The 115,343-nt window shown below is 52.0% G+C and carries 97 protein-coding genes (1 of these 97 running past the window's edge); 64 read left to right on the plus strand and 33 right to left on the minus strand.

Going from position 1 to position 115,343, the window contains the following annotated elements:
- Positions 1-185: 185 nt before the first annotated feature.
- The 4 genes from DUE52_RS03565 to DUE52_RS03580 all read right to left on the minus strand — a co-directional run bounded on the left by DUE52_RS03565 (position 186) and on the right by DUE52_RS03580 (position 7,325).
- Positions 186-1,652, minus strand: coding sequence for an amidohydrolase (locus DUE52_RS03565; RefSeq protein ID WP_114404601.1), 1,467 nt, complete (start codon positions 1,650-1,652; stop codon positions 186-188).
- An 84-nt stretch (positions 1,653-1,736) separates the two neighbouring features.
- Positions 1,737-2,351, minus strand: coding sequence for a hypothetical protein (locus DUE52_RS03570; protein ID WP_114404602.1), 615 nt, complete (start codon positions 2,349-2,351; stop codon positions 1,737-1,739).
- 141 nt (positions 2,352-2,492) lie between these two features.
- Entirely contained in the window at positions 2,493-4,079 is a 1,587-nt protein-coding gene (locus DUE52_RS03575; RefSeq protein ID WP_114404603.1) for a SusD/RagB family nutrient-binding outer membrane lipoprotein, read from the minus strand.
- A gap of 36 nt (positions 4,080-4,115) precedes the next feature.
- Positions 4,116-7,325, minus strand: coding sequence for a SusC/RagA family TonB-linked outer membrane protein (locus DUE52_RS03580; RefSeq protein ID WP_114404604.1), 3,210 nt, complete (start codon positions 7,323-7,325; stop codon positions 4,116-4,118).
- Between the two features lie 432 nt (positions 7,326-7,757).
- Here DUE52_RS03580 and DUE52_RS03585 point away from each other — a divergent pair, with 432 nt between their 5' ends.
- Positions 7,758-8,279, plus strand: coding sequence for an MOSC domain-containing protein (locus DUE52_RS03585; protein WP_165840855.1), 522 nt, complete (start codon positions 7,758-7,760; stop codon positions 8,277-8,279).
- Here DUE52_RS03585 and DUE52_RS03590 read toward each other — a convergent pair.
- A complete protein-coding gene (locus DUE52_RS03590; protein WP_114404605.1) occupies positions 8,246-8,920 on the minus strand; it encodes an HAD family hydrolase in 675 nt (224 codons plus the stop codon). The two genes, DUE52_RS03585 and DUE52_RS03590, sit on opposite strands and share 34 nt — an antisense overlap.
- A gap of 179 nt (positions 8,921-9,099) precedes the next feature.
- Positions 9,100-10,308: an MFS transporter gene (locus DUE52_RS03595; protein WP_229312056.1), complete on the minus strand. Its 1,209-nt coding sequence runs from the start codon at positions 10,306-10,308 to the stop codon at positions 9,100-9,102.
- 132 nt (positions 10,309-10,440) lie between these two features.
- Here DUE52_RS03595 and DUE52_RS03600 point away from each other — a divergent pair, with 132 nt between their 5' ends.
- The 5 genes from DUE52_RS03600 to DUE52_RS03620 all read left to right on the plus strand — a co-directional run bounded on the left by DUE52_RS03600 (position 10,441) and on the right by DUE52_RS03620 (position 15,446).
- On the plus strand, positions 10,441-11,289 hold the full coding sequence (locus DUE52_RS03600; protein ID WP_114404606.1) for an AraC family transcriptional regulator: 849 nt from the start codon (positions 10,441-10,443) through the stop codon (positions 11,287-11,289).
- A 79-nt stretch (positions 11,290-11,368) separates the two neighbouring features.
- On the plus strand, positions 11,369-12,049 hold the full coding sequence (locus DUE52_RS03605) for an NUDIX hydrolase (RefSeq protein WP_114404607.1): 681 nt from the start codon (positions 11,369-11,371) through the stop codon (positions 12,047-12,049).
- 99 nt (positions 12,050-12,148) lie between these two features.
- A complete protein-coding gene (gene prs, locus DUE52_RS03610) occupies positions 12,149-12,994 on the plus strand; it encodes a ribose-phosphate diphosphokinase (RefSeq protein WP_114404608.1) in 846 nt (281 codons plus the stop codon).
- Complete coding sequence (locus DUE52_RS03615) at positions 12,991-14,451, plus strand: nicotinate phosphoribosyltransferase (RefSeq protein WP_114404609.1); 1,461 nt, start codon at positions 12,991-12,993, stop codon at positions 14,449-14,451. The genes prs and DUE52_RS03615 overlap by 4 nt, the downstream gene beginning before the upstream one ends.
- Positions 14,452-14,567: 116 nt before the next feature.
- Positions 14,568-15,446 carry an SDR family oxidoreductase gene (locus tag DUE52_RS03620; RefSeq protein WP_114404610.1) on the plus strand — a complete coding sequence of 293 codons (879 nt, stop codon included), beginning with the start codon at positions 14,568-14,570 and terminating at the stop codon, positions 15,444-15,446.
- Positions 15,447-15,452: 6 nt separating this feature from the next.
- Here the strand turns inward: DUE52_RS03620 and DUE52_RS03625 are convergent, their stop codons facing one another.
- Complete coding sequence (locus DUE52_RS03625) at positions 15,453-17,567, minus strand: outer membrane protein assembly factor BamB family protein (RefSeq protein ID WP_114404611.1); 2,115 nt, start codon at positions 17,565-17,567, stop codon at positions 15,453-15,455.
- 118 nt (positions 17,568-17,685) lie between these two features.
- Here DUE52_RS03625 and DUE52_RS03630 point away from each other — a divergent pair, with 118 nt between their 5' ends.
- The 8 genes from DUE52_RS03630 to DUE52_RS03665 all read left to right on the plus strand — a co-directional run bounded on the left by DUE52_RS03630 (position 17,686) and on the right by DUE52_RS03665 (position 30,875).
- Positions 17,686-19,062: an L-serine ammonia-lyase gene (locus tag DUE52_RS03630; protein WP_114404612.1), complete on the plus strand. Its 1,377-nt coding sequence runs from the start codon at positions 17,686-17,688 to the stop codon at positions 19,060-19,062.
- A gap of 341 nt (positions 19,063-19,403) precedes the next feature.
- A complete protein-coding gene (locus tag DUE52_RS03635) occupies positions 19,404-20,537 on the plus strand; it encodes a sensor histidine kinase (protein ID WP_114404613.1) in 1,134 nt (377 codons plus the stop codon).
- Positions 20,534-21,337 (plus strand): LytR/AlgR family response regulator transcription factor, encoded by an 804-nt coding sequence (locus DUE52_RS03640; RefSeq protein ID WP_114404614.1) that lies wholly within the window; start codon positions 20,534-20,536, stop codon positions 21,335-21,337. The genes DUE52_RS03635 and DUE52_RS03640 overlap by 4 nt, the downstream gene beginning before the upstream one ends.
- 223 nt (positions 21,338-21,560) lie before the next feature.
- Entirely contained in the window at positions 21,561-24,047 is a 2,487-nt protein-coding gene (locus tag DUE52_RS03645) for a TonB-dependent receptor (RefSeq protein WP_114404919.1), read from the plus strand.
- A 333-nt stretch (positions 24,048-24,380) separates the two neighbouring features.
- Complete coding sequence (locus tag DUE52_RS03650; protein WP_114404615.1) at positions 24,381-25,232, plus strand: DUF3347 domain-containing protein; 852 nt, start codon at positions 24,381-24,383, stop codon at positions 25,230-25,232.
- Between the two features lie 108 nt (positions 25,233-25,340).
- On the plus strand, positions 25,341-27,605 hold the full coding sequence (locus DUE52_RS03655) for a multicopper oxidase domain-containing protein (protein WP_114404616.1): 2,265 nt from the start codon (positions 25,341-25,343) through the stop codon (positions 27,603-27,605).
- A 62-nt stretch (positions 27,606-27,667) separates the two neighbouring features.
- Positions 27,668-29,674, plus strand: a complete 2,007-nt coding sequence (locus tag DUE52_RS03660; protein ID WP_229312057.1) for a copper-translocating P-type ATPase — start codon at positions 27,668-27,670, stop codon at positions 29,672-29,674.
- Positions 29,675-29,804: 130 nt separating this feature from the next.
- Positions 29,805-30,875 carry an AI-2E family transporter gene (locus DUE52_RS03665; RefSeq protein ID WP_114404618.1) on the plus strand — a complete coding sequence of 357 codons (1,071 nt, stop codon included), beginning with the start codon at positions 29,805-29,807 and terminating at the stop codon, positions 30,873-30,875.
- 131 nt (positions 30,876-31,006) lie between these two features.
- Here DUE52_RS03665 and DUE52_RS03670 read toward each other — a convergent pair whose 3' ends face one another.
- The 10 genes from DUE52_RS03670 to DUE52_RS03715 all read right to left on the minus strand — a co-directional run bounded on the left by DUE52_RS03670 (position 31,007) and on the right by DUE52_RS03715 (position 44,230).
- On the minus strand, positions 31,007-31,519 hold the full coding sequence (locus DUE52_RS03670) for a dihydrofolate reductase family protein (RefSeq protein WP_114404619.1): 513 nt from the start codon (positions 31,517-31,519) through the stop codon (positions 31,007-31,009).
- A gap of 58 nt (positions 31,520-31,577) precedes the next feature.
- Positions 31,578-32,417 (minus strand): AraC family transcriptional regulator, encoded by an 840-nt coding sequence (locus tag DUE52_RS03675; protein ID WP_133299752.1) that lies wholly within the window; start codon positions 32,415-32,417, stop codon positions 31,578-31,580.
- A gap of 200 nt (positions 32,418-32,617) precedes the next feature.
- On the minus strand, positions 32,618-34,573 hold the full coding sequence (locus DUE52_RS03680; RefSeq protein ID WP_114404621.1) for a glycoside hydrolase family 127 protein: 1,956 nt from the start codon (positions 34,571-34,573) through the stop codon (positions 32,618-32,620).
- A gap of 12 nt (positions 34,574-34,585) precedes the next feature.
- Entirely contained in the window at positions 34,586-37,930 is a 3,345-nt protein-coding gene (locus DUE52_RS03685; RefSeq protein WP_114404622.1) for a UvrD-helicase domain-containing protein, read from the minus strand.
- A 134-nt stretch (positions 37,931-38,064) separates the two neighbouring features.
- Positions 38,065-38,598 carry a hypothetical protein gene (locus tag DUE52_RS03690; protein ID WP_114404623.1) on the minus strand — a complete coding sequence of 178 codons (534 nt, stop codon included), beginning with the start codon at positions 38,596-38,598 and terminating at the stop codon, positions 38,065-38,067.
- Positions 38,599-38,613: 15 nt separating this feature from the next.
- The gene (hisC, locus tag DUE52_RS03695; RefSeq protein WP_114404624.1) at positions 38,614-39,726 is read right to left on the minus strand and encodes a histidinol-phosphate transaminase; all 1,113 of its coding nucleotides are present in this window, start codon (positions 39,724-39,726) and stop codon (positions 38,614-38,616) included.
- 267 nt (positions 39,727-39,993) lie between these two features.
- A complete protein-coding gene (hisD, locus tag DUE52_RS03700) occupies positions 39,994-41,262 on the minus strand; it encodes a histidinol dehydrogenase (RefSeq protein ID WP_114404625.1) in 1,269 nt (422 codons plus the stop codon).
- A 92-nt stretch (positions 41,263-41,354) separates the two neighbouring features.
- On the minus strand, positions 41,355-42,215 hold the full coding sequence (gene hisG, locus DUE52_RS03705) for an ATP phosphoribosyltransferase (RefSeq protein ID WP_114404920.1): 861 nt from the start codon (positions 42,213-42,215) through the stop codon (positions 41,355-41,357).
- 122 nt (positions 42,216-42,337) lie between these two features.
- On the minus strand, positions 42,338-43,381 hold the full coding sequence (locus DUE52_RS03710; protein WP_114404626.1) for a glycosylasparaginase: 1,044 nt from the start codon (positions 43,379-43,381) through the stop codon (positions 42,338-42,340).
- Between the two features lie 84 nt (positions 43,382-43,465).
- On the minus strand, positions 43,466-44,230 hold the full coding sequence (locus DUE52_RS03715) for a hypothetical protein (protein ID WP_114404627.1): 765 nt from the start codon (positions 44,228-44,230) through the stop codon (positions 43,466-43,468).
- A gap of 97 nt (positions 44,231-44,327) precedes the next feature.
- Between DUE52_RS03715 and DUE52_RS03720 the strand changes: the two genes are divergently transcribed.
- Positions 44,328-45,167: a sugar phosphate isomerase/epimerase family protein gene (locus DUE52_RS03720; RefSeq protein ID WP_114404628.1), complete on the plus strand. Its 840-nt coding sequence runs from the start codon at positions 44,328-44,330 to the stop codon at positions 45,165-45,167.
- 32 nt (positions 45,168-45,199) lie between these two features.
- On the opposite strand, the gene DUE52_RS03725 is transcribed toward DUE52_RS03720, so the two are convergent.
- Complete coding sequence (locus DUE52_RS03725; RefSeq protein WP_114404629.1) at positions 45,200-46,069, minus strand: AraC family transcriptional regulator; 870 nt, start codon at positions 46,067-46,069, stop codon at positions 45,200-45,202.
- A 123-nt stretch (positions 46,070-46,192) separates the two neighbouring features.
- Between DUE52_RS03725 and DUE52_RS03730 the strand changes: the two genes are divergently transcribed.
- The 27 genes from DUE52_RS03730 to DUE52_RS03860 all read left to right on the plus strand — a co-directional run bounded on the left by DUE52_RS03730 (position 46,193) and on the right by DUE52_RS03860 (position 73,465).
- Entirely contained in the window at positions 46,193-46,927 is a 735-nt protein-coding gene (locus DUE52_RS03730) for a 3-keto-disaccharide hydrolase (protein WP_114404630.1), read from the plus strand.
- Positions 46,924-48,294, plus strand: coding sequence for a Gfo/Idh/MocA family protein (locus tag DUE52_RS03735; protein WP_114404631.1), 1,371 nt, complete (start codon positions 46,924-46,926; stop codon positions 48,292-48,294). The genes DUE52_RS03730 and DUE52_RS03735 overlap by 4 nt, the downstream gene beginning before the upstream one ends.
- An 18-nt stretch (positions 48,295-48,312) precedes the next feature.
- Positions 48,313-49,218, plus strand: a complete 906-nt coding sequence (locus tag DUE52_RS03740) for a sugar phosphate isomerase/epimerase family protein (protein ID WP_114404632.1) — start codon at positions 48,313-48,315, stop codon at positions 49,216-49,218.
- Between the two features lie 60 nt (positions 49,219-49,278).
- Positions 49,279-50,070: a phytanoyl-CoA dioxygenase family protein gene (locus DUE52_RS03745; protein WP_114404633.1), complete on the plus strand. Its 792-nt coding sequence runs from the start codon at positions 49,279-49,281 to the stop codon at positions 50,068-50,070.
- 11 nt (positions 50,071-50,081) lie between these two features.
- The gene (locus DUE52_RS03750; protein ID WP_114404634.1) at positions 50,082-50,885 is read left to right on the plus strand and encodes a sugar phosphate isomerase/epimerase family protein; all 804 of its coding nucleotides are present in this window, start codon (positions 50,082-50,084) and stop codon (positions 50,883-50,885) included.
- 317 nt (positions 50,886-51,202) lie between these two features.
- Entirely contained in the window at positions 51,203-52,408 is a 1,206-nt protein-coding gene (locus tag DUE52_RS03755) for a hypothetical protein (protein ID WP_114404635.1), read from the plus strand.
- Between the two features lie 532 nt (positions 52,409-52,940).
- Positions 52,941-55,991, plus strand: coding sequence for an amidohydrolase family protein (locus DUE52_RS03760; protein ID WP_114404636.1), 3,051 nt, complete (start codon positions 52,941-52,943; stop codon positions 55,989-55,991).
- Between the two features lie 145 nt (positions 55,992-56,136).
- The gene (locus DUE52_RS03765; RefSeq protein WP_114404921.1) at positions 56,137-57,441 is read left to right on the plus strand and encodes an amidohydrolase family protein; all 1,305 of its coding nucleotides are present in this window, start codon (positions 56,137-56,139) and stop codon (positions 57,439-57,441) included.
- Between the two features lie 335 nt (positions 57,442-57,776).
- A complete protein-coding gene (locus DUE52_RS03770; protein ID WP_114404637.1) occupies positions 57,777-57,995 on the plus strand; it encodes a DUF4287 domain-containing protein in 219 nt (72 codons plus the stop codon).
- Positions 57,992-59,056, plus strand: a complete 1,065-nt coding sequence (locus tag DUE52_RS03775; RefSeq protein ID WP_114404638.1) for a serine hydrolase domain-containing protein — start codon at positions 57,992-57,994, stop codon at positions 59,054-59,056. The genes DUE52_RS03770 and DUE52_RS03775 overlap by 4 nt, the downstream gene beginning before the upstream one ends.
- A 282-nt stretch (positions 59,057-59,338) precedes the next feature.
- Complete coding sequence (locus tag DUE52_RS03780; RefSeq protein ID WP_114404639.1) at positions 59,339-59,530, plus strand: hypothetical protein; 192 nt, start codon at positions 59,339-59,341, stop codon at positions 59,528-59,530.
- A gap of 356 nt (positions 59,531-59,886) precedes the next feature.
- A complete protein-coding gene (locus DUE52_RS03785) occupies positions 59,887-60,657 on the plus strand; it encodes a DUF4262 domain-containing protein (RefSeq protein ID WP_114404640.1) in 771 nt (256 codons plus the stop codon).
- Between the two features lie 151 nt (positions 60,658-60,808).
- Complete coding sequence (locus tag DUE52_RS03790) at positions 60,809-61,573, plus strand: abortive infection family protein (RefSeq protein WP_114404641.1); 765 nt, start codon at positions 60,809-60,811, stop codon at positions 61,571-61,573.
- Positions 61,574-61,806: 233 nt separating this feature from the next.
- On the plus strand, positions 61,807-62,478 hold the full coding sequence (locus tag DUE52_RS03795; protein WP_114404642.1) for a hypothetical protein: 672 nt from the start codon (positions 61,807-61,809) through the stop codon (positions 62,476-62,478).
- A 76-nt stretch (positions 62,479-62,554) separates the two neighbouring features.
- Positions 62,555-63,022 (plus strand): DUF3024 domain-containing protein, encoded by a 468-nt coding sequence (locus tag DUE52_RS03800; RefSeq protein WP_222930253.1) that lies wholly within the window; start codon positions 62,555-62,557, stop codon positions 63,020-63,022.
- Positions 63,023-63,107: 85 nt separating this feature from the next.
- Entirely contained in the window at positions 63,108-63,746 is a 639-nt protein-coding gene (locus tag DUE52_RS03805; protein WP_114404644.1) for a hypothetical protein, read from the plus strand.
- 86 nt (positions 63,747-63,832) lie between these two features.
- Positions 63,833-64,609 carry an SDR family oxidoreductase gene (locus tag DUE52_RS03810; protein ID WP_114404645.1) on the plus strand — a complete coding sequence of 259 codons (777 nt, stop codon included), beginning with the start codon at positions 63,833-63,835 and terminating at the stop codon, positions 64,607-64,609.
- 146 nt (positions 64,610-64,755) lie between these two features.
- Positions 64,756-65,100, plus strand: coding sequence for a hypothetical protein (locus tag DUE52_RS03815; protein ID WP_114404646.1), 345 nt, complete (start codon positions 64,756-64,758; stop codon positions 65,098-65,100).
- Positions 65,101-65,117: 17 nt separating this feature from the next.
- On the plus strand, positions 65,118-66,026 hold the full coding sequence (locus tag DUE52_RS03820) for a helix-turn-helix domain-containing protein (protein ID WP_114404647.1): 909 nt from the start codon (positions 65,118-65,120) through the stop codon (positions 66,024-66,026).
- A 64-nt stretch (positions 66,027-66,090) separates the two neighbouring features.
- Positions 66,091-67,170: a glycoside hydrolase family 43 protein gene (locus DUE52_RS03825; protein ID WP_114404648.1), complete on the plus strand. Its 1,080-nt coding sequence runs from the start codon at positions 66,091-66,093 to the stop codon at positions 67,168-67,170.
- A gap of 287 nt (positions 67,171-67,457) precedes the next feature.
- Entirely contained in the window at positions 67,458-68,195 is a 738-nt protein-coding gene (bla, locus tag DUE52_RS03830; protein ID WP_114404649.1) for a BlaB/IND/MUS family subclass B1 metallo-beta-lactamase, read from the plus strand.
- Between the two features lie 59 nt (positions 68,196-68,254).
- A complete protein-coding gene (gene map / locus DUE52_RS03835; protein ID WP_114404650.1) occupies positions 68,255-69,016 on the plus strand; it encodes a type I methionyl aminopeptidase in 762 nt (253 codons plus the stop codon).
- A gap of 127 nt (positions 69,017-69,143) precedes the next feature.
- Positions 69,144-69,488 (plus strand): nuclear transport factor 2 family protein, encoded by a 345-nt coding sequence (locus DUE52_RS03840; protein WP_114404651.1) that lies wholly within the window; start codon positions 69,144-69,146, stop codon positions 69,486-69,488.
- Positions 69,489-69,616: 128 nt separating this feature from the next.
- Positions 69,617-70,609, plus strand: a complete 993-nt coding sequence (locus DUE52_RS03845; RefSeq protein ID WP_114404652.1) for an SDR family NAD(P)-dependent oxidoreductase — start codon at positions 69,617-69,619, stop codon at positions 70,607-70,609.
- A 316-nt stretch (positions 70,610-70,925) separates the two neighbouring features.
- Positions 70,926-71,744, plus strand: a complete 819-nt coding sequence (locus DUE52_RS03850; RefSeq protein ID WP_114404653.1) for a helix-turn-helix domain-containing protein — start codon at positions 70,926-70,928, stop codon at positions 71,742-71,744.
- Positions 71,745-71,786: 42 nt separating this feature from the next.
- Positions 71,787-72,833, plus strand: a complete 1,047-nt coding sequence (locus DUE52_RS03855; protein ID WP_114404654.1) for an MBL fold metallo-hydrolase — start codon at positions 71,787-71,789, stop codon at positions 72,831-72,833.
- Positions 72,834-72,835: 2 nt separating this feature from the next.
- On the plus strand, positions 72,836-73,465 hold the full coding sequence (locus DUE52_RS03860; protein ID WP_114404655.1) for a hypothetical protein: 630 nt from the start codon (positions 72,836-72,838) through the stop codon (positions 73,463-73,465).
- 72 nt (positions 73,466-73,537) lie between these two features.
- Here DUE52_RS03860 and DUE52_RS03865 read toward each other — a convergent pair whose 3' ends face one another.
- On the minus strand, positions 73,538-74,302 hold the full coding sequence (locus DUE52_RS03865) for an SDR family NAD(P)-dependent oxidoreductase (protein ID WP_114404656.1): 765 nt from the start codon (positions 74,300-74,302) through the stop codon (positions 73,538-73,540).
- Positions 74,303-74,404: 102 nt separating this feature from the next.
- Positions 74,405-75,310, minus strand: a complete 906-nt coding sequence (locus DUE52_RS03870; RefSeq protein WP_114404657.1) for a helix-turn-helix domain-containing protein — start codon at positions 75,308-75,310, stop codon at positions 74,405-74,407.
- A 207-nt stretch (positions 75,311-75,517) separates the two neighbouring features.
- On the opposite strand from DUE52_RS03870, the gene DUE52_RS03875 reads away from it, so the two are divergent.
- The 3 genes from DUE52_RS03875 to DUE52_RS03885 all read left to right on the plus strand — a co-directional run bounded on the left by DUE52_RS03875 (position 75,518) and on the right by DUE52_RS03885 (position 79,269).
- Positions 75,518-77,248: a serine hydrolase gene (locus DUE52_RS03875; RefSeq protein WP_114404658.1), complete on the plus strand. Its 1,731-nt coding sequence runs from the start codon at positions 75,518-75,520 to the stop codon at positions 77,246-77,248.
- 29 nt (positions 77,249-77,277) lie between these two features.
- The gene (gene corA, locus DUE52_RS03880) at positions 77,278-78,228 is read left to right on the plus strand and encodes a magnesium/cobalt transporter CorA (protein WP_114404659.1); all 951 of its coding nucleotides are present in this window, start codon (positions 77,278-77,280) and stop codon (positions 78,226-78,228) included.
- A 195-nt stretch (positions 78,229-78,423) separates the two neighbouring features.
- On the plus strand, positions 78,424-79,269 hold the full coding sequence (locus DUE52_RS03885) for a mechanosensitive ion channel family protein (RefSeq protein WP_114404660.1): 846 nt from the start codon (positions 78,424-78,426) through the stop codon (positions 79,267-79,269).
- 194 nt (positions 79,270-79,463) lie between these two features.
- On the opposite strand, the gene DUE52_RS03890 is transcribed toward DUE52_RS03885, so the two are convergent.
- Positions 79,464-80,318: an endonuclease/exonuclease/phosphatase family protein gene (locus tag DUE52_RS03890; RefSeq protein ID WP_165840856.1), complete on the minus strand. Its 855-nt coding sequence runs from the start codon at positions 80,316-80,318 to the stop codon at positions 79,464-79,466.
- Positions 80,319-80,509: 191 nt separating this feature from the next.
- On the opposite strand from DUE52_RS03890, the gene DUE52_RS03895 reads away from it, so the two are divergent.
- The 4 genes from DUE52_RS03895 to DUE52_RS03910 all read left to right on the plus strand — a co-directional run bounded on the left by DUE52_RS03895 (position 80,510) and on the right by DUE52_RS03910 (position 85,689).
- Entirely contained in the window at positions 80,510-81,037 is a 528-nt protein-coding gene (locus tag DUE52_RS03895; RefSeq protein WP_114404662.1) for a (2Fe-2S)-binding protein, read from the plus strand.
- 4 nt (positions 81,038-81,041) lie between these two features.
- Positions 81,042-82,052: an FAD binding domain-containing protein gene (locus DUE52_RS03900; RefSeq protein ID WP_114404663.1), complete on the plus strand. Its 1,011-nt coding sequence runs from the start codon at positions 81,042-81,044 to the stop codon at positions 82,050-82,052.
- Positions 82,049-84,280 (plus strand): xanthine dehydrogenase family protein molybdopterin-binding subunit, encoded by a 2,232-nt coding sequence (locus DUE52_RS03905; RefSeq protein ID WP_114404664.1) that lies wholly within the window; start codon positions 82,049-82,051, stop codon positions 84,278-84,280. Before DUE52_RS03900 ends, DUE52_RS03905 begins: the two co-directional genes overlap by 4 nt.
- Positions 84,281-84,348: 68 nt before the next feature.
- Positions 84,349-85,689 carry a DUF6600 domain-containing protein gene (locus DUE52_RS03910; RefSeq protein WP_114404665.1) on the plus strand — a complete coding sequence of 447 codons (1,341 nt, stop codon included), beginning with the start codon at positions 84,349-84,351 and terminating at the stop codon, positions 85,687-85,689.
- A gap of 93 nt (positions 85,690-85,782) precedes the next feature.
- Here DUE52_RS03910 and DUE52_RS03915 read toward each other — a convergent pair whose 3' ends face one another.
- The 4 genes from DUE52_RS03915 to DUE52_RS03930 all read right to left on the minus strand — a co-directional run bounded on the left by DUE52_RS03915 (position 85,783) and on the right by DUE52_RS03930 (position 89,952).
- Positions 85,783-86,253, minus strand: a complete 471-nt coding sequence (locus DUE52_RS03915; RefSeq protein WP_114404666.1) for a YdeI/OmpD-associated family protein — start codon at positions 86,251-86,253, stop codon at positions 85,783-85,785.
- A 13-nt stretch (positions 86,254-86,266) separates the two neighbouring features.
- Positions 86,267-87,784 (minus strand): malate:quinone oxidoreductase, encoded by a 1,518-nt coding sequence (locus DUE52_RS03920; protein WP_114404667.1) that lies wholly within the window; start codon positions 87,782-87,784, stop codon positions 86,267-86,269.
- Positions 87,785-87,927: 143 nt separating this feature from the next.
- A complete protein-coding gene (locus DUE52_RS03925) occupies positions 87,928-88,482 on the minus strand; it encodes a GNAT family N-acetyltransferase (protein ID WP_114404668.1) in 555 nt (184 codons plus the stop codon).
- A 105-nt stretch (positions 88,483-88,587) separates the two neighbouring features.
- Positions 88,588-89,952 (minus strand): TrpB-like pyridoxal phosphate-dependent enzyme, encoded by a 1,365-nt coding sequence (locus tag DUE52_RS03930; protein WP_114404669.1) that lies wholly within the window; start codon positions 89,950-89,952, stop codon positions 88,588-88,590.
- Between the two features lie 61 nt (positions 89,953-90,013).
- On the opposite strand from DUE52_RS03930, the gene DUE52_RS03935 reads away from it, so the two are divergent.
- Positions 90,014-90,439: a GNAT family N-acetyltransferase gene (locus DUE52_RS03935; protein ID WP_114404670.1), complete on the plus strand. Its 426-nt coding sequence runs from the start codon at positions 90,014-90,016 to the stop codon at positions 90,437-90,439.
- Positions 90,440-90,491: 52 nt separating this feature from the next.
- Here the strand turns inward: DUE52_RS03935 and DUE52_RS03940 are convergent, their stop codons facing one another.
- The 4 genes from DUE52_RS03940 to DUE52_RS03955 form a co-directional block, all read right to left on the minus strand.
- Positions 90,492-91,418: a polysaccharide deacetylase family protein gene (locus DUE52_RS03940; RefSeq protein ID WP_114404671.1), complete on the minus strand. Its 927-nt coding sequence runs from the start codon at positions 91,416-91,418 to the stop codon at positions 90,492-90,494.
- Positions 91,419-91,550: 132 nt separating this feature from the next.
- Positions 91,551-91,865: a DUF3817 domain-containing protein gene (locus DUE52_RS03945; protein ID WP_114404672.1), complete on the minus strand. Its 315-nt coding sequence runs from the start codon at positions 91,863-91,865 to the stop codon at positions 91,551-91,553.
- Positions 91,866-92,112: 247 nt separating this feature from the next.
- Complete coding sequence (gene sufB, locus DUE52_RS03950; RefSeq protein WP_114404673.1) at positions 92,113-93,558, minus strand: Fe-S cluster assembly protein SufB; 1,446 nt, start codon at positions 93,556-93,558, stop codon at positions 92,113-92,115.
- A 157-nt stretch (positions 93,559-93,715) separates the two neighbouring features.
- A complete protein-coding gene (locus tag DUE52_RS03955; protein ID WP_114404674.1) occupies positions 93,716-94,204 on the minus strand; it encodes an Lrp/AsnC ligand binding domain-containing protein in 489 nt (162 codons plus the stop codon).
- Positions 94,205-94,693: 489 nt separating this feature from the next.
- Here DUE52_RS03955 and DUE52_RS03960 point away from each other — a divergent pair, with 489 nt between their 5' ends.
- The 4 genes from DUE52_RS03960 to DUE52_RS03975 all read left to right on the plus strand — a co-directional run bounded on the left by DUE52_RS03960 (position 94,694) and on the right by DUE52_RS03975 (position 99,632).
- On the plus strand, positions 94,694-95,920 hold the full coding sequence (locus tag DUE52_RS03960) for a DUF819 family protein (RefSeq protein ID WP_114404675.1): 1,227 nt from the start codon (positions 94,694-94,696) through the stop codon (positions 95,918-95,920).
- 182 nt (positions 95,921-96,102) lie between these two features.
- On the plus strand, positions 96,103-97,890 hold the full coding sequence (gene lepA / locus DUE52_RS03965; RefSeq protein WP_114404676.1) for a translation elongation factor 4: 1,788 nt from the start codon (positions 96,103-96,105) through the stop codon (positions 97,888-97,890).
- A gap of 85 nt (positions 97,891-97,975) precedes the next feature.
- A complete protein-coding gene (locus DUE52_RS03970) occupies positions 97,976-98,722 on the plus strand; it encodes an OmpA family protein (RefSeq protein WP_114404677.1) in 747 nt (248 codons plus the stop codon).
- Between the two features lie 139 nt (positions 98,723-98,861).
- Positions 98,862-99,632 carry an oxygenase MpaB family protein gene (locus DUE52_RS03975; protein WP_114404678.1) on the plus strand — a complete coding sequence of 257 codons (771 nt, stop codon included), beginning with the start codon at positions 98,862-98,864 and terminating at the stop codon, positions 99,630-99,632.
- Positions 99,633-99,771: 139 nt separating this feature from the next.
- Here DUE52_RS03975 and DUE52_RS03980 read toward each other — a convergent pair whose 3' ends face one another.
- Positions 99,772-101,514: an FAD-dependent oxidoreductase gene (locus DUE52_RS03980; protein ID WP_114404679.1), complete on the minus strand. Its 1,743-nt coding sequence runs from the start codon at positions 101,512-101,514 to the stop codon at positions 99,772-99,774.
- A gap of 164 nt (positions 101,515-101,678) precedes the next feature.
- Here DUE52_RS03980 and DUE52_RS03985 point away from each other — a divergent pair, with 164 nt between their 5' ends.
- From DUE52_RS03985 to DUE52_RS04000, 4 genes are all read left to right on the plus strand, one after another.
- Positions 101,679-103,352, plus strand: a complete 1,674-nt coding sequence (locus DUE52_RS03985; protein ID WP_114404680.1) for a pyruvate dehydrogenase complex dihydrolipoamide acetyltransferase — start codon at positions 101,679-101,681, stop codon at positions 103,350-103,352.
- 102 nt (positions 103,353-103,454) lie between these two features.
- On the plus strand, positions 103,455-103,994 hold the full coding sequence (hslV, locus tag DUE52_RS03990) for an ATP-dependent protease subunit HslV (RefSeq protein WP_114404681.1): 540 nt from the start codon (positions 103,455-103,457) through the stop codon (positions 103,992-103,994).
- A 49-nt stretch (positions 103,995-104,043) separates the two neighbouring features.
- The gene (locus DUE52_RS03995; protein ID WP_114404682.1) at positions 104,044-105,534 is read left to right on the plus strand and encodes a sensor histidine kinase; all 1,491 of its coding nucleotides are present in this window, start codon (positions 104,044-104,046) and stop codon (positions 105,532-105,534) included.
- Positions 105,527-105,943: a response regulator gene (locus DUE52_RS04000; RefSeq protein WP_310587775.1), complete on the plus strand. Its 417-nt coding sequence runs from the start codon at positions 105,527-105,529 to the stop codon at positions 105,941-105,943. The genes DUE52_RS03995 and DUE52_RS04000 overlap by 8 nt, the downstream gene beginning before the upstream one ends.
- An 11-nt stretch (positions 105,944-105,954) precedes the next feature.
- On the opposite strand, the gene dacB is transcribed toward DUE52_RS04000, so the two are convergent.
- A complete protein-coding gene (gene dacB / locus DUE52_RS04005) occupies positions 105,955-107,487 on the minus strand; it encodes a D-alanyl-D-alanine carboxypeptidase/D-alanyl-D-alanine endopeptidase (protein ID WP_165840857.1) in 1,533 nt (510 codons plus the stop codon).
- Between the two features lie 242 nt (positions 107,488-107,729).
- Between dacB and DUE52_RS04010 the strand changes: the two genes are divergently transcribed.
- The 5 genes from DUE52_RS04010 to DUE52_RS04030 all read left to right on the plus strand — a co-directional run bounded on the left by DUE52_RS04010 (position 107,730) and on the right by DUE52_RS04030 (position 112,654).
- Complete coding sequence (locus tag DUE52_RS04010) at positions 107,730-109,175, plus strand: MBL fold metallo-hydrolase RNA specificity domain-containing protein (protein ID WP_114404685.1); 1,446 nt, start codon at positions 107,730-107,732, stop codon at positions 109,173-109,175.
- Positions 109,176-109,314: 139 nt separating this feature from the next.
- A complete protein-coding gene (locus tag DUE52_RS04015) occupies positions 109,315-110,268 on the plus strand; it encodes an acetyl-CoA carboxylase carboxyltransferase subunit alpha (RefSeq protein WP_114404686.1) in 954 nt (317 codons plus the stop codon).
- A gap of 11 nt (positions 110,269-110,279) precedes the next feature.
- Complete coding sequence (locus DUE52_RS04020; RefSeq protein WP_114404687.1) at positions 110,280-110,945, plus strand: HAD family hydrolase; 666 nt, start codon at positions 110,280-110,282, stop codon at positions 110,943-110,945.
- Positions 110,908-112,053, plus strand: a complete 1,146-nt coding sequence (locus tag DUE52_RS04025; RefSeq protein WP_114404688.1) for a site-2 protease family protein — start codon at positions 110,908-110,910, stop codon at positions 112,051-112,053. The genes DUE52_RS04020 and DUE52_RS04025 overlap by 38 nt, the downstream gene beginning before the upstream one ends.
- 34 nt (positions 112,054-112,087) lie before the next feature.
- A complete protein-coding gene (locus tag DUE52_RS04030) occupies positions 112,088-112,654 on the plus strand; it encodes a 1-acyl-sn-glycerol-3-phosphate acyltransferase (protein ID WP_114404689.1) in 567 nt (188 codons plus the stop codon).
- On the opposite strand, the gene lpxB is transcribed toward DUE52_RS04030, so the two are convergent.
- Both lpxB and DUE52_RS04040 read right to left on the minus strand, forming a co-directional pair.
- The gene (gene lpxB / locus DUE52_RS04035) at positions 112,643-113,755 is read right to left on the minus strand and encodes a lipid-A-disaccharide synthase (RefSeq protein WP_114404690.1); all 1,113 of its coding nucleotides are present in this window, start codon (positions 113,753-113,755) and stop codon (positions 112,643-112,645) included. The genes DUE52_RS04030 and lpxB overlap by 12 nt on opposite strands.
- 3 nt (positions 113,756-113,758) lie before the next feature.
- Complete coding sequence (locus DUE52_RS04040) at positions 113,759-114,175, minus strand: 6-pyruvoyl trahydropterin synthase family protein (protein WP_114404691.1); 417 nt, start codon at positions 114,173-114,175, stop codon at positions 113,759-113,761.
- Positions 114,176-114,485: 310 nt separating this feature from the next.
- Between DUE52_RS04040 and rfaD the strand changes: the two genes are divergently transcribed.
- Positions 114,486-115,343, plus strand: partial view of an ADP-glyceromanno-heptose 6-epimerase gene (rfaD, locus tag DUE52_RS04045; RefSeq protein WP_114404692.1) — the 5' portion only. The gene runs 108 nt beyond the window's last position; the window shows 858 of its 966 coding nt (coding positions 1-858); it begins with the start codon at positions 114,486-114,488; its stop codon lies off the right edge, out of view.

The following is a 115,343-nucleotide window of genomic DNA, read 5'->3' on the forward strand; positions in this document are numbered from 1 at the left end:
CCCTGATTGACTAACAGGTAGTCCGAGTAAAGGTCGAAAATAGGTGAGACGAAGTGCATACCTAATTTTTTGTTAAATTTAATCAGTAAGCTGGCTTTCACGAAAGAGCTTGCGTAACATCAGTTATTAATTTTCTCTGCTTAACTCTGCTCTCCTCCGCTCAACTCCGCGAAATAACTCTCCTATCACTTCCGGTAATCCAGCGCCGGTTTGCGGTCACCTAGCAAGGCTTCGTATTTGAAAGCAGCCCCACCCCGGGCTTTTTCCCAGTCGGTGCGGGCATTTTGAATCAGCGTTGGATCTTTAAAGAGGTCGATGGCCGTGAGCGATAGGGATTTAGCCGCGACCATCATGCCTTTGACGCCAATGCTCGTGCCGCTCGACGCCACCGCCTGCCAGCTATGGGCGGCCGTTCCCGGAACCCAGGTGGCGGCCGATAGCCCAACCGTTGGAACCACCCAGCTTACATCGCCCACATCCGTCGACGCGCTGCTGAGGAGGTCGTTATTCGAGAAGGGCGAAACCGCTGCGGCTTCCCCCGGTTTCCGAATGGAGCCAAACGAGGCCCCAAATGATTCGCCCAGTTTCTCGGCAAATTTGGTTTCTTCCGGTGTGTAGGTGACGCCACCCACCAGGCTGAGGTTTTTGTGCATCTGTTTCGCCAGGGTCTCCACGGGCAGCAGGTTGTAGACGCCACCGATGATTTCATATTCCATTTTGGTTTCCGTACCCATGCCCGCTCCTTCGGCGGCTTTCACCATGCGCTTCCAGACGTCCTGCAAAATCGTCCGGTTTTTGTGCCGTACGTAGTAGTAGACCTCCGCAAAGTCCGGTACGACATTCGGGGCTTCACCGCCTTTGGTGATGACGTAATGCACCCGCGTATCCGACGGAATGTGTTCGCGCATCATGTTGATCATGTAATTCATCGATTCCACGCCGTCGAGGGCCGACCGTCCGCGATCGGGAGACGCGGCTGCGTGGGCCGCAATGCCCCGGAAGCGGAATTTGGCGGTGATGTTGGCGAGCGAGGTCGACGGGTCCGCTCCGTTGCGGTCGGCGGGGTGCCAGTGCAAAACCACGTCTACATCGCTGAACAGGCCTTCCCGCACCATGTACACTTTTCCCGAACCGCCTTCTTCCGCCGGGGTTCCGTAGAGCCGGATGGTGCCGCCTTTGCCGGACTTCTGCAACCAGTTTTTCACCGCGATGGCCGATGCTACCGAACCGGGGCCGAACAGATTGTGTCCGCAGGCGTGTCCGGCTTTTTTGGTGTCGAGCGGTTTTCGGTCAGGCGTGGCATCCTGTGTAATGCCCGGCAGGGCGTCGTATTCTGCCAGAATGCCGATGATCGGTTTGCCGCTTCCGAAGGTGGCCACAAAAGCCGTCGGAATACCGGCAACGCCCGCTTTCACCGAAAAACCTGCTTTGGTCAGTTCTTCCTGCAATAAAGCCGAGCTTTTCTGTTCCTGGTATCCCACCTCGGCCCAGTCCCAAATCTGTTTGGAAAGTGTGCCGTAGTGGGCCGATTTGCTATCCAGCCCCGCCAGAACCTCCTGTTGCTCTTTGGTTAGAGTCGATTGGGCGAGCAGGGCGGTGGGGAGCCAACCCAGTCCGAAGACCAGCAGTCGGAAAAGCGATTTTTTTTGCATAAGAAGTCGGTTAAGATGGTTTTGTAGACGTCATGCCGGCCGTAACCGGCACGACGCTACCGTTTCGCTGATGAAGGTATTGTTTTATTTTAAAGGTTGGTACAACGATTTCTTGTTATCGACCCGAATCACCAGGCGGCAATCGCCAACCTGCCCCCGGGTTTCGTCACAAATACCGTCGTGGAACGCATCGAAGCGACGGCCATCGTTGGTCTGGACGACAAATTTTAGCTGAAACGTATCGTTCAGCACCAGACTCGTTGGCGACACGCCAACGGCCGCAGCGGCCTCGCTGGCTTTGATGGAAACCGTTGCCGGAAAGGTCGAGAAGGTTTTCCACAACTTGTCATTGGCTACCAGACGGCTGGGCAATGGTGCCAGCGAACCGCTCGGATACAGACACCCGACACCGTTGCCACAAGAGGTCATGGAAGCCGCCAGCGTAATTTTGGGGCTGTTCAATCCGATCCAGACTTCAATGGCTTTAACACCGACGCCCTGCCCAAAATCTTCACCACTCAACTGAAACTCAAAATCCGTGGTCGCCAGATTTGTGACGTCAAAATACGCTTTGGCCGCATTGACCTTCGCCACCGCCACCGCTCCGGCGGGAGCCAGCGGAATGGGATCTTTGGTCTGGCAGGCGTCCGAAATGACCAGCGCGGTCATCAATAAAACTACATAAGCAATGGTCTTCATATCGTCAGGACGGTTTTGGAAACCGTGTTTTTAATGATAAATAGTTTCTCGCTTCTTGCCCCTAAATCCCCTAAAGGGGACTTGGACGCAGCTGATGCCAGATGAAAAGTCCCCTTTAGGGGATTTAGGGGCAATCCAATCTTACAAATCCCAGAAAACCGGGGTTACAAAATTGTTCTGGGCCGGGGCCGCCGTGTTGGTGTTCAACTCACGCTGCGAATACGTAAACCGCAGCGGGAACGGATTCAGGGGCGAAATCGGAGCCATCAGCGTCGGAATGCCGGTTCGGCGGTAGTCGTTGTACGATTCGATGCCGTTGCCGAACAGGGAAATGTACTTCTCGGTCATCACCACCGGCAGTTTTCCAGCCGCCGGAGCCGCGTCGAATTTCGCCAGTCGATCATTCACGAAGTTGGTAATGGTGGTGGCCGATAGCTGCGTGCCGGAATTTCCCGGAGCTTGTACAAAGCTGTTGATGCTGTTGAGGTTCAGTGTCATCCCGTTTCTGAAATATTCTTTGGCATCCCCCGTTGTACCGAGGGTCAGCGCGGCTTCGGCCAGAATAAAGTTGACCATCGAAGCCGTAACGATCGGGAAAATACCGGCGCCGGTGCCGTCCGCGGTGGTCACCACCCGGAAATTGGCCGGGGTATTGACGCCCGCATTGGTCAGAAATACGTTGGTGGTCGGCAAATTGCTGATGGGATTGTTGTCGTACAAACCGCCATACGGATAAAGTCCGAACGTAGCCCGAACGGCGTTGTCGGCGGGGGCACCGGTGGGATCACCCGTAAAGCGCCCGCCGTAACCGTTGCTGGTGCGGGTGAAATTGACCCCGGCATTGTTGGTCTGGCGATACACATAGTAACGCAAACGCGGATCATCGGTATTGTACAGACGCTCCATAAAGCCCTGATCCATCCAGAAATCCTTCGTGGCGCGGTAGTCGCTGATGTGAATTGGGTGGCGGTTTTGGGGCGTTTCGGTCGCGCCAAATTTGAACGTAAAATCCTGCGCATTCGTCAGAATCAACTGTCCACCGGCAATCAGCGCGTTGATTTCCTGTTTCACCCGCGCCTGTTCGCTGGGAACGAGTCGAATCTGATTCAGGAGTTTCAGTTTCAGGCTGTTGGCCGCCCGAATCCAGCCCAGGCGATCACCCCGGTAAAACAGATCCGCATTGCCGGGCGACACATACGGCGTTTTGTTCAGATCGGCAATGGCTTCGTCGATGAGCTTGAAAACCGCTGCATAAATATCAGCCCCTTTGTCGAATTTCGGGCTGAGGTTGCCATCACCCTGCGACGCTTCCGAGAACGGTACATCGCCCCAGAGATCGACCAGCACGCTGTAGACGTACGCTTTTTCGAGTTTGGCAATTCCGACGTAACTCCACTGGCTTCTGGCGGTTCCTTCCCGGATGATAATTTCCAGGTCGTTCAGGGCTTCCGAGTAAATGCCGTTCCAGGGCGTCTGGAAGGTCGAACCGCTCATATCGAAGCGGCTGGGGCCGTTTTGTGTCGCGTGTTGCATGATGACCGTCGCCACGCGGTTGGTGGCTCCCCCGCCGATGTGGACGCCAATGGAAACCTGCGTGGCCGGAAGAAGCAGATCCAGTACCGGTTGCGCCGGGGTGTTCGGATCGACGTTAATGTCCAGAAAATCATTGCAACTGCTGAACGTGAGCGCGAGAAAAGCCCCGAGGAACAGTTTAAATATCGTTTTCATAAATAAGTTTCGGTAAATGTTGGAGAGAAAACCGCATCAGAACGTAAACCGCAGGTTGACGCCGTACCGTTTAGTAGTCGGAACCGCCACCAGTTCGAAGCCCTGGGCATTGCCCGCACCCAGTGAATTCACTTCCGGATCGAAATTCATGTACTTGGGGAAGTTAGGCGCTTTGTACCACAGGTTGCGACCGCTTAGCGAAATCGTTGCCGATCCAAAGGGCGTTTTCGCCAGCCAGAGCGCCGGAATCTGGTAGGCCAGCGACACTTCGCGCAGGCGGAAAACCGTCGCGTCGAAAACCCGGAACTCGTCGGCGGTTCCCTGACTACCACTGAAAGCACCCGTACCGAAGTAATATTCGTTCACCGAAATCGGGATGTTGTTGGGTTGTTTCTGGCCGTCGGCCGTCAAAATGGGCATTTTGGTATTCGGATCGCCCAATACGCCCACCGGCACCAGCACCTTGTTGCGGTCTTCGTTGTCGCGCGTGATGCCCCGGCTCAGCATTTCGGCCACCGAAACCGACAGCAGATCTCCGCCCTGCTTCCAGTCAAACAACGCACCGAGCGTGAAGCCTTTGTAGGTAAAGGTGTTGGTAATCCCCATCGTGAACTTTGGGTTCGGATTGCCAACCGGTCCCTGGCGATCCGCCAGAATGGCCTTGCCGGTGGCCGGGTTGATCAACAGATTGCCTTCGTCGTCGCGCAGGTAATAGCTGCCCCGAATCAAACCGTAGGGCTGGCCAACGATGTGCATACTGCCGATCGTGTTGGTCGCATTCGCCTGACTGTAATAGAGTTCGGTAGCGCCACCCAGATCCAGCACCAGGTTTCGGTTGCGGGTGAAAGCCGTGTAAATATTCCATTTGAAACCGTTGGACAACTGGATCGGCGTGATGTCCAGACCAAGTTCAATGCCTTCGTTGCGCACTTTTCCGAGGTTCACCACCCGCGTCAGGTAACCGGAGGAGGGAGCGACATCGACCGTGAAAATCTGGGACGTACTGATTTTTCGGTAATAGGTCAGGTCGATTCCGATGCGGTCTTTCAGAAAACGCAGTTCCGTACCGGCTTCAAATTCGCGGATAAACTCCGGTTTCAGCGTCGCACTGCCCAGCCGGTTGCTGTAGGTCATTGCGTTGACGCCGTTGAACGGGGCCAGAATGTCGACCGGTCCGGGATGCGTGAACGACGGGTTAATGTTGTAAACCGTCTGGGTCTGGTACGGACTGGCTTCGTTGCCGACTACGGCGTAACCCAGGCGGATTTTACCGAATGACAAAATCGCCGGATTGGTTTTGAACAGTTCCGTGAAAACAAACGAGCCGTTGACGCCCGGATAGAAATAGCTGCGGTTGCCTTTCGGGAGGGTCGAGGAAATGTCGTTCCGGGCGACCACGTTCAGGAAGGCGAAGTTGCGGTACGACAACTGGAAATCCCCGAAAAACGCCATAAACCGCTGTTTGATCAGGTTTCCGCCGAACGTCTGCTGAATCCGGGTGTTGTCGAGATCGTTGATGCCCGGCACAATAATCCCGTCGCCAAACACGAGCTGGCGGTCGGTCAGCCGTTGGTTGACGTTGTTGCCGATGATGGCCCGCAAGCTGAAATCCGGCCCGAAATCCCGGGTTGCCGTGATGAGCAGGTTGCCATCGAGTTCCTGGCGGTAAATGTTGTCATCGGTGACGTTTCCGTTCGGATAAATCTCGCCATTTTTCCCGTTCACGCTCCGGCGACGGTCGGTGTAGGCATTGAAACCTGCCGTATACTGGACGTTCAGCCACGAAAACGGATCGAATCCGAGGGTGAATTTTCCGTAATACCGGTCCACTTTGCTCGTAAACGGGCTGTTTTTTACCGACCAGTACGGGTTATCGATGCCGACCCGGTCATACACACTGCCGCCGGTCAGCGGATTGGTGTTCGGGTAGTTGGTCAGGTCGTAGCTATTGGGTGTCCACGGCAGAATTTCGATGGCCGAGGGGCCGTTTCCGATGCTCGACGTAAGCTGCGGGGAGCGCTGGTCGATGTTCACGTACGTCAGCGACCCGTTGAGGTAGAAGCCGTTGTCCAACTGCGCATTCCCGCCGATGTTGAAACTGGTCCGGTTGATTTTATTTTCGGGAACAATCCCTTTGTTGGCCGTTCGCGAAAAACCGGCGGTCAGGCTGGCTTTTTCGTTGCCCCCCGAAACACTGAAAGCGTTTTCGTAGACAAAGCCGTTTTCGTAGAAATTCTCAAAGTTCTGCTGACCAAACGGTTCGTATTTGACCTTTTTGTTCGCCAGCTCCGGGAAAACCGTTGGCAGACGAACGCCGATGGGGTGGAGGATGGAGTCGATCTGGGAATACGGCGCTCCCCAGGTGCCAAACACCCCGTAGCGCGTATCCCACTCCGTTCCCTGGCCATACGTCGTCTGGTATTCCGGTGCTTTGGCGAGTTTCTCGTACGAATACGAGGTGTTGTACGTGATCTCAAGGCCTTTTTTCGACTTCTTGCGGTTGTTTTTAGTCGTCACGATGATGGCACCATTGGCCGCCCGCGAACCGTAGAGTGCTGCCGCTGCCGCCCCTTTCAAAACCGTCATCGACTCGATATTGTTGGGGTCGAGGTCAAAGGCGCGGTTGGTGAAACTCGCCCCGCCCTGCTGACCGCCGTCGGTCAAAAAGGAGGAGTTGTCGAACGGCACGCCATCGACGACGAACAACGGCTGGTTGTTGTTGGAAAGTGACGAGTTCCCGCGAATCGTGATGTTGGTCGAACCACCGGCGGCCCCGCCCGATCCCTGTACGTTGACCCCAGCCACTTTTCCCGACAGCGAACGAAGCGGGTCCGGTTCCGAAATCTGGGCAATTTTGCTGCTGTTGATGGTGCTCACCGAGTAGCCCAGTGCTTTCTTTTCCCGGGTAATCCCAACGGCGGTGACGACGACTTCGGTCAACTGCTTGGTGTCCGTTGGCAGGGAAACGTCGATGGTGGTTTGGGAACCGATGGTCACTTCCTGGGTCTGGAAGCCGATGGAGGAGAAAACGAGTGTTGTGGCACCCGCCGGGACGTTAATCTGGTACTCGCCCTGTGCGCCGGTCACCGTTCCAATTTGCTGGTTTCCTTTGACCGACACCGTCACGCCCGGTAAAACCGTGCGTTCTTCGGCGGTAATCACCTTACCACGAACGGCTTTCTGCTGAGCGTGGCTCAGGAAAGCACACAGTAGTAGGAAAAATGTGAGTTGTACACATTTTGTCATAGAATTTAATAGAGTAAGTGAAAAATAGGTTAGGTACAGTTCTGGACTGATTATGTCAAATTAAGTTCTATTTTGTGAATAATAAGTTTATTTTTAAACATAAATTTTTAAAATATTTAATTTTTAGAATATTATCAGTAAATATTTGAACTAAATTTTTAGAAGACATAAATTTTGATTTATAGGGATAAAGGCTTTGTATATTCGAATTGTACAAAATGTCGTTGGGCCTGAATAGCAATAAGGCTTGTCAAAATAGCGGGACCACTATACGTCATTTTCGTCCCTACGCGGAAAATCAATATCTTCACAATTCAAAGACGTTCGCTTTTTGCCCTTAAATCAATTAGGGGACTTTTAGCATTCCGAGGGCTCCGCGTCCAAGTCCCCTTCAGGGGATTAGGGGCAAAAAATCCATCAAGCGCAGAATTTGTGGAAAATCAGTTGAAGATTTTACTGGAAACGTTTCCCCGTTCGGGGCAGGTAGAATGGATTGGGATTCGGCCGCAGAAACACGGCGCCATCGAAGTGGTTCGTGAAGTCGAAGTTTCAGAGAAAAAAGGGCTGGTGGGCGATCACTACAGCGGGCGCAACGGCAACCGGCATGTAACGCTGATTCAGGCCGAACACCTGCCGGTGGTGGCCGCCCTGACCGGGCGTGAATCGCTCAACCCGGTTTTGCTGCGTAGAAATATCGTCATCGCCGGGCTGAACCTGCTGGCGTTGAAAGACCATCAGATTCAGATCGGCGATGCGGTTATTTTGGAAATTACCGGACAATGTCACCCCTGTTCACGCATGGAAACCAACCTGGGGCCGGGCGGTTACAACGCCATGCGCGGCCACGGCGGACTTACGGCACGGGTCGTCCGGGGTGGTATCATTCACTTGAATGATCCGGTTATGGTCTTAAAAACCGATCAGACCGGGACCGAGCGGCTGACCAATTCCTGAAACCGGTCGGGCGTCAGTTCCGTGAAGTCACGGATTACCACGTCGGCTCCCACCCGGTGCAGTTCTTCGGCCGAGTCCGTGGTGGCCAGTCCGATCACGTACGCACCGGCCGCTTTGGCCGCCCGGATGCCTGTGGTTGAGTCTTCAAAAATGACACTCTCGTGGGGTTCGACGCCCAGCAGTTCCATCGCTTTCCGGTAGATTTCCGGGTCCGGTTTCGGTCGGCTGACCTTGCTTTCGTCGAGTAAAACCGTAAACCAGGAACGCAAATCCAGCGCATCCATCACAAAATCGAGGTTTTCGAGCGGGGCTGACGTACCAACGGCTGTCAATATACCGGCATTCCGCAGCAATTGAAGAAAGTCGGTCAGACCGGCCACCGGCCTGATGTCGGGCTGGTACAACTCCCGAAACAAGGCTTCCTTTTCGGCGGCCAACTGCCGGGATTCGGCATCCGAAAGCGTGCGATCGGTGAAAAGGTGATTCAGAATCTGGCTGTTGTGTTTCCCCGAAACGTACTGAACAAAATCAGCGTCGGACAACGGTTTTCCGTAGCGTTCAAAATACTGGCGCCAGGCCAGGCGGTGGTGAGGATTGGTGTCGACAATGACACCATCCATGTCAAAAATGGCAGCTTTCATGAGTGAATGTAGAGAATGGAGCGGTGAAACCGCGTTTTGAATGTTTTTAGGACTTTCGCATTCTGCCCCTAAATCCCCTAAAGGGGACTTGGACGCAGCTTAATCCGGATGCTAAAAGTCCGGCAGCGGCCGACCGTCCTTTAGGGATTTAGGGGCAGAATGCGAAAGTCCTAGTTTTATCAGACGTTTACTTTTCGTGAAATAAAGGCAGAAAGCAGCAGCACGACCACGACCAGGCCCAAACCGTAGGTCAGTCCGTAGGCTTCGGCTACAAAACCGATGATGGGTGGTCCGGCCAGAAAACCGATGAAACTGAAGGTCGCAAAAGTGGCCAAACCGGTGGCTGCCGGAATGCCCGGAACGCGCATCGAAGCCGTATACAATATGGGCGCAATCAGCGAACAACCCGCGCCCAGCAGGGCAAATCCCGCCAGCACCACCAGCGGAACCGGAACCAGAATGGCCAGCAAGAGTCCCGAAGCCGCCACCAGGCTACCCACGCTCAGGATGCGTTTGGCTCCAAAACGCGGAATGATGGCGTCACCCATAAACCGGCCAATCGTCATCGCCAGCGAAAAACAGCCGAAACCCAGCGCGGCAATCTGGCTGGAGGCTCCCGTGGATTCGTGGAGGTAAACGGCACTCCAGTCGAGGGCGGCCCCTTCGCCCATGGCAACGGCCAGACCAATGAAAATCATGAGCAACAGCAGCATGTTCGGTTTCACGAAAGCCGCCGACGATTCGGTGGGTGGTTGCGCCGGGATTGTCGCCAGAATGGGACGCAGCGCAACCGTCAGCAGGAGCAGCGCGATGGTGACGGCAAGCATGTGAATGGATGGCGAAACGTGAACGGCAATCAGAATGCCGGCCAGCAGCGAACCGACCATGCCGCCCAGACTCCACATGCCGTGGCAGGAGGACATAATCAGAATCTTATGCTCCCGTTCGACATCGGCTGCGCTGGTGTTCATCGCCACATTCAGTAAGGCCGCGCTCAGCCCCACCACGAATAGCCCCATAACCATGATGGCAACGTTAGGGGCGTTGATGGGGAGTAAGGTGCTGAAACACAGCACCAGCGCACTCAGGAAACAGGTTCTGGCTGCCCCCAGCCGGGCAATGATCCAGCCCGTTAAAGGGTTCATGAGCAACAGGCCGACCGGCATGGCAAACAGAACCATGCCCAAACCGGCGTCGGTCAGGTGCAATTTTTCTTTGACGTGCGGGATATGCGCCACCCAGCCGCCCAGCGACAGACTTTCGGTGGTGAAAACGAGTCCGACGGCCCGCGCCTGCGGATTTGTAAAAAACGTTTGAAGACTGCGAAAGAGGGTTGGTGTGGTTGACGGTTTTTCGTCGAGTGTTACGTTCATTATATCCTGATTCATTCTGGTTACAAAAATAAGGCGGTTTTTCCACTTCTATTTTCGTTTAATTACCTTATTTTGGTGCTGCATTGATTTATTTAATGAGAATCATGTTTCCAAAATGTTAACAGTGCATCTATTCGGTCCCAAACAATGAAACCGCAGTTTGAAAAAATAGAACCGGAATTCGGGAGTTCGTTCCGGTTGATGCACCACACCCAGCCGGACAGTTGCTGGGTCTACTGGCATTACCACCCCGAATATGAGATCGTCTACATTCCGCGCGGCAGCGGCAAGCGCCACATCGGTCACCACGTTTCTACCTATGCGGACGGTGAGCTGGTGTTTCTGGGACCGAACCTGCCGCACCTGAATTTCAGCCACGGAATCGTCGGGGAGTTTGAGGAAATTGTGGTGCAGATGCGCGAAGATTTTCTGGGGAAGGATTTTCTGCAAAAACCGGAAATGGAGGCCATTCGGCGCTTGTTCGAACGGGCGCACCAGGGCATGTCATTTTACGGGGAAACCAAACGCCAGGTGGGGCAGCAGGTCGCGTCGCTGGTGACGCTGCCGCCCTTTGAACGGATGCTGGCGCTACTGACCATTTTTCAGCAACTGGCGGTTTCGACCGATTACCAGATTCTGAACGCCGAAAGCATCAGCCTCGATCTGAACGGCCGGGAGCAGGAGCGGATCAACCGCATTTATGGATTTGTGGAAACCAACTATGTTCAACCGATTGACATTCAGGACGTCGCGTCGTTGTCAAACATGACGGTGCCTGCTTTTTGCCGGTATTTCAGGAAAATGACCCAGATGACGTTCACGGATTTCGTCAACGAGTTCCGCATCACCCAGGCCCGCAAGCTCCTGACCGGCGACCGCAGCATTGGCGATGTCTGTTACGAAAGTGGTTTTAACAACCTCTCGCACTTCAACAAGGTGTTCAAACAACGAACGGGGCAGACGCCGGGGCTGTATCGCAAGAGCCTGGCATTGTGAGTCGAACGAGCCTTTCCGGATGACCACTCGCTAAGACGCCGGGCCGGATGCGTGATTTTTGTCGTATACTTGCCCTGGTATGACCATTCACCAAACGATAAAAGTAGCCGTCGATGCCGTGGTTTTCGGGTATCGAAATCAGGCCTTACACCTCCTGTTGATCCAGCGAAAGCTGGAACCGTATCAGGGGGGCTGGGCTTTGCCGGGCGGTTTTGTGTTGGATAACGAGAGCCTGGAAGCCGCCGTTCACCGCGAGTTGAGCGAAGAAACCAATGTGACCATTAATTACTTAGAACAACTATATACTTTCGGCCAGCCCAATCGCGATCCCCGTTTTCGGACGGTTGCCGTTGCCTATTATGCCCTCGTGAAACCGGAAGCATTTGCCATTGCCGCTTCGACGGATGCCGATGATGTCCGCTGGTTCGACGTTCGGGACTTGCCCGATCTGGCGTTCGACCACGCCGAAATCATTCAACACGCGTTGCAGCGTCTGCGCGGTAAATTGAGGTATGAACCCGTAGGATTTGGGTTGCTCAGCGAGAAATTTTTGTTCTCAGACTTCGAAAAACTCTACGCAACGATTCTCGACAAACCCATCGACCGGCGCAATTTCCGGAAAAAGGTGTTGAGCTTCGGGCTGTTGACTGAACTGAATGAAAAACGATCCGACGGAAAAGGTCGTCCGGCAAATCTCTTTCAATTCAATGAAGATCAGTACTTTAAGATGAAGGAGCGCGGTTTTTACTTCGAGCTTTGAACGAACGGTTTACCGTTTGCTCAACAGTTGGCAAATAAAAAGCGCAAAATGTAGTTACTATGTAGTTTGTTTTGTTGATTTGCGTAAAAAATACGCAAAATGATTTATCTACACCTTTCTCCCGGTTTTGAACCCTACGGTCCGTCCGTGCCGTTCAAGGCGTTCATTTTCAATGGGGGAGAACCACACCTGAAATTAACCGGGCCTTTGCCCGAAACCAGCGTACTGATCACGACCCGCCTGAACACGTTTCAGGATGTGGGCCTGCTTCTGGTGGCAACGGATGCCCTGCGCCGGGCCGGTGCCGACCGCATCAGCCTCTTCGTCCCGTATTTCCCCGGAGCCCGCCAGGACCGGGTTATGGTGCCGGGCGAACCGCTGACGGTTAAAGTTTACGCCGATCTGCTGAACGCCCAGCAATACCATCAAATTACGGTTTTCGATCCCCATTCTGACGTAACGCCCGCTTTACTTAATAAGGTTCAAGTGGTTGATAACCATCGGTTTGTCGAGCAATGTCTCGCGCAGGTTGGGGATTGTAAACTGATTGCGCCGGATGGGGGGGCGTTAAAAAAAATCTATAAACTGTCCGAAGCCCTGGGTGGTATCGAGGTGGTGGAATGCAGCAAACGGCGGGATGTCAAAACCGGCGATTTGTCGGGCTTTTTCGTGTCGGGGCCGGATTTGCAAGGCGCGTCCTGCGTCATCGTGGACGACATCTGCGACGGCGGGGGCACGTTTGTTGGCCTGGCCGATGAACTGAAAAAACACGGGGCCGGTGACCTGTATCTGATTGTCAGCCACGGGATTTTCAGCCGGGGCCTTGAGCCGCTGGCGACCTCGTTCAAACGGGTTTTTACGACGGATTCCATTCGCGAAATCACCCACCCTCTTCTGAATCAACTCTCATTTTCCAGCTTTTTACCACACCTTTTAAACCAATGACGACCCTCAATCTTTCCGACGGTTACAAAGTAGACCACCGTCGTCAATATCCCACCGGAACTGAACTGGTCTATTCGAACTGGACCCCCCGCAAAAGCCGCCTTGAGCAGGTCGATAGCGTGGTTTTCTTTGGCTTACAGTACTTTATCAAAAAATACCTGATCGAGGATTACAATCGGAATTTCTTCGCCCGCCCGAAAGAAACCGTAATCGCCGAATACAAACGCCGGATCGAAAGCTACCTGGGGCCGGGTGCGATTACCTACGATCACATTGAAAAGTTACATGATCTGGGCTATTTGCCACTGGAAATCAAAGCCGTTCCGGAAGGAACGCGGGTGCCGATGCGGATGCCGATGTTTACCTTCAAAAACACCCGCCCCGAAGAATTCTGGCTGACGAATTTTCTGGAAACCATCCTGTCGTGCATCTTGTGGTTGCCCTGTACCAGCGCGACAACGGCCTTCGAATACCGGAAAATCCTGAACAGCTATGCCGAAAAAACCGGTGGTGATCCGGCGTTTGTCCCCTGGCAGGGTCACGACTTCAGTTTTCGCGGTATGGGCGGTCTCGAAGCGGCTTTGTTGAGTGGAGCGGCTCATTTACTGAGCTTTACGGGAACGGACACCATTCCCGCCCTTGATTTTCTGGAACAGTATTACGGTGCCAACTCCGATACCGAACTGATCGGTGGCAGCGTTCCAGCGACGGAACATTCGGTGATGTGTATGGGGATGCAGGATGGTGAAATTGAAACTTTCCGGCGGCTCATTCAGGATGTGTATCCGAAAGGCGTGGTCAGCATCGTGTCCGATACCTGGGATTTCTGGCAGGTCATTACCGGGTATTTGCCCCAGCTAAAACCGCTCATTCTGGCCCGCGACGGCAAGGTGGTGATTCGCCCCGACAGTGGCGACCCGATCAAAATCATCTGCGGTGATCCGGATGCCCGCGAAGGAACCCCGGAACACAAAGGGGCCATCGAGTGCCTGTGGGAGGTTTTTGGCGGAACCGTTACGGCCAAAGGCTTCAAGGTACTGGACTCCCACATCGGGTTGATTTACGGCGACAGCATCAACCTCGAACGCTGCCAGGCCATTTGTGAAGGCTTGTACCAGAAAGGGTTTGCCTCCACGAACGTGGTGCTGGGTATTGGAAGTTACACCTATCAGTATGTGACGCGCGACACCTTCGGGTTTGCCGTGAAAGCCACGTATGGTGAAGTGAACGGCGAAGGACGCGCGATTTTTAAAGACCCCAAAACCGATGACGGAACGAAGAAAAGCGCGAAAGGGCTGATTCGTTTGGTGAGCGACGAAAACGGAACGACGGTGATGGAAGACCAGGTGAGTTGGGAAAAAGAAGGAACGGGGTTGCTGGAAACCGTCTTCAAAGACGGCCAGTTGCTGAAAGAACAGACCTTGCGCGAAATCCGGGCCAGGCTGGTAGCCAAATAAGAACCGTATTAAAAAGAGCGGGTATTCGTCCGGGTGACGGATGCCCGCTCTTTCGTTTTCTTACAATTTTGGGCGGGGAAGAAGGTTGAAATTTGTCCTATCAAACCAACACAACCATGACACAGTCAATCTCCCCTTCGATTCTTATTACGGGTGCCACCGGCACGATTGGTTCCGAACTCGCCACCCAACTTTCCGCCAAAGGCATTCCGTTCCGCGCACTGGTGCGGTCCCTGGAAAATGCCGAAAAGCTGGCGCAACTCGACGGTGCCGAACTGGTGGTCGGCGACTTGAACGATCCCGAAAGCCTGGTTCGCGCATTGGACGGTATCGAACGGGCCTTTCTGCTCACCAACTCGTCGGAACAGGCGGAAACGCTGCAAATGAACTTCGTTGCAGTGGCGCAACAAGCTGGGGTTAAGCATATTGTAAAACTTTCCCAGTTTGCCGCCGACCTTCATTCGCCCGTCCGGTTTTTGCGGTATCATGCCGCCGTCGAGCAAAAAATCCGTGAATCCGGACTGTCGTTTACCTTTCTTCGCCCGAATCTGTTCATGCAGGCCCTGCTGGGTTTCCGCGACCCCATCGTGAACCAGGGAAAATTCTTCGCCACGGCGGGGGATGCCCGAATTAGTGCCGTTGACATCCGGGACATTGCCGCCGTGGCCGTCGAAGCCTTAACCATGCCGGGCCACGTAGGCAAAACGTACGATCTGACCGGCCCCGAAGCGTTGACGCATCAGCAGATGGCGGCTCACTTTTCCGACATCCTCGGCCGACCGGTTCTTTACATCGATGTGCCGCCCGCCCACCTGCGGCAGGCACTGCTGTCCGTGGGTTTCCCCGAATGGCAGGCCGATGGGTTGATTGAAGACTACGCCCATTATGCCCGCGGGGAAGCCTCGGCGGTTTCTTCGGCCATTCAGGAGGTGACGGGTAAACCGGCCCGTGATTTCAAAAGTTTTGTGCGTGATTACGCTTTGGTTTTTTCCTGATCGAGCTTAAGGCAACGCAAAGGCGACGTAACTATCGCCTTTCTTCGTCCCCAACTTGGTGCCGCCACAGGCGATGACGATGTATTGTTTGCCGTTTACTTCGTACGTACTGGGCGTCGCGTACCCAGCCGCCGGGAGTTCGGTTTGCCACAAAACCGCCCCGGTTTTTTTGTCGATGACCCGGAACATGCCGTCTTTGCTGGCGGCAATGAACAGCAAACCGCTGGCCGTGACGACGGGACCACCGTAGCTCTCGGCCCCGGTTTGCGGAATGCCTTTGGCAGTCAGTTCTTTCAGCTCGCCGAACGGTTTTTGCCAGAGGTGTTCACCGGTGTTGAGGTCGATGGCCGTCAGCGTTCCCCAGGGCGGGCGGATGGCAGGGTAGCCTTTGCTGTCCAGGAATTTGGTGTAGCCATTGAATTTATAGGGGACATACGGTTCCTTTTTGCCCGGTTTGGCGGAGGTTGCTTCTACCTTTTCATCACCGAACAGGAAGGAGGTCAGTGCCTGTTTTTCGGATTCGGAAAACCGCGTAAAACCGGGCATCATGCCTTTACCGGAGGTGATGAGTTTACTGACAAACTCCCGGTCCCGGCGTTGCCCGATGTTGACCAGCGACGGATAACCACTGGTCGGATTGCCTTTGCGATCCGGCCGGTGGCAAACCGCACAGTTGAGCGTATACAGCTTCTCGCCCGGACTCAGGTGGGCCAGTTCTTCGTCTTTCGGCGTATCGCGCAGGCTTAGCACCCACGCCATCTCATTGGCATTCACGTACATAATGCCATCAGGATCAACGGCGGCACCGCCCCATTCGCCCCCGCCATCCAGACCGGGATAAACGAGCGTCGGGGTTTTGCCAAGCGGTTGGTACGGGCCGACTTTAGAACGTCGGTAGGTTGCCAGCAACGAATCCCGGTTTTCGGCCAGCGGACTTAAATCCGCTTCGGAGATGGTTTGGCGGGAAAAAGGTGCCGGTTTGGTCGGAACGGGCTGCGTCGGCCAGGTGTACTCATCGGGCAAGGATGATTTCGGATAGGGCGTTTCCTTGATTGGGAAAAGCGGTTTTCCAGTTACGCGGTCAAAGACAAAAACGTGTCCGGTTTTGGTGATCTGCGCGACGGCATCGACGGTTTTGCCCTGACTTTTGATGGTGATCAGATTGGGGGGAGCAGGCAGGTCGCGGTCCCAGATGTCGTGGTGAACAAACTGGTAATGCCAGATGCGTTTCCCGGTTTTGGCGTCCAGGGCCAGCAGGCAATTGGCGAACAGATTCTGGCCTTTGCGGTTTCCGCCGTAAAAGTCAAAAGCCGCCGAGCCAGTCGGAACGTACACGATGCCGCGCTGGCGGTCGATGGACATGCCCGACCAGTTGTTGGCTCCGCCGATGTTGGTATTTTTATAGGCGTCCTTCGGCCAGGTTTCATAACCGAATTCGCCGGGGTTCGGAATCGTCCGGAAAACCCAGGCGATTTTTCCGGTTTTGACATTAAAAGCCTGAATGTAGCCCAGGGCCGCATCCGAGCCTTCGGAGAGCCGCAACGGCATGATGATGACGTCGCCAAAGATCGTTCCGGGCGTATTGGAGATGACAAACTTATCGGCAGCGGTAAGACCCAAACCGGCTTTCAAGCTGGCTTTCCCATCCGTACCAAAGCTGGGAATCAGAACGCCCGTTCGGGCATCGACGGCGCAGAGGTTGGAGCCGGAAGCGAAGAGAATGCGCTTGTCGTCGTTGTTACTCCAGTAGGTAACACCCCGGGTGGTGTTGACTCCGCCCCGGTTGGCTTCTTTGTAGCGCCACTTTTCCTGCCCCGTTGCCGCATCGAGCGCAAACACCTGACAGGAAGCCGTTATGCCGTATAACGTTCCGTCGACAATGATGGCGTTACACTGCACCTGCCCGGAATCTTTGGAGTGAAATTCCCACGCAATTTGTAACTTACCGACGTTGGAGGCATTGATCTGGTCGAGTGGCGAGTAATGGTTCCGGTCGGGACCGCCGAGGTATTCGGGCCATTCGCGGGAGGAAGCGGGTGGTTGGGGGGCGTCGGAGAAGAACCGGGCCGCGGTCAACGAAGCCGCCAGCACCACTGCCGCAGGGAATAGAAAACGTTTCATTCGGTTTAGGAAAGCACGAATCGTGCTATTGATTTCTTAATGATGACAAAAAAGCCACCGGTTACCCGTAAAAAGGTTCGGAAATATACAACTTCATCGACATTCCTGACGCTATTTCATGAATAATTCGCCCATTACCACTTCCATCTTTGATTTGTTTAAAGTCGGTCCGGGGCCGTCGAGTTCGCACACGATTGGTCCGATGAAGGCGGCTTATGATTTTCTGGAGCGGTTGCGGCACCTTCCCGAGGCCACGGTAGAATCCGCAGATTCAATTCATGTTCATCTGTATGGTTCACTGAGTGCAACCGGCAAAGGCCACGGCACCGACCGCGCCATTGTGGCCGGTTTGCTGGGCTGGCAACCCGAATCGACCGACCCGGTGGCCTTGATGGCGATGCTGAAAGATCCGGCGGTGACGTATCCGGTGGTGGTGGGAAACCGGACGTTTGACCTGGGCGCGAATTCCATTCATTTTGAGCGCAAAAAGTACGAGTCGCCATTTGCCAATACCGTCGTATTTCAACTGGTGGCGAATGGAAACGGGCTTTATGAGGAGGAATATTACTCCATCGGGGGCGGTTTTATTCTCCGGAAAGGAGAGGAGACCGTCGATCAATCTGCCATCCAGTTGCCGTATAAGTATCAGACGATGAAGGAATTGAAAACCCGTCTGGCGGATCACCAACTGACGCTGGAGCAACTGATGCTGGCGAACGAAACCGCCGTAACGGGCCGTTCGACCAAAGAGATCAACCTGCGGATCGACCAGCTTCTGGACTTCATGCACAAGGCCGTCCGGCGTGGCCTGCGGCATACCGGAACCTTGCCGGGTTCGATCAAACTGCGACGGAAAGCACCGGTTTTGTTTCAGCAGGCGCGGGGTTTGGCACAGTCGTCGGATAGTTTTCTGATCTTTTTGAACTCGTATTGCCTGGCGGCTTCGGAAGAAAACGCGGCTGGCGGCATTGTCGTGACTGCCCCGACGTCCGGTGCATCGGGCGTGATTCCGGGATTGACCTATCTGGCCAAACACCATTTTCATTACAGCAAGGAAACCCTCCGGGCGGGTATGTGGGCCGCAGCCGCTGTCGGTTTTCTGGTGAAACACAACGCCAGTATTTCGGGGGCCGAAATGGGTTGCATGGGCGAAATTGGCACCGCGTCGGCGATGGGAGCGGCTTTTCTGACCCAATGCGCCGGGCATTCCATTGGTGCCATCGAAGCGGCCGCCGAAATCGGCATCGAGCACCACCTCGGCATGACCTGCGACCCGATTGGCGGGTACGTCCAGATTCCGTGCATCGAGCGCAACGCGATGGGCGCGGTCAAAGCCTATAATGCCTTTTTGCTGGCCACCGCCGGAACGCCCGCCAACCAGAAAATCTCGCTGGATGCCGTCATCAAGGTCATGAAAGCCACCGGGCGCGACATGTCGACCAGATACAAGGAAACCTCAGAAGCCGGCCTGGCACTCAGCGCGACAGAATGCTAAAACCCCGAAGCCTGAAAGGCTTTCATCACTAGCCCCGGCGGTATGCCGGGGGGGCGTGGGCATGGGTAGGATCGTAGTTTGGGGAGGGGTTATTATGCGTGATGAGGGATTTCGTCTCTCCCCATTTTTTGGCATATATACCGTTTTCCCCGGCCTATCGCCCCGATCCCCCGGCAACCACCCCGACCCCCCGGCATACCGCCGGGGCTAGTGATGAAAGCCTTTCAGGCTTGGATGTAGATTTGGATTCCGCTCCTCAAACAACCGGTTCGGACATCTAAAAACCGTACTCTGCAATTTTCTTTTTACATTACCAGCCTTATGATGGACCTTCGCGGTGCATGAATCCGAAAACGGCCTACCGGTTAACCTCCCGCCAGATTGCGCAACTCGCTTTGAGCGTGCTGGTGATCTATTACCCCATTCTGTTGTATGTTAACCTGCCGGAACGAAACTGGCAGTTTCTGCTGCAATCCCTGCCGTTTTTGCTGGGGCAGGGTGTGGTGACGTTTGCGATCTACTACGTCTGGATTTACATCACGGAAATCATTCTGGATCGGACGTCCATCCGGTTTGGTGAGGAGTTTCTGGTCGATTTTAAGTTGCCGATGCAGGTGCTGGCGTTGTTGCTGGCCATTACCGCCGGCATGGGGCTGAATCTGGCGGGTGATCAGGCCCGGCATCAACTGGTTCGGTTCATTCCGCGACCGGAAGTGGGCAACCACCGGTCGGCTTCGGAGCGGCCACCGATGGAGGAACCACCCAACCGCCCACACCGCTGGGAGTTTTTCGAGCGATCCAACAATGGTTTGTCCATCGTAATCATGCTGTCGATCTTTTATTTATCGGCCAACCGCCGGGCCAACCGACGACTAAAAGACGTTCAGATTCGGGCGGAGCGGCTGGAAAAGGAAGCGGTTTTGACCCAGTTTGCGGCTTTGAAAAACCAGATCAGCCCGCACTTTCTGTTCAACAGCCTGAGCATTCTTTCGTCGCTGGTCCATGTCGATGCCGATTTGTCGGAGCAGTTTATCGACCAGCTTTCACGGGCTTACCGGTATATTCTGGAGCAAAAAGACAACGATAAAGTCCGGCTGAAAACCGAACTGGATTTCATTCGATCCTATACTTTTTTGCTCAAAATCCGCTTTGAAGACAGTTTCGATGTCCTGATCGACATTCCTGAAAAGACCGTCGATCAGTATTGCATCGCGCCATTGACTCTGCAACTGCTGGTCGAAAATGCGGTGAAACACAACCGGATGACGCCCGAAATGCCGCAGCACGTTTGGATCAAAACCGAGGGCGAATTCCTGGTGGTTTCGAACCGGATTCAGCCGCGCGAGCAACTGGAGCACTCGACGGGAGTGGGTTTACAAAACATCATCAACCGCTACGAGCTCCTGACCGACCAACCCGTGTGGGTGGGCGAGCAGGACGGCGCTTTTGTGGTTAAAATTCCGCTTATCGCATGAACGTCGTTATTCTGGAAGACGAGCGCCTGACGGCCCAGCGGCTGGAAAGCCTGCTGCATCGCTACGACCCCGAAATTCGGGTGCTGGCGACGCTGCCGTCGGTCGAAAAAGCCGTGGCCTGGTTCAGCCAACCCCAGCCGGAAAAACCGGATCTGGTATTTATGGATATCCATTTGCAGGACGGTCTGGCGTTTCGGGTGATCGAGCAGGTGAAGCTGACGACGCCGATTATCTTCACGACGGCTTTCGATGAGTATGTGATTCAGGCCTTTAAGGTCAATAGCATCGACTATTTGCTGAAACCACTGAGTTACGACGAACTGGTTGCCGCCATTACCAAATACAAAAAATTAAAGGAGCACTTTGCTCAACCATCTTCATCGGCACCTCCAACTGCTCCAATGGTGGCACCGGATATGGAAGCGTTGGTCCGGATGCTGGGCGCTTTCAAGGAGACGACCTACAAAGACCGGTTTATGATTACCGTCGGGTCGAAAATCAGGAGCGTGGAGACGAGCGAAATCGCGTATTTTTTCCTCGATGAACGCATGGCATTTCTGGTGACCAAAGACGGCGCAACGCTACCCGTCGATTATAGCCTGGACAAGCTAACGACGCTGCTCAACCCCAAACAGTTCTTTCGGATCAGCCGGCAATTTCTGGTGACCTTGTCCGCCATTCAGACGATTCACACCTATTCGGCCGGAAAATGGCGGCTTGATCTGCAACCCAAATCCCGGTTGGAAGCGTTCGTCAGCGGAGACCGGATTGCGGAGCTGAAAGAATGGCTGGGAAAATAGGCGGTTTTTCGGACCCGCGTCGGTCGGCATTCTGCACCGAAAACCGCCGATTCAGCGCCCGAAAATCCCGGTTTTGCAACATTCTTTTTCGTAAGGAAATTCCGGAGGCAACCTTTGTGACCTGCTAAGACAACGCAGGTCTATCATGAAAACCAAAGGATTTACGTCATTCATTCGCCCGGCCCTCCTCGCCGTATTTCTCTTCACTGGTCTCTCGGCTGCCATGGCCCAGTTTGGCCCTCCCGGGGGTGGCCCTCCGGGGGGTAGCTTCGGCGGTCAGGACGAAAAGAAGAAGAAAGAATTTACGGGTGTAGCCGAGGATGCGCCCAAGGGCAATGGCAAAATATCCGGTATTCTGATCGACTCGACGTCGGGAAAACCGGTCGAGTTCGCCACCATTGCGCTGATCAATCCCGCCACCAACAAGCCCATTGACGGAACGACCTCGGACGAAAAAGGGAAGTTCTCTCTGACCAAACTGGCCCCCGGTCAATACCGCCTTCAGTACTCTTTCATTGGCTACAAAAACACGGATTCCAAAACGATTACCATTGCCAAAGGCACGGATTTGAATGTGGGAAATGTGCAACTTCAGCCCGATGTTCGCCAGTTGAACGAAGTGGTCATTACCGGACAGGCACCCATGATTGAAGAGAAAGTGGACCGGCTGGTGTACAATGCCGACAAAGACGTCACGACCAAAGGCGGTGATGCCACTGATGTGCTGAAACGGGTTCCGATGCTGTCGGTGGATCTGGACGGCAACGTGAGTCTGCGGGGTAGCCAGAACATCCGGGTGCTGATCAACAACAAACCGTCGACCATCGTTGCCAGCAGCGTGGCCGATGCGCTCAAGCAATTACCCGCCGACATGATCAAATCCGTGGAGGTGATCACCAGCCCGTCGGCCAAGTACGATGCGGAGGGAGCCGCCGGGATCATCAACATTGTCACCAAAAAGAATACGCTACACGGTTTGACGCTGAACGTCGACGCCGGAGCCGGAATTCGCGGTTCGAATCTGGGACTGAACGGGTCGTATCGGCAGGGGAAATTAGGCATCAGTCTGGGCGGTTTTGGCCGGGCTTTCTACAACCGGGCGTCGTCGAGCCTCGACCAGACGACGCTGATCGGTGGCGTCCCGATGCGGACCAGCCAGCAGGCTACAGCTTTCGATAAACCGCTTTTCGGACAATATACGCTGGGTCTGGATTACGATCTGGCTAAAAACCAGTCTTTGACGGCAAATATCCGGTATGGTACCCGCAATTTTGTTCAGGAGCAGAACCAGTTGACCAGCACCTATTTCGGGGATTCGCTGCTGGGCAAAACCAACCGCGATGTCGACCGGAAAGATTTGTCAAACTCGGTGGATATCAACCTGGATTACATCCGCACGTTCAAACCGCAGCAGGAGTGGAGCATTTCGACGCAATACAGCCGCACCGGTTTAGTGAATAATTTTTACGCTGACCTGCTGAACAATGGCGGAGAATTGACCGCCCGCCAACGGAACCTGAATAACAACACGAATCAGGAAATTACCCTCCAAACCGACTACCAAACGCCGATTCAGAAGAACCAGTTGCTGGAATTTGGCGCGAAAGCGATTATGCGTCAGGTCGATAGCCGCTATCAATATCAGGTGGGCGGCACCACCGGCGACCTGATTTTTGACCCGACCAACCCATCCGGTTCACTTAATTATTCGCAAAATATCGGAGCGGGTTACGTGTCGTATACCTACGTAACGCCTACAAAATATACCTTCAAAGTCGGGACGCGCTACGAACACACCGGCATCACGGCCACCAGCAATGGAACGACCCCTTTGGCGATTCCGAGTTACAGCAACCTGGTGCCGAGTATCAATGTGTCGAAGAGTTTGAAAGGAGGGGCAACGGTCAAAGCCGCCTACAACCGCCGGATTCAGCGGCCCGGTTTGCAACAGTTGAACCCGAACCCCAACGCGGCCAATCCGCAGAACATCAGCGTCGGAAATCCAACCCTGCGCCCGGAATTGACGGACAACGTGGAACTGAGCATCAGCTCGACCATCAAGAAAACATACCTGAATGCCGCCTTGTTCGGACGTCTGACCAACAACGCCCTGACGCAAATCCGGCTGCCATCGGATACACTGGCGGGGAGCATCATCACGACGTTTCAGAACATCGGCGTGCAGCGGACCTTCGGAGCCAACCTGTTTTTTAACACCAATCTGACATCCAAATGGAGCATCAACGGCGGTTTGGACGGTTATTATGTATACATGCAGGGTATGACGGCCGGAGTCGACGGACGCTCGCAGCAGATTAGTAATCAGGGTTTAAGCATCGGTGGACGGCTGATGTCGCAGTGGACGCTCAACAAAGGCTGGGGGATTCAGGGATTCGGATTTTACCGCAGTCCACAGCCGCAGTTGCAGGGAACGATGGGCGGGATGTACATGTATTCGCTGGGTGTGAAAAAGGATTTCGCCAACAAGCGCGGCAGCATTGGGCTGGCGGCTGAAAACTTCCTGGGGAATGGAGTCAAAATGCGCACGACGCTCGATTCTCCCCTGCTTTCCCAGACCAGCGTGATGAATCTGTACAACCAGAATGTGAAGGTGACCTTCTCGTATCGCATCGGTAAAATGACGTTTGAAGAGAAAAAGAAGAAAAGCAAGTCGGTCAATAACGACGATGTGAAGGGAGAAATGAATTGATTTTCTGAGCGAAACTGACTTTGGACTCACTTGCTGAAAAGGCGGGTGAGTCCATTATTATGTACAGGGTTTCCATAATTCTGTACGAAAAGCGGGAAATGAATCGCCGATCTTTGTAACGTGAAAATTTGACCACGCTGGTTCTTAGGTCATTGATTAGGACTTTCGCTTTTGCCCCTAAATCCCCTAAAGGGGACTTTTAGCACTCAGATTAAGCTGTGTCCAAGTCCCCTTTAGGGGATTTAGGGGTTATCAGACGTAAGTCCTGTTTATGAAAGACCGCATTTTAATTTACTGACAATGACTTGTTTACTGAACTTAACGACTATTACCATGAAATCACTGAAAATAGGGATGGCAATCATGCTATTGCTAGCGTCATTTCTGTCGCAGGCAGCCATCAAAAATGCCGTAACCGAACAGGTAAAAATCCCGGGTGCCTGCTCCATGTGCAAAGATGGCATTGAAGCGGCCGCTTTTCAGAAAAACACCTCAGAAGCAAGCTGGGATGTAAGTACAAAAGTGGCCTCCATTACCTATGATCCGAAGAAGACGTCGGTGGATGCCATCCTGAAAAAAATCGCACTCGCTGGCTACGACAATCAACAGTATTTGGCGCCTGACGATGCCTATGCAAAACTGACGGATTGCTGCCGGACTGCCCGGGCTGGTAAAAAAGAAGCACAGGTTGCCAAAAATGCGCCTGCTCATCACCAGGAGTCGGCACCGGCCTCTCCGGTCGAAACGGCTGGTTCGGATCCTTTGAAACCGGTTTTGGAAGCGTATTTCTCGGTGAAAGACGCCCTGGTCAATTCGGACGGAAAGGCTGCTTCGGCCCAGGCCGCCGTTCTGGTGAAGGCCATTAAAGCGGTGAAAATGGGGCAGTTGAGTACGGAGCAACACACGGTCTGGATGAAGGTGATGAAAGACCTCGATCTGGACGCGGAGCACATCGAAGAAACCAAAGAGGTAAGCCACCAGAGAGACCATTTCACCTCGCTTTCCGAGAATATGTACAAACTCATCAAGGCCGGAAAACCATCGGAAACAGTTTATTACCAGCATTGCCCCATGTTTAATGACGGAAAAGGGGCTAACTGGCTGAGCAAAATCCCGGCAGTGAAAAACCCCTATTACGGCGCACAGATGCTGAGCTGTGGTAAAACGACCGAAACCATCAAATAAAACCGGGCTGTTCCAACTCCATTGCTTTGTCTGTCCATTCGTGGCAGTGCAATCGCTTTGCTCGTGGGTGGAACAGCCTTTTCTTTCCTCCTTTACAGAAAACATACGATGGATTTTGGTAAAAATCCGGCTGGAAGGCTGCTTCTTGTCTTCAGCCTGTTTCTGCTTGCCTTTCGTCCGGCGCAGGCTCAAAAAGTAATACGGTACGACCTGTACGTAAAGGATACAACCGTCAATTTTACCGGGAAACCCAAAAGGGCCATTGCCGTGAACGGGCAAATCCCGATGCCGACGCTCACCTTCACCGAGGGCGACACGGCCGAAATTTACGTCCATAACGACCTGAATGAGGAGACGTCCCTGCACTGGCACGGGCTGTTTTTGCCCAACCGGTACGACGGTGTACCCAATATGACCCAAATGCCGATCAAGCCCCACACGACCCACTTATACCGGTTTCCCATTATTCAGAACGGCACCCACTGGTACCACAGCCACACCGGTTTGCAGGAACAACTTGGCATGTATGGTTCTATGATTCTCAACAAGAAAAAAGAGCCGACCATCCCGACGGTTCCGGTCATGCTGAGTGAGTGGACTGATATGAACCCCAACAATGTTCACCGGCTGCTGCACAATGCCAGTGATTGGTTTGCTATCAAAAAGGGAACGACACAAAGCTATTGGGAAGCGATTAGGCAGGGCTATTTTAAGACCAAAGTAGTCAATGAGTGGAAGCGGATGAACGCCATGGATGTCAGCGATGTCTACTACCACCAGTTTTTGATCAACGGAAAAAACGAAAGTCAGCTTTCGCAGTTCAAAGCCGGTGATCGGGTGCGTTTGCGGATTTCGAACGGAGGAGCCTCCACGTATTTCTGGCTTACCTATGCGGGTGGAAAAATGACGGTGGTAGCCAACGATGGCAACGAGGTGGAACCCGTGGAAGTCGACCGGTTGATTATTGCCGTTTCCGAAACCTACGACGTCATCGTTACCATTCCGGCGGGAAATGCCGACTCCCGCCCAACGGCGTATGAATTTCTGGTAACCTCCGAAGACCGGACTCGCTCGGCCTCGTTGTACCTCGGTGAAGGCGTGAAACAACTCGCATCGCCCCTGCCGAAATTACACTATTTCGAGGGGATGAAGATGATGAACGGCATGATGAAAATGAACGGTAATCTGGATGATATGGGTATGAACATGAGTCTCAACCAGATGGATATGAACGTGGTCATGTATCCTGAAATTACCGGGTCGGCCAACGGAAAAATGGCGCAACAATCACAGCAAACGGATGGAATGAGCAAGGAAAATGCCCATCCTAACCGGTATAACAGCAACGCGTTATCGGCGATTACCACCTTGAACTATGCGATGCTCAAATCGCCGGTTAAAACGTCTCTCCCCGGCAAGGCACCGGTCAGGGAACTGCGGTTTGTGCTAACGGGAAATATGAACCGGTATGTCTGGAGTCTGGATAACCGGGTGGTTTCTGAAACGGACAAAATCCTGATCAGGAAAGGGGAAAATGTTCGGATGGTGATTTATAATAATTCCATGATGCGCCACCCGATGCACCTGCATGGTCACGATTTCAGAGTGATTAATGGACAGGGGGAACAGGCTCCGCTGAAAAACGTCATCGACATCATGCCGATGGAAACCGACACCCTCGAATTTGCCGCCACCGAAAGTGGTGACTGGTTTTTCCATTGTCATATTCTGTACCACATGATGAGCGGAATGGGCCGGGTTTTTTCCTACGAAAATTCTCCTCCCAATCCGGAAATCCCCAACCCGAAGTTAGCCCGGCGCAAACTATTTGCCGACGACCGGGCATTTCATTTCATGGCCGAAAACGATTTTGCGACCAATGGAAACGACGGGCAAGCGATGCTGCAAAATACCCGCTGGAGTGTTGGCACCGAATGGCGACTGGGCTATAACGACCATCATGGCTATGAAACCGAAACCCACATTGGACGCTATCTGGGCAAAATGCAGTGGTTGATGCCCTTCATCGGTTTCGACTGGCGGTATCGAAAAATGGGGATGGACGAAGTCGAGCGCAATCTGTTCGGCCAGCAAAATACCAAAGATCAGCGAGCGGTTTTCAGTGCCGGGATCAACTACACCCTGCCGATGCTGGTGGTGGCCCAAGCCGAGGTTTTCACCGACGGCAATGTCCGCTTTCAACTGGAACGGATGGATATTCCGGTTTCCAAACGCCTGCGAATGAGTCTGATGGCAAACACCGATAAGGAATATATGGCCGGATTTCGGTATATTCTCACGAAAAACAGTGGCGTGTCGGCCCATTATGACAGCGATATGGGATTTGGCGTAGGGGTCACTCTGAATTATTGACCACGGGCAGGTCTTTCATAAACCGAAAGAAGATGGAACATCACCACGAACATCATCACGACATGCAAAAGGAAACGGCTTTGCATGCGCATTCCGCCAAACCCATGGACGACCATGCCGGTCATGATAAACACGCTGGTCACCACACCGGCGATTTCCTGAAGCGTTTCTGGGTATGTCTGGTCGTCACCGTTCCCGTTCTTTTGTTGTCGCCCATGATCCAGCACTGGGCAGGATTCCACTGGCGGTTTTCCGGTGATACGTATATGCTCATGATCCTGAGCAGCTTCCTGTATTTTTATGGCGGATGGCCTTTTCTGACGGGCCTGGTCGGGGAGCTTAAAAACAAAAACCTGGGGATGATGACGCTGGTGGCCGTAGCGATTACGACGGCCTTCGGATACAGTGTGGCGGTGGTTTTTGGCCTGGAGGGCATGGACTTTTTTTGGGAGCTGGCTACCCTGATCGACATCATGTTGCTTGGGCACTGGCTGGAAATGAAGTCCCAGATGGCGGCTTCGCGCGCGCTGGAATCCCTGGTGGCTTTGCTGCCTTCAATCGTCCATGTGGAAAGAGACAATCAGGTAATCGACATCGCCTTGAAAGACCTGCACTCCGGCGATGTGTTGCTGGTAAAACCGGGAGAAAAGATCCCGGCCGACGGGCTGATTCTGGAAGGGACTTCGTATGTGAATGAAAGTATGCTAACCGGCGAAAGTGTTCCGGTGCAGAAACAGAAAGCGGATAAGGTCATCGGCGGGGGAATCAATACGGACGGGGTTCTGAAAATCCAGGTTACGGGAGCCGGTGACGATACGTATTTGCAAAAAGTAATTAAAATGGTCAGGAATGCGCAGGGAGCCAAATCGAATACCCAGAATCTGGCCGACACGGTAGCGAAGTGGCTTACGTTGATTTCCATCAGTGTCGGCATCCTGACATTTGTCGTTTGGTACACGGGTAGTCAAAGCCTCGCCTTTGCGCTGGAACGCATGGTAACGGTGATGGTAACGTCCTGCCCACACGCTTTGGGGGTTGCGATTCCGCTGGTTATCGCGATTTCAACCACCCTTTCGGCCACGCACGGGCTCCTGATCCGAAACCGTACGGCGTTTGAAAATGCCCGGAATCTTACCATGATCATTTTCGATAAAACCGGGACGTTGACCAAAGGGTCTCATGAAGTCCAGGCGATCATCGCGCAGGACAAGCAGTTTTCGGACGACCAGATCCTGCAATTTGCCGCAGCGATCCAGCAAAATTCCGAACACCACATCGCGCACGGGGTGATCCGAAAACTGAAAGAAAAGAAGCTGGACCTGTGGCCTTCAACCGATTTTACCTACCTGCCGGGAGTCGGGGTGATGGGGATTGTAAACGAAAGAAAAGTAATGGCGGTCGGCCCCAATTATTTTAAACAGGAAAGCCAGGCTGTCCCCACCATTCCCGACCAGGTCGATCAGGCGACCGATACCGTCAATTTTATTCTGGTTGACGGAAAGTTGGCGGGTCTGATCACGTTTGCCGATAGTCTCCGGGAAAATGCAGCCGAAGCGGTAGCAGCCTTGAAAAAAATGAACATCAAAACCTTCCTGTTGACGGGCGACAACGAGAAAATTGCCGAAGCAGTCAGTAAAAAGCTACAGATGGATGGGTATCTGGCGAACGTTCTACCCCACGAAAAGCAGGACAAAGTCAGGGCATTTCAGGAGAAAGGAGAGGTGGTTGCCATGACCGGCGACGGGGTGAATGATGCGCCGGCACTGGCACAGGCCGATGTGGGCATTGCCATTGGCTCCGGTACGGATGTAGCCGCCGAAACCGCCGATATTATTCTGGTCAACAGTGATCCGATGGATGTGGTGCAAATGATCACGTTTGGGCGGGCTACGTACCGGAAAATGGTGCAAAACCTGGCATGGGCCGTTGGCTACAATGTAATTGCTATTCCCTTGGCCGCAGGCGTTCTGTATCCAACGTTTATGCTTAGCCCGGCGATGGGAGCCATTCTGATGAGTGCATCAACCATTGTTGTTGCCATTAATGCCAAGCTGTTGCGAGTCCAGTAATTCCCTAAAGGGCTGTCGGTAGGGCTGGACTGAAAGAGAAATTCATTCCAAAGGTGATCTTATTCCAATTTGCCAAAACAAAAACCGAGGGGAGTGGTGTTAATTGGGTAGATATCTTTTTCAACAACCGATGGCCACCATTTATACCCCCAAACAGCAGCGTGTTCTCTTAATTATCAGTCTGGTTGTTATTGCCGGTTTTATCTTGATTGGACTGCGTCAATACACCATTGCCCTGCTTGGTTCCGGAATTATTTACGTCATTTTTCGTCCCTGGTTCACCAATCTGGTTCACAAACGAAAATGGAACCGCTTGCTGGTCACCATTTTACTCATTCTTTTTTCGGTTGTGGTAATTATCATGCCGTTTCTGGCACTGAGCCTATTGCTCATCAACCGGATTCAGTATTACAGCCAGCACACCGACCAAATTCTGCAATTGATCGAAAAACTGGAAAAAGCCACCGGGATTCAACTGACCGATCAGACCAACATCAAGAATCTGGTGAAGCAGAGTGCCGGTTTTGCCAGTCAGCAGTTTCCTTCCATTTTGAGTGGCACGCTGGATGTTATTATTTCGCTGGGGTTGCTCTACGTCGGCTTGTACTTCATTTTCATGGAGGAAGAAAAATTCCTGAAGGGTTTGCGTAAATACCTGCCTTTTGAAGATGACACGCTCGATGAACTGGGGGAGGATCTGAAAAATATGGTGAATGCCAATATTCTGGGGCAGGCACTGGTTTCTCTGGTTCAGTCGATTCTGACCGGGTTGACCCTCTGGATTTTCGGGGTGCCCGACGCGGTTTTCTGGGGTACGGTCGCTTTCTTTTTTGCTTTTATACCAATTCTCGGAACGCCGATTGTCTGGGGACCCGCCGGTATTCTGATGATTTCACAGGGCAATACCGGTGACGGAATCGGTATTTTGGTGGTGGGAGCCGTGGTGATCATCAACGTCGACAACCTGCTTCGGGTCATGCTGGCCAAGCGCATGGGCGATGTTCACCCGTTCGTAACCTTAACCGGTATTGTGCTGGGCGTACCCATTTTTGGCATTCTGGGTCTGGTCATTGGACCGCTTTTGCTGGCCTACTTCATGGTTCTCTTCAACGTATTTGAACGCCAAAACGGCAAGTTGCGCCTGGAAGCCGCCAAAGAAGAAAAGGTGCTGGAGAAAAAAGCGGAGCGGACAGTACAATAAGTTTTACTAGAAATCATAAATGAAAAATGATGAATGTAAAATGTTAAAGGATTGGCCGGACCAGCACTTTAACATTTTACATTCATCATTTTTCATTTATGATTCATTTGTTTTCAGGCGAATTGAAATGCTTAGCCTTTTACATAATGCAACTCCACGAGTCCCCGCTCATAGGTTTTGGTTTCCACCAACTGCCAGGGATGTGATTTTTCCGTTGCCTGGAACATCGGAATGCCTTTTCCCAGAATAATCGGATGGACAAATACCTGAAGTTCGTCGATCAGCCCGGCTTCGAGTAAGAGGGCGTTGATCTGGCCTCCGCCCACCAGAAAAATGTCTTTCCCGGCCTGCTGTTTCAATGCCTGAACAAATGCCACCACATCACTTGCGATAAATTGCACATAAGCTGCTTCGGGTCGATTTGGGTTTCGGGTAAAAACATAGTTTGTCTGGGATTTGTACGGAAAATCACCAAAGGTTTCGATCAATTTGTACGTTTCATACCCCATTAGTGTCGTATCGACGGTTTCCATAAACGCGTCGTATCCAAACTCTCCCTCGGTAAACAACCAATCGATTTCGCCGTTCGGTCCGGCAATGTAACTGTCTAAACTCGTCGCGATGTACAATTTTACCTTTCTCATTGTATTTGTTTTTTGAGGCAAAAGTACGCGACAGCCGCTTCGGAGAATTGTATAAAAATTACCCGTGATCGGCTGATGCCCGGATGTAACAGGGTGATGCGGGGTCGATGGCACCCGCCAGAACATGGTTTCGGTAGTCGCCCGGAGTCAGATTGGTCAGGGATTTAAAGAGGTGATTCAGATGGGCCTGATCGAAAAAACCGTGTTGGTGGGCGAGTTCCGTGAGCGACTGATGCGGTTTTTGGGCTAAATCGCTCGCAAGATCGTTGAGCAGTCGCAGGTGCAAAAACCGCCCGGGTGAGATGCCGATGTGCTTTTTAAACGCCAGCGTGAGCGATTTTGGACTGATTCGCAGGTCCTGGGCCAGCGCTTTAATGATTCCATCGTGCCAGCGGCTTCGCTGCAAAAAGTCGACCGCATAAACTAAATAAGCCGGAATGTCTCTGTCGGTCAGGCGTTTGGTCAAAAACCGTTCGAGCAGGGCCAGTTTCTCACCGGCGGTTAATGCGTCCCGCATCCGTCCATTTAGCTCGTTTATTGACCGGCAGAAAACCGTATTACCCGGAGCAATTTGATTGGTGAGTTCCGACGCTGGAATTCCCGTCAGCGATTGCAAGGCCCAGGGTTTCAAAAAAACGCCGAAGGTTTCGTGCTTGCCCGACGTTATGGTGCGTTGCGGGCGCGTATATAACCCGCTGACCCAGTTTTCCTCGTCTTCAATAATCAGAGCCTCGTTCGGATCGCTGACCGAGAAGTGTTCCGAAAAATTGAACATCAACTCGTACTGCAAAACGGGCAGGCAAATATCCTGTTGATCGATATGATCCGCTGAAATGTGCCAGAGTTTGTGAACGAACAGGCGGAGGGATTCGGGCGGTTCCTGGACAATGACATTCATGCGGATTTCTGACGGTTCTTTTCCGGTCAACGCTAGCAGTTTTCGGTAAGTTTCTTCGGCAAGAAATTGGGTGTAAACTGACTCCGAAAAATAATAAAATAAAAAAGTAACGCTTCCGGCGTTACTTTTTATAATTCGCTACGTCTAAGTTGACCGAATCCTCAACGCTGGAAAATAGCGCGCCAATTTTTCAAATCCTGTTATTTTCCTATTGAACCAAACCAAACTGCCATTTCCGTAGTGCCCCGGTTGTTCCAGGCATAATACGGAATCAGGGTAATTGGTTTTGCTCCCGCCGATTTTAAAACCGTTATGCCACCCAGCAACTCTTTTCGGTATTCAGGCGTAAAAGATTGATTGCCAGTGGTCGTGATTGAGAGTGCCTGCCCGTTGTTGTCCACTCCTTCGGCGCAATACACAATGGGTCCCCGCTCAATGGCCACTTTCCCTTTGGTCGCTTTCACTTTCTCATTCGCCACTACTTCGCGAACCGGCATATCGAACGTTAGCGTCAGCACATCACCGGTTTTCCAGGTTCTGTACAATTTTAGATAGCCTTTTTCAACCGAAACCGGCGTCACTTTTCCATTGATGGTCAGCTTAACCAAAGGTGCGTTTTGCGTCACATACCGATATAGATCCCCCGGCATGGGCTGGTTGGTGGCCCAACCCGGAACGCGGATCAGAAGCGGAAAGGCCACGGCTTTTTTGGGCGAAACCGTCATTTTGATGGCGCCATCCCACGGATAATTCGATTGCTGTTGGATGTTGACCGGCACACCGTTCATCGTCACCTCCGTCTGGCTATCGGCAAAGAGGTTGATAAACAGCTCATTGTTACGCAGCGCGTAGATGTAGCCCGGCAGTGAGGGCAAAAACCGGGCGACATTGCTCGGGCAGCAGTTGATGCCAAACCAGGGCGAGCGCCGGGCCGGTTCGCCGTTGCTAAAGTCTTTTTTGCCGTTCGATGACATCGGATTGACGTAAAAAAACGAATTGCCTTCAATCGAAACGCCCCCCAGAAAACCGTTGTACAACACCCGCTCGAAAACGTCCATGTATTTGGATTCACCGGTCAACAGAAACAACCGGTGGTTCCAGAGCAAATTGGCCGTGGCCGCGCAGGTTTCGGCATAAGCCGCGTCGTTGGGCAACACATACGGTTCGTCAAAAGCTTCGCCGTTTTCACGCGCACCCACGCCCCCCGTGATGTACTGCTTGCGGGTCGTGGCATCTTCCCAAATCTTCATGACCGCATCCAGAATCGGTTGGTCGTGCTGAATGGCTGCCAGATCGGTCATGGCCGCATATAAGTATTGCGCTCGAACGGCGTGACCAGCGGCTTCGCTTTGCTGGACCACCGGTTTCAGGTCCTGAAAATAAGTTGGCCCCAGGTTGTGCGCATCCTGGTACAACGACCGTTTATCGCCCCTGCCGCGCATGTCGACAAAAAACCGGGCCAGATCGAGGTAGCTTTTTTCACCAGTTAAGCGGTACAATTTAACGAGGGCAATTTCTGTCTCTTCGTGTCCCGGCACCACAATCATCTGCCCCGGTTTCGGGCCAATCGTTTTAACGAGGTGGTTGGCATTTTTAATGGCGACATCCAGCAATGTACGTTTGCCAGTCGCCTGAAAATGCGCAATGGCGGCTTCGTAGAGGTGCCCCACATTATAGAGTTCGTGACTGCCATTTTCGAACGAATACCGGCTCGGGCCGGCAATCCAGTCTTTCAGACCGGTGCTGTCTTTGAAAATGGTTCGGATCGTGTAAATGTAGCCGTCGGGTTCCTGAGCGGCCGCGAAGAGCGTAATCAGGCTGTCAAGGTAGCGGTCGAGTTTGGGATCATATTTATTCTGGAGCGTATAGGCGGCTCCTTCCACGACCTTATACACGTCGGATTCATCGAATCGAATGCCGTTGAATGTCCCCTTTTTCAGACCACCGGCCACGGCGAAATTGTCGAGTTTGCCGGTTTCTTCAATTTTGTGGAACGCGTGCGGAATGGTGACGTTACGGGCCGCTTCCAGCCGGTTGTACCAGAAACCGGGCTGAATTTTTACATTCGAAAGCGGAACGGCCGTGATCGGATATTCCTGCGCAAGAGCAACCTGCGTGGCTAAAAGAACCGATAAAAACCAAAACGAATATTTCATAGGTTGAGCTGATTAATTCAATTTAATAACCGTGCCATCCTGAATGGACACCAGCCAGCCTTCCACCGTGGAATGGCCCATTTGATGGTAGAGTTTCATAAAAGACCGCATTTTGGCCTGATCGTTTTCATCGGACTCTTCGGTCAAATAATTGACTAACACCACTTTGCCCGGAAACTGAACGACGCGGTTGGGACCGTTTCGCTGCGGTTTTCCGTTCAAACCGTTGTTGACCAGAATCCGGCGGTTGTTATCAGCCCGGTTTGCCGGTGCGAAAAGCGGACTGATGTCGGGATGGTTCAGCACGGTTTGCAAAGCCGACCACATCGTATCCTGCTCCGACGCCCGCAAAAGCCCCTCGGCCACCATCCGCCGAATGGCGCGTTCCGAGTCCTCCGGTTTCTGAATCATGGACAGGGCCGTACAGACTTTTTGCCACCAAGCCCGGCTTTTTTCAAAGGCCGAGGTGTCGATGGTCCGCTCAATGCGCCGGAGCCGCAGTGGTTGCGTCCCTTCCCGGTTGCCAACGGAAACCGCGAAAGAATCACTTAAGGTTAACGAATGTTTGGTCGGTTGGGTTATAAAATCAGACAGCGGGTAGCTCATTTTTCCCTCTTCCCAACAGGCATTGCCCCGAAGATCAGTGAGATAGGTATATAGCCAGAAGTCGATGCCATTGGCGTTTTTAAACCCGCCGTCTTTGCCCGTTGGCGTAAAATCCTGTTTGGCCGCGATGATGTACAGCCGGTCGGTGGGGCGGGTGAAGGCCACATAGACCAGATTCATGCACTCGACAAATGTCCGGTACAACTCATCCTGGTACTGATCCGCCAGGGGTGTTTCGTCAAGGTCTTTTTTGATGGTGATCGATGCGGTTTGCAGCCGCCGGATTTCCTGGTGACCCAAACCCGGAATCGCCAGTTCGTCCACCTCACCCAATGGCCACAGGTCAGCCCACATCGTCTCGTTGTTGCGCGGTTTATACGACCAGTCGGCATACGGAATGATGACGACTGGGTATTCCAGCCCCTTCGATTTGTGGATCGTCTGAATCGTAACGGCATTCTGGTCGGCCGGGGTGCTGACCGACACTTTCTCCTGGGCGGTTTCCCAGTATTTCAGAAAATCGGTCAGGTGACTGCTGTACCGGCTGCTGTAGGTCAGCACCTCGTCCATGAACCGGAACAGATAGGCGCTGTCCCGTTCATTTTCGTATAGGTCGAAATAGTCGGCCAGTTTTTCGCACAATTCATAAATACTGAGTTGTTGCAAAGCCGTCGGGTCGAGTTTGGCCTTATCGATTTTAGAAACCAGGCCGAAAATATCTTCCTCATCTTCGGCTTTGGCCATCTTGTCCATGTACTCCATCCAGGCGGCATCGGGAAGGTTGGGGTTGATGAGCCGGTGGTATAGAAACAGCATATCGTAGCGCACCATCCGGTTTTCGGGCTGGTGCAGCAGTTGCAGCAGCGAAACCAGAAACCGCACCCGTTCCGAGGATTGCAGCGTTAGCGAATCTTCCGATGTGAGCGGGATGTCGTTGGCTTCCAGGTAGTCGGCAATGCGCCGGGCGTTTTTCTTGAACCGGCACAAAACCGCTACATCGCCGTACTGATAGCCATCGGCCACGGCTTTCTGAATCAGTTGCAGGGTTCGCTCCACCATCTGCGCGTTGAAATCCGGCTCATCCCCGTCCGCGTTTTTAGCCGCAAACCGATCCGGTTTTTCGATAAAATCAAGCTGAACGTGACCCAGCACCCCGGCTTTGGCCGATGCCTGCCGGAATTGCTCATCGAATACTTCCGTCACTTTCTGAAAATCCGTATCAGCGTAGAAATCAGCCATGAATCGAAAAAAACCGTTATTGAATTCCACGATGGATTCCGCACTGCGCCAGTTGGTGGCCAGCCGGTCGGGTTGCAGGTGGTGTTGCAAACCGGATAAGCGTTCGACCGTCATGTCACTGGTTTCGTGCGCCGACAGAAGCGAGTCGAGCTTGCCGCTGTGCAGGGCCACGATCTGGTCCATGTCGCCCCCGCGAAACCGGTAGATGGCCTGTTTCGCATCGCCCACCGCGAGGTTAAACCGTTGGTAGGCTAAGTTGTTGTCGATTAGCGGTAACAGGTTAACAAACTGAAGTTTTGATGTATCCTGAAACTCATCGATCAGGATGTGGTGAAACTTCTCGCCGAGCCGTTCGTAGATGAAGGGAACTGGTTCTTCGGTCACCACTTTCACAATCAGGCGGTTAAATTCCGAGATGTGAATCCGGTTCTGCTCGCGTAACAAATCGTCACATTCCTGCTTGATTTGTTTCAGTAACGCTACTTTCTGCAAGTGTTGTTCGATGGCTCCGAATGTCCGGTAGCGCAGAAGACTGTCCTGCCGAAGTCGTTCGATTTGCAGAATATAGTCCCGAAGTTGCTCTTTAATGGCCTCAATCTGAAGCTGTTCGGGTGTCAGATTCTTCTTGCCCGAATGCCAGACGTCGTCGTCGATGGCTTTCCGCACATACGAGTTGGGATCTTCCGGAAAGGAAAAGAGCGAAGTTCGCTTCTTGAAATACGCTCCAACGCCTTTGTCGCCGTAATAAAAGGCCTTTTCGGGAATACCTGCATCCTGAATCAGTTGGTATCCTTGCTGGGCCAATTGCTCGATCATCGTCTCAATTTCCCGGTTTTTCTCGCGCAGGTTGCGCCGAATGGTCCGGAAATTTTCGGGATTCAGTTCCTTGAGTTTCTGCACGAACTCGTAGTTCCGGTCGCCCAACTGGCCTTTGGAGAAATCGGCGAGCGTTCCGGCGAGGCCATACCAGCTTTTTCCATCGGACGCATTATCGAGGTAAAATTCTTCCAGGGCTTCCGACAAATAGGGGTGATCTTCCTGCCCCACTTTCTCCAGCAGCCGGTCGATGGCTGTTTGCAAAACCGCATCGGTATCCATTTCGACCTCGAAACTATACGGCAATTCCAGATCGTCGGTGAATGCCGTCACGACGCGCTGCACGAAGCTGTCGATGGTCAGAACGGAGAAGGAAGAGTAATCGTGGAGAATGGAATGGAACGTCAGCCGCGCCCGGTTTTGCAGCTCAGCCGGTTCAAGCTGTAACTCGCTGGCTAATTCCGTAAGCTGGGAGTTCAGGTCGCCCGAGGTAATTTTCCGGAGTTGCTCCAGAATCCGGTCCTTCATATCCCGGGCGGCCGCGTTGGTGAAGGTCACCGCCAGAATGTTCTTAAACTGGTGTGATTCAAAGCCTTTTCCGGATTGGGAACGGTCTCCCAGTGCCAGTTTGAGGTATTCTTTGGTCAGTGTATAGGTCTTCCCCGATCCAGCCGATGAACTGAAGATTTTGAACATACAGGAAAGATAAGCAGGTTGACGTTATTTCGCGGAGTTAAGCGAAGAAAAAGAGAGTTAAGCAGAGTTACTTTTCTCTGCTTAACTCTCTTTTTCTTCGCTTAACCGCCGGGCGGCCCCGTCCGCGAAATAACCTATAAATTCAGGCGTATTCCCAGTCCTGTTTGCAAACCCATGAAAAACGGAGCGGGGATCACTTCAACGTAAGCCCCGGTTTCCAGAAAAACAGAGAAGGGTTTGTTGGGCAGGAAATACTCCAGACCCGCAACGCCCGAGCCGCCAATCGAAATCGTGTTATCGTAGGCATTCACGAGGCTGAACTGATCCGGATAATACCGCCGGCTGTTCAGTTGCCCGCCAAAGCCGAAATAATAATGCAGGGTTTCCGATTTGCCAATGCCACCGTGCCAGAGGTAATGCCCCTGAACGGTTAAACCGACGTTCTTGTACAGCCCTTTGCGGTAACTGCGCCGGTTGCCATAAATACCACCGTAGGTTCCGACATTCAGGTCGAAGGCGTGGTTTTCACCGAAATACTTCCGGATGTTGACCCCGGCCGGTTCGCCGATGCGGAAACCGATGGCCCAGTTGTTGGTTTGTGCATTGGCCCGCTGGCTGATTGCCAAGCCAACCAACAATACGATCAGCAGAGAAAAATTTCTTTTCATACGATTCATTGATACTTAAACGGTTGTAGTCAAGCGGTTTGCGTACGTTTTCAGCATGGCCAGCACCTGTTCGTTTTCCGAAGGTGTTCCAACGGTGATGCGCAAACAGCCTTCGCAGAGTTTAACCCGATGCCGGTCGCGAACAATAATTTGCTGGTCGATGAGGTAGTCGAAAACCGCTTTAGGATCGTCAAACTTCACCAAAATAAAGTTGGCGTCTGAAGGATAAACGTGACGAACCAACGGTAAATTGAGCAGTTTCGCAATTAATTCTTCCCGCTGGGCCAGAATTTGGGCCACCATCGCGTCTTTGGTCGGTAGCTGATTGAGAGCTTTCAGTAACAACTGCTGCGTTGGGCCGCTGACGTTATACGGCGGTTTTATTTTATTCAGCACCTCGATCAGGGCTTCGGACGCAAAGCACATGCCCGACCGCAAGGCCGCGAGCCCCCAGGCTTTCGAGAAGGTTTGCAGAACCACCAGATTGGGGTACTGATCCAGCAAAGCCGTGAACGATTCGGTATCCGCAAAGTCAATGTAGGCTTCGTCGACCACCACCAATCCGTTGAAATGGGTGAGCAGCGTAATGATTGCTTCCCGGTCGATGAGGTTGCCGGTCGGGTTGTTGGGCGAACAGACGAACAGCAATTTTGTATGAGGCAGGATGGCCGCCAAAACCGCCGGGACATCGATCTGGAAATCAGGCGTCAGCGGTACTTTGATCAGTTGGACGTCGTTGATGGCCGCACTGACTTCGTACATCCCGTAGGTGGGCGGCAGAATCAGGATGGAATCCGAACCGGGTGTGCAGGTCGCCCGCACCAGCAGATCGATCGGTTCGTCGGAGCCGTTGCCGATGAAAATCTGCGTGGGCCGAACGCCCTTGATGGGTGCCAGTTTGGCCTTGATCGCCAGTTGGTGCGGGTCGGGATAGCGGTTATAGTGTTCCTCCGAAGCCGACCCGTCGAGTGTCGACCCAGCGAGTGTCGATCCGTCGAGCGTCGAACCGAATGCGTTTTCGTTGGCATCCAGGAAAATTCCTTCTTTTCCGGTATATTCGTCGCGGGCGGAGGAGTAGGGCGTCAGCGTAATGATGTGGGGGCGGAGGATGGTATTGAGATCAAACATAAAATCAAAAATACTTTGTTATTCAACTACGGATTTGTCGTTGCCATTCTGATGGATCACCATATTTCTCGGCAATTCCACTTTTGGAAAGTTCTTCTAACACATCTCTCAGTGAGAGCCTTACGTGTTCTTTTTTTCCAGCACCCTGCCATTCAGTTTAGGAAGTAGTGACAGTAAAATGGCTTCATCCTCTGGAGAATCGATTTCAATCAGTAGCTGGCTCATGCTTTTTGTATTTTAAGCAATATAACAAATCTATTGCCAACCTCATTCCAAACTCGCCAGCCGTAGACTCACCGCACGCTTGTGGGCCAGCAACGATTCGGCTTCAGCCATAGCCTCAATCGTGGGTCCGAGGTTGCGAATGCCTTCCGATGAAATGTGCTGTACGGTGATTTTCTTGACAAAACTATCGAGCGAAACCCCACTGTAGGCGCGGGCAAAACCGTTGGTCGGCAGGGTGTGGTTCGTGCCGGAAGCGTAATCACCCGCGGATTCGGGGGTGTAGTTGCCCAGAAAAATCGATCCGGCATTGGTAATCCGTTCGGCCACGGCTTCGGCATTTTCAATGCTCAGAATCAAGTGTTCAGCGGCATAATCGTTCAGCAGATCGATGGCGTCTTCCTGAGTTTCAACCAGAATGGCCTTGCTGTTTTCGATGGCTTTGGCGGCCAGGTCGCGCCGGGGCAAGCGTTCCAGTTGCGTCGTCAGGGCTACATTGACGGTTGTTACCATTTTTTTGCTTGTCGACACCAGCAACACCTGGCTGTCGGCACCGTGTTCGGCCTGCGACAGCAGATCGGCGGCCACGAAAGCCGGAACGGCGGTGTCGTCGGCATAAACCGCCACTTCCGACGGCCCGGCGGGCATGTCGATGGCCATGCCTTCTTTCGCGACCAGCATTTTCGCTGCTGTCACGTATTGGTTGCCGGGTCCAAAAATCTTGTATACTTTCGGAATCGAGGCCGTTCCATAGGCCATTGCCGCGATGGCCTGCGCCCCGCCAATCCGGAAGAGTTGGGTTACGCCCACCAGTTGAGCGGCATACAGAATCGCCGGGTGATCGCTGGGTGTACAGAGAATAATCTCCTTGCAGCCCGCCAGTTGTGCCGGAATGCCCAACATCAAAACCGTGCTGAACAAGGGAGCCGTTCCGCCCGGAATGTACAGCCCGACTTTCTCGATGCCCACACTCCGACGCCAGCACGTAACGCCCGGCATGGTTTCGATCTTCTCGACCGGTTGCCGCTGCGCTTCGTGGAATTTTCGAATATTCTGGTAGGCCTGTTGAATGGCGGTTTTCAGTTCATCCGAAAGCTGGCTTTCGGCGGCTGCAAGGTCGCGGGGTTGGAAGGGCAAACCGGTGTAGGCGATTTTGTCAAATTTCAAAGACAGTTCCGCCAGCGCCTGATCACCCTTCGTCCGAACCTGTTCCAGAATGGGGGCAACCGCTTTTTCAATCGTTTCGGTAGACTGCACCGGCCGGGCCAGCAACGCGGGCCACTCGGTGCGCGGAGGAAAAGAAAGGATTTTCATGAGGAGACAGGAGAGGATAGACAAGAGAATAAAGACAAAAAGCAAACGCAGAAACGTCTTTTCTCTCTTGTCTATCCTCTCTTGTCTACCAATCAATAAATCATTTTTTCGATGGGAATCACCAGAATGCCCTGCGCTCCGGCGGAACGGATGGCTTCGATGTTTTCCCAGAAATCGTTTTCGTTGATCACGGAATGCACTGAACTCCAGCCTTCGGTCGCCAGGGGCGTCACCGTTGGGCTTTTCATCCCCGGCAACAGCGATTTGATCTGGTCCAGAGCCACGTTTGGCGCGTTGAGCACAATGTATTTATTGTTCTTGGCGGCTTGAACGGCTTTGATGCGGAACAGCAGTTTGTCCAGCAAACTCTGCTTTTCGGTCTCCAGCGTCGAACGGGCAATCAGGATGGCTTCGGAGCGGAAAATAACCTCCACTTCCTTCAACCCGTTGCTCAACAGCGTACTGCCGGAACTGACAATATCGCAGATGGCTTCGGCCAGGCCGATGCCCGGCGCAATTTCAACCGAACCGCTGATGACGTGAATATCCGCCGAAATGTTCTGCTCGCGCAGGTAATTTCCCAGAATGAGGGGGTACGAAGTCGCAATGTTTTTGCCACTCAGGTCCTGAATACCGTTCCACTCGTTTCCGCGTGGAATGGCGAGCGACAGACGGCATTTGGAAAAACCGAGCCGATGAACGGTGTCGATGGTACGGGCCGATTCGACGGCCACGTTTTCACCGACGATGCCCAGATCAGCTACGCCGTCTTCGACGTAACCCGGAATATCATCGTCGCGCAGGAAAAGAAACTCGGCGGGGAAATTCGATGAAACGGATTTCAGCTTGCCGGTGCCGTAGTCGAAGCGGATGCCACACTCTTTGAACAACTGGTACGAATCTTCGCTCAGCCGCCCGGACTTTTGTAATGCAATACGAAGGATAGAAGACACTTTGAATCGGGTCTGGATTTGAAAGCGCAAAGGTACGAAAAAAACGCACCGCATAGCCGCCATTACCACAAGATCGGCGGATTTGCCGAAAGCGGTTTTCCGAAGCGGACGTTCAGCCGGAATCAGCTAAAATAGCTTTCGGCTTTGTACACTTTGTTCTGAATGGTAGCCGAAGTGACCGTATAGCTGAATCCTTTCTGGACCGAAAACGCCCCCACCTCGCCCCGGCGGTTCAGCGCGATGAACCCGACCTGAAAGTCTTTGGCTTTCACAGGATCACGCTTGATGATTCGTTCGACGGCCCGCCGACAGGCTTCCGTGGGCGTCATTCCCTGGCGCATGAACTCAACGACCAGATGCGAACCACACATCCGGATCACTTCTTCGCCCTGGCCTGAGCAGGTAACGGCACCCACTTCATTGTCGACGTACAAGCCCGCGCCGATGATGGGCGAATCGCCGACGCGCCCCCGCATTTTGAAGCCCATGCCGCTGGTCGTACACATGCCCGACAGGTTCCCGGCCGCATCAAGGGCCACGGTTCCCATGGTGTCGTGGTTGGGCGTTCCATCCTCTAGTTTGTTGGGCGCGAAGGCCTTTTTGCCTTTGGAAGGAGACGGTTTTTGATTTTCGACGTTGATGATGGGTTTGTATTCGGATTTTTCCAGCCATTTCCGGTAGGTCTTATCAGCATCGGCGGACAAGGTGCCGGGTTCGAGCACAAAACCGTTGGCTACCGCAAACTGCTGTGCGCCTTCGCCGACCAGCATCACGTGGGGCGTCGTGTCCATCACTTTCCGGGCCACCGAAACCGGGTGTTTGATGCGTTCCAGAAACGCCACCGAACCGCAGTTGAACTGGTCGTCCATGATGCAGGAATCGAGGGTGACGCGCCCGTCGCGGTCGGGATTGCCACCCAGACCGACGCAGCAATTGATGTCGTTTTCAATCGCAATACCGGCCTGCTCCACGGCGTCGATGGCTTTGCCCCCGCGTTGCAATACCGGCCAGGCTCCGCCATTGGCAATGGTGCCACTGTCCCAGGTGGAAACCACCAGGGGTTGGCCCGCGATTCGACTACCCGTTAAACCCGGCAGGCTCTTCAAGCTAAAGTGAGACAGTGGAAATAAAGCTCCCAAACGGAGAAATGAACGCCGGCTTTTCATAACAGAATGAAGAAATGTCAATGAAGGTGAAACTGGGCTGCAAGTTAACAGCAAAGTAGTTTCAAAAAACCGGCGGCCCGTCCTTTACAGTGAATTGTAGTACGCAAATACGTCCATCAAGGCCGTACGGTTTTTTAAATCCGGTTTTTTCTCCTTTAAATACGCATTGATCGGCTCTTCCTTGTCTTTCATGATGCTCAACAGACCTTTGCGGCCGGGCGAGAATTTGGTGAGCGTTTTGCCGTCGCTGGTATACCAGATGGCTTCCTTGATCAATTCGGTATCCTTCGATCCGGTGCTTAAAGCGACGTTGTAGGTAGGTTTTTTGACGTAAATCTGGTGGCGAATCAGGAGTTTCAGCTTTCCGTCGCTCACCTGTTCGAAAAAACCACGAATAGCCGCCGGGGCACCGGCTTCGGTGGCATTGATGAAGGTCGTCGTCAGCCCTTTTTGCTCCATGATAAACTGTTTCACGCGTTCTCCGCTGACGGCTTTCACGGTTCGGTTGTCCATCAGAAATTCGAGGTCGTTGGCCGTGATATTGTAGCGTACGGGTACGTTGACCAGTTCCTGAATCGGTTGAACGCCCGGTTTGGCGATGTTCTGATAAAACAAAACCGTCGTTTTGGCAAAGGTGGTGTCCAGATAGGGGTAGCCCAGGATTTTGCCTTCCGGCCCCGCCATCGTGTAAATGGGCGTGATGTCATAATTGGACGCTCTGAAATAGGCCCCCTGATTCAGCAGGTCGCGGGTCACGTTGGGAATCTGGGCCAGAGCATTGGAAAAGATCCCGGTCAGTAGAAACGCCGGCAAAAGGAGGGCGCGTTTCAGGGAAAACGTAGTATTCATAAAAGTCTTGCCGATGTGGTTAGGATCGCAATATGAACAGTAAATCGGGGCCTTTCAAGACTTTTTACCGAAACGTACATTCTCAATTAATCACCGAATGAAAAATACCGTAGTCGCTTTGTTCTTTCTGGTTAGTCTGGGGCCGGTTTTCGCCCAGAAGAAGCTATTTCCGCAGGCCCCCGGCATGGTGTCGTATACGTATCGACATAGTTTTCAGAAAAACGTGGCCGCCACGCTCGATACAATCAAGGCGCTGGGAATCACCGATATGGAGTTCTCGAATCTGTTTGGAAAAACAGCCGCCGAACTGCGCAAACTTCTCGATGAGCGCGGTATGAAGTGTTCGTCGTTTGGTGTGGGGTATCCCGATGCGCTCAACAAAACGCAGGAAGTGGGGCAGAATGCCAAAACCCTTGGTGCGAAGTTTGTCCGTGTGGCCTGGATTCCGCACGAAGGCCCGTTTACGCTCGATATGGCCAAGAAAACCGTCGCCGATTTCAACCAGATTGGCAAGAAGCTGAAAGACGATTTCGGGATCATGTTCTGTTACCACAACCACGGCTTCGAGTTTCAGAAACACGAGGACGGAACCCTGTTCGATTATATCGTTCAGCAAACCGACCCGAAGTATGTGGGCTTCGAAATGGACATTCTGTGGACGGTTTTTCCGGGCCATGACCCCGTTGCGCTGTTGAACAAATACGGCAAACGGTTCAAGCTGATGCACCTGAAAGACCTGCGCAAAGGAATTGTCGGCAACCTGTCGGGTGGCACGCCGGTAGAAAACGACGTGGCCCTGGGAACGGGGCAAATTGACCTGCCAGCGGTTCTGAAAGCCGCTAAAAAAGCGGGGGTCGAACACTATTACATTGAGGATGAGAGCCCCAGCATTGCCTCCCAGGTGCCGCAGAGTATTGCTTACCTGAAAAGTCTGTAAGGCTGCTTTAGCAGTGCCGGTTTCGGCAACGGTTACACCCCGCGTAACCGTTGCCGAAACCGGGCGGGGGTAACGCCCTGCTTTTTTCGAAACGCCTGGACAAAATAGGAGATGTTCTCAAAACCGGACTGTTCGCTGATGAACGTAATGCTTTCATCGGTTCGGGTCAGGAGGTCGCAGGCGTAGCGGATGCGCAGGTCGGTGACAAACTGCGTGAGCGTTTGCCCCATTTGCGATTTGAAATACCGACAGAACGCGGCCGGATTCATGTTGGCTAATTCGGCAATTTCCGCCAGCGAAACGGGTGCTTCGACCTGCTGCATCAGGTGTCCGATCACCCGGCTGAGCCGCTCACTTTGCCGGGTTACCTGCTGATTGGGAACGTAGCCCGGAGCGATGGGCAGCACGGCTTCGGAGTGGGCAATCTGGTCGAGGATGTGCAGCAAAGCGGTCAGTTGCGTTAGCCCTTCGTTTTCCAGCAAGGCCACGAGCTGGCGGGCCACGTCCGTCCGAAGCGGTTCCAGGAGTTTCAGGCCGATGCCGGCCCGGTTCAGGAGCCGCTGAATCGGTTTGGTTTCGGGGAGTTCCCAGAACGGCTCACCCGCAAACTGGGGCGCAAACCGGGCCACAATGGCTTCGGCCGGTGCCGGATTTTCTGCTTCCGGATGCACCACATCGTTTTTCCAGTAGTGCGGCAGGTTAGACCCCAGCAACACAATCTCTCCACCGGAAAACCGCTCGATGGTGTGTCCGATAAACCGCATGCCGGTACTGTTTACGACATAATTTAATTCGATTTCCGGGTGAAAATGCCACGGATTGGTAAAAAACGGCAGCCGCTCGTGTCGTAAGTCGAACGAGCGGTGGGGTTGTTGCGGAACCAGGAGACGATCAGGGCGCATCGGGTGATGAATGAGGTATGATTTGCAACTTTTTTCAGAATAAAGGATAAGATGCAAATTTTGTGACAGTATTTGCAAATGGGCTGTCAAAAAAATGAAATAAATTAGCAGAATTTTGCTGCTATGAATGGAATCACCCTGAAACTCATGATGGTTGGGATCGGCCTGTCGTCGCTGACCCTCGCGCAACCAGCCAACACCCTCAGCCCGGCCGAAAAGAAAGCGGGCTGGCAACTGCTCTTCGACGGCAAAACCACCACCGGATGGCGGGGTGCTTACGCCGACCGATTTCCCGCCAAAGGCTGGGTCGTGAAAGACGGCGAGTTACGCGGGGAACTCCAGGACGGGGCCGAATCCGGTGACGCCGGGGACATTGTCACCCTGAAAAAATACCGCCATTTCGAGTTGGTATTCGAGTGGAAGCTGGGCAAAGGCGACAACAGCGGGGTGAAATATTTCATCGAGGAACGACTGCCCAAACCCGCCATTGGCTCACAGGCAGGGTACGAATACCAGCTTATCGACGATACCGACTATATTTATAACGGGAAAAAGCTCCCGCAGGATCTTAAAACCGCATCCATCTACGATGTGGTGGCCGCGACCAAACCGGACGTGAAAATGGATGTCTGGCACCGGTCGCGCATTGTCGTCAACAACAACCAGATCGAACACTGGCTCGATGGCGTGAAAGTGTTGACCACCAACCGGACCACCGATGCCTTCCGGCAGGGAGTGGCCGACAGCAAATTTAACAGCTATGCGGGTTTCGCCGACATCCCGGAAGGCCACATTCTGCTCCAGGATCACGGCCATAGTGTTGCGTTTCGGACCATCAAAATCAAACCCTTACCATGAACCGACGTCATTTTCTGAAAAATAGTGCCGTTGCGGCCAGTGCCGTGTCAGCGGTAGGGATTCCAACGATCGTACCGGCTTCGGTGTTCGGCAAAAACGCGCCTTCCAACCGCATCGCCGTCGGCCTGATCGGAACCGGTCGCCAGGGCTACGGACAGAATCTTCAGGGTTCCGACCTCAAAACCATTGGGGCGCGGATTCCGGGCCTGCTCGATGTGGCCGACGCGCAGGTAGTGGCGGTTTGCGACGTGGATAGCTGGCGGATGGGCAAGGCCAAAACGGCTGTTGAAAGCCACTACGCCCAAAAAACCGCCAGCGGAACCTACAAAGGCTGTTCGACCCACCGCGATTTTAGGGAGATCATCGCCCGCAAGGACATCGACGCCGTGATGATTTCGACGCCCGACTACTGGCACGTGCCGATGGGAATTCTGGCGGCTCAAGCCAAAAAACACATCAGTTGCGAAAAACCGCTCAGTATGAGTGTCCATCAGGGCCGCTCGCTGGTCGATGCGTTGAAGAAATACGGCGTTGTGAACCGGACCGACAGCGAATTCCGCTCGGTTCGTCTCCAGAATCAGGCGGTTGAACTGGTTCGGAACGGGCGCATCGGCAAGCTTCAGAAAATCGAAATCTCGTTTCCGTCGGACCCCGACCCCGTTCCGGCGCAGGCCGATATGCCCGTACCGAAAGAACTGGATTATGAGCTATGGCTGGGACCGATGCCCTTTGTGCCATATACTGACATGCGGGTTCACACGCCGTTCGACCTCCAGAAACGGCCGAACTGGATGCGCGTCGACACCTACGCGCAGGGCATGATTGCTAACTGGGGCGCGCATTATTTCGACGTGGCACAATGGGCCAACAACAGTGAATATTCAGGGCCGGTGGAAGTGGAAGGGAAAGGCGAATTTCCGAAAAGCCTCTGGAACTCGATGATCAATTTCACGGTCACGTACCGCTATGCCAACGGCGTTGAAATGACCTGTGTGCAAAGTCCAACGAGCAAACCGTTCATCAAATACATCGGGTCGGACGGCTGGATTCTGGTCGATAATTATCCCGGCGTCATCAGCAGCAGCAATCCGGCGTTGCTCACGTCGAAGCCGACCGGGAGCGAACTGGATTTGTCGAAAACGCTCTGGGACAAGGTCGATTTTGTGGATGCCGTCAAAACCGGACGCAAAACCCTGGAACCGATTGAAGTGGGCCACCGCACGATTTCGATTTCGCAGATCGGGCTGATTGCCTGTCAGATCAGCGAAAAACTGACCTGGAATCCGGAGAAGGAACTGTTTGTCGGAAACAATGCCGCCAATGCGCTGTTGGCGGCTCCGCTGGCGCGGAAAGAGTGGGCGATGTAAATTCATCAGGAAGAACTTATGAAAAAACTAGCGTTCTTTTTCGCTGCATTATTGCTAAGCGGTTGCGTCCTGGCGCAGAAGGGTTCGAAAATTCAGAACCATTTCTTCGTGCTGCACAACGCCATCCGGGGCGATTCGACCTACAAAACCTTCGATCAGCAGGTGGCTTTCATCAAAAGTCTGGGCTACGACGGCGTCGAAATCAACCTCCTGGATTCGTTCGAAGGCATGAAAGCCGCGCTGGACAAACACCGGTTTACCGGCTCGTATTTCTACATCAAAATCAACCTCGATTCGCCGACGCTGGACCCGCGTATTGAACCGTATATCCGGGCCTTAAAAGGCAGTAAAACCGTGCTGGCCCCGTTTATTGTCAGTGACAGTAAACGGTTTACGTCGCCATCCGTCACCGCAGACTCCATCGTGGTCAGTCAACTGCGGCAAATGGGCGACTGGGCCAAAGCAGCTAATTTGCAGGTTGCGGTTTATCCGCATGTCAGCTTTTACGTCGAAAAAATTGACCACGCGCTGCGGCTGGTTCAGCAGATCGACCGGCCCAACGTTGGGCTGACGTTCAACCTCTGTCATTGGCTGGCCACGACGCCCAAAGCAGACCGGGGCGACTGGAAAGGCTTGCTGACGACCCTGAAACCGCACCTGAAAATGATGACCATCAGCGGTGCGAACGATGTGGATGCCGCCGGCATGGACAACGGGCCGACGGGCATCTGGAATCAGTATATTCTGCCGTTGGGAACGGGCAGTTTCGATACCTACGAACTGGTACGGTTTGCGGTTCAGGACCTGAAATTTCGTGGACCGATCGGGGTGCAGTGTTACGCCATGAAAGGCGACAAACCCACCAACCTGCGGAATACAATGGTGGCCTGGCAGCAGTTTCAGTCCCGTCTGGCAAAACGCTGAAACCGCTCCGCTTCTTAGCCTTTTCTCTCTTGTCTCATCTCTATCATCACCCATACAACCATGCCTTTTACCAGCGAACACCTCCAGACTTACCAGCGCGACGGCTACGTGGTCGTGCGAAACCTGTTTTCCAAAGCCGAAGTGGAACGGCTTTACAGCCTGGCCGTAGGTGATACGGTTTTGAGTACCAAAACCTACGACCGCGTCGATGCGTCGGGGATGAAAACCAAGCTGGCGTTGTGGTATGCCCTGGACGACAGTTTATACAGCAAGTTTGCCCGGTCGGCGCGGATTGTGGAAGGAGTAGAGCAGATTCTGGGTGGCTGGGCGGCCCATTACCACTCCAAGCTGATGCAGAAAGAACCGCGAACCGGCGGGGCCTGGGAGTGGCATCAGGATTACGGTTACTGGTATAAAAACAACGGTTTTCTGTTTCCCGACATGCTCTCCGTGCTGACGGCGCTGACACCCGCGACGAAGGAAAACGGCTGTTTGCAGATGATCAAAGGCTCGCACAAGATGGGCCGGGTCGAACACGGTTTTTCGGGTGAGCAGGTGGGAGCGGACATGGAAAAAGTGAACGAAGCCCTGAAAATTATGCCGCTGGAATACCTGGAAATGGAGCCCGGCGACACGGCGTTTTTCCACTGCAACACGCTGCACGCGTCGGCGGCCAATTTGTCCGACAAACCCCGCTGGTCGATCATCACGGCGTATAATCTGGCGACCAACAAACCGTATAAGGACGTTCACGAAAGCAGCTATATGCCCATCGAATCTTTCGACGGTGATCTGCTGGCCGAAACCGAAGCCGGGATTTCCGAAACGGCGGATTTTTTGGTAAAAAGATAAAAGAGAAAAAAATGACCCTCCAGTTTTTCGCCCCTGCCTGGGGAAATACACTGCCCTTCGAGCAGTTTTGCCGGAATGTGAAAGCCGCTGGTTACGATGGCGTTGAAATGGCGCTGCCGTTCGAGACCGCTGAAAAAGACGCCATTCTCGACAGTCTGGCCAAACACGGTTTGAGCTTGATCGGGCAATACTGGCAATCGCTGGAAAGCGATTTGGACCAACACGCGGCCAATTACGAAAAGTACCTGCGCCACCTGACCGACGCCCGGCCGTTGTTCATCAATTGCCAGACCGGTAAAGACTTTTTTACCTTCGAACAGAACCGTCGACTTTTTGAACTGGCCGACCGGATTACGGCCGAAACCGGAGTTCGGATCACGCACGAAACACACCGGGGAAAAGCCCTGTTTGCCGCTCATATCACCCGGGATTACCTCGAAAAACTGCCTGACATCCGGCTGGCGCTCGACATTTCCCACTGGTGCAACGTCCACGAATCGCTGCTCGAAAATCAGGAGGATGCCGTTCAACTCGCCATTCGGCATACCGACCACATTCACAGCCGGGTGGGGCATCCCGAAGGTCCGCAGGTCAACGACCCCCGTGCCCCGGAATGGGCCGACGTCCTTCAGGCGCACCTGAACTGGTGGGATGAGGTCGTGGCAACGCATCGTGACGCCCAAACCGTCCTGACCGTCACCACTGAGTTTGGCCCCGCGCCGTATTTGCCCACGCTGCCGTATACGCAAATGCCGGTTGTGAATCAGTGGGAGGTCAATGTGTTTATGATGAATTTGCTGAAAGAGCGGTATTAAAAAGCGCGTTTTTGCCCCGTTAGGGGATCAACAGCGCAGCGTCGCCGGGCCGCCGGAGCGGTAGCAAACAGGGGCGTTTTGATCGTTCGTGTGCCGTGAGGTACACAACCGTTCGCAATGGTCGCGTACCTCACGGCACGCAGGGACGGCGATTCACATTGTCCTTCTACCGACGCTGCGCTGTTGAACCCCTGACGGGGCTTTGTCAAAACAGACCCGGTGTCATCCGGAAAACGGTTTTTGATTGCCGGAAACACCGGGTCGGTGGCTTTTGTCCGTTTTCTGAGTACCTTTGCAGCCCATTATGCGACGTCTGAATGCAGGTAATTGAGGTTGGCCAAAACGCAACATACCAGAAGGAATTTATCCGGTTTCCGGTGCGCTTATACCGCAACGACCCCAACTGGATCCGGCCGCTGGACACGGATGTCGAGGAGGTTTTTGATCCGGCCCGCAACAAGCGGTTCGAAAACGGCGAATGTGTCCGGTACGTGTTGTTGAACGACCAACGGGAAACGATTGGGCGGATCGCGGCATTCGTAGACCGGGATATTGCCAATCTCGATAACGATCAACCGACGGGCGGACTGGGTTTCTTCGAGTGCATCGACGACCGCGCGGCTGCATTTTTACTCTTCGATACGGCCCGGACCTGGCTCCAATACCGGGGCATGGAAGCGATGGACGGCCCCATCAACTTCGGTGATCGCGACCGCTGGTGGGGTTTGCTGGTCGATGGCTTCGACCGGGAGCCGAATTACTGTATGCCTTACACCAAACCGTACTACATTGCCTTTTTCGAGGAGTACGGTTTTCAGGATTACTTCAAACAGTTTACGTTCGGGATTCCTACCACCTGGTCCAAGCTGACCGGGATGTCGCAGGCCGTGAAAGACCGCGCCCGGCGCATTTACGAAAACCCCGACTACAGCTTTCGAACGATCGACAAGCGGCAACTGCCCGCAGCGGCTGAGCAATTCCGGCACATCTACAACGCGGCCTGGGGTGGCCACAGTGGCGTCAAGGAAATGACGGCTGCTCAGGCTCAGGTGCTGATGCAGAAACTAAAACCGGTCATTGACGAGAACATTATTTACTTTGCCTATTACGGCGATGAACCCGTCGCTTTTTTCGTCTGCCTGCCCGAACTTAACCAAGTGTTCAAACACGTCAACGGCAAACTTGATCTGGTCGGTAAACTGAAGTTTTTGTGGCACATGATACGGAAAACCAACCGGAAAGCGTTCGGGGTCGTGTTTGGCGTGGCACCCGCCCACCAGGGAAAAGGGCTCGAAGCGGCCATCGCCCTCCGCATGCCCCATGAAGCTGATCACAATCCGGCCTTTCAATATACCGAGCTGGAAATGAACTGGGTAGGCGATTTCAACCCCATCATGGTGCGGTTTGTCAGCCAGTTAGGCTCGACCATTGTCAAGACCCACGTGACGTACCGCTACCTGTTCGATCGAACCAAACCGTTTAAACGGTGTCCGGTGATTGGCAAGAGAAAAGAAAAGAGCTGAGAGGCAAGTAAGCTTCGCAAATCGCCCCTAAATCCCCTAAAGGGCAGGGCTGTTAAGTTCTTCCGCTTTTCGCCCCCAACCCCCTAAAGGGGGCTTCGAAATCCGGATGTTTTAGCCCCCTTTAGGGGGTTGGGGGCGAAAAGCGGACCGATATTGCTAACTTTAAAGATCCTAATTTCCAGAACTTAACAGCCCTGCCCTAAAGGGGACTTGGACGCGAACCCTACGGATGCCAAAAGTCCGGCTCCGGCCGCCCGGCCTTTAGGGGATTTAAGGGCGATTTGTAAACACATTAGAATGATCAGACACAAGGATATTGCTTTTCTTCGTTTTGTTCAAAGTCGGCTTTCTGAATCCGGTTTTGTCCCTAAAACTTCCTGTTTTCATCATAAGTCGTTTATTTTCTGAGTAAAAAAGTTGATTCTGGAAGGAAATTGCCGGGATTTAGTTCATTTTGATAGGTCGATGACGTTACTCCTTTCGTAGATTTGTAACATTGACTTCCTTTCTCATCACCTAACTAATTCCCTACATGAGGAAAATTTTCCTGACCGGTATGCTGACCTGGGGTCTTGCCCAGATCGGCTGGTCGCAGGTAACCTTTCCCCGGAATGGCGTCTATGACGAACGACCGGGTCTGTATGCCTTCACCAACGCGACACTGATTGTCGATCCGCAAACGACCCTCGAAGGGGCCACCTTACTCATCCGCAACGGGCGCATCGAAGCCGTTGGAAAAACCGTCAGCATTCCGGCGGGAACCGTGGTAGCCGATTTGAAAGGGAAACGCATTTATCCGGCCCTGGTCGACATCGACTCGGACTACGGGATGCCCGAACTCCGGCGAACCCCGCCAGCCGGTGGCCGGGGTGTTCCGCAATACGACTCCAACAAAAAAGGCGCCTTCAACTGGAACCAGGCCATTCAGCCCGAAACCGACGCCGGAACGATTTTTAAAGCCAATGTTGCCCAGGCCAACGAACTCCGGAAGCTGGGCTTCGGGGCGGTGGTGACGCACCCGCACGACGGCATTGCCCGGGGCAATTCGGTGCTGGTGACGCTGGCTGATGAGCGGGAAAACAACGTAGTGATCCGCGACCGGGTTTCGGGCCATTACTCGTTCAGCAAAGGCACCTCGACTCAAACCTACCCGAACTCGCCGATGGGTGCGGTGGCGCTGTTGCGGCAAACGTATTACGACGCCGACTGGTACAAAAAAGCCGGGAAAACAACCGAATCCAACCTGTCGCTCGACGCTTTCAACCAGTTGCAAACCATCCCCTCGGTTTTTGAAGTACCCGATAAACTGGGCGTTCTTCGGGCTGATAAAATTGGCGAAGAGTTTGGCATTCAATACATTATCAAAAGTGCCGGGGACGAATACCAGCGGCTCGAAGAGGTGAAAGCCACGGGGGCCTCGCTGATTGTTCCGTTGAACTTTCCGCAAGCCTATGACGTGGAAGATGTCTGGGATGCCGACAATGTGACGCTGGCCGAACTGAAACACTGGGAAATGGCCCCGGCCAATCCGGCGATGCTGGCGAAAGCCGGGGTGCCGTTTGCGCTGACGACGGCCAACCTCAAGAACAAAACCGACTTCTGGGCCAATCTCCGCAAAGCCATCGAATACGGCCTCACCGAGCAACAGGCGCTGGCGGCCCTGACGACTACCCCCGCCCAACTCCTGAAAATCGACAACGAAGTCGGCAGCCTGAAACCGGGTTTGCTGGCCAACTTCATCATCACCTCCGACAACCTGTTCAACGCCGACAATGTGGTGCTGGAAAACTGGATTCGCGGAAAACAATATGTCTATACCGATAAAAATGCGGCTGATTTGCGCGGAACCTACAACCTGACCATCGGCGACCGCAGCAACCTCAAGCTGAACATTTCCGGGAAACCGGGTAAACCGGACTATGCCGTGATGGCCGATACGGTGAAACTGACGCCGAAAGTAGCCTTAACGAACGACCTGATTTCGCTGCAACTTCAACTGGATAAAAAACAACCGGGAACCACCCGACTGACCGGCTACCGCGAGGGGACGACGCTGAAAGGCGAAGGCGAAATGCCGGATGGCAAGATCGTGAAATGGACGGCGGTTTTGGCGCAACCGTTCTCTTCGACGGCGATTGCCAAAGCGGATACCGCGAAGAAAACCGCTCCGCAGTTCGGGAAATTGCTGTATCCATTTATTGGCATGGGCAATCTCGAAAAACCCAAAGCGCAAACCTTGCTGATCCGGAATGCGACGGTCTGGACCAACGAGAAAGACGGCGTGTTACCCAATGCCGATGTGCTGGTGCAGAACGGAAAAATTGCGCAGGTGGGCAAAAGTCTGGCGGCACCGGCGGGTGCGCAGGTGATCGACGGAACGGGCAAACACCTGACCAACGGCATCATCGACGAACACTCGCACATCGCGCTCTATTCCATCAACGAAGGCGGACAGACGAGTTCGGCGGAGGTGCGGATGAGCGACGTCATCAATTCGGAAGACATCAACATTTACCGCCAACTGGCCGGGGGCGTCACAACCTCGCAACTGCTCCACGGTTCGGCCAACTCCATCGGCGGGCAGTCGGCGATTGTGAAACTGAAATGGGGCGAAGCTCCGCAGGAAATGCTCGTGAAAGGAGCCGACGGTTTTATCAAATTTGCCCTCGGCGAAAACGTCAAACAGGCCAACTGGGGCGATGGCGTCCGGATTCGGTTTCCGCAAACCCGGATGGGGGTGGAGCAGGTCTACTTCGATCATTTTACCCGCGCCCGCGAGTATGACAGTGCCTGGAAAACCTACAACAGCCTGAGTGCGAGGGAGAAAGTCAAATCCGTTCCGCCCCGCCGGGATGTGGAACTGGATGCGCTGGCCGAAATCCTGAACAAGAAGCGGTTTATCACCTGTCACAGCTATGTACAGTCGGAAATCAACATGCTGATGAAAGTGGCGGATTCGCTGGGCTTCAAGGTCAACACGTTTACGCACATTCTGGAAGGCTACAAAGTGGCCGACAAGATGGCGAAACACGGCGTCGGCGGCTCGACCTTTGCCGACTGGTGGGCCTACAAAATGGAGGTGAAAGACGCCATTCCGTACAATGCCGCCCTGATGGCGCGGGCGGGTGTGCTGGTGTCGATCAACTCGGATGATGCCGAAATGGCGCGCCGACTGAATCAGGAAGCCGCCAAAGCGGTTGAATACGGCGCGATGTCGGAGGAAGACGCCTGGAAAATGGTAACCCTCAATCCGGCAAAACTCCTGCACCTCGACAGCAAGCTGGGCAGCATCCGGACGGGCAAAGACGCCGACCTCGTGCTGTGGAACAACAACCCGCTGGCGATCTATGCCCGGCCCGAAAAAACCATCATCGACGGCACGGTTTATTTCGACCTGCAGGACGAAGACCGCAAACGCGATGACCTGCAAAAAGAACGCGCCCGCCTGATTCAGAAGATGTTATCGGCCAAAACCGGTGGTGCCTCGACCCAGCGGCCCACCTTCCGCCGTCAGCGGATGTGGCATTGCGAAGACGTGGAAGGCGTCATGGCGGAAGGGGAGGAACGGGAAGCAGAAAAATAACTGTCCCAGAACCCCTGCATTTGCCCCTAAATCCCCTAAAGGGGACTTGGACGCAGCACGCAGCATCTTCCGGATGCGAAAAGTCCCCTTTAGGGGATTTAGGGGCAAATGCAGGGGAATGGGGCAAAATGCAAACTATAAAACCATGAAACAACTAACACTCTCCATACTCCTGCTGGCATCGCTCAGCGGGTTTGCCCAGAACCCGGCTCCGGCGGGGCCGCAGACGCGGGCCATTGCCCTGACGGGTGCCACGATTCACGTTGGCAACGGGCAGGTAATCAATAACGGGGTGATCCTGTTCGACAAGGGGATCATTACGGCCGTCGGCGACGGCAACACGCCCACCAACGGCGCGGAAGTGATCAATGTGGCCGGAAAACACATCTATCCGAGCATCATTTCGCCCGCTTCGACGGTGGGGTTGCAGGAAATCAGCGCGGTTCGGGCCACGGTCGATTTTCAGGAAACCGGCTACATCAACCCGAACATCCGGTCGCTGATTGCTTACAACACGGATTCGGAGGTGATTCCGACCATCCGGAACAACGGTTTGTTGCTGACGCAGGTGATGCCGATGGGCGGGGTCATTTCGGGGAGTTCGTCGGTAGTGCAGTCCGACGCCTGGAACTGGGAAGATGCCGTGCTGAAAGCCGACGACGGTATCTGGCTGACCTGGCCGGGGTATTTTGCCCGCAGCTTCGATTTCGAGGATTTTTCGGTCAGTCTGAAAAAGAACGAACAGCGGCAGGAAAGCATCAACGCTCTGAAAGCGACGTTTTCCGACGCGCTGGCCTATGCCGCCCTGAAAAATCCGGCTCCGAAAAACCTCAAATTTGAGTCGATGAAGGGCCTGTTCGATGGCACGAAAAACCTGTACATCCGGGCCGATTACGGCAAAGACATCATCGAAGCCATCAAATTTGCGAAACAGATGGGCATTCGGAAACCGGTGATTGTGGGCGGGGAAGACGCCGGTCGGGTGATCGATTTTCTGAAAGAGAACAACGTTGCCGTGATTCTGGGGCCAATGCATCGCCTGCCCACTCTCCAGGACGAAGACGTGTATCTGCCGTATAAACTGCCGGGACTGCTCCAGAAAGCCGGTATTGCGGTCAGTCTGAGCTACGACGGGGCCTACTGGCGGACGCGAAACCTGCCGTTTCAGGCCGGAACAGCCGCCGGTTTCGGGGGCATCGACAAAGAGGACGCGCTGAAAATGATCACGTCCACGACCGCCAAAATCATGGGCATCGACAACGTGGTGGGCACGCTCGAAAAAGGCAAACACGCGACGCTGGTGGTCTCGAAAGGCGATTTGCTGGACATGCGCACCAATGTCATCGAACACGCGTATATCCAGGGCCGTCACATCAATCTGGATGACAAACACAAGCGGTTGTACCACATGTACCGCGAGAAGTATGGACAGCCGGATGTAGGAAAATAACCTTGATTTTGCTTATCATTGGGAGCCCGAAGGATTGGGCTCCCTTTTTTTGTTGGCAGGTTTGCCTAATGAATTGCCGATGGAAGTCAGCAATCCCATTAATTGTTTTGGCATTTTAGCCGTTTCAACCGATTATTATCCTAAATAGGACTAATTCATTACCCTTTCGCTTTTGCCCCCAACCCCCTAAAGGGGGCTTCAAAATCCGGATGTTTTAGCCCCCTTTAGGGGGTTGGGGGCGAAAAGTGGAAGCACTTTACAGACTGCCCTTTAGGGGGTTGGGGGCAAAAAGCGAAAGTCTTACTAAAGTAAACTCTAAAAAAACGCAAATCAGTATGTCTTTTCAAGCCTACATAGACAACATCAAAGCTAAGACCGGAAAAACACCGGCGGACTTTAAAAAATTAGCGGAAGAAAAAGAATTTATCATTGAAGGAAAACTTAATCCAAAAGTAAAAGCGACAGAAATAACCAACTGGCTGAAAGAGGATTTTGAATTGGGACACGGCCACGCCATGGCCATTTATGCGACCTTCAAAGGAAAAACGGAATGAAACGGTTCACAATACTGATTGTATTCCTATTCTTTTGCGCTTCCGGAACTGCACAGAAAATGCCTGCTAACCTCCTGGATAGCATTGCGATTGCAGGAAACAATGGCACGTATCCGAACCTAGAGGGAGTTACAATAACCCAACGTGGCAAGCTTGTTTTTGAAACCTATCTTCATGGTTTACGGAAGGGCAGTCTGCATGATACGCGTTCTGCTTTTAAGTCCATTACGGCGCTCTTGATTGGCATTGCGATCGACAAAGGGTTTATTAAAAATGTACATCAAAAAGTATATCCTTTTTTCCCGGAGTATAAGCCCTACGGAAACTGGGCTAGTTTAAAAGACAGCATGACCATTGAGCATTTGCTGGAAATGAAATCCGGTTTTGACTGCGAAGAATGGGATGGAAGCAAGGATTGTGAAGACGACATGGAGAATACGCAGGACTGGATAAAATTTTGCCTGGACCTGCCCTTAAAAAATAAACCGGGGACAAAGTGGGATTATACGTCGATCAATGCCATGCTGTTAGGCGGTATCATTGCCCATGCCAGCCATAGGTCGGTTTCGGAGTTTGCCGATCAATATCTGTTCAAACCGTTGGGAATTACCCAGTACCGGTGGACAAAAGACCCGCTCGGTCACGAAACGACGGCGGGTTCCTTTTATATTTCTCCGGGAGATATGAATAAAATTGGGCAGGTGGTTTTAAATGACGGTGTTTTTAATGGTAAACGAGTCGTTTCCGGCAAATGGGTTAAAAGAATGACGGAAGGACGTATAAAAATTGAAGACTTTTCCAATGTGCAGATTTCTAGAAATAAAACTGCTATTCCGCAACCTACTTATTATGGGTATGCCTGGTATACGGAAGAAATAAAGACGGATCACTGGAAGCACACGGTTGTTTTTGCTTCCGGGAATGGCGGGCAGTATATCATGGTGATTAAGGATTTAGATTTGGTGGTAACCTTCACAGGCAATAGCTACAATTCTGCCAAATCAAAATTGCCTTTTGATATTCTGGTCAAATACATTTTACCCCATTTTGCCAAGAAATAGCCGGGCTATCAACAAACGGTTTTGTGCAAGTGGGGGAGACGTAAGAGCAAGGGGCTTTTGCCTGTCATTTTTCAAACGATCTATCGACGATTACGAACGAATAAAAATCTAAAATGAACCCAAACGGTGAGATTATTGACCCCAGAGGGGTCGAATGTTTGTAGCAAACCGGTGTGCTGAGTACTCCAGGCGTTCCGGAGGTAAGCGACCACGTTGCCAATGGTCGCGTACCTATCGGCACGCCTGGAGTGCTCATGAATACCCATTTGCTACAAACATTACGTGCAGCTGGCACTTAAACAACTGGTAGGCAAGGGAATAATCTCATTGTTTGCGTTAAAATTAAAGCTGACGAAGAAGTTAGGAATGGCCTTTGGCATCAACAAAGTGGTGGGCGCAATCGAAAAAGGTAAACGCGCAATAATGCTGGTCTCGAAAGGCGATTTGCTGGACATAATGCACGCGTATGTTTAAGGCCGTCACATCAATCTGGACGACAATCACAAGCGGTTGTACCACATAAATTGTGAGATGTATAGAGAGTCGGATATTGGAAAGTGATGAGAATTTTTTGTAATATTAGGGACGTCAGGGATTTTTGTAGATTTCGCATTTTGTATTGCCGCAGAAAACAAATAACACGGTTTGCAAAATACGCATTTTGTATTTTATTTGCACTTAATCGTTAAGAATATTTTCTGTAAGTGTTTGGTAATAAGTTATTTATTGGGTTTGCCTACATCTAAAATGAAAATGGTGTAGATTCATATTGTTGCACAAAACCTTCGCCTATTTAGAAGTTAGTGGCAACTGTAAAGCGACACCCTACAATGGACAAAGAGAAAGAACATAACTGCATAAGCAAAGACGAACTTCTTGTTCAGACCAAGACAAATATTGACAAATTTGGACTACAAGTTATAATGGTTAGTGGTTCCGACTATTCACCATCATTTGTTTATAGTATAGGACTATTTGAAACTTACAATCAACCTGAAATAATTTGTTTTTGCTTAACTCAAAAACTGGGACACGAAATAATTAATGATGTTGCTGACTTAATTAAGAAGGGTGAAACCATTAAGACATACACTAACTACGACAACATTTTTAAAGATAGCCGAGCAGAGTTTTTGCCAGTTGATGAAAGGAATATAGACAACTATTTTAGTGCAGCGTTAAACTACTACGACAAGACAAAATTCCCTGCTGTTCAACTTGTTTGGACAGACAGAAATAACAAGTTTCCTTGGGAAGAAGATTTTGAAGAAAAGTTTTTGCACGACCAGCCACTGCTTGACAGAAATGCAGACTTCAAATTCAGAGAAGCAAAGAATTTAGGCATATTTACAACCCGACAATGGTTAGACCTTTACAAACCTATTTTGAGGGTTGTTCACGACACTGATGGAGATTGGCAATTTCTGACAGGTGACCAAATGCCAGACGACATTAAGCTTGTTGCATTAGAAGAAATGGTAAATAGGGACAAGACACTAAATGAAGTTTTTGATTTAGACTACGGTTATTCAATGGACAGAGACTTTATTGGTGGAGAATGGACTAAAACAAAACTAGAAGAGGAAGGTGATGAAGAATAAAACAGCTGCCACTAACATCGTATTGGCAATAGTGGGGCTGACAGTTGCAAACTCAACATTTGTAATTCTATTGGGCATTTGTACAAATGTTGAGCTGACGGTTTTCAAATGCCCCACCATCGCCAATACGTAAACCGTTAGGCACAATTGTATGGAAGATCCCGACATCAAAAAACTACGAAAGGTTTTAGCATATAAAGGCCGAGAAGATCTAGCTGACCTGCTGCGCCATTCTGTTTCAATTTTAGAAGAATCAAGCACATTTGGCTCACGATGGTATTCCCGCTTAAGCACGTTTCATATTAAGTCCCATCCAAAAGTTCAAGAAAAGCTAGACAGTCTTTCTGAAAAGGATAAAGAAGAGATATTCAAAGCATTACAACTTGTATATCCCTTACTAGATAATGAACCTGAGATTACGAATATTATCTATTATCCCGATTTTGATATTGAAACTGCAGATTTGGTTGAAACGAAAGAATTAGAACGTATCTCATTTGAGTATATCCATGATCAAATAAGAAAATGCAATTCAAAAATTGCTGAGAAGGATTTCGATGGTGCAGTAACTAATGCCCGAACACTTATTGAATCAATATGCCTATTCATCCTTGAATCTAAAACGAAAGAGAAGCAAGATTATGATGGGAATTTGATCAAACTATATAAAAGTGTGGCATCTTTATTAAGTATGTCGCCTGGTGACTATACAGATGAGAATCTGAAACAGATTTTATCCGGAGTTTTTAGTATTATTAATGGTGTATCAGGACTGAGGAATACATACGGGGACTCTCATGGGACCTCTCCATCAAAAAAAGGGTATAAAATCGACGAGAGACATGCAATTCTAACCGTAAATCTTGCAAAATCAATTACCGAGTATCTATTTTTAAGCTATGAGAAATCGATTTAACAACTGTGCCTAACATTGCATTGGAAATATGGCGGGGCGACGAATATATTCTCAGATTTTTGTTCGGTATTCGGGTTCAGTTACGGCAAACGAATAACACCGAACAGCAGCATAAACAATGGGCTTTTGTATCTTTAATCAGCAGAGCACCGGGCAGACAGAATACTGAATGACACCACATCGCTAATGCTTCAACGTTAGGTGCAACTCTATAAGACGACAACAGATCGACAATGAAACAACTTAAAAAGATATGGGCAGACCCAGTTTGGAGTAAAGTAATTTCTGCGATTATTATAGCAATTGGTGCTGTTTTTTGGACATTAATTTCGACCAAGATAGATGACGTAGACTTCCAGACTGCGTGGATAAATCTTTGGACATTCAATATAAAACTTTGGTGGTTGACCGTTGGAATAATTATATTCTTACTCTTATTTTGGTTACGACAATTTTTCAAGAAATCTATCTTCAAATATGATGATGAGACAATCAAACTTGACCGTCAAATATTTGAAAAAATACGAACTGAATTATTGCCTCAAACCGGTGCAATATATTTTTTAAGACATAATAATTTTGCTGGGTTTAGCTTTAATACTGACAGTATTGAAGACCTAGACAATTTTGAACACGAATGCAATAAATCTGATTTTGAGTTTCTAAACCCTGACCTAGAAAGAATGAAAATCGAGCTTTTAAATTCAGTAGACCATTTTACAGGACAAATTGCTGTTCAAACATTTCCAACAAACAACGGACGACAAACTGTTCCTCCAGAATGGGAAATTGAGCAACCTGAAAGGTTTTGGGAAGTCGTTAATGATTTGCACAGAACGAAGTTCCAAATATGTGACAAGTATGACGAACTAATAAAATTAGGAAGAAGGGTTCTTAAAATATAATAACAATGACTGACAAAAGGGTAGCCACTAACACAAGTTTTGTGTCAGGCGGGCTGAATTGCAAACTTGGAGCTTTGTGCTTCCATTGAACTTTAGTAATAAATTGAAACTTTGTACTCCGAAACCCGCCCGAACGCAAAGCCCTAAACCGTTAGCTGCAATCGTTGGTAGTACTTCTAAGCAAATATGTTTACTAATGCCAATGGACATCTTAACAACTGTTGACATCATTGAAATTATGGAGAACTATATAGAAAAAGTTCGTCCTCCAGAAAACATCAGGAAACAGTTGGATTTGAGTTACCGAATAGAAGACCAAAGTGTGATACTTACTGAGATTCGCCCCATTTGGAATAATCCTAGTGAGTCTGCCGAATACAGTTATGCAAAGGCGACTTTTATTAAAAGTAAAAATGTTTGGAAAATATTTTGGCTGCGAGCAAATCTCAAATGGTATTCATACGAACCAATGCCAGAAGTTTCAACATTAAAAGAATTTCTGGAAATTATTGACGAAGACGATTACCATTGCTTTAAAGGTTAGAAAATTTCTCTTCTTCTGTTAGTTAATTTAGTGAAATGCACCTACAGTACTTGAATGCATAGCTACAAAAATTAAAACAAAGTTAATGAAGAAACATGCCGTCTTACTCTGCATCGTCATTTCGGTGATTTTAATCATCACCGCAACCATGCTCTATCCCGGAGGTTCCTTGTTTGATAAAAATTCGGTCGGATTTGACTGGACTAAAAACTTCATCAGCAATCTGTTTGGGGAAAAAGCAATCAACGGTTTAGAGAATCCGTCCCGAATCTGGGCCATTCTGGGCGTGGCATTCCACTCGGTTGGGTCTGGGATTTTCTTTATCAATATGTCAAAAAAGATGACGGATCGCCATTCGGCTACGGTTTTAAAATCCGTAGGGATTGCCAGCATCGCACTTGATGTCTTGATCGTCACTTCCTTGCACGACGTGATGGTTATGGTATCGAGTACCTTGTCTTTGCTTGGGTTGTTTTATTGTACGGTTTTTATTCTGAAGTCAAAACTTCACGTTTTAAAATTTGCCTGTGTCATCTGCCTGTTGATTTTTTACTATACCCTCTACTTATACGGTTCCGGCGATTGGGGATTATTGGCCATTATGCAGAAGGTATCGTTCATCAGCTCAACGCTGCTGGTGTTAGGAATGGAGTATTTTACCAAAAAAGAAGACTTCATTCAACGTAAACCGGATGGGCAAACCATACCGACGACGAACCGGTAACGCCCTTTCAGCTACAACATTGCGACTTTTGGCTACAGCGGTTTTCTGATCCCTGCTGAACTTTGCAGCAACAAACGATCAGAACGATGAACTTACAGAACAACACCATTTTAGTGACCGGCGGAACCAGCGGTTTCGGCATCGAATTTGCCTCCAGATTGCTTGCGCTGGGCAACACCGTCATCATCACCGGCCGGAACGCGGAAAAATTGCAGGAAACGAAACGCAAACTGCCGGCCGTCCACACCATGCAGAGTGATGTGAGCAATGCCGACGACATCATCACGCTATACAATCAGGTAACCCGGCAATTCCCCGACTTGAATATCATCATCAACAATGCCGGTGAAATGCGGAAAATCAGTCTGCACCAGCCACACGAACTGACCGACATCACCCGCGAAATTGAAATCAACCTGATGGGACCCATCCGAATGGTGCAACAATTTCTGCCCCACCTGAAAAAACAGAAAAACGCGGCCATCGTGAATGTCACCTCGGGCATTGCGCTGATGCCTTTTCCGATTTCACCCATTTACAGCGGCAGCAAATCGGGACTGCGGGCGTATACCCAGGCTTTACGGGTACAACTCAAAAATACGGACATTCAGGTGATCGAATTGGTAGCACCGGGAAGTTCGACACCCTTGAATGATAAATTCAGGAACGAAGACGGATTTAGTGCCAGTGCCTTGATGGCTCCCGAAAAAATTGTGGATGCCGCCATCAAAGGCATGGAAAATGACAAGGACGAAATTTATCCGGGACTGGCGAAAGTCATGCGGGTGATGAGCCGAATTGCGCCCCGGTTTTTGATCGCACAAGCCGGGAAAATGGGCGCTTCGACGATGTACGGTAAATGATTTTTTTCTAATCTAGGACTTTTTGCTTTTGCCCCGTTCCCCTAAAGGGGACTTTTTGAATCTGGATGTTGCCGCGTCCAAGTCCCCTTTAGGGGAACGGGGCAAAAGCAAAAGGCTTATAATTGTAACTCACATAAATCAAAAAAATGAAAATCATCAGCATAATTCTTCTTCTGGTATCCGCTTTTCTGGGTATCAAACACGGGTGGGATGCCTTTCAACCCGGCAATGCCGAACAGGCAAAAATGATGGCAACCCTGGGTATTTCCCAAGCCGTTTTACCTTATTTTGGGGTGGCTTCCATTGCAGCGGGCTTGCTGTTACTATTTCCGCAAACCTTTTTTATCGCCAATTTGATAAACGCTTTTTCCATTGTGTTAATCATGGCGTTGGCGTTGCGGGCGGGCGATTATAAACTGGCTTTGCTGGAAATTCCGTTTCTGGCTATTCCCTTGTTGTTAATCTGGCTGAAATATCCGTTTAAATTTTAAAAAACCACTTTTGCACGATGTCGAATGCAACACTACTCCGAATAAAAACCATACCGGAAGGGCATCGGTTAACGGGGCTTGAAAAACCGCATCATCCGCTGATCAGTGTGGTGGATGTGTCTCAATTTAAAAATCATTCCGATATTCAGGCGGTTATTTTTGACTTCTATGTGGTATCGCTGAAGCGGGGTTGCGACAACCTGTTGTATGGGCAGCAGAAATACGATTTTGACGAAGGTCTGATGGCATTTATGGCACCCGGACAGATTCTGCGGGGTGAAGAAAACGGTCGTCCACCCAACCTCCAGGGCTGGATGATGTTCATTCATCCCGATTTTTTATGGAATACATCCCTGGCTAAAAAAATAAAGAAGTACGACTATTTTGGATACGCGACCAACGAAGCGTTGTTTCTTTCCGACCGGGAAGAAACACTGATGAATGGAATCATCGACAACATTAAACAGGAGTACAACGCACCGATCGATAAATTTAGCCAAGATGTCATCATTGCCCAGTTGGAGCTTCTGTTTACGTATGCCGAGCGGTTTTATGAACGCCAGTTCATCACCCGTAAAATGACCAATAGCCGGATTTTAACGCGATTGGAAGACGTATTGGATGACTATTTTAACCAGGAGGAATTGCTCTCGAAAGGCTTGCCCACTGTGCAATACGTTGCGGATAGCCTCAACATTTCCAGCAAATATTTAGGCAGTTTGCTGAAACAACTTACCGGGCTGACAACCCAGCAGCACATCCACGAAAAACTGATCGGGAAAGCCAAAGAAAAACTCTCCACGACTGAATTGTCGGTCGGTGAAATCGCTTATGAATTGGGGTTCGAACATTCGCAGTCGTTCAGCAAATTATTCAAGACCAAAACGAAGCAAAGTCCTCTGGAATTCAGGGCTTCGTTTAATTGACCGACAAAAGCCCGGCTAACTTTGACGGAAATATCCCTTATTTTTGGCTAAAAATAACGCAGTTATGACATTTGCCGTATGGTTTGCCCTGTTTCTCGCCCTGACGGGAGGGTTTCCACAACCTGAAAAAAAAGCTGCCTCCGACGGTTTTGGGATCGACCAACCCCGCAACATCGCCAACGATCAAAAGGTCTGGATGCTGACGTATTTCCGGCAGCGGTATCCGACCCGGATTGAGATCAATGAGCAGGGAAAAACCGTGGAGGTGCCGCTGGAAAACCCGATGCTGATCAACAAACTGCACATTGCCTTGTCGACCGATGGGCGGCACTGGACGCCGTTGAACGACAACAATCCAGTCTGGGAGCAACCCATGCGCGACCCGTACGTTCGGCGCGGGCCGGACGGGCTTTGGCGTGTTTTGACAACCGGCGGGGGCGGCAAAGACCGGGAGAAAGTGGGTCCAAGTTGTCAATATGCCACGTCGAAGGACCTGATTCACTGGCAGGTGGAAGGGGCGCTGCCGTTGATGAAAGACGTGCGGAACGCATCCGGCGCGTTGGCCCGCAACATCTGGGCACCCGAATGGTTTTATGATACCAAAACCGGGGAGTATGTGCTGTTCTGGTCGTCGTCCTACCAGGATGCGGGCTGGAAAGAGAGTCGGCTCTGGTATTGCCGGACGCGGGACTGGAAGACTTTCACCCCGGCCAAAATCCTGTTTGAGCCGCCCTATTCCGTGATCGACGGCACCTTGCTGGAACACAAAGGCACCTATTACCTCTACCACAAAGAGGAAGAATTTGGTGCCAAAACCGGTGAGCGCAGGGCCATTCGGGTAGCCACCTCGAAGAATCTGGAGGGTCCCTATACTGTGGTGCAAGGCCCGATGAACAAAGGGCAGATCGTTCCGGTCATCACCGAAGGCCCCACCGTCATGGAAGACCCCCGCAAACCCGGCTGGTTGTTGCTCTACGATTATTGCATGACCAACCGCTTTGGGGCTTCTTCCTCGCCGGACTTGATTCACTGGACGGTGGAAGAGGACGTCAGTTTTCCGTCGGAAGCCCGGCACGGCTGTGTTTCGCTCGTAACAGCCGCGGAAGCCGAGACCTTGCGGAAGGCGTACAACAGTAAAAACTAGGGATATATTGGAACTAGGCCTTTCGCTTTTGCCCCGTTCCCCTAAAGGGGACTTGGACGCGAACCCTCCGAATGCTAAAAGTCCCCTTTAGGGGAACGGGGCAAAAGCGAAAGGCCTGTGAAACCTAAAACGGATTGGTTGATACATGAGGAAGCTCCGGGAATGGGGCTCCTTTTTTTGTTAGCAAATTACCTTTTGTTTGTCCGAAAAAAACCAACCCAAACTTCGTCCCGTTACCAGATGTTGGTAATTTTACAAACCATCAGCAACTAATTTATACGAGCAACATGCGGACCAGTATCCTGACAATCGCTTTCCTTTTTACGCTAACCAATCTGTTTGGACAGGCAAAACCCGAAAAACTTAAAATAGCGCACCTGACGGGCGACTTTTATATTTACACAACCTACAACACCTACAAAGACTCTCAAGTACCGGCAAACGGAATGTATCTTGTCACGAAAGAGGGTGTTGTTATGTTCGATACGCCCTGGGACACCACCCAGTTTCAACCCTTGCTCGACAGCATCAAAGTAAAGCATAACCAAAATGTGGTCATGTGTTTTGCAACGCATTGGCACAGCGACAAAACGGCTGGACTCGAATACTACCGGCAGCAGGGCATAAAAACCTATACGACGGTTCTTACCGATGAATTGAGTAAAAAGAACGGTAAAAAAAGGGCAGAATTTTTAATGACAAAAGATACGGTTTTCCAGGTCGGGCCTTATTCTTTTGAAACGTATTACCCCGGACCGGCACACACCGAAGACAATATTGTCATCTGGTTCAAAAACGAAAAAATTCTCTACGGGGGCTGCTTAATCAAAGGGGTTGATGCGGATAATTTGGGCTATTTAGACGATGGAAGTGTCACCGAATATGCGACTACGCTTGGAAAGGTTCAGAAAAAATACCAAAAACCAAAATACATTATCATTGCCCACAGCGATTGGAACAACCTGAATTCATTGAAGCACTCTTTGAAGATGGCAAAAGAACTTAAAAAGAAAGAGAACCGCTAAAATCGGTTTGGTAACCGTGGCGCAGGCCGTTGCGAACTCAAAAAATCAATCAAACGACGATGTCAATAACGAAAGAAGCGGAACTCATCGGAATGCAGAAAGCCAGTGAAGCGGTAGCCTACACCTTGAAGGCGATGCGAAATTATGCGCAACCCGGTATGACCACCAAACAACTGGACGACTACGGAGCCTCCATCCTGGCGGATTTTGGGGCCAAATCAGCACCTTATTTAACCTATAAATTTCCCGGTTGGACGTGCATCAGCGTGAACCATGCGTTTTGCCACGGTCTGCCATCTGACAACACCATTCTGAAAGAGGGCGATTTGGTGAATATCGATGTTTCTGCCGAGCTGAACGGTTTTTGGTCGGACAACGGCGGCTCCTTTGTGCTGGGCGAAGATGTCAACCAACACCAGAAACTGATCGACGCGTCGAAGCAGATTTTGCAGAAAGCCATCTACACGATCAAAGGCGGGGTTCGCGTTGCCGACATCGGGCATCTGATCGAAACGGAAGCCAAAAAACGGGGGTACAAAGTCATTAAAAATTTGACGGGACACGGCATCGGAAGAAGCCTGCACGAAGAGCCCCGCGAAATAGCGAATTACCGGGACCGCTCGAATCCGACCCGGTTTAAGAAAAATTCGGTCGTTGCCATTGAAACCTTCATTTCAACGATTTCCACCTATGCCGAAACCCAGCAGGACGGCTGGACGATGGTTGGAAACAAGGGCGGTTTTATGGCCCAACATGAACATACCATTGTGGTTACGGACGGCAAACCGCTGGTGCTGACCGAAATGAATGACATTTGGTAGGAAAGCCCAAACTCGTCTTTTTGCCCCGTTCCCCTAAAGGGGACTTTCAAATCAGGTGTGTTTCCGTCCAAGTCCCCTTTAGGGGAACGGGGCAAAAAGACGAAAGTCCTAACGAAAAAACCACAGGATGGAGACGAATAAAGCAACTCTGGAAAAGGCAAACGCAGCGATCATCCAGGGCGACCACGAGGGTTTTCTGGCTCATTGCACAGAAGAGACTGTATGGGCCTTTGTGGGCGATAGGACGTTGAAAGGCAAGGAAGCCGTTCGACAATGGATGGCAACGGCCTACGCGGAACCGCCAAAATTCAGGGTCGAAACCATCATTGCCGAGGGCGATTATGTGACCGCCATTGGCAAAATCAACCTGAAGGACGACGATGGGAAAACCGCCTTCTATGACTACTGCGACGTCTGGCGATTTCGCAACGGTTTAATGGACGAGTTAAAAGCGTTTGTCATCAAACCCTAGATAAGCTGAAAGCACCCTATAAAAACCACCGGCCTTTTAAACAAAGTATATTCGGACGTTTAAACAAAGTCGCTCAGAACCGCCCTGCCTAATTTTGTCCCAACAAAAACAATTAACGGTTTTAAATCATGGGACAAACAAATGATCAGGGCGCGTTGCAGCAGCCGATCGGTTCAGGATTCAACGCTACCACCACGGCCAGTGACGTTATCAAAGGCATTGACCTGACCGGCAAAATCGCCATCGTAACCGGGGGGAACACCGGCATCGGTCTGGAAACCACCAAAACACTGGCAGCCGCCGGAGCCACAGTCATCGTTCCGGCGCGGGACACCGAAAAAGCAAAGAGAAATCTGGCCGGCATTCCCCGCGTCGAACTGGAAACGATGGACTTGATGACTCCGGCCTCCATCGACGCCTTTGCCGAAAAATTCCGGGCATCGGGTCGGCCGCTTCATCTGCTCATCAACAATGCGGGCATCATGTGGGTGCCGCTGCGCCGGGATAGTCGGGGGATCGAATCGCAACTGGCTACCAATTACCTGGCCCAGTTTCAGCTTACCGCCCGGCTTTGGCCCGCCCTCAAAAAAGCCAATGGCGCCCGCGTGATCAACGTTTCCTCGCACGGGCATCAATTCGCGCCTTTCGATTTCGATGACCCCAATTTTCTGAACCGCGACTACGAAACGCTGCAAGCCTACGGGCAATCGAAAACCGCCAGCAATTTATTCGCCCTTGAACTCGACAACCGGGCCAGCGCCTTCCACGTTCGGGCCTATTCGTTGCACCCCGGTTCCATCGGTGGCACGGAATTGGGTCGGGAAGCACCCCTGGAGCTGTTTCAGCAAATGGGATTTCTGGATGCCGACGGGAATATGCTGCCGGAAGTAGCCGCTTCCCTCAAAACCGTCCCCCAGGGGGCGGCCACAACGGTTTGGTGTGCCACCAGTCCCTTGCTCGATGCAATCGGCGGGGTATATTGCGAAGATGCCGAAGTCGCCGGGCTGGCTTCCGACACCGAAATGTCAACGGGTGTAAAACGCTACGCAGTGGATGAAACCCTTGCAAAACGCCTGTGGAACTGGAGCGAGGAAATGACCGGAATTACATTCGATGTTTAGGGACTCCTTCTCTGATCGACAGCGGACAGCCCTAATGGCCCGAAGCGTTTTGGTTATTAGTATTCAATTTCCTTTTATTTAGGCTCTGTTGCCCCGTCAGGGGCTCAACAGCGGAGCGTCGCCGGGCCGCCGTAGCGGTAGAAAAGAATAACCCATTGTTCCGGCGTGCCGTCAGGTACGCGACTGCCAGGTATACAATGTTGCGTGCCTGACGGCACGCCGGAATACGGGATAACCGAATTGGCCTACCGACGCTCCGTTGTTTATTCCCTACGGGAATGGATCAGATATTTCATCCAATTAAAGCAAAAAAAACATGGACTATCAGGCCAAATACATCACCGACGATATCAAACTTTCCTGGTATGAAGATCGGTTTTTCAAGTCGGACATCCTGTTCGACCACCACATGCTGATCTGGTTTATTTCGGGGGAAACCAAAATTGTGCAGGCCGATGCCACCTACTTTTTTAAGAAAGGCGATATTTTTTTAATTCCCAGAAATCAACTGGCAACGATCATCAATTATCCGAAAGACGGCCAGCCGCATAAAACCGTCGTCATGCATTTGACAACCACCAGATTGAGGGATTTTTACGCCAGCCTGCCGGTGAAACCCAGCGCTTCGGAATCGCAGAAAATCTATGGATTCAGCAACCACCCGTTGCTGGAAAGCTGTCTGGCTTCCCTGGTTCCGTATTTCGACATGACGGATCTTCCCGAAACGATTGCCGCGTTGAAAATCACCGAAGCCATCCACATTCTCCGGGCGATAGACCAGGGCATCGACCACGTATTGGCCAATTTCGAGGAACCCGGTAAAATTGATCTGGTCGGCTATATGGAAAAGAATTTTATGTTCAATTTGCCGCTGGAAAAATTTGGCTACCTGACCGGCCGCAGCCTGACCACCTTCAAACGGGATTTTGGCAAAGCGTTCAATACCACACCGCAGCGGTGGCTTACCCAAAAGCGGCTGGAACTGGCGCACTACCAGTTTATCGAAAAAAAGAAGAAACCGATCGATGTTTGCTACGAAGTGGGGTTCGAAAACCTTTCACACTTTTCGTATGCATTTAAAAAGCATTTTGGGTATGCGCCAACCACTTTGCTGGGGCAAGCAGCAGGTCACTAACAGGATTTGCGTAAGGAGTCGTCACCAATAATTTTCAGAAAAATGGTAACAGCATTGCTATTGATCCTCAAGCGGTTTTTTGCCAAAAGAAAATTGCCAACCATTCAAAGCTACACCTCCAATCCGGCATTATCAACCCTGATGCCGGATTGGTTAGGCACGCCTTTGGACCAGAATGGATTCTTCATCAACTACGAATATCCAACGGTAATCAGTTACAGCGCCGTCCTTAAGTTTATGCTGGAAAGAAATCCGCAGCGGGAAGTGAAAAAAAAGGATACCTGGCGAATAACCGTTCATAAAAAAGAGGATTGGCTTTCGGAATTATCCGATAAAATTGTGTGGCTGGGACACGCCAGTTTTTTTATTCAGCTATCCGGTATTCGCATCTTGATTGACCCTGTTTTCGGGAAGTTGCCGGTTGTGAAACGCTATTCGGAGTTGCCTGTGGAGCCGGAAAAATTCCAGAACATCGATTATGTATTGGTTTCCCATGCACACTATGACCACTGCGATAAAGACAGTATCAAGACCATCGCGCGTAATAATCCGAAGGCCCGGTTCCTGGTGGGCTTGAAGCTTGATGAACTCGTGGCCAAATGGGTTACGAACCCGATTCAATCGGCGGGTTGGTATCAGCAGTATCAACTTACTGACACTTTGAAGATTACGTTTTTACCGTCCCGGCATTGGGCCAACAGAAGTCCTTTTGATGTCAACACCAGCCTTTGGGGTGGGTTTATGATTCAATCCGAAACGAAAACCGTTTATTACGGGGGCGATTCAGGTCATGGTTCACACTTTAAATCCATTGGTGCGCTTTTCCCGACCATCGATGTGGCTTTGATCGGCGCGGGGGCTTATTCGCCAACGTGGTTTATGGGGCAGCATCATCAAGACCCCTACAAGGCCGTCGATGCTTTTCATGCCACGGGGGCGAAGACATTCATTCCTTTTCATTACGGAACGTTTGACTCTGCCGATGAACCGATGGGAGAACCCGAAACGGTGTTGAAAAATCTTTACGCGGAAGGCAAAATCAATAATCAACTCAGGATTTTAGCGTTAGGAGAACCTTTTCTGGTGTAAGAATGAGATCACTTTATCAAAAAGCACGTTGGTCAATCTGTGTTTTTTTCGTCGGGGCTTCCATCGCCAGCTATGGACAGGATCGTATGCAGAAAGATAAAAAATGGTTTATCGTTTTGCCGCTGCGGTTTACGCAATTACAGGATCAGACGACGATGCTGAGTGGGGTCAAAGTGGGTCGGACCATCAACGACCGGTTTCAGGCTTCGCTTTCCATCTATCACTCCTTTTATTTGACGAATTTCCGAGCCCCGGCTAACCTCGACGGATTTGATAAACAACCCCGTCTTTTTATCAATGGGGTAGGGACGGAGCTCGCGTATTATTTCCTGAAAGGCCCTCGATTCGCTTCCAGCCTGGAACTCCTCCTGGGTTGGGGCTTTCTAAAATACGATTTGAAAGACCGGAACTTTACGAGCAGGCAAGTCAATTATGTGGCGGTTGAACCCGTACTCAACACCGAATACAGACTCAACACGACAACGTTAATCGGTCTCGGAATTGGCTATCGGCCTATCTTCAGCAACCGGTCCATCGCCTATTCGTCTACGGTTTCAACAGGGGAACTTCCGATCCAAAAAGCATTTCCCAATGGCGTCAATGTGGTTGTAACGCTGAAAGGATTATTATAGGAACACGGATTCCGCGGATCAAAACGGATATTCTTCCGTTAAAATCCGTTCAATCCGCGGAATCCGTGTTCCTCAAAGATTCTGACCGCCCGACACTTCGATTCGCTGGGCATTGATCCACCGGGCTTCTTCCGTACAGAGGAAGGCCACAACCCCGCCGATGTCGTCCGGAAGTCCAACCCGGCCCAGGGCGGTTAAACCGGCAATGTGCTGATTGACCTGCGGGTTGTCGCGCGTTACGCCACCGCCGAAATCGGTTTCGATGGCGCCCGGTGCTACGGTGTTGACGGCAATGCCGCGTGCGCCCAACTCTTTTGCCAGGTAGCGGGTCAAGACCTCGATGGCCCCTTTCATGGACGCATAGGCCGAATAACCGGGTAGGCTGAACCGGGCCAGCCCCGTCGACAGGTTGATGATCCGGCCACCGTCCTGGATCAGGGGCAGCGATTTTTGGGTCAGAAAAAAGACGCCTTTCAAGTGGATGTTCATCAATTGATCGAAGGCTTCCTCCGTCGTTTCGGCAAACGAGCCGTAGAGTCCAATACCGGCATTATTGATTAAAAAGTCGAAGTGATCCGTAGCAAAGGTGTCGTGTAAAACCGCCGATAGGTCGGTGAAAAAACCGTCGAAGCTTTTGACGTCGCCGGTATTGAGTTGCAGGGCAGCCGCTTTCCGACCGGATTGTTCAATGTCGGCTACTACGGTCAAAGCTTCTTCTTTTTTGCTGTTGTACGTCAGAATGACGTCGATTCCTTTTTGAGCCAGACGCAGGGCCATGTTTTTACCCAATCCCCGGCTTCCGCCCGTGACCAGGGCTATTTTACGTTGTGATTCCATTGTTGTTTTTTGTTTCATTTGACTGAAACAAAAGTAGGGGGTCGAAGCAGCGTGCGGTTTGCAAGCATCAATCCATCCTTTGCGAAATTCAAATCAGAGGGTTTAGGATCGAAAGGCGATGGGGGCGAAGGTGGTCTGTTTTTTGAAAAAATTAGAGAAGTGAGCCACTTCCTCGAATCCCAGCGAATACGCAATTTCGGAAATGTTCCAGTCGGTTTGCTTCAACAGGATCTTGGCTTCCTGAACGATCCGGCTGCTGATGAGGTCTGTAGTGGTTTTGCCGGTACTTTCTTTCAGCACTTTGTTCAGGTGATTGACGTGAACCGCCAGCCGTTCCGCATAATCTTTGGCCGTTCGCAGGCTGAGTTTCTGGTGCGGGGATTCGATCGGGAACTGCCGTTCCAGGAGTTCGATGAACAAAGACGACACCCGGGCCGAGGCTGTGTGTGACGGATAGAGGGCGGTTTCGGGTTGCAACTTTTGTCCGTAATGAATCAGTTCGAGGACGTAATTTCGCAGCAGATCGTATTTAAAGGCATAATTGGAGGCCAGTTCCTTGTCCATTTTGCGGAAAATATACGCGATGTCTTCCGACGCTTCGTCAGTAAGCTGAAAGATGGGATAACCGCCGGGCTGAAAGATCGGGAGATCGTCCAACACCACCCCGCTTTTGGTCGGTACCAGAAAATCGGCGGTGAAAATGCAGAAGTGACCCGCCTGGTTTTCGTCCTGCGGAACCCAGTGATACGGTATTTTTGGGGTGGCAAAGAGCAGAGCATTCTTCTCGATATGAATTACTTTATCCGCATACTCAGCTCGGTTCCGCCCGCTGATGTGGCTGATTTTGTAATACGCCCGCCGGTTGTAGGGCATCACCGGTTTTACTTTAAGCTGAGCCGCGACCTCATCAATTTTGAAAACATTGAAATGACCGATCTCTTTGCCGATTCCTTCGGGGACCAACGACGCAATTTCGTTATAGAATCCTTCCAGTGTGGTGATTGTCATGGGTGCGCTGGTTTGCGAAATTCAAATGTACAAAGGATGGCGGAGATTTTTTTGCCCAAACCGGTTGGTGTTTGCCGGGCGTTATTTTGGATAAAAGGCTTACCATCCGTGGAGTAACTTTGTCAAATTCAAACAGAATGGAGTAGATTTGACAATCGCTCCGTCAGCGACCTTCCTCCTTCATTTTAACCACTTCCCAACAAGCTCATGAACACACGATTTACCACCCGACTCCTTGCCGTTGTTCTCACGGTTTTGATGGTTCCGTACGCCTTCGCCCAGAAAAAGGCGGAGAAAATAGAGGAACTCATGCGCCAGTACGTCGAAAACCGGCAGTTTAACGGAACGGTGCTGGTGGCCGAAAACGGCAAAGTGATTGTGAAGAAAGGCTACGGCCTGGCCAACATGGAGTGGAACATTCCGAACACGCCCGACACCAAATTCCGGCTGGGCTCGGTCACCAAGCAGTTTACGGCTTTCCTCATCATGCAACTGGTCGATCAGGGGAAATTGAAAGTCAGTGAAAAAATTACGACCTACCTGCCCGATTATCCCAAAGCGACCGGCGATAAAATAACCGTTCACCACCTGCTCACGCATACGTCGGGCATTCCGAACTACACCAATTTTCCCCGGTTTTTTGAAACCATGAGCCGCGACCCGTACGCGCCTGAAGCGTTTGTGAAGAAGTTCTCGGATCTGCCGCTGGATTTTGAACCCGGTTCCAAATTTTCCTACAGCAATTCCGGCTATTTTCTGCTGGGCGTTCTCATCGAAAAAGTAACCGGCAAACCGTACGCGACGGTTTTGCAGGAGGGTATTCTCACCCCGGCGAAACTGAAGGATACAGGCTACGACCTGTCCGGCCCGATTCTGCCCAAACGGGCGGCAGCCTACGAAAAACGGGGGGGCGGTTATGTCAATGCGCCCTACCTGGACATGACGATTCCGTATGCCGCCGGGTCGCTCTATTCGACCGTGGAGGATCTGTATCGCTGGGATCAGCTTTTGTATACGGATCAATTGCTCTCAGCGGCTTCAAAAAAAGCCCTTTTTACGCCCGCGCTGGCGCATTATGCCTACGGTTGGGGCGTGGGTAACGCGAAGATTGGCCAGCGGAAAGACAGTGTTCTGATCGTTTCGCACGGCGGAGGCATCAACGGGTTCAATACCCAGTTTACCCGGATTCCCAACGACAAACACACGGTTATTTTACTGAATAATACCGGCGGAACGGTTTTGGGTGCCATACAGGCCAATATTCTGAATATCCTGTACGACCAGCCCTATGAGAAACCGAAAAAATCAATCGCGACGGCCCTCCGGCAAACCCTCGCGACGGCATCGCTGGAAAAAGCCCTCCAGCAATTTTTGCAGTTAAAAACGGACAAAGCCTATTCACTGAACGAAGACGAAATGAACGAATTGGGCTACGATTTAATGCGGGAAGGCAAAATGAAGGAAGCCCTGGCGGTTTTTAATCTCAATGTGGAAGCGTATCCCCAGTCGTCTAATGTGTATGACAGCCGGGGCGAAGCATACCTGAAAAACGGCGATAAAGAACTGGCCATCAAGGATTATAAGAAATCCGTGGAACTGGATCCGCGCAACACCAACGGCGTTGAAGTACTGAAGACGATGGGCGAAAAGGTAGCAGGTCCGAAGGATGCGACGGTGTCGGCCGAAATCCTCGAAAAATACGTCGGTAAATACGAGCTGGCGCCGACTTTCAGCATTACCGTGACCCGGACGGACACGCAACTGTTTGCGCAGGCCACCGGTCAGGACCGTTTTGAGCTTTTTCCGGAATCGGAAACCAAATTTTACCTGAAAGTGGTCCCGGCGCAGGTGACGTTCGTGAAGGACGAAAAAGGGCAGGTGACCCAATTGGTGCTTCACCAGAACGGCCGCGACATTCCGGGCAAGCGCATTCCTTAAATGATTGTTTAGAGATGTAACCGTATTCTATGATTCGCATATTCCAACAGGATGAAGCCGCCGTTCGGAAGGTTCGGGATATTGACTCGTTTTCCGATACCGAGCGCACCCTATGGGTTGATTTACAGAACCCGACGCGTGAAGAAACCAAGAGCGTAGAAGATAAATTTGACGTTAATTTCCAGACGCAACAGGAGCAGTCCGAGATCGAGAGCAGTTCGCGCTACATCGAGGAAGACGATTTTATGATTGCGAACTCCAATTTCATGGTTCCCGACAAGGAACAGATGTATGTGACGGTGCCGGTCAGTTTTATGCTGAAAGACGAGACGCTGTTTACGTACCGGAACGCCGATCTGAAATCGTTTGCCGATACCGTCAAACGGATCAAATCGCGCCGGTCGATGTTCAACGACGGGGCGCAGATTTTGATCACGATTTTCGAATCCCGGATCGATTATGACGCCGATTTGATCGAGGTGGTGTCGCTGGAAATCAAATCCATCAACCGTCAACTGGATCTGGAAGCCAACCTGGATCGGGAAATGCTTTTGAAAATCAACGACTATCAGGAGCTAACGATGTCGATTCGGGAAAATGTGGTCGATAAACAGCGCGTGATCACCTCGATGATTCGCAGCGACGGCTGGTTTACGGATGATGAGCAACAGCGGCTCCGGACGCTGATCAAAGACATCAATTCCCTGATCGACCACACCAATTTCATCTTCGAACGGCTGGAGTTTTTGCAAAATACTTACCTCGGTTTGATCGACCTGGAGCAAAACCGGATCGTCAAAATCTTCACCGTCGTGTCGCTGGTTTTTCTGCCACCGACCTTGCTGGCGAGCATCTGGGGAATGAACTTCGCCAACATGCCGGAACTGAGCTGGCAGTTGGGCTATCCGATCGCGCTGGGTTCCATCGTCCTGTCGTCGCTGGTAACCTTATTGATTTTCAGACGAAAAAACTGGCTATAAACTCAGATTTTTCTCCCTAAATCCCTTAAAGGGGACTTGGACACAGCTTAAACCGCATGCAAAAAAGTCCCCTTTAGGGGATTTAGGGGCAAAAAACGAAAGCCTTTAACCCATCTGGAACGAATAAATATTCATTAACCTGTTACTTTTCGGGGTTGTCTGCTTCTTAACTGTAGAAACTAAAACTACAACTGCATGGAACCCTCCCAATCGTCCTTTCAAAATGTTATCGACCAGATCGTCGCGTTCGCTACGCTATACGGTTTCAAAATTCTGTTGGCCATCGTTATTCTGATTGTCGGCCTGTGGCTGGTCAATCAAGTGGTAAAAATGCTGTCGACGGTGATGAACAAGCGGCAGGTCGACCGGGATGTTCAGCCTTTTCTGCTGTCGCTGGTCGGTGCTATTTTAAAAGTGCTGGTGTTGCTGAGTGTGGCCAGTACGCTGGGCGTCGAAACCACCTCGTTCGTGGCCATCATTGGGGCAGCCGGTTTGGCGGTCGGTCTGGCGCTTCAGGGGAGTTTAGCCAATTTTGCCGGTGGCGTGCTGATTCTGACGTTCAAACCGTTCCGGGTGGGCGATCTCATTACGGCTCAGGGCTTTACGGGCAATGTGGAAGCCATTCACATTTTCAACACCATTCTGGTAACGCTCGACAACCGCACAATCATTCTGCCCAACGGAGCACTGTCAACGTCGCCGGTAACCAATATTTCCGGGAAAGGAACGATCCGGGTCGATATGGTTTTTGCCGCAGGAAATTCCAATGCGGTCGATGCGGTCAAAGCGTCGATCAAACGTGTGGTGGATGCTTGCCCGACGGGACTAAAAAACCGGGAACACGACATTCTGGTGACCAAATTGACCGAACTGGCGTTTCATTTCGACGTCCGGGTCTGGTGCAACAGTGCCGATTATTGGGACACCTATTACTTTGTTCACGAAGGCATCGCCCGTCAGTTTGGCAAAGACGGCATCAAAGGGCCGGAACCGAGTGTTACGGTGATTGGCGATTTTAGCTCGGTCGGCAAGCTGAAATAACGCACATCAGGCGTTTTTGGCCGCATAGCGGACGGATGTTTGTAGAAAAAGCACATACCCATACACCCGCGTGCCTCTGGGTACGCAAGTTAGGAGTCACGTACCCAGAGACACGTGCGAGGGATTAGTTGAGCTACTTTTTCTACAAACATCCCGTGCCGATGGCACAGCATCAATCGATCAATTCCAAAACTTTAATAAGTCAGTCGACTCAAAACCGGCCAGTGGTCGGAAATAAAAACCTGATCTTTCAGAATGGGCAGGTAATCATGGCGTTGCACCGCTACGTCCGGGCCGACAAAAATAAAGTCAATCACCGGGCCGCGCTGGTCGGTTTTGAAGTTGTTGAATGTACTGGTGCCGCCGGTATGCGGGTTTTCAGACAGACTTTCCGTGTTGGTGAGTTTGAACGTCGAATCACTCGTCAGGGTCTTGATGGAAGGCGACGCGTCGGGCGTGTTAAAGTCGCCGGTCAAGATTACCGGAAGATCGTTGCTCAATTCTTTGATCTTGCTGATGAGCAGTTTCGCGCTGTTCTGGCGGGCGGTTTCGCTGATGTGGTCGAAGTGTGTATTGATCACAAAGACTTGACTTTCATTGCGTTTATCCTGAAAAACCGCATAGGTGGCAATTCTTGGCAATGCCGCATCCCAGGATTTGCTGCCCGGCACCTCGGGCGTTTCGGAGAGCCAGAAGGTGCCTTGTTTCAGTACCTCAAATTTCTGTTTGTTGTAGAAAATGGGTGAAAACTCCCCCTGGGTTTTTCCATCGTCACGACCCACGCCAACCCAGCCATACGCTGGCAATTGATCCTGTAAATCAGCGATCTGTCCCGCGAGTGCTTCCTGCAAACCGGCAAAATCGACCTGATAAGCGGTGAAAACATTGGCGGCTATTTCCTTCCGGTTCGGCCAGGCATTCAAACCGTCCTGTGGCGTGTTGTAGCGAATGTTAAACGACAGCACATTCAGCGGAAACCGGGAAACCGTCTGGGCTGAAACGCCCGACAGAGTACCGAAAAGTAAGACAAAAAATAGTCCTAATCTCATAGGGGTGCGGATTTGGTTTGATCGCGACGAAGTACGCCGTCGCCAACCGGAAAACCAACCAAACCGGATTTTATTTCGCTGGCGGACCAAACCTCGTCTGGTGGTTTCAGGCCGGAGCCTAATAATTGGACGCATTTCCCAACATTTACGCCGTTGTCCTGCTTAATCTGGTACGTTATGAACCACGCACTATGCAAACAACCCTATCCCCCGAATCCAGAACGAGTTTGGCAACGCCATTGCCGGAAAAACACGCCGTCAAGCTCACCATCAACGGCACCGTTCACCACCTGGAACTAGCACCGTGGACGAGTTTACTCGATGCCCTCCGCGAATACCTGCACCTGACCGGCACGAAGAAAGGCTGCGATCATGGCCAGTGCGGAGCCTGTACGGTGCTGGTCGATGGCAAACGGATCAATTCCTGCCTGACGCTGGCCGTTATGAAGGATGGTTCCGACATTACCACCATCGAAGGACTGGCCGATGAGAGCGGCCTGCATCCGTTGCAAACCGCCTTTATCGAACACGATGCTTACCAGTGTGGCTATTGTACGCCCGGTCAAATCTGTTCGGCGGTCGGACTGATGCAGGAAGGCCGTGCGAAAACCGCCGATGATATTCGGGAATTGATGAGTGGTAACATCTGCCGCTGTGGGGCCTATCCCCACATTGTCGACGCCATTCAGGAAGTAATGCAACTTGACCCCAACGCCTGACGCTATGAACAGTTTTTCGTATGCCCGACCCAGCGACATCAGCATGGCCGTAGGCGAACTGGTCACCCATGAGGGAGCCAAATTTATTGCGGGGGGAACCAACCTGCTCGACTTGATGAAGGAAAACGTCGAACAACCCAACCGGCTGGTGGATATTAATCGTCTGGAATTGAGTGCGATAGAAGATATTGAAGACGGTGGTCTTCGACTCGGTGCTTTGTTGACGAATGCCGATACCGCGTATCATCCGGTCGTCGAAAGCCGGTATCCGCTGTTGTCGCGGGCCATTCTGGCGGGAGCTTCGGCGCAGTTGCGCAACATGGCCACCAACGGCGGCAATCTGTTCCAGCGAACCCGCTGCTATTATTTTTATGATCTGGCAACGCCCTGCAACAAGCGCGAGCCGGGTTCCGGATGCGGAGCCCTCAATGGTTATAACCGGATTCACGCCATTCTGGGAACCAGCGATCAGCAGCCTGAAACGACCTGCATTGCGACTCATCCTTCGGATTTGTGCGTAGCCCTTTCGGCCCTCGATGCTGTCGTTCGGGTGACCGGCCCAAAGGGCGAGCGGACGATACCGTTTGCGGATTTTCACCGGTTGCCCGGCGATGAACCCTGGCGCGACAATACCATTCAGTCGGGAGAGCTAGTTACGGCCATCGATCTGCCCGCCAAAGGATTTTCGGACTATTATGCATATATCAAAATTCGCGACCGGCAATCATACGCTTTTGCGCTGGTTTCGGTAGCCGTTGGTCTGGAGATTGAAGATAACCGCATCACCGACGCCCGGATTGCGCTGGGCGGTGTGGCGCACAAACCCTGGCGCAAGCCCGAGGCAGAAGCCATGCTGGTAGGTCAGATGCTTTCGGAAGCGAATTTTCTGTCAGTGGCCGAAGCCCTTCTGGCGGGAGCCAAAGGATATGGACACAATACGTTTAAAATCGAACTGGCCAAACGCGCCATTGTCCGGGCGTTGAAACAGGCCGCTAAACTCGAACCCGCATCATGACACCATACATCGGAAAACCCATAAACCGTGTCGACGGTGTAGCCAAAGTCACGGGAAAAGCAAAATATGCTGCTGAATACAAAGCTGCGGACCTGGCGCATGGCTGGGTGATTTCCAGTTCCATTGCGAAAGGAAAAGTTACCCGTATCGATGCGGAAGCGGCACTTCAACTACCGGGCGTGATTCAGGTGTTTTCGCACGAAAACCGCCCCAGTCTGGCCTGGTTCGACATGAGCTACAAAGACCAGGATGCGCCACCCGGTTCGCCCTTCCGACCGTTGCGCGATGCGACGGTGAAATACAGCGGTCAGCCGGTGGCTTTGGTCGTGGCCGAAACGCTGGAATTGGCCCGGTATGCGGCTTCGCTGATTCGGATCGAATATGAAGAAGAAGAACACGAAACGGCGCTGGAGCACAACCTGCACCGGGCGAGGGAGCCAAAATCGGGCGTCGCCACTTTGCTGAAACCGCCACCGCCCAAACCGCGCGGTGATTTTGAAAAAGACTTCCGGGCGGCAGCGGTGCAGGTTTCGGGGACGTATGTTCATTCTGCCGAGCACCACAACCCGATGGAGATGTTTGCCACCACGGTGGTGTACGAAAAAAACAACAAGCTGACGATTTACGACAAAACGCAGGGGGCACCCAACAGCCAGTTATACGTTTCGCAGGTATTTGGCATTCCCTTCAAGGATGTCCGGGTTATTTCACCTTATGTCGGGGGCGGTTTTGGTGCCGGTCTGCGTCCGCAATACCAGTTGTTTCTGGCGGTTTTGGCCGCCCGTGAACTCAAACGATCGATCCGGGTTTCGCTCACACGCCAGCAGATGTTTACGTTTGGCCATCGACCGGCCTGCGTTCAGCAGGTCTCGCTGGGTGCTTCGGCGGAGGGAAAACTGGAGGCCATTCGGCACGACGCTGTCGGGGAAACTTCTCAATTTGAGGATTATACCGAAATTGTCGTCAACTGGGCGGGGATGCTGTATCCGGCTCAAAACGTGACGTTGACTTATAATCTGGTGCCTTTGGACGTCTATACACCGATCGACATGCGCGCACCGGGTGGGGTAACCGGCCTGTCGGCCCTGGAATGTGCCATCGATGAACTGGCGTATAAAGCGGGCCTGGATCCCGTTGAATTCCGTCTGAAAAACTACACGGAACGGGACATGAACGAAGACCTGCCGTATTCGAGCAAGGAATTGCGGGAATGTTTCCGCCAGGGTGCCGAGCGGTTTGGCTGGGCGAACCGAACCCCCGAACCCCGTTCCATGCGCAATGGTCATACGCTGGTCGGCTGGGGCATGGCCACCGGTATTTGGGAGTCGATGCACATGCCCGCGCGGGCCGAAGCCGTGCTGACGGTCAACGGGAAACTCCGGGTCAGCAGTGCCACCGCCGACATCGGAACCGGCACGTATACGATCATGACCCAGATTGCCGCCGACACCCTCGGTATGCCCATAGAAGACGTTATTTTTCGACTGGGCGATACTGATATGCCCCTGGCACCCATTCAGGGCGGTTCCTGGACGGCAGCCACGGTAGGTTCCGCCGTGAAAGTGGCTTGCGAGGATTTGGGGAAAAAGCTCTTCAAAATGGCGCAGAAAATGAAGCAATCGCCATTTGCTGATGTGAAACTGGATGAGATTGTTTTTGAGAATGCCCATATTCGCCTGAAAGCCGATCCTTCGGTAGCGGTTTCGCTGCTGGACATTGTAGGAACGAACGGCGGGCGGGCCGTCAGTGAAACGTCAACGTCGTTGCCGAATATGCTGGAGCAACGCAAGTATGCCCGGGCGGTTCATTCGGCGGTTTTTGTGGAAGTGGAAGTCGATGAGGATTTTGGAACGGTTCGGGTGACCCGGGCGGTGACGGCCGTGGCGGGGGGGCGAATCCTGAATCCTAAAACCGCCCGGAGTCAGATCATCGGCGGTATGGTTTGGGGCATCAGCAAAGGACTGGAGGAGGAAAGTGTGATGGATCACCAGTTTGGGCGGTTTATGAACCATTCGCTGGCCGAATACCACGTTCCGGTCAATGCTGACATTCAGGATCTTGATGTGATTTTTGTCGAAGAAACCGATACCATTGTAAATCCGCTGGGCGTAAAAGGACTGGGCGAAATCGGGATTGTCGGGATGCCGGCGGCCATTGCCAATGCGGTTTTTCACGCTACCGGAAAACGGATTCGGAGTTTGCCCATTACGCTGGATAAACTATTATAAAGTAGATTTAAACCTTTGGTTCTTTCGTTTATCAAAGAAGCAGTTCTACTTTTAACGTCCGACGGGCCATGAAAACACGACGAATCATACCGGCTTTTGGGTTGATGATTTTCTTTTTAATCGCGCTGGCGATGCCTCAAAAAACGATGGCACAACCGGGCGTGGATATGCCAGTGGAGTCCTTCTACGACGATCTGGCTCCCTATGGACAGTGGACCCGGAACCCGACGTATGGTCAGGTCTGGATGCCGGATGTGCCGGGTGATTTTCAACCCTATGCGACCAATGGACATTGGGCGGTAACGGAATATGGCAACACCTGGGTGTCGGACTACGACTGGGGCTGGGCACCTTTTCACTACGGACGCTGGCTGTTCGATGACTATTACGGACGCTGGGTCTGGGTTCCGGACAGCGAATGGGGACCGGCCTGGGTGAGCTGGCGTTCTGGTGGGGGCTACTACGGCTGGGCTCCGCTCGGGCCGGGCATGAGCATCAATGTGAACATCAACCTTCCGTTCAATTACTGGACGTTTGTGCCGCAGATGTACATCACCAGCCCGCGCGTTTACAGCTATTGCATTCCCAGAACCCGGGTCGTCAACGTCTATCACAACACGACCATCATCAATAACGTATATCGCTACAACAACCGCTCTTACGGCTACGGCCCGCGTCGGGATGAGATGGAACGCTATACCCGGCGGAGTGTACCCGTATACCGGGCCAACGATATTGCGAGTCGTGGCGCGTATGGAGCGCGGGGTGGAAACGGAAATTCCAATCGGGGTGATAACCGGGGAAGTTACAACGGAAATGGCAATTACAACGGCAATAACCGGGGTGAGGTAGCGGGTAACTACCCGAACTCAAACCGTTCGAACCGCTATGACAATGACCGGAATGGAGCCAATCGGGGTGACAATTCGATGAACCGCAACGACGGTTTTAACAACCGGCCTAATTCGGATAATGCTAACCGCCCGGATTATGAAAATCGGTCCAATTCTTCGAATTCAAACCGTCCGGATTTTGATAATCGGTCGAACTCCCGCCCTTCAAACCGTCCGGATTTCGACAACCGGTCCAGTTCCGGATCAATGCCAAACCGGGTGGAAAGCCCTTCCGAAAACCGTGCGAACCGCAGCTACAATCCGGGCGCGAATTCTCCGTCGGTCGAGCGCCGGGCCGAAAGCCGGAGTTATCCCCAGCCGGATCAGTCCAGCCAGCGTTCCCGCTGGTCGGGTGGTGGAGGCAGTGAAAGTGCTCCGCAACGGGTAGAACGGCCCCAGGGCCAGGGAGGTCAGTTTCAGCAACGGACTCCCAGTCAGCCGCCCCGCCAGTATCAGGACCGTCAAAACTCTTCCAATCGCGGTGAGGGCGGTGGTGGCCGTCGCGGTCCGCAGTAACGATAAAAACGCCAACGAAGCGGTTACGAACAGTCTAACGCACGGTTCGTAACCGCTTTTTTATTGTACATCCTGTCGCGACAGAATTTTATCTTATTTTGTTTTCAACCGGTCGATCATCATGATGGCGCGATCCACACGGATCTGGACGTTTTTGGCTCCGTCGATGTAATACATGATGCTACGTTGTTTGCCGGGCGTGAGGGCCTGAAAATACCGGTTTCCTTCTTCGTCTATAGACAGCAACTCCTGTAGTTCTTCCGGCATTTTTCGGCCATATTCACTTTCATCTTTCCAGATTGCCGCCTTCACGGTGTCGCCCAGCCGTACTTTGAGCTGCTGCCGGATAGGGGTTCCGATGCTGATCATAAACGACCCGTCGCCTTTGGGCCGGAGGGCACAATGAAACTCAACAGTGCCGTTGAGCAGGCACATGATGCGTACCGCCGACTTTTGCGTAAACTGCTGCACCACCTCATCCGGAACACCAATGTAGTGCGCTCCGATTGCGTTTGTAAATCGCTCGATTACAGCCTCAAAACGAACGGCATCGGTGGGTTCCATACGAAAGCCAATGTTAAAGAACCGGTTCGGTTTCTTTTAGTCCCAACACCTCGCTCGTCCAGGCCCGGGTCTGGTGCGCCAGTTCCGCATTCGTGGCCAGCGATTGCCCGTACGACGGAATCATCTGCTTCAATTTGGTTTGCCAGGCTTCCGTATGCAGTTGAGCGGGGAAACACCGGTTGAGCAGATCGAGCATGATGGAGACGGAGGTTGAAGCACCCGGCGAAGCTCCCAAAAGGGCCGCAATGGAACCGTCGGCCGCGCAAACCACTTCCGTTCCGAATTCCAGAATACCACCTTCTTCGGGGTCTTTCTTGATGACCTGAACCCGCTGACCGGCGGTTTCCAGATCCCAGTCTTCCATTTTAGCCGCCGGGAAATAGTCTTTCAGTGCGGCCAGCCGGTCTTCCGGCGATTGCCGCACCTGATCGATGAGGTATTTTGTCAGCGGAATGTTGTGCAAACCGGCCGCCATCATCGGCAGCAGGTTATTGGCTTTAATGGACAATGGCAGGTCCATGAACGAGCCGTTTTTGAGGAATTTCGTCGAAAAACCGGCGTAGGGGCCAAACAGCAGGGCTTTTTTGCCGTCGATCATCCGCGTATCGAGGTGCGGCACCGACATCGGGGGGGAGCCGACAGCCGCTTTGCCGTAAACTTTCGCTTCGTGTTGTTCAACGATGTCCTGGTTGTTGCAGACCAGCCACTGGCCGCTTACCGGAAAACCGCCAAAGCCTTTGCCTTCGGGGATGTCGGCTTTTTCGAGCAGGGGCAGGGAACCACCACCCGCGCCGATGAAAATAAACCGGGTTCTCAGTTCCCGTTTCTTCCGTGTCGACCAGTTTTTTACCGTGATTTTCCAGGTACCTTCTTTCTCCTGTTCCAGGTCGCGAACGTCGTGGGCGAGCCGGATCGTAAAGCCGTCCATTTTCCGGAGGTAATCGAATAAGGCCCGGGTCAGAGCCCCAAAATTAACGTCGGTACCAATGTCCATGCGAGTCGCGGCCACCTTCTGATCCGGTTCCCGCTCATTCATGACCAGCGGCATCCACTCTTTCAGTTGTGCCGGATCTTCGGAATAGAGCATTCCCTTGAACAAGTGGTGATTGTCGAGCGCGTCGTGTCGCTTTTTCAGATATTCGACGTTCTTTTCTCCCCAGACAAAGCTCATGTGGGGAATTTCGTTGATGAACGTTTCGGGCGAGGGCGTAATGTTTTGCTGAACCAGGTAGGCCCAGAATTCTTTGGAAACCTCGAACGACTCGGCAATTTTAACGGCTTTTGAAATGTCGACCGATCCGTCTTCTTTTTCGGGGGTGTAATTCAATTCGCAAAAAGCAGAATGACCGGTTCCGGCGTTGTTCCAGGCATCTGAACTTTCGGCGGCCAGAACATCCAGCCGTTCGAAAACCTCGATGGTCAGCGTTGGGTCTAACGCTTTGAGTAACATGCCGAGCGTGGCACTCATGATTCCGGCCCCGATCAACACAACGTCCGGGTCTTTCTGTATAAATCGACTACTTTGAGGCATAATCAGTAAAACACATGGTCTATTCTATAAAACTGTATTTTTTGCGATGTAATTCACTGTTTTTTAGTAACTTCTTTGGAATGTATGTTGTTTTTTCAGGCAATTTTCAGGACTCATTTGACCAGTACAATTTATGCCGGTATTTATTCAATCGGGGCTAATCGGGCGTAATAAACTGAATCGTGAAAGCGACCGTTGAAGAATTTATTTTCTTTGAAATGCCCCTCTTTCCGAAAACCGCTGCGTTCCAGGACGTTGGCGGATGCCGTATTGTCCGGATCGACAATGGCTTCGATGGAATGGAGTCGTAGCACCTGAAAACCGTAGTCGACCACCGCCAGCAGGGCTTCCTGCATCAGCCCAGTTCCCTGAAAATCCGAATGCAGCAGATAGCCAACTTCAGCCCGGTAATTTTCTTTCTGAAAGCGAATGAACCCAATGGTTCCGATCACTTTGGGTTCATTTTTTAGCGCGATTCCCCACGTAATGCTTTCACCAGCCTGAATCAGCTCGTCAAACCCCCGGATCAACAAAACCGCATCGTCCACAGATTTCGCCAGGGGGCGGGGAATAAACCGCATCAGGGTTTCATTGGAACGAAGGGCAAATAAATCATTTGCGTCGACCGCTGTCAACTGTCTGATAAGCAGCCGGTCGGTGGTTAGGATGGGGAAAGGATCAAAGTTTATGGTTAGCATAATAATGAGTTTAATGGGAATACGGATTGGACGGATTAAACGGATCAAAAACTGATTTTATTCTGTGTAAATCCGTTTAATCCGTTCAATCCGTGTTCCTATCGATCAGGCAATCAACGGCGTATCCAATTCCGCCAGCGACTCCAGAATTTCTTCCTGCGTCACTTCATGTTCCACCAGTTTGCCCGACAAATACTGCTCGTAGGCACTCATGTCGAAGTGGCCGTGGCCGCAAAGGTTGAACAAAATCGTTTTGGCGGTTCCTTCTTCTTTGGCCCGTTGGGCTTCCCGAATGGCCGTCGCAATGGCGTGCGTGGCTTCCGGTGCCGGAATGATGCCCTCGGTTTTGGCAAATTTGATCCCCGCTTCGAAACACTCCAACTGCTTGAGTGCCTGCGCTTCGATCAGGCCGTCTTTGAGCAACTGGCTCACGATGGCCCCCGCGCCGTGGTACCGCAAACCGCCCGCGTGAATCGGGGCCGGAATGAAATTGTGACCCAGCGTGTACATCGGCAGGAGGGGCGTCATGCCCACGGTGTCGCCCAGGTCGTAGCGGAACACCCCACGCGTCAGCTTGGGGCAGGAAGCCGGTTCGGCAGCAATGCAGCGGATTTTTTTGCCTTCTTCCAGGTTGTAGCGCAGGAACGGGAACGTAATTCCGGCAAAGTTGGAACCACCGCCAAACGGAGCGACAATGACATCGGGGAAATCACCGGCCTGCTCCAGTTGCTTGATGGCTTCGAGGCCGATGACCGTCTGGTGCATCAGCACGTGGTTGAGCACCGAGCCGAGGGCGTATTTGGTGTTTTCGTCCTGAAACGCCAGTTCGACGGCTTCCGAAATGGCAATGCCCAGACTACCCGGCGAATTGGGGTCGCCCGCCAGAATTTTCTTGCCGGCTTCGGTGCGGTTCGAGGGGGAGGGGTACACCGTCGCGCCCCAGGTGTTCATCATGATTTTGCGGTACGGTTTGCCGTCGTAACTCGCCCGAACCATGTAGACTTCACACTCGATACCGAACAGTTGACAGGCAAAACTCAGTGCGCTGCCCCACTGACCTGCGCCGGTTTCGGTCGTAATTCGCTTAACGCCAGCCTGTTTGTTGTAATACGCCTGCGGAACCGCCGTGTTGGGTTTGTGTGAACCGGCGGGGCTGCCACCTTCATACTTGTAGTAAATCTTGGCGGGGGTGTCCAGCAATTTCTCCAGACCGTAGGCGCGGAACATCGGCGTGGGACGCCAGATTTTATAAATTTCGCGGACTTCGTCGGGAATATCGACCCATTTGTCAGTCGTGACTTCCTGCTTGATCAGCTCCATCGGAAACAACGGCGCCAGCATGTCGGGGCCAATGGGTTCTTTTGTGCCGGGATGCAGGGGTGGCAGTGGCTTGTTGGGCATGTCGGCCACGATGTTGTACCATTTTTCGGGAATGTCGGCTTCGCTCAGGATAAATTTTTTCTGTGCCATGCGTTTACGGGGTCTGGAAAATAATGAACCCCTAACTTAGCAATTTACCCGATGTATTGCGATGACAATTCGACAAATTAAACCGGAACAGACGTATACCCTGCGTCACGAGGTGCTGTGGCCCGATAAACCGTTTGACTACGTGGTGCTGGAAGAAGACGCCGAAGGGCATCATTACGGGGCTTTCCAGGATGCTGATCTGGTGGCGGTTATTTCACTATTTGAAGAAAACGGGGTCGCCCGCTTTCGAAAATTTGCCACCCGCCCCGATTGCCAGCGGCAGGGCGTTGGAACCCAATTACTGGCCTTCGTACTAGAAGAAGCCCGGCGGATGGGCGCTAAAACAATCTGGTGCGATGCCCGGCTTTCGGCGGCTGATTTTTACCAACGATTCGGCATGGAACCGGAAGGGGAAGTGTTTCACAAAGGGCCGATTCCGTATTCGAAATTTGTGTTGACATTGAGTCTTTCACCCCCAACCCCCTGAAGGGGGCTTTTAACGCCAGATGTGATAGCCCCAGGGGGTTGGGGGTGAAAGACTATTTGAAACTATTCACCATGCTATTGTGCAACGTCCGGGGACTCCAATAGCCGCTGGCGATGATCCGGCGAACAGATAGCAACGGATTTTCGTCATCGCGTTTCTTTTCAGCCAGTTGATAGGCACCTAGATAGCCTCGTTTCTTCAGTTCAACCGTGGCTTCGTGGTTCCAGAGACCGAACGGATAGGCAAAATGCTTGATCGGTTTTCCGGTGATGGCTTCCAGTTTTTTGGTCGGTTCTTCAATCTGCGTCACCCAATCCTGGCCCTGGTATTTTTTGACGTTGTGGTGATCCCAGGTATGACAGCCGATGGTATGCCCCCGGTCGGCCAGGTCCTTGATCTGCTGTTTGTCCATGTAGGGCTGGTAGCCGCGTCGTCCGATGGCTACGGTCATGATGAAGAAAGCGGCTTTGTAGTTGTGCTTCTCCAGAATGGGAACGGCGGTTTCGTATTGGTCCAGGTCCCCGTCGTCGAACGTAATCATGACCGGTTTGGGGGGCAACGGGGCGCCGGTGGTCAGGTACGCATACAACTGATCCGGCAGAATGGCGTGATAGCCGCTGTCGGCCAGCATTTTGATTTGGGCTTCAAAAACCGAGGTGGGGCAGATGTAATCTTTCGCACTCTTTGAATCCTTGGCGCGCCATTCCCGAATCTGGTGATAGCACAAAATCGGCACCTGTTTGCGGCTCAGGATGGTGGCGGCATCGGCGATGCTACCAGCCGGAATCGTTGCCGGGTCGGGTGTGGTTCCGGGTTCTGTTGTGGTCGATGAAACCGGGATGGCGGTCGCTACAGTGGCGCTATCACTTTTATTGTCAGTGGTTTGTGAGGTTTCTTTTGTTTGAGAGCAGGAGACCAGGGTAGCGGCAGTCAATAGCGAAATGGCAAGGGGTAATCGGGCACTCTTTGTAATACTCATCTTCTTCCGGGCGACACAATTGGATGGTGAAATGGAGTTGGTCTGGGGAAATATACGCAAAAGGTTTTGTTGGTAACTCCGGAAGTTATTCAAAGTGCCGACTATTTTTTTTGCAAAAGCGTTTCGCTCTGACTATGAGACAGATTGTTCCTCTTCCCTTTTGAGACGACCTTCCAGCCAGAATGTACCGAAAGGAACCAGAGACGCAATAAAGGCAACGATCACGCGGACGAATGACCAGCGACGGTCGAAAGCTACGGCAATCAGAGCGATGAGGTAGGCAATAAACAGAACGCCGTGCGCCCAGCCAACGTATTTAACGGCCAGCGGCCAACCCGCCCAGTATTTTAACGGCATGGCAATGCCCAGCAGAACGAGGTAGGAAATACCTTCCAGAATACCGATGAAACGGAAACGACTGAGTGGGGTTTTGAGGGAAAGTGGCATAAATTTCAGCTAGGAGAAGATTCCGGTTATGTATCGTACGCAAAAGTACGGCAGCCGGTCATTATATTCCTGTTATGTTGGAATAAGACGGTTTAATCTTTTGGATAAGAACACGGATGAAGCGGATTGCACGGATAAAAATCCGTTTTAATCGTTTTAATCCGCTTCATCCGGGCTCCCATCAAAAAGCTTAAAACAAAAAAGGCAAGCCGAAGCCTGCCTTTTCTATGAATAGTCGAAAGCAGGTTTATCCTACACTTCCTTCCAGACTGATTTCCAGTAATTTCTGAGCCTCCACCGCAAATTCCATCGGCAACTGGTTCAGCACTTCTTTGGCATAGCCATTGATGATCAGCGCCACGGCTTGCTCCGTCGGAATACCGCGTTGGTTGCAATAAAAAAGTTGATCTTCACCAATTTTGGATGTTGTCGCTTCGTGTTCGACAGTCGCCGTCTGGTTGTTCACTTCGATGTACGGGAACGTGTGCGCCCCGCAGCGGTCGCCCAATAGGAGGGAGTCGCACTGGGAGTGATTCCGGGCATTTTCGGCCCGCTTGAACACCTGCACCAGACCCCGGTACGAGTTCTGACTTTTACCGGCCGAAATTCCTTTCGACACAATCCGGCTTTTGGTGTTCTTGCCGACGTGAATCATCTTGGTTCCAGTATCGGCCTGCTGGTAGTTGTTGGTCACCGCTACCGAATAGAACTCACCGATCGAGTAATCACCTTTCAGAATTACCGACGGGTATTTCCAGGTGATGGCCGAACCGGTTTCTACCTGGGTCCAGGAGATTTTCGAATGAGCACCTTCGCAAATACCGCGTTTGGTCACGAAGTTGTAAATACCGCCTTTCCCTTCCTTGTCGCCCGGATACCAGTTCTGAACGGTCGAGTATTTGATCTGGGCATCTTTTGCCGCAACCAGTTCAACCACAGCCGCGTGCAACTGGTTTTCGTCGCGCATCGGGGCCGTACAACCTTCCAGATAACTCACGTAGGAGCCTTCGTCGGCCACGATCAGCGTCCGTTCGAATTGCCCGGTTCCGGCCGCGTTGATCCGGAAATAGGTCGAAAGTTCCATCGGGCAACGAACGCCTTTGGGTATGTAGCAGAACGAGCCGTCGGAAAAAACCGCTGAGTTGAGAGCCGCAAAGTAATTATCTCTTGGCGGAACCACCGAGCCCAGGTATTTTTTGACCAGCTCGGGATGTTCCTGAACGGCTTCGGTCATCGAACAGAAAATGATGCCGAGTTCTTTCAGTTTTACTTTAAAGGTCGTGGCAATGGAAACCGAGTCGATCACGGCGTCGACCGCAACGCCCGACAGCCGTTCCTGTTCCTGCAACGAAATGCCCAGCCGCTCGAACGTGGCGCGCAGCTCGGGATCGATCTCGTCCAGGCTGTTGATGGTTTTTTTCTGCTTCGGAGCCGAGTAGTATTTAAGTCCTTGATAATCGATAGCGGGGTACTTGAGGTTCGGCCAATGGGGTTCAGACAGCGTTACCCAATACCGATACGCTTTCAATCGCCATTCCAGCATCCATTCCGGTTCATTCTTCTTGGCAGAGATAAACCGAACGATGTCTTCGCTCAGGCCAATCGGTGCCTCATCCGCTTCAATCAGCGTTTCGAAACCGTACTTGTATTCGGAATTGGTAATACTCTCTAAAATTTCAACGTCTTTGCTCATGATGGGTTGCGGGCTAATACACGCAAAAGTCTATAGGATAACACAACGGACCGGGGGACTGTTCCATTCTGATTAGGCAAATATCGGAAAGTTTCCCTTTAATTTGGTAAAACTGATTAAACTAAGCCGCAGAACGCCGGGTGGTCGGGTAAATTCATTATTCCTTATCGGTGGGCACATTGACCCCAAATGGAATGGGTCGGGAAATCCGTTCTTCTAATGAAATAAACGTCTCGGTGCGTTGAATACCGCCCACTTTCTGAATTTTATCGTGCAAAACTTCGCGCAGGTGCTGGGTATCGCGGCAGACTATCTTGGCAAAAATGCTGTAAATACCGGTCGTATAATGGATATTAACAACTTCGGGAATTTTCATTAATTCGGTGGCAACGTCTTCGTAAAGGGAGCTTTTGTCCAGATAGATGCCCAGAAAACCGCTGATGTCCCAGCCTAATTTGGTGTGATCGATGACCAGTTGAGAACCGCGAACGATGCCCATCTGCTCCATTTTTTTCATCCGGACGTGAACGGTACCGCCCGAGACAAAAATCCGTTTACCGATTTCAGTGTAGGCCATGTTGGCGTCTTCCATCAATAACGTGAGGATCTTGAGATCGACATTGTCAATCTCTAAATTTTTTTCCATTTGAACCGTAAAATTTTTAATATCCTCAACAAAATAAGTGATATTTTGAGAAAACAGAAATTTTTCTAAAATTTTTCTAAAGAATTTGTAAACTTGTACGGATTTACATTAACTTTGCATTGTTCAAACGGTAAACTGGTCAAAACGCCGGGCGAATCGAATTCTTTTACCTTGTAGGATGTCGAAATTGGCAGACGTGCCCTCCTGTCTCGGGGGTGGTGAGTTCGGGATAAACGCAGCATAATGCCGCTTGCAAAAGCGACTGGGGTTGACCACCAGAAGTTGTACTGTAGCTAACCGCACCGTGGGTGGTTCGAGTCCCCCTCCTACAGCATATGGCCTGATTTGGATCAGCCGCAACATAATTAAGGCTTCGGCAGCTCAATTTGGTTTCTGTAGCTGCATTCCGATTGGTTTTTAGTTTGTTGATGAAGTGTAATCTTAACACGCCGGCTCAGGTTGAGGCCGGCGTTGTTTGTTATAGCTCAGATGTCAGACCCCATTACCCTCGGCGCCCTTTTTCTGATTTTAGCAGCGGTTCTGACCACCGCCGACAGTGCGCTTCCGTTCTGGCAGAAGTTCTATCAGTACGTTCCGGCCACGCTTCTTTGTTACTTTGTTCCCTCTTTATTAAATACTTTTGGACTGGTCGATGCCGACAACACCGAATTATACCCCGTGGTGTCGCGCGTCCTGCTACCGGCTTCCCTGGTTCTCTTCACACTGAGTGTCGATTTCAAGGCTTTTCGGCGGCTGGGGCGTAAATCCATTCTGATGTTTGCCGCTTCGGCCATCAGCATCATGCTTGGCGGTCCGCTGGCGGTTTGGGTCATCGCCCAGGTTGCGCCGGAACTGGTCGGCGGACAGGGGCCGGATTCCGTCTGGCGCGGACTGGCCACGCTGGCCGGCACCTGGATTGGTGGCGGAGCCAACCAAACCGCTCTGAAAGAAGTGTTTCTACCCAGTAGCAATCTGTTTTCCGCCATTGTAACCGTTGATGTGTTTGTGTCCAATCTCTGGCTGGGGGCGTTGTTGTACGGCGCAGGTCATTCCGCTGCCATCGATCGCTGGCTGGGTGCCGACGCCAGTGCGGTGGAAGAAGTGAAGCAACGAATTCAAAATCAGGTTAATGCGATTCGCCGAATACCCTCCGCCACCGATTTGGTCGTGATTCTGGCGGTCGGTTTCGGGGCCACGGCGGTTGCCCACGCGCTGGCCGACCAGATTGCACCCTATATTGACCGGAACTCCCCGTTACTCAGCCAATTCAGCCTGAATGCGCCGTTTTTCTGGATTGTTGGTCTGGCCACGGCCATCGGCATTGGGCTTTCTTTCACCAAAGCCCGGAATCTGGAAGGCGCGGGTGCGTCGAAAGTTGCCACGGTTTTTCTGTACCTGATGATTGCTACCATCGGCCTGAAAATGAACATCCTGGCCATTGCCGATCACCCGGGTTTGATTCTGGTCGGGGTGGTCTGGATGCTTTTTCATGTGCTGTTGATGATCGGTTTCATCCGGTTAATCCGCGCTCCGTATTTTTTTCTGGCGGTGGGCAGTCAGGCTTGCATCGGTGGCCCGGCCACTGCCCCAATCATTGCGGCTGCTTTCCACCCGGTTTTAGCCCCGGTGGGTGTCCTGATGGCGATTTTAGGGTATGCCGTCGGAACCTACATGGGTTATGTCTGCGGGATCCTGATGCAATTGGCATCACCCTAACCCTGTCAGCGCCGGGCTGTCGATACAGTCGCAGACCCTGACAGGGTTAAGTACATCGTTGTTAAGTACCAGTCATCGTTCATCACCCTGTCAGGGTCTGCGACCGCTGACAGGGTGACGAGAATCTGCGGTTTTTTAAGTATTTTTGCATTTACACCGAGACAGACAACCGTTTTCACAGCGTGAAGCACATTCGTAATTTTTGCATTATTGCCCATATCGACCACGGCAAAAGCACGCTGGCCGACCGATTACTGGAGTTTACAAAAACCATTGGGGAGCGCGACATGCAGGCCCAGTTTCTGGACGACATGGACCTGGAGCGCGAGCGTGGGATTACCATCAAGAGCCACGCCATCCAGATGGACTACCTCTATAAAGGTGAAAAATACACGCTGAACCTGATCGATACGCCGGGTCACGTGGATTTTTCCTACGAAGTATCCCGGTCCATTGCCGCCTGTGAAGGCGCTTTGTTGCTGGTGGATGCCGCGCAGGGAACCGAAGCCCAAACCATTTCGAATCTGTATCTGGCGATGAATAACAACCTGGTTATCATTCCGGTACTGAACAAAATCGATCTGCCTGGTGCCATGCCGGAAGAGGTGAAAGACGAAATGGTGGATCTGATCGGCTGTGAACGCGAGGACATCATTCCGGCCAGTGGCAAGGAAGGCATCGGGATCGAAGCCATTCTGAATGCCATCGTCGAGCGTGTACCACCGCCGAGCGGAGACCCCGAAGGTGAACTCCAGGCGCTGATTTTTGACTCCCAGTTTAATTCCTACCGGGGGATCGAAGTTATTTTCCGGGTCAAAAATGGCCGTATCCGCAAGGGTGACAAGGTCAAATTTATGGCCACCGGCAAAGAATATTTTGCCGATGAAATCGGAACGCTTAAACTGAGTCAGGTACCGAAAGAGGTCATCGAGTGTGGCGACGTAGGCTACCTGATTTCGGGGATCAAAGTGGCCAAAGAGGTGAAAGTAGGGGATACCATCACCCGCTTTGCCGCTCCGGCAGCCGCACCCATCCAAGGGTTTGAAGAAGTCAAGCCGATGGTTTTTGCCGGGATCTATCCGGTCGATACCAGCGAGTATGAAGAACTTCGGGAAGCGATGGAAAAGCTCCAGCTCAACGATGCCTCGCTGGTCTGGGAACCGGAAACCTCGGCGGCCCTCGGTTTTGGTTTCCGTTGCGGTTTTCTAGGGATGCTGCACATGGAAATTGTGCAGGAGCGTCTGGAGCGTGAATTCGACATGACCGTGATTACCACCGTGCCGTCCGTGCGGTTTGAAGTCATTACGACGAAAGGTGAAACGCTTCAGGTCAGTGCCCCGGCCGAAATGCCCGATCCGAGCAGCATCGACTGGATTGAAGAACCGTTTATCAAAGCGCAAATCATTACCAAAGCGGAATACGTTGGCGCGATTATTGGTTTGTGTATGGACAAACGCAGTTTGTTCAAAAACCAGGTGTATCTGACCGCCGACCGCGTCGAACTTCAGTTTGAAATGCCATTGGCCGAGGTCGTTTTTGACTTCTTCGATAAACTGAAAACCATTTCACGCGGCTACGCTTCGCTTGATTATGAGTTCCTGGGCAACCGGGAATCGACGATGGTGAAGCTTGATATTATGTTGAACGGCGAAGGTGTCGATGCGCTTTCGGCCATCGTTCACCGCGACAAAGCGTATGAATGGGGCAAGAAACTCTGCGAAAAACTGCGGGAATTATTGCCTCGTCAGCAGTTTGAAATTGCGATTCAGGCGGCTATCGGCCAGAAAATCATCGCCCGCGAAACCGTGAAAGCCCTGCGGAAAGACGTTCTGGCCAAATGCTACGGTGGTGACATCAGCCGGAAACGGAAGCTGTTGGAAAAACAGAAAAAAGGGAAGAAACGGATGCGCCAGGTCGGCAACGTCGAAATTCCGCAGGAAGCATTTATGGCGGTTTTGAAAATAAATTAACCGGTTTACGGTTTTCAGTGGCTGACGCGAGAAAGATATGCTTGCGTCAGCCACTGAAAACCGTCAGCCAATTTGCAAAATCACGATGCGTTGCTTTAGAATACTTGTTTGGCTAATCATATTCCGGGTTCCGGTCAGCCTGGCCCAATCCGGGGCCAAACTGGTCAAGAGCCACACGACAGACTTTGTGATCAAAGCGTTTGACGAACAGACGAAAGCCGAGGTTCCGGCGAGCTACCAGGTGCAGGCGGTGCTTTCGAAGAGGAAATTCAGTGGACGAAGCCAACCGGGTCGGGCGTTTGCCTTTACGTTGGGGAGGAGTGATACCGTCATCATCAATACGATTGCCAAAGGCTATTATGCAATGGAGGAAGTGCTGTTTGTGCCTTGTGACACCTGCGCGAATTATGAACACCGGGCCTTGATGGAGAAAGTTGGCGTGACCAAAACCACGCAACCCGACAGCGTTTTCCGGGATTTGAAAGTCAACGACAAAATCCGGCTCGACAATGTGTATTTCGACCAGAGCAGTTACATCCTGCGGAAAGAATCGTATCCACAGCTCGACATGCTGCTGAATACGCTGAAAAGTTACCCCAAACTGGTCATCGAAATTGCGGGCCATACCGACAATGTGGGCGACCGCCGACTGAACCAGTCCCTGTCTGAAAACCGGGCGCGGGTTATCACCAACTACCTGATTCAGCGGGGAATTCCCGAAAACCGCCTTCAATACCAGGGCTACGGTGACAACCGCCCGGCTGCTCCCAATGATAATGAAGCCAATAAGAAACTAAACCGCCGGGTTGAGTTTACGGTTTTGAAATTATAAGCTTTGCCACCGCTGTCAGGGTCTGTCACCGCTGTCAGGGTCTTCGACCACAACGGTGGCCCGGCGCTGACAGGGTGAGGCATTTTTTTAGGAAAAATACGTTATCAGGGTAGAAACCATCTGACTGCTGACTGTACTGATGCGCTACTTTGTTCGTGAAGATTCGATTGTTCGAAACATTTGGGGGGATGCCGACGTGATTCTGCTCATTTTTGCGGGTGGTGCCGCCGAATTTGCCCTCAACCGGGCCGTCGACTGGCTGTTTTATACCGGGAAATTGCCCGCCGATCCGATTGGGCGGTTGTTCTCGACGGTTAAATACGCCCAGGAAATTGTGTTTATGCCGCATGAAAGAGCCGTGGCTGCCATCAACCGGATGCGGGCGATTCACGGGGGCGTCGAAAAAAGCCGGGGCTACCAGATTCCTGACTGGGCCTATCGCGACGTTCTGTACATGTTGATTGACTACTCCGAGCGTGCTTTTCAACTGCTGCACCGCCCCCTGACCAATCCCGAACGGGAAGAACTGTACGATACGTTCCGGCGGGTGGGCGAGGGCATGGGCGTGCCGGAAATTCCGCAGAACTATGCCGACTGGCAAATCGACCGCCAGCTTCACCTGGACCGGGATTTGGCGCATAGCCCGTTTACTGACAAACTTTTTGACCGGTACCGGGAAGAGTTGGGAAACTGGCGATACGGTCTGCTGTTGCAGGCGCAATCGTTGCTGGTACCCAAACCGGTTCAGGAACGACTCTCCTTGCCGGATCGGCCTGTCCTGGCTTCGATGATGTGGCTTTACAAGGTTCTTGAGCGGTTACATTTGCGTTCGCTTACCCAACGGATTTTGCTGCCCCCGGCCTATCTGAAGCAAGTGCGTGAACTGGATCGGGATAAGGTGCCGGTTTAATTGCTTCGTTCGGGGATATTTAAACTTCATTATTCAATGTTCGTTATTCCGTGTTCGATATTCGCTCTATGCAGAAGAAATACTGAATATTGAACACGGAATAACGAATAACGAAATTCTGCTCTGGGTATATAGCAAATCAGCCCTGTTTCGGCCACTGGGTTTCAATTCCCTGTCTTCTCACCGCGTTCTGAAACTCCTCCAGTAGCGGTTTTTGCTCCCGAACCGCGCGGGGAATCACGTTTTTACCGAGCGAGAAAGCGACCAGTTGACCGACGGCTTCGCCAATGCTCCACTCCACCGGATGGAGCCGGTAACAACCGTTGGTGATGTGCGTCGTGCCGATGTTTTTATTGGCCGGCAGCAGGTTTTCCATTCGTTGAGGGAGTAGGGCGCCCAATGGAATCTGGAACGGCAGCGAACCGAAATCGATGTAATTGTTGCCCCGGCTGCTGGGGTGCAGGTCGATGTGGTAATAGCCGGTGCCCACGCTGTCATAAAACTCTGCCGCCGTATTGCCGGTTTTTTGCCCCGTTATCAACGCCCGGTTGGCCGCGCCGACGTGTTCTTCCAGCACCGTAAAAACTGCCTTGATCCGGCGCGATTCCCGGACATACGGATATTTCGCCATGCCGTCTTCCGTGCCCATGATGTCGGGACGAAGCCGCAAACCGGGCCATCCCTGACCACCGTCGGGCCGGGGTGCTTCGGTCTGGAGCCAGTAAAAAAGCGACAGACTAAGCTGCTTGCCACCCTCGACGTGCTTTTTGAATTCCTTCTCACCGACGCCCACCAGATTGCCCAGAAAATAATCGTTCTGCGGCCAGTTGACGACCGTAATATCACTGAGAAAAGTACCCGGTTTAAAATTGTTTTTGTTGATCAGTCGGCGGTAATTCCACAAATTGAGCGCCGAACCCGTCGAAATGCCTTCGGGATGAAAGCCCAGTGTTTTCGGTTCCAGGGTCGAGGGGTTCGAGTAGGAGAGATCCAGCAGTTTGCCCGACCAGGCGGGCGTAAGTTTCGGAACCAGATTTCGCCAAAAAGCGTAGTCTTTCGGTTTTTCGATCAGGTGTTCCGTTTTCTTTTTATTGATCTCAGGAACGTAATCCATCGCAAAACAAACCGTAAACGATTGTTGGTTGTTCGGGTCGGCTTTTTCGGGCGCGTGTAATTCGCCGGTTTCCTTTTTCGATTCAGTGCCGGTAACAAATTCGGTGCCGGTCAGCGGTAGCAAATCGCCCAGTTCCGTGGCGTCGACGAAATAGGGAGCTGTCAGCACCACCTCTTTTCCACTGCGGTAACTAAGCGCTTTCAAGGCCCGAACCCGGTCGCCGGACGTATCGGCCCCCGTGATTTTGTGCTCCAGCAATACAATCAGTTGCCGGGAACTCTGGTAGGGCGCCAGCATGTCCTGCAAAACCGCCACGGCCACCCGGGGTTCATGACACAGCCGCGAAACCGCACCGTCGCCCGGATTGAGGTGTTTGCGGTTTTTGGCTTCGTCGGTCAGCGGATAATTCCGGATGTAATAGTCGCGAACGGCGGTGCGGAAGGTCCGGTAAAGCTGCGTGGCACCGTGGGTTTCGATCCACTGGTGTTCGTCGGGTGGTACGCCCTGTTGCGAAATCTGACCGCCAATCCAGTCGGTTTCTTCCGTCAGGATAACCCGTAAATTGTTCCGAAGAGCCGCCAAAGCGGCCGCGCAACCGCCTAATCCACCACCGGCGACAACTACATCGGCCGAAAATTCGTTACTATTTTTAGATGGGGCAGACCAGCCTGATGGTGACGACACCGGAGTTGAGGGGGCAAAAGAAGACGAAGCGGCAGCCGTTAGACCGCCAACGGCAACTGTTTCAATGAAATTCCTTCGATTCATAGGGAGAATAACCGGAAAAGTCGGGATGAACCATTATTTGGCGGCAATTTGCAAATCAAAGCGGATAAGTGGAAACTTCGCCTTAGATTAACCAACTTTCCCCGCTTTCTTCTAATTTTGAACACTCGAAGCAGAACTACTGATATACTTGCACAAAACCGCATATGGCAGAATTAATCCGAATGCCCAAGATGAGCGACACCATGACCGAAGGTGTCATCGCTGAATGGCATAAGAAAGTAGGCGACACCGTCAAGTCGGGCGACGTGCTGGCCGAGGTCGAAACCGATAAGGCGACGATGGATCTGGAGGCTTACGACGAAGGGACGTTGTTATACATTGGCGTTGAAAAAGGCCAGTCTGTACCGATCGACGGCATTCTGGCCGTGGTAGGAAAGTCCGGTGAAGATTTCAAGGCCTTGCTGGATGGCAATGGTTCTTCCAACGGTTCTGCGGAACCGAAGGCCGAAGCCCCCGCCGAAAAACCCACACCCGCGCCCGCTTCCAACGGAGCGGAACAACCAGCCCCCAAAGCCCCGGCTCCGGCGGCTCCGGCCGCCAACATCAACGCGTCGATCATCCGGATGCCGAAGATGAGCGATACGATGACCGAAGGAACGATTGTGGCCTGGCATAAAAAAGAAGGGGATACCGTGAAATCGGGCGATGTGCTGGCCGAAGTCGAAACCGACAAGGCAACGATGGATCTGGAAGCCTACGAAGAAGGAACCCTGTTGTACATTGGCGCGAAAGAAGGAACGGCGGTGGCCGTCGATGACGTGATTGCCGTCGTTGGCGAAAAAGGTGCCGATTTCCAGGCCCTGCTGCAAGGCGGAGATCAACCCGCTGCGGCTGCTGCGGAACCGGACGCTCCCAAAGCCGAAGCCCAGCCGGCCGCTGCTCCCGCCGAAACATCCACCGGCAACGGACACGATAGCCGGGTGCTGGCTTCTCCGTTGGCCAAGACGATTGCCAAAGAAAAAGGTGTTGATCTGGCGCAGGTGCAGGGCTCTGGTCCCGACGGACGCATTGTCAAACGCGACGTCGAAACCTTCCAGCCTGCCGCTCAACCGGCCCCGGCACAAGCGGCTCCGGCCCCTGCCGCCAAACCGGCTGCTCCCGCTCCCGTTGCGCAAACCGCACCGGCCGCTCAGGAAGGCGGTTACGAAGACATTCCGCTGAGCCAGATGCGGAAAACCATTGCCCGCCGGTTGTCGGAAAGCCTGTTTACCGCGCCACATTTCTACCTGACCATGGAAATCAACATGGACAAGGCGATGGATCTGCGCGGCAAAGTCAACGAGGTGAGCCCGGTGAAAGTGTCGTTCAATGATTTTGTGTTGAAAGCCGCTGCCCTGGCGTTGAAAAAACACCCGGCGGTGAATTCCTCGTGGCTGGGCGACAAAATCCGGCGGTATTCGTACGTCAACATTGGCGTTGCGGTGGCCGTCGATGAAGGTCTGCTGGTTCCGGTCATTCGCAACGCAGATCAGAAAACGCTGTCGACCATTGCCGCTGAGGTGAAAGACCTGGCCGGCAAGGCGAAAGATAAAAAACTCCAGCCAAAAGACTGGGAAGGCAGCACATTCTCGATTTCCAACCTGGGAATGTTCGGCATCGACGAATTTACGGCGATCATCAACCCGCCCGATTCCTGTATTCTGGCGATTGGCTCGATCAAACAAACCGTCAAATTTGAAGGCGAGGTGGCCAAACCCACCAATGTCATGAAAGTGACCCTTTCGTGCGATCACCGTTCTGTCGATGGCGCAACGGGCGCGTCTTTCCTTCAGACGTTTAAAGGTCTGCTGGAAAATCCGTTCGGGATGCTGGTATAAAATGGGTTTATGGTTTACAGTTTACGGTTTATGGTTGACGGCATCCTTTCCCGACTAGACACCATAAACTGTAAACTATAAACCATAAACTGAAAAAATCGAATGCAAAAAATTCACGCCACAACCGTCATTGGCATTCTGCACAATGGCGAGATTGCGCTCGGAGCCGATGGCCAGGCGACGATGGGCAATACCATTGCCAAAAGTAACGTTCGGAAAGTACGCAGCCTGATGAACGGCAAGGTGCTGGCCGGTTTTGCCGGTTCCACCGCCGACGCCTTTACGCTGATCGAACGATTTGAAGAAAAACTCAATGCCTACGGTGGCAACCTGAAACGGGCCGCCATCGAACTGGCCAAGGACTGGCGCACCGACCGGTATTTGCGGAAGCTGGAGGCCATGTTGATTGTGGCATCCAAAGACGACCTGCTGGTTATTTCCGGAACCGGTGATGTGCTGGAACCGGACAACCAGATTGCCGCCATCGGCTCCGGTAGCATGTATGCCCAGTCGGCGGCTATCGCCCTGAAAAAACACGCTTCCCAATTGACGGCGGAAGAAATGGTTCGGGAAAGCCTGCACATTGCGGCTGATATTTGCATTTATACCAACCACAATCTGGTGGTAGAAACGATTCGGTAACTGAAAACCACAAAACCGTATACTACAAACCGTAAACTGAAAACCGTCTATGAAAGGTTTACGTGCTGTTTTGCCCAAAGCAGTCAGAAAGCGGATCACCTTCGGTTTCGGTACGGCCTTGTTGCTGATTGCATTGGGGTTCGGGCTGACCTTGTACAGTTACAACCAGTACCGGAAAGCCAGCGACCGGATTGAGCACAGCCAGCAGGTTACCAACCGGCTGGGGCGCATCCTGTCGTTGATTACGGACGTCGAAACCGGTGAAAGGGGGTATCTGGCTTCTTCCGGGGACGGGATTTACCTCGAAGCCTTCGACGTGGCCGTGCCGAAGTTTACGCCGGAACTGAACGAAATTCGCAGCCTTGTCGCGGACAATCCGCAGCAACTCCAGAATGTCGATTCCCTGTCGATGCGGATCGATACCAAAATCGCGACGGCCTACCAGCAGGTCGATGCCGTTAAAAAGAAGTTGCCGATTTCCATTGCGCGGACGTATATGCTACTGGGGAAATCCCGCATGGATCGGGTTCGCCAGTTGCTGAAAACCATGAACGAAATCGAGCAGGCCCGGTTTGAGACCTACTCCAAAGCCGCCGAGAATTCGTTTCGCAATACGCTGATTATTATTTTTACGTTGTCACTTCTGACATTCGTCACCCTGATTGTTTCGTATAACCTGCTTGAAAATGAGCTGAATACCCGGCAAAAAACGGAAGACCAACTGCGGGCTTACGAGGATGAGTTACAGGATAAAATTCAGTTGCTGGAAATCTCGAACGAAGAACTGGAACGATTTGCCTTTGTAGCTTCGCACGACATGCAGGAACCGTTGCGGAAAATTCAGTCGTTTGGCTATTTGCTGCGCGACCGGTACGAAGAAGGGCTGACGCCGGAAGGGGTGATGTATCTGAACAAGATTCTGCAATCGGCGGAGCGGATGTCGAAAATGATCAAGGACCTGCTTAATTTTTCCCGGATCTCCAGCAAAAAAGAACCGTTTCGGATGGTGCGGCTGGCCGATGTGGTGCAGGGCGTTCTGTCGGATCAGGAACTGAAAATAAAAGCTGCGGAGGCCGTCTTTCACATCGATAAACTGGCCGTGATAGAAGCCGTACAGAGCCAGATGGACCACCTTTTTTCCAATCTGATTTCGAACGCACTAAAGTTTACGCAGCCCGGTAAGGCCCCGGTTATTACGATCAAGGGGGGGGGCGTGGATGGCGATATGTACCCCGAACTTATTCCCGGAAAAAAATATTACCAAATTACGGTTGCCGACAACGGGATCGGTTTTAATGAAAAATACATCGACCATATTTTTAAAATTTTCCAGCGCCTGCACGGAAAAAGCACCTACGAGGGAACCGGAATCGGGCTGGCCATTTGCAAGCGCATCGTTACCAATCACAAGGGCCTGATTACAGCCCAAAGCCAGCCCGGTGTGGGCACAACCTTTATCATTCTATTACCCGAAAAGCAGACGCAGTCTATTCATGACAATGCAACAACCCACGAAACCAGTACATATACTATTGGCTGATGACGACGAAGACGACCGGTTTTTGACGCAGGAAGCCTTTCGTCAGCAGTTTCCGGTGACCGAAATGAATGTTGTTGAGGATGGGGAAGAACTGATGGAATTTTTGCGTCGGACGGGCCGCTACGAGTCGTCGAATCATTCGCTGCCGGAGTTGATTTTGCTGGATTTGAACATGCCGCGGAAAGATGGCCGCGAGGCTTTGCAGGAGATTAAGTCAGACCGGGAACTCCGGCACATTCCCGTTGTGATTCTGACTACCTCCGATGCCGGTATCGACATTGATAATTCCTACCTGTGGGGTGCCAACAGCTTCATTACCAAGCCGTCTTCTTTCAAGACCTTGATGGACATTACGCAAACGATTGGTGACTACTGGTTCAATGTCGTTAAAGTGAGCGGCCGGAATTAGAAAAACGGGGGTTATTCATTGACTTTAAGGGTTGTCAACTGGGCCATGATCTGTTCCAGATACCCCATGACGCCCTTCAGGGAACCGGGGTTGTATTTGTTTACCAAAATTGTAAAACTCAGGAGTTCTCCGTCGGCGGAGGTGGCATAGCCGGCATAGGCCCGTACCCCCTCGATGGTTCCGCTTTTGGCCCGCACGTTCCCGACGGCGGGTGTGCCGCGCGCCAGGCTTTTGACCGTTCCCGACTCGCCCACCACCGGAATGCTGTCGTAGAACGGAAGAAAACTTTTCTCCTTCGACATGGCCGCCAGAATGCCGGAAAGGTTTGCCGCCGTCAGCGCCCCAACCGGCGACAAACCGCTGCCGTCTTTGGGTCGGAAACCGCTCAGATCGACGCCCTTGCCTTGCCAGAACCGGGTCAGTTGCTGAACAGCCTGCTCGGTGTTTACCGGAGCCTTCGCCAGTGCGTTGCCCGCCAGAATCAGCAGCGATTCGGCGTATAGATTGATGCTCTGGTGATTGGTCAGCCGCGCAATTTCGGAAAGCGGCACCGACGTATGGATGTGCAAGGGTTGTCGTTTGGTGGCGGGGGTAATCGGCGGTGTTCCGGCAGGAACCGGTGCTCCGATCCGGCCGGGGCCGATGGACTGGGGCAGGCTGTTGACGAAAATACCGGCTCGCGTTAGCTGGTCATGCAGGGCGAAAGCCGTAAAAAAAGCGGGATCGGGCAGGGAGCCTTTCACACCAAACTCATTGACACCTGTCGGCACCGTTCCTTCCAGAAAAACCTGGGACGAAGGCGGGGCGTTATAGATAATCACTTCGTCGCCCGAGCCCGCGGGGCCGGTTCGAACGTTGTTCTGAAGCTGGAGAAACGGCGTAGCGGGCTCCGTGCGCAGGAGTCCGGCGGGTTGACCCACGGTTTTGGCGGGTTTAAAAACCGCCCGGTACAAGTTCTCATTAAAGTTCAGCCCGGAGATGCCAGCCCCGTAGTAGTTGCCAATGTCGCCCCACACCCAGGTGTCCGGCACCGGCAGCGACTGAATCACCGTGGCGTCGCCAATGACCGAACCCCGGATTTGTTTGATGCCGGCACCCTGCACCATTTCCCGCCAGGTTCGCAGGAGGGTGGGGGCATCCGCAAATTCGGCGAAGCGGTTGCTGCCCAGTGTCGGATCGCCGGAACCCCGGATGTAGAGATTTCCGGTCAGAATGCTATCCCGGATAGAACCGTCTGTTTCCAGAACCGTGCGGAAGGTGTAATTGTCACCCAGGACGGCCAGTGCTGTCGCCGTTGTAACCAGTTTGAGCGTAGAGGCTGAAGGCAGACTGAGCTGGGCGTTCACGTCGAGCAACGCCACACCATCGCGGACCCGGCGCACCGAAACGGCGGCTGTGCCATTGCGAACAAACGGGCTGGTTTGCAGTTGATTGACCGTTGTTTGAAGTCGTTGCAGGGCCAGCGAATCCGTTGCCGGGTGGGCCTGACAAAACGAAAGGATAACAAAAAAATAACCTAGTAGTAATGGTGTATACCGATGCATGGAAATAAAAATAGGGAACACACGGCCAGTTGTTGCCATGAACTGGAAAAGAAAGACCTTTTTGTTCGTTCGGTCGGTGTGCCGGTTCCTGATAGTTTATGAAAGCGGATTTCAGTAATATTGCAAAAATAGCCAGAATTTATAGCCCTTTTCTGTTGTTCTACCGAAATAAAAACTAGTTGTAGCTTCCTTTGAAACTGCAGGATCGTGAGAATCAGTATCGAAGGCATTAATCGAATCGAATGAAGTTAACATTTTGGGGGGCAACCCGTCAGGTAACCGGTAGCATGTTTCTATTGGAGACAGAGGACCAGTACCGAATATTGATTGATTGCGGGGCCGATATGGATAAAAAAGCCGCCTTGAACGGCAACAGCCCGGAGGAGGATGAATCGCCGAAATCGGCTGCCGGTTTTTTTCCGTTTGAAGCGTCTTCGATCAACGTTGTTTTGCTGACCCACGCCCACATGGACCACAGCGGTAATCTTCCCAATTTGTACCGGGAGGGTTACGAAGGTCAGATTTTGTGTACAGATCCTACCTATTCATTGACCAACCTCCTGCTCCAGGACGCAGCTTCGCTCAACCACCGGCGGCTCAACGAAATGGGGAAAAGCAAAAAACAGAAGGTCCGGAAAAAAATGGCGAGCCTGCAAAAGGATTTATTTCTGGAAAAGCAGGTGCGGGAATCCATGGACAACGTGGTTCCGATTCAGTATAACCGGAAGTTTCGGCTCGGCGACAGCATCGATGTGACGTTTGTGCCGGCTGGTCATTTGCTCGGAGCGGCTCATATTGTCATCAACGTTTACGAAAACGGCGAGAAAAAAAGTCTTTGCTTCTCGGGTGACATCGGTCGTAAAAACTACCCGCTGCTGGGCGATCCGGAGCCGATTCCGCAGGTCGATTACCTGATTTGCGAGTCGACCTACGGCAACCGGCTGCACATTAATAGCGAAACCCCGGAAGCCATGCTCGCCGATGTCATCCAGCGAACCTGCATCGACATTCCGGGTCGGCTGATCATTCCGTCGTTTTCGGTGGGCCGGACGCAGGCGCTGCTCTATACGCTCAACCGCCTGTATACCGAACAGGGTTTTCCCCCGATTAAAGTCTTCTCCGACAGTCCGTTGGCCCTCGAAAGCACGAAAGTCTACCAGAAAAACCTGCGGTTGCTGAACAAGGAAGCGAAGGCGTATCAGGAAGAAAATGAATCGTTGTTCGACTTTGTCAATTTCGAATACCTCGAAAGCTCGAAAGCCAGTCGCGAAGTTTCGAACTACAACCAGCCCTGCATCATCATTTCGTCGTCGGGCATGGTTCAGGGCGGGCGCGTGGAACAGCACGTGGCGGCCAACATCAGCAATCCGTATTGCACCATCCTGATCATTGGGTATTGTGCCGAAGGAACCCTCGGCTGGCGGTTGCTGAACGGACAACCGACCATTTCGATCAAGGACAAGGAGGAACCGGTTTTGGCGAAGGTCGAACGGACCGACGTGTTCAGTGGTCACGGCGACCGCGATGATCTGGTGCGGTTTGTCAAACACCAGTCGCCCGAAAAGCTGAAAAAAGTGTTTCTGGTCCACGGCGAATTCACCAGCATGTCGGCTTTTCAGCAGACGCTGGCGGACGAAGGATTTACCCATGTGGAGATTCCGACCAAAGGCCAGACGTATGAGTTATAACCGCGAAAGGTTGCTGAACCGGATTTTCCGCTAACTTTGCCAATCGAAAAAGTTGCCCCGTCCGTTTCCGGTTTTTGTTTTGGATCAAATGAAACCGGATGACGACACCTTAAATGGGCAGCAGACAACCAATTCTTGAATGAGGACGTATTTGGACTTCGAAAAACCTATAGCCGATTTAGAAGTACGACTGGTCGAAATGAAGAAACTGGCCGAAACCAGTAACGTAGATGTTACTGGTGCTGTAGCGTCACTGGAAATCAGTATTGAAAAACTCCGCAAGGAAATTTTTGAGAACCTTACCCGCTGGCAGCGCGTCCAACTTTCCCGCCATCCCGACCGGCCCTACACGCTCGATTACATTTCCCTGATGGGCGATCAGTTTGTTGAACTGCACGGCGATCGAACCGTTCGGGATGACCCCGCGATGGTCGGCGGTTTTGTCGAAATGGATGGCCAGACGGTCATGCTGATTGGTCAGCAGAAGGGGCGAAACACCAAGCAGCGCCAGCAACGCAACTTTGGTATGGCCAACCCGGAAGGGTACCGCAAAGCCCTTCGGCTGATGAAACTGGCCGAAAAATTCAATAAACCCATCGTGACGATGATCGACACGCCGGGTGCTTATCCGGGGCTGGAGGCTGAAGAACGGGGGCAGGGAGAAGCCATTGCGCGCAACCTCAAGGAAATGTTCATGCTTCAGGTGCCGGTCATCTGCATCGTCATCGGCGAAGGTGCCTCGGGCGGTGCGCTGGGGATCGGCATTGGCGACCGGGTGCTGATGCTCGAAAATACCTGGTATTCGGTGATTTCACCCGAAAACTGCTCGACCATTCTCTGGCGTAGCTGGGATTACAAAGAGCAGGCGGCTGAAGCCATGAAGCTGTCGGCGCGGGATATGGAGAAAAACAAACTCGTGGATGGCATCATCGAGGAGCCGGAAGGAGGAGCCCATACCGACCACGCCGAAATGGCCCGCCGGATCAAGAAAACCATTCTGGAGAAAATCGAGGAACTCAACCAGTTTACGCCCGAAGAACGCATCGATCAGCGCATCGAGAAGTTCTGCTCGATGGGGGTTGTGGTCGAATAATTGTAAATGCTATGGCAGGTGTCTTAAAACCGGGTATTAAAAATATCATTTTCGACCTCGGCGACGTCATTATTCCCATCGATCTGCGCGCACCCATCCGCAATTTCGCTTCGCTTTCGGGCATGAGTGAAGAAGCCGTAGAATCGCTCTGGAAGGAACACGGCCTGACGATGCACTACGAAACCGGGTTGATCGACGATGCCGGTTTTCGGCAGCACGTCCGCGACCTGCTCAAAAATGATAGCTGGGCCGACGAGGTGATCGATACCGCCTGGAACACGGTTTTGCTCGATTTGCCCGTTGAAAGGGTCGATCGCATCCGGGAGTTGCACGGAAAATACCGGCTGTTTCTGTTGAGCAACACCAGTGCTATTCACATTCAGGGCGTCAACAAAATCTTCATGGCGTTGGGGCAACCGTCGCTGGAAGAACTTTTTGAGCGGGTCTACTACTCCTATGAGGTGAAAATGGCCAAACCGTCGCCCGAAATTTACCGGCATGTGTTGACTACCTCCGGGCTGGTGGCCGAAGAAACCCTGTTTTTAGACGACAATCCGCACAACATTCGCTCGGCGGCTGAGTTAGGTATCCATGCTGTGCAGGTGCAACCGCCCCTGTCGATTCTTGATTATCTTCGCGATGAATCCACAAACGAGGACATACCTCATTCAAGCTAGCCTTTTTGTTCTTACCCTGATTTCAACGACTGCGGCTGGTGCAGAATGGATGTATGGCCGTTCTTTTCTGGATCCGAAACACGGTATTGGCTGGCCGGAATTCTGGGACGGTCTTCACTATTCAATTCCGTTTCTGGCCATTCTGACGGTTCACGAATTCGGGCATTTTTTTATGGCCCGCTACCACCACGTTCGGGTCACCTTGCCCTACTACATCCCGATGTGGTTCGGTTTCGGGCAAACGCTCGGCACGCTGGGAGCTTTTATCCGGATTCAGGATTTCATCAACAGCCGCAAGAAATTCTTCGATATTGGCATTGCCGGGCCGTTGGCCGGATTTGTGTTGGCACTCATCGTTCTCTGGTACGGTTTTACGCATTTGCCGCCACCGGAACACATCTTCTCGATTCACCCCGAGTACCAAAAATACGGGCTGGCTTTTGGTCAGCATGTTTATAAGAATCTTCCGCCCGAGAGTGTCATCCAGTTGGGCGACAACCTCTTGTTCTGGTTTTTCAAAACCTACGTCGCCGATCCGGCCCGTTTGCCGCATCCCTACGAAATGATCCATTATCCGTATTTGATGGCGGGTTATTTTGCCCTGTTTTTTACGTCACTCAACCTGATTCCGATTGGTCAATTGGACGGCGGTCACGTGCTGTACAGCCTGATTGGCCGCCGGGCGTTTCGGATGATTGCGCCGGTGTTGCTGGTGGGCTTTGCGTTTTATGCTGGTTTAGGATTCATTAAACCCTCTGATTTTATTGTTGCCAACGACGGCGTTTTTACCAATGAACTGGGTTATCTGGTATTGTATGTCATTGGGTTGTTCGTTAGTTTCCAGAGCATCAGCGAAAACCGGATGACAGCCCTGACGCTGGCGTTGAGTGTGGTGGCCGGCCAGTTTTTGATCTCGTTTTTCTTCCCGACTGTCGAAGGCTATCCCGGTTTTCTGTTGTTTATCCTGATTCTGGGGCGTTTTCTGGGGGTTTATCACCCGGATACGGAGGACGATCAGCCATTGGGAACCGGTCGGGTGGTGCTGGGCTGGCTGGCTTTGCTCATTTTCGTCCTGTGTTTTAGCCCCAAACCATTTATTTTTTCTTAAAATTGCCGCGATAGCGTGGACTGTTTCAGAGGATATGTTTAGCGCACTGGCCAGGTGGCTTTATAAAGTAGCCGGGTGGAAACTTCTCGGCGTGGTTCCGGATCTTCCCAAAGCGATTTGGGTACTGGCTCCGCACAATACCAACTGGGATTTTCCGGTGGGTGTGGGAGCGAGGGCGACAACGCGCGTCTGGATTCAGTATCTGGCTAAAAAAGAATTGTTTACGTGGTATGCCGGCTGGTTTTTCCGGATTCTGGGAGGCAAACCCGTTAACCGGAGCCGGGCCAACAACCTGGTGGATGCGATTGTGGATGTCTTCATCCAAAACGAGTACCTGCACATCTGCATTCCCCCCGAAGGCACCCGCAGTGATGTGGAGCGGCTCAAAACCGGGTTTTATTACATTGCTCTGAAGGCTGACGTTCCTATCATCCTGACCGGAATCGACTATCCCCGGAAAGCCGTTGTTTTGAGCGAACCCCTCTACATGACTGGCGACTACCAGAAAGACATGCGACCGGTTTATGAATTTTTTAGTCAGATTCAGGGGAAGAAAAAAGAATGGCTGAAACGGTACGAACAGACGGGATTAATTTCGTAAGTACTTCACCATCAGTTCCCCCGCGCGATCCGATGCGCCCGCCCCGCCCACTTTCTCCCGCAATTCTGCGTAATCGGCCCGTTGTCGCTCGTGATCCGATCCGCCGGGGAGAATTTTTGTCAGCTCGTCAACCAGACGTTCTGTGGTCAGTTCATACTGCTTCAACTCTTTGACGGCTTCCCGACCCAGAATGAGGTTGACCAGCGATATAAAAGGCACCGCAATGAGCCGACTGGCGACCTGAAAAGTTACCCACGACATTTTGTAACAAACCACCTCCGGTACATTCAGCAGGGCGGTTTCCAGCGTGGCTGTTCCCGAAGTAACCAAAGCGGCATCTGCAACGGCCAGCAAATCGTAGGCTGCATCGGTGACCACCGGTAAATCCGGCGCGTTTTTCAGCAAGGTTTCGTACAGGGATTTTGGCAGATTGCTGACGCCGGAAACCACAAACTGGTGATTGGGGAAATGCCGGACGGTTTCCAGCATGGCGGGCAGCAGCATCGACACTTCCTGATGGCGGCTTCCGGGCAGGAGCGCAATGATCGGTTTGTCGCCCAGCTTGTTCTTTTGCCGAAAAACCGGGTCGGGCCGGAAGGCGGCAATGGCGTCCATCAACGGATTGCCGACGTAATCGACCGGATAGGCGTATTGCTGGTAAAACGCCACTTCAAACGGGAAAATGACAAAAAGCCGGTCGACCACCGCCTTGATTTTCAGCGCTCGTTTCTGGTTCCAGGCCCACACTTTGGGCGAGATGTAATAGAAAACCGGAATCCCGTGTTTTTTGGCAAAACCGGCCATCCGCAGATTAAAACCGGCGTAATCGATCAGAATCAGAACATCGGGGCGGGTGTTGAGCAAGTCTCGCTGGCAATCGCGCAGGTTTCGGCGGATGGTTCCCAGGTTTTGAACCACTTCGAGAAAGCCCATGAACGCCATCGAGCGATAATGCCGAACGAGCGTGGCCCCGGCTTCTTCCATTTGCTCACCACCCCAGGCCCGAAAGCGGGCGTCCGGGTCGTGGTGGTGAATGGCTTTGATCAGATTGCCGCCGTGGAGGTCGCCGGAGCGCTCTCCGGCAATGAGGTAGTACGTCATCGGTTATTCCCCATAATAATCCACGTAATTTTTCGGGGTCTCGTATAAGCGGATGCGGTGGAGCCGGGCTTCGGTAATTTGACTTAGTGCGCGATCCAGAATTTTCCAGATTTCGACGATAAAGATCTCACAGCTAGCCATTTTCCCCTGCATGAAATCGACATCCAGGTTGAGGTTTTTATGATCTACCTTGTCGATCACTTCGGTTTTCACCAGATCGCCCAGCACTTTCAGGTCGATCACGAAGCCTGTGTCGGGATTGGGTTCTCCTTTGACGGTTACAATTAACTCAAAGTTGTGACCATGTCCGTTCACATTGGCACACGGACCAAATACTTCTTTATTTTTCTCGTCAGACCAGGCCGGATTGAATAACCGGTGGGCTGCGTTGAAATGCTCTTTTCTGCTAATATATACCATTATTCACCATCGCCGGGGCGATTCGTCGTTTCGGGCAGGTTTTATACCACCGCTTGATTTGGTTGCAAAATTACGGCCTTCGGAGCGTTAATAAAAATCCAAATTTTGATCGGCTGCTGTTCCGTTATTATGAACAAACGAGAGCGGTTTTTCGGTCATTCAGGAAAATCAATGTTGGAATAATTCTATTTTTTCATCAAAACGTGGATTGGTTGGTGTAGTGATTTATCCTAACTTTACACCCTGTTTAGTATGTTGATACCTATTTTTAATCTAACCTAAAACAATCGTTGCTCAATTTCTACGGAGTATGATCATTGTTACGGGCGCTACAGGCTTTATCGGAAGCTGTCTGATTTCAAGACTGAATCAGGAAAATTTCAATGCTATCATTGCCGTGGATGATTTTTCACGGGAAGATAAGCTGGTTAATCTGGAAGAAAAACGCATTCTTGAACGGGTCGACCGGGAAGCGTTTTTCGACTGGCTGGACAACAATTACCACGAGATTGAATTTTTATTCCATATCGGTGCCCGAACCGACACGACGGAGTTTGACCGCAGTATTTTCGAACACCTCAATGTCGAGTATTCCAAAAAAATCTGGCAGAAATGCATCGAGTACCAGATTCCGCTGGTCTACGCATCCTCGGCGGCAACCTACGGGCTGGGCGAATTGGGCTACGATGACAATGAATCACTCATTCCGCAGCTAAAACCGCTCAACCCCTATGGTGACTCCAAAAACGAGTTCGATATGTGGGTTTTGGAACAGGAAAAACACCCGTTCTTCTGGGCTGGTTTGAAATTCTTCAACGTCTACGGGCCGAACGAATACCACAAAAGTCGCATGGCTTCCGTTATTTACCATGCTTTTTGTCAGATTCAGCAGAAGGGGACGATGAAATTGTTTCGGTCGCACCACCCGAATTTCGCGGATGGTGAGCAAATGCGCGATTTCATTTATGTGAAGGATGTGGTTGAGGTCTGCATGTTTTTGATGCACCACCGCCGGAACTCCGGGATCTACAACCTCGGCAGCGGCAAAGCCCGAACCTTCCTGGATTTGGCCAACAATACCTTTCAGGCCATGGGCGTGACGCCCCAGATCGAATTCATCGACACGCCCGAAGACATCCGTGATAAGTACCAGTATTATACGCAGGCT

Origin of the sequence: Larkinella punicea, assembly GCF_003334855.1 — a bacterium.
Lineage (GTDB): Bacteria > Bacteroidota > Bacteroidia > Cytophagales > Spirosomataceae > Larkinella > Larkinella punicea.

Excerpts from the sequence above, each read along its gene's own strand:
- DUE52_RS03925 (WP_114404668.1), bottom strand. The coding sequence starts at position 88,482 with ATGCTAACCATAAACTTTGATCCTTTCCCCATCCTAACCACCGACCGG.
- DUE52_RS03735 (WP_114404631.1), top strand. The coding sequence starts at position 46,924 with ATGAACCGACGTCATTTTCTGAAAAATAGTGCCGTTGCGGCCAGTGCC.
- DUE52_RS04040 (WP_114404691.1), bottom strand. The coding sequence starts at position 114,175 with ATGGTATATATTAGCAGAAAAGAGCATTTCAACGCAGCCCACCGGTTA.
- corA (WP_114404659.1), top strand. The coding sequence starts at position 77,278 with ATGATTCGCATATTCCAACAGGATGAAGCCGCCGTTCGGAAGGTTCGG.
- DUE52_RS03855 (WP_114404654.1), top strand. The coding sequence starts at position 71,787 with ATGGTAACAGCATTGCTATTGATCCTCAAGCGGTTTTTTGCCAAAAGA.
- DUE52_RS03690 (WP_114404623.1), bottom strand. The coding sequence starts at position 38,598 with ATGAAAAGAAATTTTTCTCTGCTGATCGTATTGTTGGTTGGCTTGGCA.
- map (WP_114404650.1), top strand. The coding sequence starts at position 68,255 with ATGTCAATAACGAAAGAAGCGGAACTCATCGGAATGCAGAAAGCCAGT.
- DUE52_RS03645 (WP_114404919.1), top strand. The coding sequence starts at position 21,561 with ATGGCCCAGTTTGGCCCTCCCGGGGGTGGCCCTCCGGGGGGTAGCTTC.
- hisC (WP_114404624.1), bottom strand. The coding sequence starts at position 39,726 with ATGTTTGATCTCAATACCATCCTCCGCCCCCACATCATTACGCTGACG.
- DUE52_RS03565 (WP_114404601.1), bottom strand. The coding sequence starts at position 1,652 with ATGCAAAAAAAATCGCTTTTCCGACTGCTGGTCTTCGGACTGGGTTGG.
- DUE52_RS03725 (WP_114404629.1), bottom strand. The coding sequence starts at position 46,069 with ATGCGCCCTGATCGTCTCCTGGTTCCGCAACAACCCCACCGCTCGTTC.
- DUE52_RS03885 (WP_114404660.1), top strand. The coding sequence starts at position 78,424 with ATGGAACCCTCCCAATCGTCCTTTCAAAATGTTATCGACCAGATCGTC.
- DUE52_RS03790 (WP_114404641.1), top strand. The coding sequence starts at position 60,809 with ATGGAAGATCCCGACATCAAAAAACTACGAAAGGTTTTAGCATATAAA.
- sufB (WP_114404673.1), bottom strand. The coding sequence starts at position 93,558 with ATGAGCAAAGACGTTGAAATTTTAGAGAGTATTACCAATTCCGAATAC.
- DUE52_RS03710 (WP_114404626.1), bottom strand. The coding sequence starts at position 43,381 with ATGAAAAGCCGGCGTTCATTTCTCCGTTTGGGAGCTTTATTTCCACTG.
- DUE52_RS03945 (WP_114404672.1), bottom strand. The coding sequence starts at position 91,865 with ATGCCACTTTCCCTCAAAACCCCACTCAGTCGTTTCCGTTTCATCGGT.
- DUE52_RS03605 (WP_114404607.1), top strand. The coding sequence starts at position 11,369 with ATGACCATTCACCAAACGATAAAAGTAGCCGTCGATGCCGTGGTTTTC.
- DUE52_RS03865 (WP_114404656.1), bottom strand. The coding sequence starts at position 74,302 with ATGGAATCACAACGTAAAATAGCCCTGGTCACGGGCGGAAGCCGGGGA.
- DUE52_RS03870 (WP_114404657.1), bottom strand. The coding sequence starts at position 75,310 with ATGACAATCACCACACTGGAAGGATTCTATAACGAAATTGCGTCGTTG.
- DUE52_RS03650 (WP_114404615.1), top strand. The coding sequence starts at position 24,381 with ATGAAATCACTGAAAATAGGGATGGCAATCATGCTATTGCTAGCGTCA.
- DUE52_RS03985 (WP_114404680.1), top strand. The coding sequence starts at position 101,679 with ATGGCAGAATTAATCCGAATGCCCAAGATGAGCGACACCATGACCGAA.
- DUE52_RS03910 (WP_114404665.1), top strand. The coding sequence starts at position 84,349 with ATGAAAACACGACGAATCATACCGGCTTTTGGGTTGATGATTTTCTTT.
- DUE52_RS03770 (WP_114404637.1), top strand. The coding sequence starts at position 57,777 with ATGTCTTTTCAAGCCTACATAGACAACATCAAAGCTAAGACCGGAAAA.
- DUE52_RS03740 (WP_114404632.1), top strand. The coding sequence starts at position 48,313 with ATGAAAAAACTAGCGTTCTTTTTCGCTGCATTATTGCTAAGCGGTTGC.
- DUE52_RS03915 (WP_114404666.1), bottom strand. The coding sequence starts at position 86,253 with ATGGAACCCACCGATGCCGTTCGTTTTGAGGCTGTAATCGAGCGATTT.
- DUE52_RS03625 (WP_114404611.1), bottom strand. The coding sequence starts at position 17,567 with ATGAAACGTTTTCTATTCCCTGCGGCAGTGGTGCTGGCGGCTTCGTTG.
- DUE52_RS03635 (WP_114404613.1), top strand. The coding sequence starts at position 19,404 with ATGAATCCGAAAACGGCCTACCGGTTAACCTCCCGCCAGATTGCGCAA.
- DUE52_RS03580 (WP_114404604.1), bottom strand. The coding sequence starts at position 7,325 with ATGACAAAATGTGTACAACTCACATTTTTCCTACTACTGTGTGCTTTC.
- DUE52_RS03760 (WP_114404636.1), top strand. The coding sequence starts at position 52,941 with ATGAGGAAAATTTTCCTGACCGGTATGCTGACCTGGGGTCTTGCCCAG.
- DUE52_RS03970 (WP_114404677.1), top strand. The coding sequence starts at position 97,976 with ATGCGTTGCTTTAGAATACTTGTTTGGCTAATCATATTCCGGGTTCCG.
- DUE52_RS03795 (WP_114404642.1), top strand. The coding sequence starts at position 61,807 with ATGAAACAACTTAAAAAGATATGGGCAGACCCAGTTTGGAGTAAAGTA.
- DUE52_RS03825 (WP_114404648.1), top strand. The coding sequence starts at position 66,091 with ATGACATTTGCCGTATGGTTTGCCCTGTTTCTCGCCCTGACGGGAGGG.
- DUE52_RS03920 (WP_114404667.1), bottom strand. The coding sequence starts at position 87,784 with ATGCCTCAAAGTAGTCGATTTATACAGAAAGACCCGGACGTTGTGTTG.
- DUE52_RS03655 (WP_114404616.1), top strand. The coding sequence starts at position 25,341 with ATGGATTTTGGTAAAAATCCGGCTGGAAGGCTGCTTCTTGTCTTCAGC.
- DUE52_RS03680 (WP_114404621.1), bottom strand. The coding sequence starts at position 34,573 with ATGAAATATTCGTTTTGGTTTTTATCGGTTCTTTTAGCCACGCAGGTT.
- DUE52_RS03675 (WP_133299752.1), bottom strand. The coding sequence starts at position 32,417 with ATGAATGTCATTGTCCAGGAACCGCCCGAATCCCTCCGCCTGTTCGTT.
- DUE52_RS03670 (WP_114404619.1), bottom strand. The coding sequence starts at position 31,519 with ATGAGAAAGGTAAAATTGTACATCGCGACGAGTTTAGACAGTTACATT.
- bla (WP_114404649.1), top strand. The coding sequence starts at position 67,458 with ATGCGGACCAGTATCCTGACAATCGCTTTCCTTTTTACGCTAACCAAT.
- DUE52_RS03590 (WP_114404605.1), bottom strand. The coding sequence starts at position 8,920 with ATGAAAGCTGCCATTTTTGACATGGATGGTGTCATTGTCGACACCAAT.
- DUE52_RS03750 (WP_114404634.1), top strand. The coding sequence starts at position 50,082 with ATGACCCTCCAGTTTTTCGCCCCTGCCTGGGGAAATACACTGCCCTTC.
- DUE52_RS03980 (WP_114404679.1), bottom strand. The coding sequence starts at position 101,514 with ATGAATCGAAGGAATTTCATTGAAACAGTTGCCGTTGGCGGTCTAACG.
- DUE52_RS03930 (WP_114404669.1), bottom strand. The coding sequence starts at position 89,952 with ATGGCACAGAAAAAATTTATCCTGAGCGAAGCCGACATTCCCGAAAAA.
- DUE52_RS03995 (WP_114404682.1), top strand. The coding sequence starts at position 104,044 with ATGAAAGGTTTACGTGCTGTTTTGCCCAAAGCAGTCAGAAAGCGGATC.
- DUE52_RS03745 (WP_114404633.1), top strand. The coding sequence starts at position 49,279 with ATGCCTTTTACCAGCGAACACCTCCAGACTTACCAGCGCGACGGCTAC.
- prs (WP_114404608.1), top strand. The coding sequence starts at position 12,149 with ATGATTTATCTACACCTTTCTCCCGGTTTTGAACCCTACGGTCCGTCC.
- DUE52_RS04015 (WP_114404686.1), top strand. The coding sequence starts at position 109,315 with ATGAGGACGTATTTGGACTTCGAAAAACCTATAGCCGATTTAGAAGTA.
- DUE52_RS03730 (WP_114404630.1), top strand. The coding sequence starts at position 46,193 with ATGAATGGAATCACCCTGAAACTCATGATGGTTGGGATCGGCCTGTCG.
- DUE52_RS03575 (WP_114404603.1), bottom strand. The coding sequence starts at position 4,079 with ATGAAAACGATATTTAAACTGTTCCTCGGGGCTTTTCTCGCGCTCACG.
- DUE52_RS03960 (WP_114404675.1), top strand. The coding sequence starts at position 94,694 with ATGTCAGACCCCATTACCCTCGGCGCCCTTTTTCTGATTTTAGCAGCG.
- DUE52_RS03600 (WP_114404606.1), top strand. The coding sequence starts at position 10,441 with ATGAAACCGCAGTTTGAAAAAATAGAACCGGAATTCGGGAGTTCGTTC.
- DUE52_RS03640 (WP_114404614.1), top strand. The coding sequence starts at position 20,534 with ATGAACGTCGTTATTCTGGAAGACGAGCGCCTGACGGCCCAGCGGCTG.
- DUE52_RS03840 (WP_114404651.1), top strand. The coding sequence starts at position 69,144 with ATGGAGACGAATAAAGCAACTCTGGAAAAGGCAAACGCAGCGATCATC.
- hisD (WP_114404625.1), bottom strand. The coding sequence starts at position 41,262 with ATGAAAATCCTTTCTTTTCCTCCGCGCACCGAGTGGCCCGCGTTGCTG.
- DUE52_RS03890 (WP_165840856.1), bottom strand. The coding sequence starts at position 80,318 with ATGAGATTAGGACTATTTTTTGTCTTACTTTTCGGTACTCTGTCGGGC.
- DUE52_RS04020 (WP_114404687.1), top strand. The coding sequence starts at position 110,280 with ATGGCAGGTGTCTTAAAACCGGGTATTAAAAATATCATTTTCGACCTC.
- DUE52_RS04025 (WP_114404688.1), top strand. The coding sequence starts at position 110,908 with ATGAATCCACAAACGAGGACATACCTCATTCAAGCTAGCCTTTTTGTT.
- dacB (WP_165840857.1), bottom strand. The coding sequence starts at position 107,487 with ATGCATCGGTATACACCATTACTACTAGGTTATTTTTTTGTTATCCTT.
- DUE52_RS03845 (WP_114404652.1), top strand. The coding sequence starts at position 69,617 with ATGGGACAAACAAATGATCAGGGCGCGTTGCAGCAGCCGATCGGTTCA.
- DUE52_RS04030 (WP_114404689.1), top strand. The coding sequence starts at position 112,088 with ATGTTTAGCGCACTGGCCAGGTGGCTTTATAAAGTAGCCGGGTGGAAA.
- DUE52_RS03905 (WP_114404664.1), top strand. The coding sequence starts at position 82,049 with ATGACACCATACATCGGAAAACCCATAAACCGTGTCGACGGTGTAGCC.
- DUE52_RS03940 (WP_114404671.1), bottom strand. The coding sequence starts at position 91,418 with ATGAGTATTACAAAGAGTGCCCGATTACCCCTTGCCATTTCGCTATTG.
- DUE52_RS03935 (WP_114404670.1), top strand. The coding sequence starts at position 90,014 with ATGACAATTCGACAAATTAAACCGGAACAGACGTATACCCTGCGTCAC.
- DUE52_RS03615 (WP_114404609.1), top strand. The coding sequence starts at position 12,991 with ATGACGACCCTCAATCTTTCCGACGGTTACAAAGTAGACCACCGTCGT.
- DUE52_RS03820 (WP_114404647.1), top strand. The coding sequence starts at position 65,118 with ATGTCGAATGCAACACTACTCCGAATAAAAACCATACCGGAAGGGCAT.
- DUE52_RS03775 (WP_114404638.1), top strand. The coding sequence starts at position 57,992 with ATGAAACGGTTCACAATACTGATTGTATTCCTATTCTTTTGCGCTTCC.
- DUE52_RS03810 (WP_114404645.1), top strand. The coding sequence starts at position 63,833 with ATGAACTTACAGAACAACACCATTTTAGTGACCGGCGGAACCAGCGGT.
- DUE52_RS03765 (WP_114404921.1), top strand. The coding sequence starts at position 56,137 with ATGAAACAACTAACACTCTCCATACTCCTGCTGGCATCGCTCAGCGGG.
- lpxB (WP_114404690.1), bottom strand. The coding sequence starts at position 113,755 with ATGACGTACTACCTCATTGCCGGAGAGCGCTCCGGCGACCTCCACGGC.
- DUE52_RS04010 (WP_114404685.1), top strand. The coding sequence starts at position 107,730 with ATGAAGTTAACATTTTGGGGGGCAACCCGTCAGGTAACCGGTAGCATG.
- DUE52_RS03955 (WP_114404674.1), bottom strand. The coding sequence starts at position 94,204 with ATGGAAAAAAATTTAGAGATTGACAATGTCGATCTCAAGATCCTCACG.
- DUE52_RS03620 (WP_114404610.1), top strand. The coding sequence starts at position 14,568 with ATGACACAGTCAATCTCCCCTTCGATTCTTATTACGGGTGCCACCGGC.
- DUE52_RS03595 (WP_229312056.1), bottom strand. The coding sequence starts at position 10,308 with ATGAATCAGGATATAATGAACGTAACACTCGACGAAAAACCGTCAACC.
- DUE52_RS03805 (WP_114404644.1), top strand. The coding sequence starts at position 63,108 with ATGAAGAAACATGCCGTCTTACTCTGCATCGTCATTTCGGTGATTTTA.
- DUE52_RS03630 (WP_114404612.1), top strand. The coding sequence starts at position 17,686 with ATGAATAATTCGCCCATTACCACTTCCATCTTTGATTTGTTTAAAGTC.
- DUE52_RS03665 (WP_114404618.1), top strand. The coding sequence starts at position 29,805 with ATGGCCACCATTTATACCCCCAAACAGCAGCGTGTTCTCTTAATTATC.
- DUE52_RS03660 (WP_229312057.1), top strand. The coding sequence starts at position 27,668 with ATGCAAAAGGAAACGGCTTTGCATGCGCATTCCGCCAAACCCATGGAC.
- DUE52_RS03860 (WP_114404655.1), top strand. The coding sequence starts at position 72,836 with ATGAGATCACTTTATCAAAAAGCACGTTGGTCAATCTGTGTTTTTTTC.
- DUE52_RS03720 (WP_114404628.1), top strand. The coding sequence starts at position 44,328 with ATGAAAAATACCGTAGTCGCTTTGTTCTTTCTGGTTAGTCTGGGGCCG.
- DUE52_RS03815 (WP_114404646.1), top strand. The coding sequence starts at position 64,756 with ATGAAAATCATCAGCATAATTCTTCTTCTGGTATCCGCTTTTCTGGGT.
- hslV (WP_114404681.1), top strand. The coding sequence starts at position 103,455 with ATGCAAAAAATTCACGCCACAACCGTCATTGGCATTCTGCACAATGGC.
- DUE52_RS03975 (WP_114404678.1), top strand. The coding sequence starts at position 98,862 with ATGCGCTACTTTGTTCGTGAAGATTCGATTGTTCGAAACATTTGGGGG.
- DUE52_RS03895 (WP_114404662.1), top strand. The coding sequence starts at position 80,510 with ATGCAAACAACCCTATCCCCCGAATCCAGAACGAGTTTGGCAACGCCA.
- DUE52_RS03685 (WP_114404622.1), bottom strand. The coding sequence starts at position 37,930 with ATGTTCAAAATCTTCAGTTCATCGGCTGGATCGGGGAAGACCTATACA.
- DUE52_RS03715 (WP_114404627.1), bottom strand. The coding sequence starts at position 44,230 with ATGAATACTACGTTTTCCCTGAAACGCGCCCTCCTTTTGCCGGCGTTT.
- DUE52_RS03755 (WP_114404635.1), top strand. The coding sequence starts at position 51,203 with ATGCAGGTAATTGAGGTTGGCCAAAACGCAACATACCAGAAGGAATTT.
- DUE52_RS03850 (WP_114404653.1), top strand. The coding sequence starts at position 70,926 with ATGGACTATCAGGCCAAATACATCACCGACGATATCAAACTTTCCTGG.
- DUE52_RS03785 (WP_114404640.1), top strand. The coding sequence starts at position 59,887 with ATGGACAAAGAGAAAGAACATAACTGCATAAGCAAAGACGAACTTCTT.
- DUE52_RS03875 (WP_114404658.1), top strand. The coding sequence starts at position 75,518 with ATGAACACACGATTTACCACCCGACTCCTTGCCGTTGTTCTCACGGTT.
- DUE52_RS03900 (WP_114404663.1), top strand. The coding sequence starts at position 81,042 with ATGAACAGTTTTTCGTATGCCCGACCCAGCGACATCAGCATGGCCGTA.
- DUE52_RS03570 (WP_114404602.1), bottom strand. The coding sequence starts at position 2,351 with ATGAAGACCATTGCTTATGTAGTTTTATTGATGACCGCGCTGGTCATT.